Genomic DNA, 94,213 nt, shown 5'->3' on the forward strand with positions numbered 1-94,213 from the left:
GTCTCCTTCATCATCTCGATATCAAAATTGGTCCGCTCCGCGATTCGCTGGGCCTCCAGAAGCTTATCCTCGCTCTTGAAATAACGAACCTGCTCTTTCAATTCTTCCTCGATGTGAACGGCTGCTTCTTTGATCTTTTCCATAGGAGTAACGTAATGGGAAGCCGGGAAAATTGCCACATGCTCCAGCGTCCGCTTCACCGTTCCCATCAGAGGATCGATCTCCGTGATCCGGTCGATCTCATCCCCGAAAAACTCCACCCGGACCGCGGTCTCCGAAGACTCCGCTGGAAAGATCTCCAGCACATCCCCCCGCACCCGGAAAGTGCCGCGGTGGAAATCCATGTCATTTCGGTCATAATGGATATCAATGAGCTGATGAATCACCTCATCACGGTCTTTCTCCATGCCCGGCCGGAGAGAGATCACCATCTCTTTATAGTCCACCGGGCTGCCCAGACCGTAAATGCAGGACACGCTGGAGACAATGATCACGTCTTTCCGCTCCACCAGGGCCATAGTGGCGGAGAGCCGAAGCTTATCGATCTCATCGTTGGTCGAGGCATCCTTGGCAATATAGGTATCCGAGGACGGCACATAGGCCTCCGGCTGGTAATAATCGTAGTAGGAGACAAAGTATTCCACGGCATTTTCCGGAAAAAACTCTTTAAATTCCCCGTAAAGCTGGGCCGCCAGCGTCTTATTGTGGGCGATGATCAGCGTGGGCTTATTCAGCTGCTGAATCACATTCGCCATCGTAAAGGTCTTACCCGACCCCGTGACTCCCAGAAGCGTCTCCGCCTGATTTCCCTCCCGGAAGCCCTTCACCAGCTCCGCGATGGCCGCCGGCTGATCGCCGGTGGGCTGATATTCGGAATGCAACTCAAAATGATCCATGGAAACCTCCTTCTTGCACTATCTATCTCTAAGGCGGCTTCGCCGCCCGGTTTGCGCTCTGTCTTCCGATTATAGCAGAAATTTTTTTAAAAGTATAGGGGTGTTTTCGAATATTTGTTCTGTTTTTTATGTCATAACATCAAAGTATTACCTTTTTCCACCCCCATATGCTATAATCCTCTGAGACAAACGAAACTATTTTTAAGGAGTGAACTTTACATGGAATTAGTGAACGGACGGCCGGAAGATACAGCCGGGAGACTGGAGAAAGAAATTCGGACTTATGATTTTCTGGATAGTTTGGGGGTGGCTTATCAGAGGATCGATCATGAGGCAGCCATGACGATGGAAGCCTGCGAGGAAATCGACAAGATGCTTGATGCCACGATCTGCAAGAATCTCTTTCTCTGCAACCGGCAGGAAACCAGCTTTTACCTGCTGATGATACCGGGGGATAAGAAATTTAAGACGAAAGAGCTCTCCTCACAGATCGGCTCGGCAAGACTCTCTTTCGCAAAAGATACTTATATGGAAGAGTTTCTGGATATCACGCCGGGCTCCATGAGCGTGCTGGGACTTATGAATGACAAGGAAAACCGGGTACAGCTCCTGATCGACGAGGACGTGCTCAGAGGAAAGTATATCGGCTGCCATCCCTGCATCAATACCTCGAGCCTGCGGCTTCGCACGGAAGATCTGCTGCAAAAGATCATTCCGGCTATGGAACATGAACCGATCTTTGTAAAATTAGGAACACAATAGTTATATTATATAAGAAACGCCAGCGCAATCTTCCGCGCTGGCGTCTTTCTCTTATTTTTTCAAAATCTTATGAATCATATTCAGCAGCTTATCCCTGCTGACCGGCTTGACCAGGTGGCCGTTCATGCCGGCCTCGTCAAAATGCTTTTCTTCCGGAGTTTTTTCCTTCGGAACGGGATTGGACAGAAGTTCCCGAAGCTGTGACATGAAGAGCGGTTTCTCACAGAAGGCGGTTACTCCGGTTTCCTTCGCTTCCCAGTCATAGAACTGGGTCGCATGGATGCTTTCTGACTCTTCCGCTGCGGCCGGAAATGAAATCAAGCTGCAAGGGAAGAAACCTCTATTTTAATCTCCCAGCCCTCCAGCTCAAAGGGCCGCTGAAACTCATATTTCCACCCCTTCGGAAGCTGAAGCCGGACGACCAGCCGATGCTCATCCGGTTCGCTGCTCCAGTCCATGAAAATGGTTCCGTCCTCGGTTTCCGCCGTTCCGACGGCCCAGCGAAGGCGAGCCGGATGCGGACATATCGTCACGGTTTTCGTCAGCTGCAGCGGCTGTCCAAGACCAAGCACCTGATTCACGATCAGAGCACCGGCTTCTCCATTGAAGGCATGACAGCCGGAAAGGGCATGGACATTCTCAAAGAGGGTTCCCGAGCCGTCTCTCAGCTCCTGCAGATAGACGTCCTTCAGTTCCCGGATCAGCTGTTCGCTTCGTCCCAGACGGGCAAGCACCTCAAAACGGATCATCATGCCGATAAACATGTTGGTCCGGCCCACATTCGGGTTCGGCCGGTATTCCGGGCATGGTCCCAGCGCATTCACAAACTGCTGGATGTAGACTTTATTCTCCAGATGAAAGCCTGACCACAACTCCAGTGCCATGCCGGCCTCCGTCTTAACACCCGTTCTGTGGAATCTGCCATTTTCCAGGACAGCAGCGTCTCCATCTGCTCCGAAAAGCGCCCCGCTGCCCGTGAGACCTTCAATGACCGTCCGCATTTCCTGCGCCGTCTTTGCCCACTCCGGCTTCCGGTACATTTCGGCCGCACGCTCCAGGAGGCAGACCGCCAGACAGTTATTCGGCACATTGATCGGCTGCAGGTTGAACTCTTTGTTGGAAATGGACCAGTCCACGAAGGCGTTCGGCAGATTTTCAAGCAGGCCGCTCTCTCCGCGTAAGGTCAGCATTCCCTCTATAAACCGCTCAATCCGACACGCATATTTATCGATAAACTCCCGGTCTCCGGATCTTTGATAATAATCGTAAAGCTCCGTCACCAGCCAGAAGGACCAATTGGTGATTCCCACTTCCTCCGGACTCTTGTGAACGCCGGGATAGACCTCCGGGAAAAAACTCTTCCATTTTTCATCCGGGTCTGTCAGAAGGAAGTTTTCCAGGAAGTCATGCTCCACCGTCAGATCACCGAACATCAGCCAGCTTGCCGGACCATTGAACTGGGAATCACACAGCCAGCCGCCCCGCTCCCTCTGGGGGCAATCCATATAAATATCCAGGGTACAGAGGCGAAGGGTTCTTCTTGCCGCCTCATAAATGCGGTTCAGCTCCCCATCACTGCAGCTGAAGGAATTTTCTCTTCCGTCCGGATAGGTGTCTTCCAGCAGTCTCGGCCTGGTTACTGTGACTTTTCCCTCTGTCCGCAGTACGAATTTCACATATCTGGTCAGCTTCTGTTCAAAGGTTGTCAGGTGATAGCTGCCCGGAGCCAGATGGTAGCGGGAGCAGTAGGAATTTCCCCGGATCGCTCCATAGAGGCCCCTGTGATCCGTATTGAGCACATCCAGCGTACATTCTTTTTCCACAGAAATCGTAAAGTCAATGAAACCAACATCCGAAAATTCCCGCTCCCACACACAGCCCGTCGGCTGCACTCCCGGAGTGATCTCATACTCTGTCGGCGACAGGCGCTTCATTTTTCCTGAGAAAGGAACACTCTTTTCTGCCCGGATCTGATCGACAAAGTAATTTTCTTCCGGAATGACGGAAAAATAGGTCGGATTGAACAGTTTCGCAAGGCTGAGCGGCGGATTCTCAAAGGCTTCTTTATCCACAACCTCATCATAGATTCCGGTCATTGCCTGCATGTCAAGCGGCCGGTAGGTCGGATATTTGGCATTTCTCGGAAGCCAGCCGATCTTCTCCTCCACCAGTGCCCAGGGCTCCCACTCACTTTTTCCCCGCATCCAGTCGAAGGACGTTGGCGTCAGATCATAATATTCCAGGATTCCCCGGCTATGGCTCATCGTCTCCACAAGACTTCTCCGGTACAGAAGTTCCCTATACTTCCACTCTTCCCCGCCGGTCGCCGCCAGAACCTCTCCGTCCGCATCCAGAATCTCACACAAAAACAGCCCATCTTCCATCGTGCAGTCATTGCAGTATTTTTCCGGTTTGGACAGAGCGACCACTTCCACTGCGATATCTGCCTGGCCTTTGAGCTCCGTCCGGATCTCATCCACGCGGCAGTAATGCTCCGCGGTTCTCGCCGGCCCCGAAGCCAGCATGTTTCCATCCACATACAAGCGGTAATAGGATCTTGCCGCAATGCGGAAGGTCACTTCGCCTGGCTTTTCCAGTTTCGTGTAAAAACCGGCGAACTGATTCCACTTGTTTTTCATCGTTGCTCCCCAAACCGGAAGCGCTTTCTTTACTTCAAACATCCTGAGTTCCTCCCCTTCTGATCTAATCATATCACAATAGCGACAAGATGCAATCTTGCCGCCACATTTTGTGCCGCTTTAAAAAGCTTTTTTATTTTCCTAAAAAGGCATTTAACTGTTCCTGGTTTGCTGCGATCAGGGTGTCCATTCCGGCATCGTCAAGAGCGCTTGTGAACTCTTCATAGTATGAATCCAGATCATCCACGGTGCCATATTCCAGAGAAGAGAGGTACTGGTTCATCACGGAGGTCACGGCTGCGATTTCATTTGAGTAATCGGTCTGATCAAAGGTATAGCCCAGTGCTACGGATTTCTTTTCCAGAGCCTTTTCTGTGTATTCTTCGCTGCGCTGGTAGAAGGAATCCTCGTCCGCCACAGCGACGGACCTTTTCATAACAATCTTATTCTTTTTCTGTAATCCTGCCATCCAGATCCCAGAGAGCTTCCCAGCCATGGGCGCCTTCCCAGAGGAAAACCTGGCCTTTGATGAGGCGGCAGTTTCTGTCGTCCCTGGTGATGGCTTCCATCTCTTCTGCTGTCAGCGGATCTTCGGTGACGCAGGTGAGATTTGACTGGTACTGAGGCTCCTTGACGGAGAAGGGGATCGGTACCTGGCCCCGCTGGGCTGCCCATTTAAGACAGATGTTTGCAGGATGAACGCCATGGGCCTTCGCTGCTGCTGCCACGGAGGGGAGCTCGGAATCTGCCACGTCCTCGGCTGTGCGGTCTCTCTCCGGTCTTGACGGAGAACCCAACGGGCAGTAGCCGATGGGTAAAATGTCATGCTTCACTGCATAGTCGAAAAGCTTGGGCTGCTGGAAGGATGGATGAAGCTCCATCTCCAGAGCCGCCGGTTTGATCCGGCAGAGAGGCAGAACAGCCTCAAGCTTCGGAACGGTCATATTACTCATGCCGATGTAGCGCACCAGCCCCTGATCCACCAGCTCTTCACACTGACGCCAGGTTTTCATGAACTCTTCCACAGAGAAGGGCCTGGAATCCGGGTTTCTGGAGTCGCCGCTGCAGCCCGGTGCATGATAGTTCGGGAAGGGCCAGTGAACGAAAAAGAGGTCGATGGTCTCAAGCCCTAAATCCTTGAGGCTCTGACGGCAGGATTCTCCCACCTTCTCATGCATATCGTTCCATACCTTGGAGGTGATGAAGAGGTCTTTTCTCTCCACCACGCCCTCGTCAAAGAGGCGTTTCAGCACCTGACCGATCTGGGCCTCGTTCTGATAAACGGCGGCGCAGTCGATGAGGCGGTAGCCAAATTTTATTGCTCCGTACACGGCCTCGGAAATCGCTTCCGGGCCGTATTTGTCAGAGCCGAAGGTACCAAGACCAACTGCAGGAATCTCCTCCCCTGTATAAAACTTCCTTTTCGGAACCTTGTTCTGATCAATTTTTTCCATTATTATCTGTCTCCTTCTGTTCAGTCGTTGAATACAACGGCCACTTTACCGCATTTTCCGCCGGCCATAAGGCTGTAAGCCTCTCCTGCTTTCTCCAGCGGGAACTCATGGGTGATGAGGTCTTCCGGATGAATGTTCCAGCGAACGAGACGCTCCACGAGCTCTTCCATTCTCCAGAGAGATGTTACCCAGGAACCGTAAATGGTCTTCTGGCCATGAATGATATCCGGGCTCGGATTGAAGGTGCAGGTGCCGCCCTCGCCGACGAAAGCGATCTTGCCCCACTCTCTGGTAGCACGGATGGCCAGCTGTCTTCCCGGATCACTTGCGGAAGCATCGATGGCTCTCTCCACACCTTTGCCGCCGGTGGCTGCGAGGATCTGATCCAGAGCGTCAGGACCTGGTTTTACGACAAGGTCTGCCAGCCCCAGTTTTTTCGCCAGATCGATGCGGTAATCGTTCATCTCCACACCGATAAGCTTGTTTGCTCCCATGGCTTTTGCCAGCATCAGGGCTGCCAGGCCGACGGGGCCAAGGCCGGTGACAAGAACGGCGTCGTTTCCGCAGATACCGATCTTCTCGATAGCCTCATAAACGGTTCCGAAACCGCAGGCTACCTGTGCGCCGTCTTTGTAGGAAAGCTCGTCCGGAAGGGCAATGAGATCCTTCTCATCTGCCAGAATGTAAGGAGCCATACCGCCGTTTCTCTGCCAGCCGTAAGCCTGACGGAATTTGCTTTTACAGGAAATGTAATAACCTCTCCGGCAGTCATTGCAGACGCCGCAGCCTGAAATATGATAAACGATGACGCGGTCGCCTTTTTTGAAGCGTTTCAGGCCTTCGCCCTCTTCCACGATCTGTCCGCAGGGTTCGTGACCTGCTACCATTCCGGGGATATACCCCTCCGGTCCTTTTCCGGTATGCTCCCTGTAAATGCAGCGGATATCGCTTCCGCAGATGGTTGTTGCCTTTGTTTTGATCAGTACCTGACCGTAACCCGGCTTCGGAATCTCGAAATCTTTTATCTCCACCGTGGAATTTCCCGGAAGGATCGCACCCTTCATCAACATTTTAACCGCCATACTTCCATACCTCTCTTTCTGTATTTTTCACAGTTTACAAGCTCTTTTGATACTTTCAGTATAGCGTTTTCACCAAAAATTACCAGATGGAAACCTGTCCTTTTTGTATCAGAAATGTCGTGTTTTTGAAGGTATTTTGTGGTAAAATCTAAAGTAACTGTACAGTGAAAACCAAGGAAGTGACACTTTCCTTTGTCTGATTTCCATCTGCTGCCTTGTCATTGACCAGCGGATTGGAAAGGAGAAAACTTTTATGCGCACGCTCTACAATGATATGGATATCCACTTTTCCCTGGAAGGCGTTTCTTTCCATGCCCTGAACATTGTTTTTGAACACTTTGAACGAACGATTCCTTCTCACATCCATGGAAACGGCTGTTATGAGATCCACTACATTTCCACCGGACATGGAAAACTGAAGGCCAACGACACCTATTTTGAACTTACACCAAACACGCTTTTTGTCACCGGTCCCCATGTGGAACACGCCCAGACTCCGGTACCGGATGACCCGATGGAGGAATACTGCGTCTATTTCAAGCTGGACAGCAGTTCTCACATGAAGAAAAATGCTTCTGTCCTTCCCTCCTTTATCCGGACTTCCTTCTGGCTCGGTCAGGACCGGCAGGGCATCCATGCACTTATGCTCCGGCTTTTTGACGAGCTGGCCAAACGTTATACCGGTTTCCAGGAACAGGTTCCTCTTCTTCTGACTCAGCTCGTTATCCTCATGGTCCGTAATTACGAACAGCTGCAGATTTCCCGTTCCGTTTTCACGCCCAACAATCTGGCGGATTCCAAATCTGTTATCATTGAGGAATATTTTCTGTACGAATACCAGGATCTTTCCCTGCCGGATCTCTCCGACCGGCTGAAGCTCAGTCCCAGACAGACGCAACGTCTTCTGATGGAATATTATGGAAAAACCTTCCAGCAAAAAAAGGCAGAAGCCCGTATGTCGGCCGCTGCCATTCTGCTTTCCGATCCGCAAAAAAAGATTGCAGAGATTGCGGAAGCACTTGGATATTCTTCTGCGGAACATTTTTCTTCGGCTTTTCGCCGTTATCACCATGTCAGTCCCCGGGAATACCGGAAAGAGCAGTTTTCTTAAGCCTTTTTCACACAGCTTTCCCGCTTGATCAGCTCCACCGGCGTAAAAAAGGTCAGCGGATAATCTCTTCCTCTGATCTGGGAATCCAGTGCCATGGCAGCTGTCCGCCCCAGAAGAGGCATATTCAAGGCCACCGTGGTCAGAGGCGGCGTCAGATAACTGGTGTAAGGAAGATTATCGATGCTGACAACGGAAATATCCTTACCTACCTGGATTCCCTTCTCGCTGAGGGCCCGGTAACCGCCCAGAGCCAGCTCATCCGACGCATAAAGAAGACCTTTGGGAAGATGGCCCTCTTCGATGATCTTTTTCGTGAGCTGATAGCCGTCTTCCGCCCCAAACCATTCTGTAATCCAGACATTTTCCGACGCATCCAGACCGGTCTCCTGACAATATCTTTCATAAAATTCCAGTCTTGTATCCTTGCATGGAAACTGTTTTCCGTCCGCAAGCCGGGTCAGATGATCCTCTGCTCCGACAAAACCGACGCTTCCATCCGTATTCTGGCGCAGATAATTCATTGCCCGGTAAACCACTTCTTTAAAATCCACCTGTATGGAATCAAAGGCCTGCTCCGGAGCCGGATAATCGACGATCACTTTATAAGGAATTGCTTTTACCAGTTCGTTTTCCGGATCCGCGGAAAATTTTCCCATGATAAATAAAGCATCCAGACCGGTCAGCTGCTCATATACTGCCTGATGTACATAATGAAATTCCATCTGCATGGCTGGATTCAGCCGTTTCAGTTCTCCCATCACACTGTTGATGATGACTTCATAATAGCCGTTATCCATGTTGCTTCTTGGAAAACCATATGCCAGAATTCCGATTTTCATTGTTCTGGATAATCCCGGTGTCAGTTTTCCGTTATTTTCCCTCTCCAACTTCTGCCTGACACTGGCATAACGGCGCTTTTTCCCCATTTCATAATTCATTTGTGCTGCCGTGTTTAAAATTTTTTCCCTTGTCTCTTCTCCTACAGAAAAACCCGGATCCTGATTCAGTACCCGGGAAACCGTAGCTTTTGATACACCGCAAGCCTCTGCAATATCATTCAGCGTTGCCATTTTATCGCCTTTCCCTTGTCATTTTCTTCACTTATTTTTACTATATCATACTTCTTTGTTTACCCGCAAGATTTAACCGTGCGAAACCCCTCGTAATTCTTCCGTATTCCATCAAGCATCAAAATCTGCTTTTTAGGGCTAGCCGTATCCTGAAACAGTAAAAATTGCCGTACAGGCGAATGTACAGACGGTTCTTCCCGTTCCTTATCCATTCTTCTGTACGGCAGTCCGTACTTGATTTTTTTTCAGTTTTTCATTCCGGTAATGGCAATTCCCTGAATGATCTGTTTCTGGAAGAAAATATAGACTACCAGAACCGGCACAATAGAGATCATGGTTCCTGCCATCAGAAGCGGATAATTCGTAGCATAGTTACCCTTGAAGAAATTCAGAAGCAACGGAACTGTGAAGGTTTCCGTTTTGTTCAGGAAAATCAGAGGATACATGAAGTTGTTCCACTGACCCAGGAAAACAAAGATTCCAAAAGCAGCCATGGAAGGTTTGATCAGCGGCATGATGATTTTAAAGAAAATCTGTGGAACGCTGGCTCCATCAATGATTGCAGCCTCCTCCAGTTCATCCGGCAGGGAAGCAGTAAACTGGCGCATCAGGAAAACGCCAAAGGCGTTAAACAGGCTGGCCGGAAGGATCAAAGACCAGTGGGTTCCGAGGAGTTTCAGGTTTTTCATGATAATAAACAGAGGAATCATGGTTACCTGTGACGGGATCATCATTGTCGCAAGAAACAGGACAAAAATCACATTATGCCCTTTAAATTTCAGCTTGGCAAAAGCATAGCCTGCCATGGAAGCAGTCAGTAGCTGCACCACTACCACGATAGCCGCAATGTAAAAGCTGTTAAAATACGCTCTTCCGAAAGGCAGGGCTGCCAGAGATTCCGGATAGTTTTTCCACACAAAGGGGCGTGGAATGATGGTCGGCGGAACAGTAAAAATCTGTCCCATACTTTTCACGGAGCTTAAGGCTGTCCATAAGAAGGGAAGCACCATGATGACTGCCCCAAGACTGAGAGCAAGATAGAGAAGAACCGTTGACGGTTTGATTTTTTTACTGTTCATAGTTCACCCACCTTTTTGATCCATACATCTGAACCATCGTAATTGCCAGGATAATGACAAAGAGAATCATGGATGCCGCACAGGCACGACCCATCTTAAATTCCACAAAAGCACTCTGGTAAATATGATATACCAGCGTATAGCTTGCCTTTACCGGACCGCCCTTGGTCATAACGAAGGCCTGGTCGAAAACCTGGAAAGAACTGATAATTGTGTTGATCAATACGAAAAACAAAGTCGGAGAAAGCATGGGAATCGTGATATTCCGGAAACGTGCCCATTTATTTGCTCCGTCAATCTCTGCCGCCTCATAATAAACTTCGGGAATATTCTGAAGACCGGCCAGAAGTAATACCATGTTATAACCAACATTCCACCACACAGAAACGATCACGATGGAGAGCAAGACCATATGCGTATCCGTCAGCCATTTCGGTCCGTTGATTCCAAAAACTGCCAGAACAGAATTCAGAAGGCCGAAATCTCCGTTCAGAATCCAGGTCCAGATAACACCTACGGACACAGAACCGGTTACCACCGGCATAAAATAAAACAGCCGGTACAGAGTTTTCCCTTTGATCTTCTGCACTGCAAGAGCCAGGATCAGGGCCAGTACGATGTTCAGCGGAATATACATGATAGAATAGATAACCGTATTGACCAGTGCTTTCTGGAAATCTGAATCCATAACCTGATGCACATAGTTTTTGACACCCACAAATTTCATGGTATCGGCGATTCCGTCCCAGTCATGAAAACTGATCACAAAGCTCATAACCAGTGGAATCAGTGCAAAAATCAAAAGTCCAATGAACTGCGGGGCTACAAATACCCATCCCCACATTCTACGTCTTTTCTGCATGATTTCTCTCCTTGTAATGAAAGGAGCAGTCCATTTAAGACTGCTTCCTTTCTTTTTTCAGCTTTTACTCGTTCTCTGCGATTACTTCTGCTGCTTTTTCTTCTGCTTTTGCCAGAGTTTCTTCTGCATCTGCTCCATTTACATAAGCTTCCTCGAATACAGCTTTGGTTGCATCCAGAAGTCCCGGATACAGGCCATCCTTTGCACAGTCATCACCAAGAGCCCATCCGGTGGAACGAACCTCAAGGATATGTTTCACATCTGCCGGAACATTGGAATCCAGCATCATATCATCAAGACCGGTAACAGACGGAACAGAAGTTCCAACTCCGGTGATTCTTGCTTCCTGGCCCTGGGTTCCGCAGTAGAAGCTTGCGAATTCCATTGCCTCTTTCACATGTTCGGATTTTGCATTGACAGAAAGATAACCACAGCAAACCTGTGCGGGTTTGTACTGAGAGCCATCCTTTGTCGGATACGGGATATAATCGAAGTCGATTCCTTCTTCATAGAAGGTTTTAGTCAGCCAGCGGCCTGCTGCAATGAAGCCGGTCTGGCCAGACATAAACATGGCATCCTCACCCTGACCATTCGGAAGGGTTCCGCCGTATACGAATCTGCCATCATTGATACGATCGCATACATACTGGAAAGCTTCTTTTGCTTTGTCATCAAATTTGTACTCATCACCCTGCCATACGGTTCCGTCATTTGCAAATACCCAGTTGTAAAGGCGGATGGTATCACCGGACTGGATCATTCCACTCTTTCCGTTCTCTTTCAGGGTATCGCAGATCTTATCAAAATTATCCCAGGTCCACTCACCTTTTTCAAACAGGGACTGCGGATCTTCAAGTCCAAGATCTTCCATCATTTTCGGAGAATAATAAAGAACTACCGGATTACAGTCTACAGACAGACCATAAACACCTTCATCATTTCTTGCTGCGCCCCATACGCCTTCACCAAAATCTTCTTCTTTTACATAAGAATCATCGGTTGCCAGGAAATCCTTCATATTAGCGATGGTTCCATTTTTCACTAGCTGACTCATAACCGTATCCTCTACAAATATGACGTCTGCTGCGGTTCCACCTGCCAGCTGTGTGATCAGCTGCTGACTGTAACCATCACTGGGAGATGCCTCAAAGGTTACATGGATCTTATCCTGTGCCTCATTGAAAGCGTCAACTGCCTGCTGATAAACCTTGATCTCATCAGCATTTCCTCTGGAGGTATAAGTGATCTCCACCTTATCCTCGTCTGCATTTCCAATTACTACATTTGTTCCCAGCAGTGTGGTAAATGCCATCACTCCTGCCATTCCAAGAACCAGTTTCTTTTTCATCGTTTCTGTTTCTCCTTTCATTTACTAAACAGTAATTCCATTGTAGAAAACACCTCTTTTGTTTTAGTAAAATGTTTTCTCTGTTGATGAATCCAATATAGCACTTATATCCAGTGATGTCAACTCTTTTTTTCATTTTTCCGTTGTTTTTACTATACTTCTTTTTCTGATTCAATTTTCTGTATTGTTTTTTTAGTAAAATGCTTGTTTTTTTTTATTTCGTATGCTATGGTAAAAGCATACTAAATCAGGAGGTTTTACTAATGAATATTCCAAAAGTAAACATATCTTTTCGTAAACTTAAAGCAGATGTTGTTTCCTCCAGTGAAGAGGACGGCCTGCTCACTTTCCACTATACGATTTGCCCGGATGCATCTGCAAAGGATTCTTTTCCAGAACGCTTCCAGCTTTCTTCCTCTTCTCTTCCCTATATCCGCCTTCGTATGACATTCCCGGCTCTCGGGATCATCGGCACCTGGATGGCAGATTCCGGTTTTTCAAAAAATCTCCGGGCAGACTGGGCTCCCGGGCAACAAATCAATCTGAGTCATTCTGCTCCTGTGGTCTGCTTCTTCAATGGAAATGACCAGAACTGCCTGACTCTGGCGCTTAGTGAGGCAGCCCGTGATGTTCTTCTTTTTCCTGGTATCCACGAAGAAAATGGGGAAATGCTTCTGGAAGCCGCCGTTCTTCTCTCTGAGCCGCTTTCAGAGGAATACCATCTTTCGATCCGACTGGATACCCGCACACTTCCTTTCTATGAATCACTGAAAGAAGTTTCCAACTGGTGGGACAGTGTATCTTCTGACGCTCCAATGAAGGTTCCTGCAGAAGCCCGGATTCCCATGTACTCCACCTGGTACTCCTATCATCAGGATATCTCCGATGAAGCTCTTTCCAGAGAATACGGTCCGGCAGAAACTCTTGGTATGAAAGCTGTGATCATCGACGACGGTTGGCAGACCTCTGACAATAACAGAGGCTACGGCTACTGTGGTGACTGGGAAAACACACCGGATAAATTTCCGGATTTTGCCGCCCATGTGCAAAAGATCCATTCCCACCATATGAAATGCCTGCTCTGGTACAGTGTTCCTTTTATCGGCCGTTATTCCCGTATCTGGAATCGTTTTTCTGAAAAGCTGCTTCATTATGACGAAGAGCTGCACTGTGGCACTCTGGATCCTCGTTATCCGGAGGTTCGTGAATATCTGGTTTCTGTTTTTGAAAAAGGTATGAAGGAGTGGAATCTGGATGGTTTTAAGCTGGATTTCATCGACTCCTTCCGCTCTTATCCGGATACCCCCGCTTATTCCGACACCATGGATTATTCCGAAATCCAGGACGCTGTCTATGCTCTGATGTTGGAGATTTCAAGAAGGCTGCAGAAGCAGAACCCTTCTCTTCTCATTGAGTTCCGTCAGAATTATATCGGGCCCAGGATGCGCCGGTTCGGTAATATTTTTCGTGTGGGAGACTGCCCCTTATCCGGTATCAGCAACCGGGTAGGAATCACTGACTTAAAGCTCATCAGTGGAAACACTGCCGTTCATTCTGATATGCTCATGTGGCACAGGGACGAGAAGCCAGAAGATGTAGCAATTCAGCTTATTAATAACATCTTTGCGACTCTGCAGATCTCCGTACATTTAAATGAACAGACCACGGAGCAAAAAAAAGTTCTGGCTCATTATCTGAACTTCTCCACCAAATACCGTGAAGTTCTTCAGTGTGGAGATTTCCGTGCGCATGCTCCACTGGCTCTTTATCCACTCCTGGAATCATGCAAAGACCAGATATGGATCTCGGCCTCTTATAAGGAAAATCAAATCATCCCCAGTCCGGATCCTGCTTCCTATCGAGAAACCATTTTTCTCAATGGAACAAAAACCCCGGAACTTACACTCCGTTTCTCCGCTCCAGGTGTCTTTCTCATCAGAAAACTGGATTGTTTCGGAGAAATTGTGCATGAGGAAACAAAAGCACTTACAGCCAGTGTTCATACCTTTCAGGTAAGTCAGGGAGGTGCTCTTTTCCTCTATCCTTCCGAAGCATCGAAATCCGATGTCGCTATTCACTCATAAATACGATTGCTTAACGTTCTGTACACTTGAAGCAACGAAAAGATTCTTCTGCATGCAAGCCATAAAAAAAGGCTGTCGCCCGACAAAGATTTTGTCGGTACGACAGCCTTGATTTTTGTTTTTTGATCTGATCAATTCCCACTCAGATATTTCTCAATTTCCTTCATGGCCTCTTCCTCGTCGATTCCGTTGGCGGAAACAACGATGCTGTCACCGTAGTTCAGGCCCAGGGTCATCATTCCCATGATACTCTTGGCGTTTACATGGCGATCCTCACTCTCCACATAGATCTCGCTGTCGTACTGGCTGGCTACCTGTACAAGCAGTGCCACCGGACGTGCCTCCAGACCGTTTCTGATTTGGATCATCACTGGTTTCTTAATCATAATAATGCTCCTCCTTACTTCCTCTCAGCGTTTCCGCTAAATTACTTAGTTTTCTTAATCTATGGTTGACTCCAGATTTTCCAATGGGTGGGTTGTGCATAAGCCCCAGTTCCTTTAAAGATGCCTCCGGATTTTCCAGGCGAAGATCCGCCGTCTCCAGGAGTTCCTCCGACAGGTCCGAAAACCCGCCTGCTGCCTTCAGGTATCTGATATCTTCTGTCTGTTTGACAGCCGCGCTGACTGTCTTATGAATGTTGGCAGTCTCGCAGTTGACCTTCCGGTTCACAGAATTTCTCATTTCCTTGAGGATACGCACATTTTCCAGGTCCATCAGCGCGACATGCGCTTCCATGACATTCAGTAAATCGACGATCTGCGCGCCTTCTTTTAAGTATACCACAAAATATCTCTTTCGGCACACTATTTTTGCATCCATATCAAAACTTCCGATGAGCTCCTGAATCTGCCGGGCTTTTGCCTCGCTGGAACAGACAATCTCAAAGTGATAGGATTTGTTGGGATCGCTCATGGAACCGGTACTTAAGAACGCTCCCCGGATAAACGCCCGCTTACAGCATGTCCTCTGAAGGAGAATATTATCCGCAGCGGTGAGGTTTTCCCGGATCTCCATATGGCCGTCGATGAGTTTCAGGGCCTGGAGCACCCGGAGCGCATCTTCATGCTTCGGCACCAGAACGTTGTAAATTCTGGTCTTCTGCGGCTTCTGATGCTGTCGGATCGAAACCTCTGGTTCTATATTAAATATTTTCTGCAATAATGTAAAGCATTTTCTCGCCACAGGCAGGTTATCGGTCTGGATTTTCACCCGGTAACGGTCGCCGCTGGTGATGACCACGCCGCCGCACATGCCCATGATGGCTGCCAGTTCCGCGATCTGGCAATGTCTTGCCGTGCTGACTTTCTGTGAAAGCTCCTCTTTCACTTCCCCGGAAAATGACATCTCTCTCACCTCGACACATCCCGGTGTTCCAGCCGGACTCCATATTCTGAGCGGTCGCTCAGCGCCTCAAAAAGCTTGTTGGCCAGTGTCACCGAGCGGTGCTTGCCGCCGGTGCAGCCGATGCCGATGACCAGCTGATTCTTGCCTTCCAGTATGTAATTGGGAATGAGGAAATTCAGCATGTCCACGAGCTTGTCCAGGAAGATATGGGAGATCTCGTAGTCCATAACGAAATCCTGAACCTCCTCATCGTTTCCCGTCTTGTATTTGAGTCCGTCCACATAGTAGGGATTCGGCAGAAAACGAACATCAAAAACCAGGTCACAGTCGTTGGGAATCCCGTATTTGAAACCGAAAGACAGAACAGTGATCATCAGATTCTTGAAGTTCTTTTCTTCCACCAGGATCTGTTCCAGGGCCTTCTTAAGTTCCCTCGTGAGCAGCTGACTGGTATCCAGAATATAGGTGGCGTTCTCCTTTAAATAAAGAAGCTTTTCTCTCTCGAGGCGGATACCATCCTCCACCCGGCCCTGTTTGGCCAGGGGATGGGCACGCCTCGTCTCCTTGTATCTCTTGACCAGAACCTCGTCGCTGGCCTCCAGATAGAGGATCTGGTAGGCCACGCCGGATGCTTTTAAGTTTTCCAGTACCGAGGCCATCTCATCCAGGGAACGGCCGTTTCGGATATCCACGCCCACAGCCACCTGACTGATATCGCTTCCGGGCGCATGAGCCAGCTCCGCAAACTTCGGAAGCAGAGCGATGGGGAGGTTATCCACACAGAAATACCCCATATCCTCCAGCATTTTCAGGGCTGTGGATTTTCCCGCCCCTGACATTCCGGTTACAATGACAAATTTCATTCGAATTCTCCCAACATCTTCACTTCCGGCTCCAGACGGACGCCGAAACGCTCTTCCACGCGGTCAGCCACTTCTTTTATCAAAAGCTGTACGTCCTTTGCGGTGGCCCCGCCTTTGTTGATAACAAAACCGCAATGCTTCTCGGAAACCTGCGCTCCGCCGACAGAGAAGCCCCGAAGCCCTGTATCCATAATCAGTTTTCCTGCAAAATAGCCTTCCGGCCGCTTAAAGGTGCTTCCCGCGCTGGGGTATTCCACCGGCTGTTTCGTGATGCGTTTTTCCTTCAGATCCTCCATCACGGAACGGATTGCTGCCGGATCGCCTTTTTTAAGCTCTAAGGCTGCACCCAGAACAAAATAATTTTTCTTCTGGATCACGCTGGTCCGGTAACCCAGCTCCAGCTCCTCTCTGGAAAGTCTTAAGAACTCTCCTTCCTCTGTCACCACATCGCTGTAGAGAATCACATCCTTCATCTCTCCGCCGTAAGCTCCCGCGTTCATGACCACAGCGCCGCCTAAGGTTCCGGGGATGCCGGAGGCAAATTCAAGCCCGGTCAGTCCCTGTTTCGCCGCCTGATTGGCCAGACGGACTAGAAGTGCTCCTGACTGGGCGTAAATATCTTCCTCTTCTATGGTGATGTCTGAAAAATTTTTAAACAGCTGGATCACAACGCCCCGGAAGCCTTTGTCTCCCACGAGAAGGTTGCTCCCGTTTCCAAGAACGGCAAAGGGAAGACTTTCCGCCTTACAGAGCTGAATCACCTGACGGATCTCCTCTTTCGTATGAGGTGTCACAAAGTAATCCGCCGGGCCGCCGATCCGAAAGGTCGTGTGCCGACTCATGGGCTCCTCTGTGACCACTTCCCCGCTGCCGGCTGCCCGGTGCAGAAGTTCCACTAAATTCTGATCAATTTCCATTTTTACTCTCCTGCCGCAGATGGGCAGACTTCTGCCCTGTGCGCTTTCATGCCTACCATCATACAACAACAAACCGATTTCTTCAAGCCCTAAGTTTAGAAAAGCACCCCGAAGTCTTCCGGGGTGCCATAAAAATTATTCTTCTAAATCCTGTTCTTCTTCCAGCTCCTCTTCTTCCTCCCGTCTGGCAAGCGGAATTGCCGCTTCCATTCCTTCTTCCAGAGGAATCTGAATCAGCCGCCGCTGATTTTCCAGGATCAGTGTCAGGAAGAACAGGGCCAGGCAGAGGATGCTTAAAATCGTACCTTCCCAGAGTCCGGGCGCCGTGTAATCGAGAGCAATCTCGTGACTTCCCTCAGTGAGGTCGATACCGAGAAGGGAACGGCCCACCGCGTAGGTCTCGACGGTTTTTCCGTCCACCTTCACCTTCCAGCCCGTATCATAGGGGAGGGAGAAAAGAAGGGTTCCGTCCTGGTCGGCGTCGATCGTACCGCGGATTTTTCCGTCTTTCACATAGTATGAGCCATCCTCGCTGTCGGTCACAAGCTGGGACGAAGCCAGTTTGTCATGAACCATCTGGTACTCTTCATCGGAGCAGATGTAGACGTTGGCCGTCACGCTGCCCTCCTGATTTTCGCTGAACTCACAGGTCACAGTGGCGATCTCATCCTCGTCAAAACAGCCCAGATCGTAGAGATGATCGTTGTACTTATCGTAGGATTTCGTGTAGTCCGGTGTGGAAACAGTGATTTTTTCCGTCTTTCTCGTGACTTCAAGATAGGCCTGCATGCCTGCGGGAATCACGATATCGTAGCTTCCGCCGTCAGTCATCTCAATGCTCTGGTTCAGTGTGAAAAGCGGTCCTTCGTTGACTGCCAGGGCCACGAACTCATTCTGGACGTCGGCGGCGTTTCCGCTGTCGATATCCCAGTCCTTGATATCCGAATCCACCATAAAACCGATAGAAAGTGCATTATCGTTCCGGTAAAGGGCCAGAGGCTCCTCATAGTCCACCTGCTCCATCTGATAGAGACGGTCGGTGACGGTTCTGGATTCTACATATTTGACGCCTAAAATATCGTTGAAAAGCTTCGTAAGGCCCACATAGCCGCTCTTGTTGGTCCGGGCCTCCATACCGAGGGCCTTACAGAGATCCACGGTGGACGCAGGCATCGTGGAGGAAAAGAGCATGACGCCGTCTCCGCCCATGAACATATCCGCATTTCTCATCCGGGTGCTGTCGATGTCGCTCCGGTAGAAGCTGCTGCCATCCTCATTTCTCGCCATGAGTTTTTCGTAGGCGATCTGGTCATCCAGATAAGTCTGCCGGCTGACCGTACCGTTCATGCTGACGCCGTAGACTGCCGTGGCCGCCATCTCCACCACGCCGATGAAGACGAGAACCCGCTTGAAGAGTTTTTCCTCCCGGGCTTTTTTCACCAGACCGTAGAGAAGCAGGAGCACGCCGTAAACCGTCAGCAGAAGCTCTGTAGCCAGATAAACGTAAAACTCCCGGTCCCCCAGGCTCGTCCACCAGGAATAGCCTGTGAAAGCCAGCGGAACCGCCGCCGCGATCAGCACTCTTGTGCCAGAGAGGTAGCGCACATGCCAGAGGGCCTGATGGGCCATGACAAGAAGCATGGCGATGTAAAGGAAGGCGAAACGGTTCGGAAGACCGTTCTGCGTATGGAAGCCGTGCCAGATAAAGTTCAATATATTGGTGTCAAAGCTCATGAAAAGCAGGACACAGAGCGCCGTCTTGGCGATCCGCTCCCGGAGACTTACATACTTATCCAGCAGGAAAAGCACCGCAAGGACCAGTGTCAGTACGCCGCAGAAAGCATTGAGTTCATACTGATGGTCCGCGATATTGATGGGCTCCACAAAGGCGAACTGGCTCGTAAGCTGGGAAGCGTCGTGAAGGTAAAGCTTCGGAGGCCAAGGAAATTTGTTTTCCGCGGACTCGGTGACGCCTAGTCCTAAGAAGGCCGGAACCAGCATGATAGCCGCCATACCGCCGGAGAGCAGCGCATACCAGCCAAAGGTCAGGGCGCTGGTGAAAAATTTCTTCACCGTCAGCCCTTTTGTACTGATCCACTGTACCAGCAGGTAGAGGCAGGAGAACAGGCAGAGCATGAAGCCGATGTAATAGTTGCAGTAGAGGGCGTAGAAAAGAGAAACGCAGAACATTTTTCCGTTTCCGCCCTTTACGATGCGCTCGATGCCGAGCATCACCAGCGGCAGCATGGCGATACTGTCAAACCACATAAGGTTGAAATAGTAGCCGATCATGAAGCTGCTGAGGGCATACATCGTGCCGAAAAGCACCGGAAAATAGCTTTTTCCTTTTTCCTTGTAAGCCAGATACCAGCTGAAGGTACAGCCACAGAGCCCCAGCTTCAGGACGATGAAAAGAGCCATCACATCCATCATGTTCCGCTTCGGGAAAAGCACCAGCAGGAAGTTCATGGGGCTTGCGAGATAATAAGCGATCGTCGCCCAGAAATTGATCCCCAGGCCGCCTCCCATGGAATAGAGGAAGCTCTCGTTATTCACCAGCTTCTCATGAAACTCGGTAAAGAAGGGAAGGTACTGGTGAAGGGAATCGATGATCAGCACGCCGTGGTCTCCGAAGGGATAAACCAGGTTCACGGCGAAGCTCACCGCCACCACCACGGCCGGAATCACAAAGCCGAAGGCGGCACAGCGGCGGATCCTTTTTTTCTCCAGAAGTTCTTCCGGGGAAAGGAACTCTTTCGGGGTCTTGTCCTTGAATACGAAGCACTTGCTGAACACATAGTTCAGGACCAGCACCACCACCTGAATCAGCAGCTTGCCGATCATATCCGGCACACCGAAGACACAGCAGAGAATCACCACGCCGAAAATCTCGATAAACATCGTGCTGAGGCGCATGCCGATGAACTGCCCCGCCTCCACAAGAAGCTCCCGGATTCCCCTCGTCCTGCTCTCAAAGACGAAAATCTTATTCACCACATAGGCGAAGAGAATGGACAGGGAGATCGAGAGAAAGTTGGCAATGGTAATGTCAATTCCCAGAAAATGCCGGAAAATAGCATAGGAAATCAGGTTCACAAGAGTTGTGCATCCGCCGAAAAAGATGTAGCGGATGGCCTGATTCTGAAACAGTTTTTTTATCCAGTTTGTCATCTTGATACCTCTCTAAATCGCAAAATCTGTCCCTAGTATACCTTTCTTCCTATTAAAAAGCAATCAGTTTTCCCTTAACTCTTTCTGAAGACGGACGGAATACAGGATCTTCTCCTTCACCTTTCTGCCGGTCAGCTGTTCCAGGGCCTCGGTATAGTAGTTGAGCTGGGCCGCATATTTTCGGTAAAGGACCGCTTCCCCGCCTTTTTCCACATAGTCGGTTTTGTAATCCACCAGGATAAGGCCGTCTGCTTCCTCGAAATAGGCGTCCACAACTCCCTGGATCAAGAGCTTTCGTCCCTCTTCGGCTTCCGGGTAGAGCCGGGCTGCGGGGATCGCATAGATGAAATGCTGCTCCCGGAAGAGAACACCAGCCTGCTGCGCCCTCGCCATCCGCTGCCCCAAGGCTCCTTTTGAGAAGCATAAGATTCTCCGGCAGTCGATGGCGGCGGCCTCCTCTCTGGTGAGCCGCCCTTTCTCTTTCAGTTCCTGAAGCTGCTCTTCCACGGCTTCCAGGCTCTCCGCCCGGGTGAAATCGAGATACTGTAAGAAAATATGGTAGGCCGTTCCCCGGGCCGCTCCCTGGACGGGGGCTTCGTCTTTCAGAAAGTCCGGAATGATCTCTTCGACTTCCGGAAGCGCTTCCTCCGTTCCTGTTTTTAAATCTGTCTGTTCTTTAAAAAGAGAGTCCTCAAAGATCCTCTCCCAGTCTTCCCAATCTGCTTCTTTTTTCGATTCTTCTCCGTAAAGAAGCTCACTCTCCGTCTCCAGCTCCGCCTCGCTCTGGCGCTTGAGCTGGGAGACCGTAAGCTTCACCGGAATCCGCTGGTAATGCTGCTCTTCTGCCTCTGCCATGCGTTTTCCCAGAATCTCGTGAAACTCCGGTTCGTAGATTTCATCGGAGCGAAGAAGCCTGAGGCTCTCGATATCCAGAGCTTTTCTGGCCTCCTGCTCCACGCCACCGGCCAGAAGATCCTGCACCGATAATTTCCGAATCGCCACCGGGGTCGTCCAGACCGCATCCTCTTCCTCACGCAGGGGCCGAATTTCGCCTTTTTCTCCCAGAAGCTCCCTGGCGCTCTCGTACTTTAAGAGCACCGGCATCAGAAGATCGAGGTACCCTCCGGCCCCCGAAAGGATCTGATAGGAAAGGCCGTATTTCAGAGGTGACGCGCTCTGGCACCAGCGCTCCAGCTTTTTCTCAAGGCCGGAGACGGCTCCCGTAAGGATCAGTTTTTCTTTCGCCCGGGTCAGGGCCACATAGAGAACGCGGATCTCCTCGCCGATGTTGTCGTCGTTGACCTTCGCCTGAATGCAGCGCTTAAAAAGAGTGGTCCGGCGAACCCGCAAAACCGGGTCCACCATATCAAAGCCGATGCCAAGGTCCGCATCCAGCACCATCCGGCTTCTGGTGTCCATTTTGTTGAACTGCTTTTCCAGACCTCCTAAGAAAACCACAGGAAATTCCAGGCCTTTGCTTCGGTGAATACTCATGATCTGGACCACATTCCGGTTTTCCCCGAGACTCTGGGCCTCGCCGTAATCTACGTCGTACTTCTGCAGATTCTCGATGTAGCGGATGAAATTAAAGAGACCGCGGTAGCTGGTTTTCTCATAATCCCAGGCCTTCTGAACCAGCATTTTCAGGTTCTGTGCCCGCTGCTCTCCCGCCGGCATGACCGCCGCTTCCTCTGCATAGCCGGTCACATCAAAAATATACCAGAGCAGCTCATGGATCGGCGTGAAAGCTGCCTGCTGCCGGAAATCCTCCAGAAGAGCGTAGAAATCCTCCAGTTTTTTCCGAAGCTTCTCGTCCTCCCCGTTTTCCCGGTACCAGCGGCAGCTCTCATGGAAGGCTTTTTCCTCCCCGCAGCTGCTCCGGATCAGGGCTGTCTCCTTCTTCGTGAAACCGCCGATGGAGGAAAGGAGCACCGCCGCCAGAGGGATGTCCTGACTGGAATTGTCGATGATTTTCAGGAGGGACAGGACTACCTGCACCTCCCGTGTGGAAAAATAGCCGCTCCGCGTGCCCACATAGACCGGGATTCCCATATTCTCCAGCACCTTTCCATAGCTTTCCGCAAAGGCGGAGGGGGAACGGAAGAGGATCACGATATCCTTAAATTCGATTTTTCTCATACTGCCGGTTTTGCCGATGGTTTTATCGAAAATTTCCTCTTTTCCCACCATCTTTAAGATCCGCTGGCCGGTCAGCTCCGCCTCCAGCTCTCCCGGTGTCATCCGAACCCTTTCCATCAGCTCCTCATCCTCGTCAAGATCCAGAAGAAGAAGCTCAGGCCGGAGGGTCATCGGGTCCATTTCCGGATAGTCTGCTCCCGGATAAAGGGCCGTCTCCGCCGTATAGAGAATTTTTCCCGGATTCTGGCGCATGACCTCCCGGAAAATCTCGTTGGTGAAGGCCAGAATCTCCCGGCGGCTTCGGAAATTCTTTTTCAAATCAATGCGCTGGCAGTCGGAATCCTCCAGCGTGTAGGTCTCATATTTTTCTAGGAAAAGCTCGGGTCTTGCCAAGCGGAAGCGGTAGATACTCTGCTTCACATCACCCACCATGAAAATGTTCCGCAGACCCTCGTGCTCCCTCGAAACCGCCGTCAGAATGGCCTCCTGCACCAGGTTGCTGTCCTGGTACTCGTCGATCATGATCTCTTTGAAACGACCGGAGAGCTCCTTCGCCGTATCCGTCGGCTGTCCCTCCTCATCCACAAGAATCGAGAGAGCCAGATGCTCCATATCGTGGAAATCGCAGAGATTCCGCGCTCTCTTTTCCTCGGCAAAACGCCGGGTAAAGGCAAGGGTCAGCTCCACCAGCACCTTCATGGGCCGGCCCGCCGCCTGCATATCCGCAAACTCCGTCTCGGGACTCTCGGCAAAATAGTCCTCTTCCAGGGCCTTAATCTCGTCTTTCACCTGATCCCGGAGGGCTTTCACCTGTTTTTTCTTGTTTTCGTCGATCGTTTCATCCTTTTTCGTGGAAAGTCTCGCCCATTTATCCATGGACTGAAAGGCCTGGTAAAACTCCCGGTAGCCCTTCGCTCCCTTGCATTTTTCCAGATTTTCCAGGTCGGAAAGGATGGCCGGCTCATAGAGATAGGGTCCTCCATTCTCCTTACAGATGGAAAGAGCCTTCTCCAGCAATTCCTCGAGATCTCCGATGAGTTCCCGGGTGGAATTGAGCCACCCCTGAAGCCACCCGGCATTTTCAAATTCTTCCATCGTCCGGGCGGAATAGACGCTTAAGCATTCCTCCAGCCATTTTTCGGGATAAGGATAGCTCATGGCAAATTCATAGAGACGGAGAATGGAATCCTCGAGGATCTGGTCATTTTTTCCGGTGGCAAGGCACTCCACAAACTCCTGAAATTCCGGCGTCGCCTCCTCAAAATAGCTCTCCAGAAGCTCCTGAACCACCTGGGTCTTGAGAAGTTTCCCTTCGCCCTCGTCCATAACCCGGTAGTTTGGGTCCAGACCAATGACGTGGAAATAGCTCTTTAAAATGTAACTGCAGAAGCTGTCAATCGTGGTGATCTGGGCGCTCTGGATCAGCGTGAGCTGCCGGGTCAGATGCTCCTCCTCTTCCCCCTCGGAAAGCTTCTTCTCTATGGCGGTATTCAGACGCTCCCGCATCTCTCCCGCCGCCGCCCGGGTGAAAGTCACGACCAGAAGCTCGTCGATATCCACAGGCCGGACCGGGTCTGAGATCAGATTCAAGATCCTCTCGATAAGGACCGCCGTCTTTCCGGAGCCCGCCGCTGCGGAGACCAGGAGATTCCGGTTTCTGAGGTCGATGACCTTCTTCTGGTCTGGGGTCCACTGATTGCTCATTTCATCTCCTCCTCGATCTTTCTCAGTGCTTCGTCGGCGCTTAACTCCTCCAGCCGACGGAATTTCATACTTTTATCCTTCAGATCAAAGCCGCAGACGCTGCGGAAGACGCAGTAATCGCAGGCGGTCTGATTTTTCCGCTCATAGGGCAGGCGCTCCGCCTTTCCTTTCAGGATCTCGCTTCCAAGCTCCTGCATCTTTTTGCCCGCGTAAGCCGACATGGCTGCAAACTGCTTTGTGCTGGCGGTCCGGGAGGCTTTTCCGAGAGACCCGTCCTTGTTGACGGAGACCGGGATCACGCTCGAAGTTCCCTGTAAAAAGCGGTCCATGGACTTGATGATCTCCTCGCGGCTGTTCACCAGACCGTTGACCTTCAGTTCCTTTAAGAGCTGTTTTCGGATCTCATCGGGATCTTCGTCCCCGGAAAGCTCCAGCAGGGGATCTTCCACATGATAATAGAAGATTCCCGCCGGGGTCACGGTTTTCTCCTTCTTCGCCCGGCGCTCCAGCTCGAGAGCCGCGTTCAGATAGACCATGAGCTGCAGCTGCAGGCCGTAATAAAAAGCCGCCAGGTCAAATTTCGTGTTTCCGGACTTATAATCCACCACTTTCACGAAAACCTCTTCCTCATTTTCACAGTAATCGATGCGGTCAATCCGGCCTTTGAGCTTCATCTTTGTGTTGTCAGGAAGGCTCAGATTCACCGCTTCCAGATTTTCAATCGCGGAAAAGGGCACCTCGAAGTTTCCGGGCTCGAACATGCCGCTCCGGATCTGAATCAGCAAAGCCCAGATCGTGCGGCCCATGATCCGCCGGATCCGTTTCAGCGCATAGGCGCTCCGGCTGTCCTTCTTAAGACCGGGGCTACGGATAAAGGCCGCTGCCTCAGAGACAGCCTCCTCTGTGAGCTTTTCCGCCTCCTCGTCGGGCAGGTCAAACCAGGTCCACTCGCTCGCTTCCACCTTTTCTGAAAAGATCTCCAGCGCCTTGTGGAAAAGATTTCCCATATCCACCGGGGCAAATTCCAGCGTTTCCCGCTCGGTAAGCCTAAGGCCATACCGCAGGAAATGCTCGCAGGCACAGGCCGCGAAGGTCTCCAGCCGGCTCACGCTGTTGGTCAGCACGTTTCCGTAGAGGGCCTTCGCCGCCTCCCTTCCGATGCCGGAATCCTCGTTCCCGGCGAAAGCCGCATGGAGAAGACGCTCCAGCTTTTCCTTCCATTTCGGCTCCTTACTGTACCAGAGATAGAGTTCCTGAAACTCCGGAGAAAATTCCCCCTCTTTCATTTTCAGAATCCCCTCGGTCAGACAGGAGAGGCCGTTTTCCGGCGTCCAGACCCGTTTTTTGAAGGACTGGTCCGCTTCCTCGTCGGTCACAGAAAGCTCCGGGAAGAGCCTCTGAATCCGCCCCACCACATAGGAGGGCCGCATCGCTTTTCCTTCGAGATCTGCCTTCGCCATCGTCAGATAGAGCCGCTCGGAGGGCTTCGTAAGATGCAGATAGAGATAAAAACGCTCCACAAAGCTGTTTTCCCTGGTTCCCGGTGCCAGCGTCACGCCCTGATCCGAGAGGAAGCTTCTCTCCTCCTCCGAGAGGATACCTCCGCCTTTTCCCGCCGAAGGCACGATACCCTCGTTGAGCCCCAGGAAAATCAGCACCTTGATGTCTTTGAGACGGGTTCGCTCCATGTCGCCCACCAGCACCTCGTCCAGCGAGGGCGGAATCAGGCCCACGCGGCTGTCCTCGAAACCGGCCTCCAGAAGCTCCTTATAGTCCTTCAGGCTCATGACCTCGTCGCCCAGAAACTCTACCAGCTTGTCAAAGAGACTGATGACCGTCCCGTAGATCTGGTGATAGACCTTGGCCTCGTCCATTTTTCCCTGTTCCTCAAAGTTCTTTTCCATCTGAGTGAGCTTCTGCTGAAGCTTTTCCCCGGCGATGAAACGGTAGAGCCCTTCGGTCCGCTGGCGCACTGTGATATTTTTTCCCCGCATGGCTTCCGTGTAAGCCGCTGTCTTCTCAAGGAAAGTCTCCCTGAACGCATTAAGCCTCGGCAAATCCTCGGCCGAAAAGCTTCTGGTCTCCTGAGTCCACTCCTTTTTCCACATGGAATATCCCCGGATTCCCGCCGCCAACACATAATTTTCCACATAATCGATGGTCTCCGGTGCAAAATCCACCAAGCCGCAGCGAAGGAAGCGGAAAACCGTCTCATAGCTGTAATCGCGGATCAGCATTTCCAGCGCCGCCTTCATAAATTCCAGGAACGGATTTAAGAGAACGCGTTTCGTCTCATCGATAAAGCAGGGAATCCCGTACTTCGGAAAGACCCGGCGGATCTCCCGGGCGTAGGTCTCCATGTCGCCGCTGATGAGGGCGATCTCCCGGAAAGCAAGCTTCTGCTCCCGGGTCAGCTTCAGGATCGTCCGGGCCGCAAACTCCGCCTCCTCTCTCGGATTCGCACAGGCGTGGATCGAAATTTCATCCGACGGCTTCTCCAGGTAAAAGATCCCCCCGGCAAAATAGTTTTTTCCCGTGCGGAACAGATGGCTCTCAAGAAAAGCAAGGGCCGGGCGGCCATTAAAGCGGCGGACACCCTTTCTTCCCAGAATCACCGACTCCAAAATTTCCGTACCAGTCTCCTTACAGAGGTTCGTCAGGCTCTGGATCGTCTTCTGACTGAGGTAGAACAACTCATGCATTTTCCCGAGCTTTCCCCAGTCCGTACGGGGATCGACGGTCACAGTCACGAGGATTTTTTTTGCCCGCGGAAGAAGTTTTTTAAGGAGGGCAAGCTGAATCGGGGTAAAGCCCGTATAACTGTCCAAGGCGATCGTGCAGCCTGAGAGGAGGCCTGACTCCTCCGCATGCTCCGCCAGCACCTCCAGAAGTTCCTCCGCCGTCACATAGTCCTTCGCCATCCGCTCCTGAAAGGCCTGGTAGAGGATACCGATATCCTTCCATTTATAATAGAGGCGGGGCTGGCCCTCAAGGCCTTCCAAGATCCCGTCCATCTGTTCCGGCTCGATCCGGTACTGAGCCAGCTCCGAGATCATGGATTTCACCTGGCTGATGTAGCCGTTTTTCTCCATACTTCCTTCGAGAAGGGTCAGCTCTTTCTTGTGCTCCATGGCGCAGCGACGGATCACCAGATTTTTTCCGGTCTCCTCGAGGACCCGCCTCCGGTCCGCCCCCAGGTCCTCCAGAACCCTGAGGGCCAGACGCTGAAAGCTCAGCACATCAATATTTAAGATTCCTTTCCGCGGATGAAGCTCGGTCAGATTCCGCTGAATCTCCATCGTAAACTGCTCCGGTACTAGTACCAGAAAATTTTCTTTTGGTGCAGCCAGGGATTCCCGGATCACCGTCTCATACAGATAACGGGACTTTCCGCTTCCCGAGCTTCCCAGGATAAACTGAAGGGGCATATTTTTCTCCTTGTGAAAGAAAAGCCTTACCGGGTAGATTTCCGGTAAAGCTCTTCTCTTTTTTCAATCTTATTTCGCGAGCTGGGCCAGGCGCTCTTTCACCTGAGCCATCATCTCCGTATATTTGGTCAGTTTCGCTTTTTCTTCATCGATCTTGGCCTGGGGCGCTTTGCTGATGAAACGCTCATTGTTCAGCATGCCGTTAGAACGTGCCAGCTCTTTGGTGAGACGCTCCTCCTCTTTTTTCAGACGCTCGATCTCTTTCTCGATATCTACCAGCTCTGCAAAGGGCATGTAGATTGTCGCTTTGTGGATCACTGCAGAAACCGCATCCTCGCCGATGCCTGCCTTGTCCACCTGTACGGTGACATCGCTGGCATAACCCAGGGTTGCGAAGAAGACTTTTCCGTTCTCGAAGATCTCGCGGACTGCCTCGTCCTCAGATACAACGAAAACTTTCGCTTTCTTGCTGGGCGGTACGTTCATGCCGGTACGCACATTACGGATTGCACGAACAGCCTCTTTGATGGTCTCGATGGCGTTCTCATCCTCTGCAAAGTTCCAGCTCTCCTGGTATTCCGGCCAGGAAGCGATCATGATGGACTCCTCTTCCGGACGGAGTGTGCAGTAGATTTCCTCTGTGATGAAGGGCATGTAGGGATGAAGAAGCTTCAGGGCATTGGAGAGAACGGTCTTCAGTGTCCAGAGAGCTGCTGCCTTCGTGGTATCCTCGTCATTGTAAAGACGGGGTTTCACCATCTCGATGTACCAGTCGCAGAACTCCTCCCAGATGAAATCGTAAACCTTCTGCACAGCGATACCGAGCTCGTATTTGTCGAGGTTCTCAGTCACTTCTTTTGCCAGATGGTTAACCTTGGAAAGAATCCATTTGTCTGCTCCGGTCAGGTCATTGAGATCCATCTCTGCCGGAACATCGGCTTTCTCGAGGTTCATCATGATGAAACGGGAAGCGTTCCATACTTTGTTGGCGAAGTTACGGCTGGCTTCCACACGATCCCAGTAGAAACGCATGTCGTTTCCGGGAGCATTTCCGGTCATCAGAGTCAGGCGGAGCGCATCTGCGCCGTATTTGTCGATGACTTCCAGAGGATCGATACCGTTTCCAAGGGATTTACTCATCTTTCTTCCCTGGCTGTCACGAACCAGTCCGTGAATCAGTACATGATGGAAGGGAACCTCGCCGGTCTGCTCCAGAGAGGAGAATACCATACGGATAACCCAGAAAAGGATGATATCGTAACCCGTTACCAGTACGTCTGTCGGGAAGAAATAGTCCAGATCCTCGGTCTTGTCCGGCCAGCCCAGTGTAGAGAAGGGCCAGAGGGCGGAGGAGAACCAGGTATCCAACGTATCCTCATCCTGTGTAAAGTGAGTGCAGCCGCATTTCGGGCATTTGTCCGGAGCGCCTCCTCTTCTTACGACAACCTCGCCGCAGTCGTCACAGTAGTAAGCCGGAATCCGGTGGCCCCACCAGAGCTGACGGGAAATACACCAGTCATGGATGTTCTCCAGCCAGTGGAAATATGTCTTGTCGAAGCGCTCCGGAACAAATTTCAGTTTGCCGGATTTTACTGCCTCAACGGCCGGTTTTGCCATCTCTTCCATCTTTACAAACCACTGCTGTTTGATCATGGGCTCTACGGTGGTGTGGCAGCGGTCATGGGTTCCTACGGCATGGGTATGGGGAACAACTTTTACCAGAAGACCCAGGTCTTTCAGATCTTCTACCATGGCTTTTCTGGCATCGTAACGGTCCATGCCGGCGTATTTGCCGCCTTTTTCGTTGATGGTTCCGTCATCGTTCAGGATGTTGATCTCTTCCAGGTTGTGACGTTTTCCAACCTCGAAGTCGTTGGGGTCATGAGCCGGGGTGATCTTTACGCAGCCGGTTCCGAACTCTTTGTCTACATAGAAATCGCCGATCACCGGGATCTCGCGGTCGGTGAGGGGGAGCTTCAGCATTTTTCCGATGAGGTGCTGATAACGCTCGTCATCCGGGTTTACTGCCACTGCGGTATCGCCGAGAAGAGTCTCCGGACGGGTCGTGGCGATCTCCACGAATTTGCCCTCTTCACCTACGATGGGGTAATTGATGTGCCAGAAGAAACCATCCTGATCCTCATGCTCTACCTCGGCATCAGAGATGGAAGTCTGGCAGACCGGGCACCAGTTGATGATGCGGGAGCCTTTGTAGATGTAGCCTTTCTCATAGAGGCGTACGAAAACTTCTTCTACGGCTTTGGAACAGCCCTCGTCCATCGTGAAACGCTCTCTGTCCCAGTCAGCGGAGGAACCCAGCTTGTGCAGCTGATTGATGATCTTTCCACCGTACTCTTCTTTCCAGGCCCAGGCATGTTTGAGGAACTCCTCACGGCCGATCTTCTCTTTGTCGATGCCCTGCTCACGAAGCTTCGCGGTAACTTTTACCTCGGTAGCAATGGCTGCGTGGTCGGTTCCCGGCTGCCACAGTGCGTTGTAACCCTGCATTCTCTTATAACGGATCAGGATATCCTGCATCGTGTTGTCCAGAGCGTGGCCCATATGGAGCTGACCGGTTACGTTTGGCGGCGGCATTACAATGGTAAAAGGTTTCTTGCTTCTGTCTACTTCTGCATGGAAGTATTTCTTGTCCAGCCATTTCTGGTAAAGACGGTCTTCTATGCCCTTGGGATCATAGGTTTTTGCCAGTTCTTTGTTCATGGGATTCTTTCCTTTCTTGTGAGTGGTTGTGAGGAAGTGTGCGGGAGGAACGCCATGCCATCACTTCGGTTTTGCTTTGCAAAACCTCAGTCGCGGGCGTCGCCCTATCAAAAGCCATTCAAACGTGCAAAAATCTGCAAGCAGCTTTTGCACGCTCGCATGGCTTTCGGCATGGCTCATGCCTGACGCGCAAAAGAAAAGCCCTCTGCACACAGTTCATGTGCAAAGGGCGAATGTCTCGCGGTACCACCTTTTCTTATGCTTCTTTCTCGCATATCTCAGAGATCTTTTAACGGGGATCGGACGGGCAGGCTTACTGTCAAAGTTCAGCCTGTCGGTTCAAAAGCTACCTTCCATACCTGCTCTCCTACAGATTCCTCTCAGCCTGTCGGGAATCTCTCTCTGGCGGTGCCCGGGTATGTACTCCTCTTTCTCACAACCTTTGTTCTTTTTCGCTATAGTCTGTATCATAGCCGAGGATTTTTCATTTGTCAAGGGGGAGTTTCGCTCACTCCTCCTCAGAAACTTTCTCCGGCTCTTTCATTAAGCCTTCAATATAGGCCCAGATCTCGTCTCTTCCCTGCTTGGTCTCCGCGGAGAAGGGGATGATGACCGTGCCCGGCTTTACGCCCAGGCCCGTACGAACCAGCTTCAACTGTTTCTGAATCTGGCTTCTTTTAATCTTGTCCAGCTTGGTGGCGATGATAATGGGGTCAAAGCCGTTGCTCACGATCCAGTCGTACATGATCTTGTCGTTGGCGGAGGGCTCATGACGGATATCGATCAGCAGGAACACGGCTTTCAGCATCGGGGATTTGTGGAGGTAGTTCTCGATGAGCTTTCCCCACTTCTCCTTCTCTGACTGAGAAACCTTCGCATAGCCGTAGCCCGGAAGGTCCACCAGGTAAACCTCACTGTTGACATTGTAAAAGTTGATAGTCTGGGTCTTTCCCGGCTGGGAACTGGTCCGCGCCAGGGCTTTCCGGTTCATCAGGGCGTTGATCATGGAAGATTTTCCCACGTTGGATTTTCCGGCGAAGGCCACCTCCATGCGCTCATTTTTCGGCAGCGGGCTTGTGATGCCGCAGACCGTTTCCAGTGTCACATTTTTTATAATCATAATCAGTTCTCCGAATTTTTAACAAGCGCCGCTTTCAGGACTTCATCCATATGGGAGACAAAACGGATCTCCAGACCTTTTTTGATCTCGGAGGAAATCTCTGCCACATCCGGCCGGTTTTTCTCCGGCACCAGAACCAGGCGGATGCCCGCGTTCTTCGCTGCCAGAAGCTTTTCCTTGAGGCCGCCGATGGGAAGGACTCTTCCCCGCAGCGTGATCTCTCCGGTCATGGCGATATCGGCCCGTACCGGAAGCTTCGTGATCGCGGAGGTCATGGCTGTGGCCATCGTGATTCCCGCAGAAGGCCCGTCCTTGGGAACGGCTCCCTCCGGAATGTGGATATGGATATCATTTTCCTTGAAAAATTTATCATCGATGCCATATTCCCGGCTGACAGAACGGATGTAGCTGATGCCCGCCATGGCGGATTCCTTCATCACGTCTCCCAGCTGGCCGGTGAGGAGAAGCTCTCCTTTTCCGGGCATGACGTTGACCTCGATCTCCAGGGTATCGCCGCCCACGCTGGTCCAGGCCAGGCCCCGGACGATTCCGATGTCATCGGCGTCGTTCAGGCGGTTGACCGTGTAGCGCTCCTTGCCGAGATAGTTCTTAAGGCTGGTCTCGGTGACTTTGATGCTTCCCTTGCCTTCCTCCAGAAACTCCCGCGCCGCTTTCCGGCAGATCTCGCCGATCTTCCGCTCCAGGCTTCGCACACCGGTTTCCCGGGTGTAGGAGGAAATCAGTTTCTTCATAGCCTTGTCCGTGATGGAAAAATCATAGCCGCAGAGGCCGTTTTTCTCGATCTGTTTCTCTAACAGGTGCTCTTTTGCAATGTGCAGCTTCTCGTTTTCCGTGTAGCTGGAAACCTCGATGAGCTCCATACGGTCCAGAAGAGGCCGTGGAATCGTCTGAACATCGTTGGCCGTGGCGATGAAAAGCACCTCGGAAAGATCCAGCGGAAGCTCCACATAATGATCGCGGAACTTGTTGTTCTGTTCGGAATCCAGCACCTCCAGAAGAGCGGAGGAGGTATCTCCCTTATAGTCGCTGCTCACCTTGTCAATCTCGTCCAGAAGCATCAGCGGGTTCTTCACCCCGGCCTGCTTCATACCGTTGGCGATACGGCCCGGCATCGCTCCTATATAGGTTCTTCTGTGGCCGCGGATCTCTGCCTCATCCCGGACGCCGCCCAGACAGATCCGGACATATTTCTTGTCCAGGGCTCTTGCGATCGAGCGGGCGATCGAAGTCTTACCGGTTCCCGGCGGGCCCACCAGACAAATAATGGGGCTGTCGCCTTTCTTCGTCAGGGCGCGGACAGCCAGAAATTCCAACACCCGCTCCTTGACCTTCTCAAGGCCGTAATGATCCTCGTCCAGGATCTCCCGGGCATTGGCAAGATCCATGTTGTCAACGGATTCTTTATCCCAGGGAAGTTCGAGAAGCGTCTCGATATAGCCCCGGATCACGGAACTTTCCGCGGAGTTGTTTCCGGCATTTTTGAAACGCTCGATCTCTTTCTCGATGCGCTCCTTCACCTCGTCGGAAGCCTCCAGCTTATCTGCCTCCTCCTGGAAATGATCTGCCTCGGCTCCGGTGGTGTCCTCGCCTAATTCCTCCCGGATCACTTTCAGCTGTTCCCGGAGGATGTATTCTCTCTGATTTTTGTCAACGCGGGCTTTGACCTTCTCCTGAATCTCAGTCTTGATGTTCATGACCTGGATCTCATTTTCAAGAAGAACAGACAGCTGCTCGAAGCGCTCGGTTAAATCCACCGCTTCCAGAAGCTTCTGTTTTTCCTCATAAAACACAGGAATGTTCACAGCGATCTGATCCACCATTTTCTGGAGGTCCGTCTGCTCCATGATCTGAAGCGCCGTCTCGCGGCTGATCTTGCCGTTGGCCTGGCAGTAATCCTGGAAAATGGTCCGGAGGGTCTGAACCATAGCTTCCTGATTTTTTTCATCGGGAAGGGCCAGCTCCTCCTCCGAAAAAGTGGCGGCATCTGCCACAAGGCAGCCGTCCGCCACATCCAGATCCATCACTTCCACCCGTTCCAGACCTTCCGCCAGCACCCGGAAAATATTCTGGGGCAGTTTCATGATCTGCTTCACGGTGACAAGGGTACCGATCTTATGAAGATCCTTCCTTCCAGGATCCTGTGTTTCCGGAGATTTCTGGGTCACAACCACCAGCTTCTGGTCACGGAGCATGGCAGTCTCCACCGCTTTGACTGATTTTTCCCGGCTGATATCAAAATGCGTGATCATGGAGGGCAGAAGCGTCATTCCACGGAGAGCCACAACCGGTATGTTTTTGATCAGTTCATTCATGCAGTTTCCTCAATCTCTTTATCTTTCTTGCTTTTTTTCGTTTTTACAGAGGGAAGCTTGCCGTCGTCGCTGTACATCAGCACCGGCTCGCCGCTTCCGTCGATGACGTCCTTCGTGATCAGGCAGCTCTCCACATTCTCATCGGAGGGCAGGTTGTACATGATATCCAGCATTGCTTTCTCCATGATGGCCCGGAGGCCTCTGGCTCCTGTCTTTCTCTCCAGGGTCTTGTCTGCCACTTCCTCGATGGCGTCATCCGCAAAGGAAAGCTCCACGCCGTCCATCTCAAAGAGCTTCTGATACTGCTTGATGATGGAGTTTTTCGGCTCTTTCAGGATGCGGATCAGAGCCTCGCGGTCCAGCTGATCCAGGGAAACAACCATGGGCACACGGCCGATGATCTCCGGAATCATTCCGAACTTCACGAAATCCTGGGGCAGTACCTGGCGCAGGATTTCTCCCACGTTATGATTCTTCTTATCGTTGACCACAGAGTTGAAACCGATCTCCTTCTGATCCAGACGTGCCTCGATGACTTTTTCCATGCCCTCGAAGGCTCCGCCGCAGATGAAAAGGATATTTGTGGTATCGATCTGGAGAAGCTCCTGATGCGGGTGCTTTCTTCCACCCTGGGGCGGCACGGAAGCTACGGTTCCCTCAAGGATCTTAAGAAGTGCCTGCTGTACGCCCTCACCGGACACATCGCGGGTGATGGAGGCGTTCTCGGATTTTCTCGTGATCTTATCAAACTCGTCGATGTAAACAATACCGTACTCGGCACGCTTGATATCGTAGTCGGCTGCCTGAATCAGCTTCAGGAGGATATTTTCCACATCCTCACCCACATAACCGGCCTCAGTCAGCGTGGTGGCATCTGCGATGGCAAAGGGCACATTCAGCATTTTCGCCAGTGTCTGAGCCAGCAGGGTTTTACCTGAACCGGTGGGACCCAGCATCAGAATGTTGCTCTTCTGCAGCTCCACGCCGTCCACGCGCTTGCCGACGGTAATTCTTTTATAATGATTATAGACGGCCACAGCCAGGGTCTTTTTCGCCTCGTCCTGGCCGATGACATAATCATCCAGAAAAGCAGTGATCTCCTTGGGCTTCATCAGGTTGATGCCGCTCTGGTTCTCGTCCTGCTCATAGTATTCGTCCAGTTCTTCGTCTATGATCTCCGCACAGATCTCGATGCATTCGTCGCAGATATAGACGCCCTCCGGACCGGCGATGAGCTTTCTCACCTGGTCCTCTGATTTATTACAAAAAGAACATCTTACTTTGTTATGTTCTCCATATTTTCCTGCCATAGAATTTCCACCTCATACAAACTTTTCAGCAGTTTTCTTCAAAACTTATCAACGCACATGAGGGGATGTTGCTGAACGTAACATCCCCTCACGCTTATCCTTTAGTGATTTGTGATGACGCTGTCGATGAGGCCGTATGCTTTGGCCTCCTCAGCGCTCATGTAATTATCACGCTCGGTATCCACCTCGATGACGCTAAGCGGCTGGCCGGTGTTGGCTGCCAGATGCTCATTCAGCCTTTTCCTTGTGGCGATGATGTGATCAGATACGATCTTGATATCGGTCGCCTGACCCTGTGCTCCGCCGGAGGGCTGGTGAATCATGATCTCTGCATTGGGCAGGGCAAAACGTTTGCCCTTGGTGCCGCCGGCCAGGAGGAAAGCTCCCATGCTGGCTGCCATGCCAAGGCAGATGGTTGACACGTCGCATTTGATGTAACGCATGGTGTCATAAATTGCCAGTCCGGCTGAAACAGAGCCGCCAGGACTGTTGATATACAGATGAATATCCTTTCCAGGATCCTCCGCTTCCAGGAACAGAAGCTGAGCAACGATCAGGTTGGCGCTGACGTCCGTAACCTCCTCGCCCAGGAAAATGATTCTGTCCTTCAGAAGTCTGGAATAAATGTCGTAGCTTCTCTCGCCGCGGCTGGTCTGTTCAATGACATAAGGTACTAAGCTCATTTCGAAGAATCTCCTTTCCGGGAACTTCCGCAGGCAGATGTCTCTTACGCCTCTTTAGCAGCGTCTGCGATCAGATCTGCAGCAGCCTGTACAGCCAGGTCTTTCTTCATCTGATCTCTCTCGGAATCGCCGATGATGCCTTTGAGCTTCTCAACTTCCATCTTGTAAGCCTCAGCCATCTTTGCGATCTCCTCATCTACCTTTTCATCGGAAATTTCGATGTTTTCTGCTTTTGCTACAGCCTCAAGAACCAGGCTGTTCTGAATACGTTTCAGAGCTTCCGGTTTCATCTGGTCATGCATCTTCTTTGCATCCATGCCGGTGAACTGGAAGTACTGCTCCAGGGAAAGACCCTGAGACTGCATTCTTCTGGCAAAATCTTCCATCATGCTCTGAACCTGGGTGTCGATCATGGCATCCGGGATCTCCATGGTGGCATTCTCTACTGCTTTCTCAACGGCCTGAGCTTCTTTCTTTGCTCTTGCCTCTTTCTCTTTCTTCTCGGTCAATTTCTTCTTGATGTCCTCTTTGTACTCAGCGAGGGTCTCGAACTCGGAAACTTCGCTTGCGAACTCGTCGTCAGCGTCCGGAAGCTCTTTTACAGTGATTGCATTTACTTTGCATTTGAATACGGCTTCTTTTCCTGCAAGGCTCTTCTCATGATAGTCCTCCGGGAAAGTAACGGTAACGTCTTTGTCCTCACCGATCTTGGTACCGATCAGCTGATCCTCGAAGCCCGGGATGAAGCTTCCGGAACCGATGGTCAGGGTGTAGTTCTCAGCTTTTCCGCCAGCGAAGGGAACGCCGTCTACGGAACCGTCAAAGTCAAGCTTGATGATGTCGCCGCTCTCAACTGCTCTGTCATCTACATCGATGGTTCTGGAGTTGTTCTCTCTCTCCTTGTCAACCTCTTTGTTGATGTCCTCGTCAGTTACTTCAACGTCGCTCTTCTCAACCTCTACGCCTTTGTACTCGCCAAGGGTAACTTCCGGTTTCACAGCAACCTCTGCAGTGAAGATGAAGGGTTTGCCGGACTCGATCTGGGTTACATTGATCTCCGGACGGGAAACGATCTCAAGATCGCAGTCCTTCAGAGCCTCTGCGTAAGCAGTCGGGATCAGATCGTTAGCAGCATCTTCGTAGAAAACGCCTGTGCCGTACATTTTCTCGATCAGTTTGCGCGGTGCTTTACCTTTACGGAAGCCCGGGATATTGATTCTTCCTCTGGCTTTCAGATATACTTTCTGAATTGCTTTTTCAAAGTCCTCGGCAGAAGCCTCGATGGTCAGCTTCGCCATGTTTTTTTCCAGTTTTTCAACCTGTAAACTCATGGTGTGTTTCTCCTCCTAAGTTTCTATGTTTTTTGCAGTCCGTCTTTTCAAACGGTTCTGCTTGATTATGGGGTTGTTCTTCCCCCTGCTCTGTGCCATGGTGCTGATTTGACAGACTTCTCCATACTTACAGTCATTTTAGTACTATAGCACAATTCAAAAGAAAAAGCCACTCTTTTTTTTAAAAAGTACCGGTACCGCTTCCAAAACCCGGCAGAGTAAAACCGTTGGCAAAGCCTGAGTCCAGAACATTCTGCCGGAGGACGGCGTAAAGCTCCGCTTCCGTAGCCCGCGTATAGGGATTTACCCAGAAAATTCCGGCCAGTCCGAGGGTGACGCTGGAAAGGAGCTGCCAGGGGATAAAGGAAAGATCCAACACAAAAATATTCATCTTCTGATTCATCGTCATCTCACGGCTGAGAGCAAAGACCTCAGACATCTGAAGATTTGGATTTTCCGCCAGAATATAGGGAACCATCCGGTACTCGTAGGATTTCACAATGCCCGGAATCACAAAAAGAAGTCCCCAGAGAAAAATCTTCACTTTCATCACCAGCATGATGAGGACGATATGCCAGAACTGCCCCTGACGGAAAGCCCAGAAAAGCTCGCCCATGCCGGTGCTCTCTTCCCTGGTTCGCATAAAGAAACGGCTGGCTCCCACCTCGATCGGACTGCCCACCAGAATACCAAAGGCAAGGCCCAGAAGCATAACGCTGATGCCGACTCCCAGGAACACCAGGCCAAAACTCATTCCAGCCACTCTCGCAAGGAGATTTTCCGTCTGGTGACCGCTTCCGGTAATCATCTGGGTTGCACTGTCCACAAGGCTCTCTCCGCCGCTCTGAATCTCATTGTAATTGATTTCCCGGGCATTCTGCACATTGGAGCGGCTGCTGGAAAAACTTCCCGTGAGGATGCCGGTGATCAGTGCCACAACGACTGCTGACCAGAAACAGCCCCGGAGAACATTTTTCGCCCGGATCTTTAACTCTTCTCTCGTCCACATGATTGTTCAGCCTCCTTACGCCTGATAAACGACGCTCTCGGCGATCCTGTCCGCCGTCTCTTTTCCGGAGAGTTCCTCAATGAGGCGAAGCGCAAAGGGAATCGCGGTGCCAAGACCTCTGGAGGTCGTGATGTTTCCATCGGTCACAACCGGTTCAACGGTCACTTCAGCGCCGGTAAGACCATCCTCCATGCCCGGGTAGCAGATGGCTTTTCTTCCATTTAATAAGCCAAGCTTTCCGAGAACCGTGGGCGCCGCACAGATTGCTGCGATCCGGCCGTTTTCCTCAGCTGCTTTCATAAGGAAGCCCTTGAGGCCCTCACAGTCTCCCAGATGCAGAGTTCCCGGCATGCCTCCCGGAAGCACCAGCATATCTTCCTTCGTCGGGTGTACCTTTCCGATGAGGGTATCCGCTGTCACCGGAATCCGGTGGGAACCGATGATTTCCTCCCGTCCCATAACGGAAACCGTAATCGTCTCAATGCCTGCCCTTCTTAAAAGGTCTACCACAGTAAGACCTTCGATCTCTTCAAAACCGTCTGCAAGAAATACATATACCTTACTCATATTCTTTCCTCCTTGTCCGGGATGCCTGATTCAGCTCCCTGTCAAACGTTGTCACCGCCTATCTTAGCAAATCTCCGGCTGTGATACAAGTGATTTACAAGATTTTTCATTTATGGTAAACTTCCCCGTAAAAGGAGGTTTTTTTATGGAAATCGAACGCAAATACCTGATCCGTGAGCTTCCGGAAAATCTGGAAACTTACGCTTACCACGATATCGAGCAGGCCTATCTCTGTACCGCTCCGGTGGTCCGCATCCGCCGCCAGGACGACCGCTACATTCTCACCTACAAGTCCAGCGGCATGATGGCCCACGAGGAGTACAACCTGCCCCTCACCAGGGAAGCCTACGAGCATCTCAAGGCCAAAGCCGACGGCAATGTCATCACCAAACGGCGCTATCTCATCCCTCTGGACGACGTCCTCACGATCGAGCTGGATCTCTTCTCCGGGACCTTCGCCGGCATGATCCTCGCCGAGGTGGAGTTTCCCACAGAGGAAGCCGCCAACACTTTCACCCCGCCGGACTGGTTCATCGAAGATGTGACCTTCAAAAAAGAATACCATAACAGCTATTTAAGTTCAGTGGCTCTGACGTAACCATTCAAGAGCCACTGTGAAGGTACTGAACAGTTGCGATCTATCAAAAAAAGGATGAGCCTCGGCTCATCCCTTTCTATTTCTTCTTATCCAGTATATTCTTCAAAATCTTTTCCGAATCCTGACGTGACAGCCGCCGGGGATTCTCTTTCAGGAATTTTCTCTCAATCCGGTCCGCTTTGTACTTCTCCCATTTTCTACAACAGGCCGCCAGAAAACCCTTATGTTCCATTCCAAATTTTAAAACTGAAGTCTTCATTCTCTTTCCCTCCCGAAACGGACAGGTCGTGTCCGCCTTGAACCACAGTTACTATACCACGTTTATTATATCATTTTCATCTAGTATTTTGCAACATTTTGTTGCATTATCTATATTTTTGTTTCATTTTGTTGCACACCGTTTTTTAAAGAGACAGAGATTGTTATAATGAGATTTACGACTTTAGTAGGCAAAATACTCAGTAAAATACTTCCTTTACCAAAGATGATGGCTATGTCCGGGAGGCTTCCATGAACAATCAGATTCTGTATGAACGACTGCGTGATCTCCGCGAGAGGAATCATTTCACGCAGGCCTTTGTCAGTTCCAAACTGAATATCGGCCGTGCAACGTATTCCAACTACGAACGCGGCAAACGTACGCCTTCTCTGGATGTCATCATGGATCTGGCATCTTTCTACAAGGTGCCTTTCACCTATTTCCTCAATTCGGAAAATCTGGATCTCATCGCCGCTTCGAAAGAACCTCCCGTTCTGCCACTCACGCCTCCGGAACAGCAGCTGATGGATATCTACCGTTCACTGTCCTCCGAACGCCGGGAACAGTTGATTGAATTTGCTCTTTTTCTTCAAAATCAGCCCTGATTTTGCCCTTTTTTATCTATTATAACTCTTTTTTTCTATTTTGCAAATGATTTTTATGCTATTATATAATTGATATTTGTTCCATTTTTATTTTCCAGATACTACACTTATGATAGTATAACTCTGCGAAAAGTGGCAGTTTCCTGCGCCTCTTTGCAGGATATGAGACTGACCGTTCCAAACCCTTGGAACATCCCGAATAGTCAGTTATATGGATTCTCAAAAACAGAAAGGCGGACTACACATGAAAAGTGACAAACGAAAACAGCAGTACAAACAGCTCGGTCTGGCAGTTGCCTATTACCGTAAAATGCATGGTCTGACACAGCTTCAGCTGGCAGAGGAGTGCGATCTGAGCCGCACCCACATCAGCAACCTGGAGGCTCCGAACATGCCCACCAGCATTTCCCTGGAAGCGCTCTTCGACATCGCTGACGTACTGGAAGTTCCCATCAAATGTTTCTTTGATTTCCCGGATGCCTCCGGCAAATAAATATCGACTTTCAATCCCCGGTCCTGCACCGGGGATTTTTATTAGTATTTCCTTAACAAACTGGACAATTCCCTTCTCAAATGATATGATTGAGCGGATTGGAGGCGAATGCTTATGATTAAAACATTGTTGAAACCATTGTCTTTCCTTCCTGCACTGATGCTGATGTATATGATTTATTCGTTTTCCGCCCAGCCCGGAGAAGTCTCCTCGGCACTGAGCTATAAAGTCAGTTACAAGATTGTCCAGACAGCGGACTATATCTTTGATGGTGGGCATGAGGAATGGCAGCTTTCCCAGTGGGCCGATAAGATCAACTTTATCACCCGGAAGCTGGCCCATATGACAGAATATTTTGCCCTGGCCGTGGCGGTTTCTTTTCCGCTCTATGTGTACGGGCTCCACGGTTTTCTCCTGATGCTGGTGGCGGGAATCATCTGCGTGGGCTTTTCCTGCGGGGATGAATACCATCAATCCTTCGTGGCGGGACGGTCCCCCGCGGTGAAGGATGTCTGCATCGACAGCTTCGGCGTTTTCTGGGGAATCATTCTCGTACGAATCATCGGCTGGACCGGCAGAAAGACGATCTTCCGTCCCCGGAAGAAAAAGAAGAAGGCCGCTGCTTATGAGTATGAGTACGAACAGGAACCAGCCTGGGAGGAAGCTCCTGCAAAGCCGAAGAAGAAGTTTTTTGGCAGAAAGAAGAAAAACAGTCGGGAAGAATATTATGAACCCCAGGAGGGCTATGGACCCCAGGGCGGTTATGGACCCGGACCGCAGCAGCCGGTATACCGGAATCCCCAGACACGGCGGGCTCCCTACCATTATAATGGCCCGCAGAATCAGTACGATCCCCGGTATGCGAAAAATCCGCAGAATGGGTATCATCCTGAAAATGGAGACTATTCTCCGGATGGAAACGATGAGCCGCAGGAGGGGTATTACAACCCGAAAAATAACTATGAGCCACAGAATGGCTATTACGACCCTGAAAACAACTACCAGTCCCAGAATGGCTACGACGCCCGGAGCGATTATCCCCCGGAAGACGGTTATGATAATCAGGATAACTACAATCCGGACGAAAATTACGAGCCCCAGGACGGCTACTACGAACCGGAAAACGGCTATGACCCGCAGAATGGCTACGGCCCCGAGTACGGTTACGGTCCGGAAGCTCCTGTGAAGAAAAAGAAAAAAGAAAAAGACTGGATCTTCGACGACTTTGTCTGATCCATACCGAAAAATCCCGACTCCTGGCAGCCGGGATTTTTTTCGTCACAAAAATTTCACAATTTTTCTGGTTCACATTTCAAAAAAGGTGCTATAATACGGAACTGAACAAAGAAATTATCAATCAGATCTATGAATCCGACTGAATAAATAGTTGATTTTAGGAGGCATTTATCATGATTACACTGAAAGTTGAAAAAAGGAACCCGGAAGTAAAGGCAAAGAAACTGAGACGCGACGGTTTCGTCTGCGGCGTCCTTTACGGAAAAGAAATGAAGGAGTCTACTCCCATTCAGCTCATGGAGCCGGAAGCCCTCCGCTTTATCAAAGCCAACAAAGAAGGTACTCAGGTAATGCTTGATCTCGACGGAAAACAGGTCGATGCCCTTGTAAAAAATATCGACTATGATCCCATGAAGAAACAGATCATGGCTCTGGATTTCCAGGCTCTGGTCGCCGGTGAGACCGTCGCCACCTCTGTTCAGGTCATTCTGGAAAATGAGGATGCCGCTCAGGGTATCGTAGAGCAGACGCTGAATGAGGTTCACTATAAAGCAGATCCTGCCAACATGCTGGACACCATCGTCATTGACTTCAAGACCCTTTCCCCGGATGTCCGTGAATTCCATGTAAAAGATCTGGTCATTCCGGAAGGCAAGACCGTACACATCACCACGCCGGAGGATACGCTGATCTTCCACATTGCCGAGTATGCCAACAATGGCGAGGATGAGGTTGCAGAAGATAGCGATGCAGACGCTGCCAAAGCCTGAATGGACTGAAAGATCATATCACAGAAAAGCCAGTCGGAGTGATTTTCCGACTGGCTTTTCTGTGATACCTGCGAATTGCACCCGCTGCCCCGCAGCTCACGCAATTTATTTCATGCATATATCCAGAAACTTCTGCACCAGACTCGTCGGCTGCTTTCCTTTTTTCCAGATCAGGAGAATCTTCGTCTCCAGGGCCGGCTCCGCCAGGGTCTCTATATGGAGCCCCTCGCAGAAGCAGCGCATGGATTCCGGGAAAATCGCCACGGCCAGCCCCTCCCGCACCCAGAGCATGGCTCCTCTCGCGTCGTCGCAGAGGCAGAAAATATCCGGGGTCAGATTCTGGGCAGAAAAAGCGTCCATGATAAATTTTTCATATCTCCGGTACAAAATCAGCGGGCTGTTCATGAGATCCTTCAATCGAAGACCGCACTCCCGCTCCAGCCGCATCTCTGAAGGGATCACGGCGATCATCGGCTCCTGATGAAGCTCCGTATATTCCACGCCGTCCAGCCGTAAGGGCGTCCGCACCACGGCCACATCCACAATTCCATCCATCAGATAATTATATAAGGTATAAGTGATCCCGTCGTGAACTTCAAAGTTTACATCGGGATTTTTTCGGGCAAACTCTGAGATGAAGGGCATCATGGTACCCACAGTGGTCGGCGTCATGCCGATACGAAGCACCCGCTTCTTTCCGGCTTCCGCCACCTCCTGCCGGGTGGAGCTCACAAAATTCAGAAGATTCTCCGCCCTTTCATACAGAAGCTTTCCTGCTTCTGTCAGCGTCACCCCTGTCCTGGTCCGCTCAAACAGTGTGACGTTGAGCTCCGCCTCCAGCTGCTTCATCTGATAGCTCAGGGGCGGCTGTGACATGTTAAGCCGCCGGGCCGCTTCGTTGATACTCCCCGTCGTCGCGATCTCCCGAAAATATTCCAGCTGCCTGATCTCCATAGATAATACCTCCTTTGATAATTACACGGATTGCTCCGTGCTTCGCACTCCCGCAATCCTGCCCGCTATTCGCATATCGCGAAACTTACGCTCCTCTTTTATACTTATATATTTTTTATATCAATCTGCTTTAAAAACAATATTACTCATATTACATTGTACAAGACTATAATGGATAAGTCAAAGCGGAAAAAAATATTTAGGAGGGAAAAACATGCGCTCACTTGCGTGCTATCTGAAAGAATATAAAAAGGAAAGTATTCTTGCACCGTTTTTCAAGTTTCTGGAAGTCGTGTTTGACCTGATCGTTCCCCTTGTCATTGCCCAGATCATCGATGTGGGAGTGGCTCAGAACGACCACGGTTACATTGTCCAGAGATTTTTTATTCTGATCCTTATGGCGGCAGCCGGTCTTACCTGCAGCTTCACCGCCCAGTACTTCGCAGCGAAAGCCAGCGTCGGCTTCGCTGCAAATCTCCGTCAGGCCGTTTTCGACCACATCCAGCGCCTCTCATTTAGCGAGCTGGATACCCTCGGAACAGACACCCTGATTACCCGTCTGACTGATGATGTGAACCAGGTCCAGAACGGACTGAACATGGGTCTTCGCCTGCTTCTTCGAAGCCCCTTCATCGTTCTCGGTTCCATGGTCATGGCCTTCACAATCAACATCCGCTGCGCCCTGGTTTTCGTGGTTGCGATCCCTATCCTTTTCCTGGTGGCCTTCGTTATCATGTATGTCAGCATCCCGCTTTTCAAAAAAGTGCAGGGCCGTCTGGACGCCGTTACCCGTCTGACCCGTGAAAACCTCACTGGCGTCCGCGTCATCCGCGCCTTCTGCCGGGAAGAGCAGTCCGTAGAAGAGTTTGACGCCCGCAACCGAGACCTCACCAAACTGAATGAGTTTGTCGGAAGGATCTCCGCTTTCCTCAATCCGGCAACCTATGTGCTCATCAACATCGCCACCGTCTTCCTGATCCAGAAAGCCGGTGTGGAGGTAAACCTCGGAAACATGCAGCAGGGTGAAGTCGTTGCTCTCTACAACTACATGGCTCAGATGATCGTGGAGCTCATCAAACTGGCTTCCCTGATCATCACCCTGAACAAATCCGCCGCCTGCGCCGAGCGTGTGGCCGGCATTCTGAAAGTCCGTTCTTCCATGGATTACAAGGAAAAAAACGTTTCCGCGAAAAAGAACAGCCCGGCTGTCACCTTTGACAACGTAACCTTCTGCTACCAGAACAGCAAGGCTCCCAGCCTTTCCAACATCAGCTTTTCCATAAAACCCGGACAAACCGTCGGCATCATCGGTGGTACCGGAAGCGGAAAATCCACTCTGGTCAGCCTAATCACCCGTTTCTACGATGCCAGCGAAGGAAAAGTCCTCGTGGACGGCGTGGATGTCAAAGATTATCCCCGCGGTGCGCTCCGCCGTAAAATCGGCGTGGTTCCCCAGAAAGCAGCTCTTTTCCAGGGAAGTATCCGTGCCAACATGAAATGGGGCCGCGATGACGCCACAGATAAAGACATCTGGGAAGCACTCACAATCGCCCAGGCCAAAGAGATTGTCGAGAAAAAAGACGGCCAGCTGGATTTCCATCTGGAGCAGAACGGCCGGAACCTCTCCGGCGGTCAGAGACAGCGTCTCACCATCGCCCGTGCCCTCGTGAAAAAACCTGAATTCCTGATTCTGGACGACAGTGCCAGCGCTCTGGACTTTGCCACCGACGCCGCCCTTCGGAAAGCGCTTCACAGCCTCAGCGGCAACGTAACCACCTTCCTGGTGTCCCAGCGTGCAGCCAGCATCCGTCAGGCGGACCTGATCCTCGTTCTGGACGACGGCCTTCTCGCCGGAAAAGGCACTCATCAGGAGCTCATGTCTTCCTGCGAGACCTACCGCGAGATCTTCTTCTCTCAGTTTCCTGAGGAACGCAAAAACTACAAGGAGGCAGCCAAATGAGTAACAGCAAAAAGAAAAAAATGCCAAAAGGCAGTATGGAGACCTTCTTTAAAGTCCTTCGGATGATCGGAAATTACCGTTTTCTTCTGATCTTAAGTATTGTTTTGGCTGCAGTCACCGTCGTGCTGCAGCTCTATGTACCGATCCTTTTCGGAAATGCCATTGATGAAGTAGTCGGCGCCCATGCCGTTGATTTTGACCGGATGTGGTATTACCTCTCCCGGATTCTCGTCATGGTTATCGTCTCCTCCGTTTCCACCTGGGTTATGAGCATCATCAACAACCGGATGACCTACCGCACGGTACAGGATATCCGTGCCAAAGCCATCCGTCACATTCAGGAGCTGCCGCTCTCCTATCTGGATCAGCACAGCACCGGTGATATCATCAGCCGTGTCATCGCCGATACCGATATCCTCTCCGACGGTCTTCTTCTTGGCTTCACCCAGCTGTTTTCCGGTATCGTGACCATCGTCGGAACCCTGATCTTCATGTTTTCCAAAAACGTCTGGATCACCCTCCTGGTTATCGTCCTGACACCGTTAAGCTTTTTCGTGGCCAAATTCATCTCCAGCCACTCCTTCCAGATGTTCCGGAAGCAGAGTGAGACCCGCGGAAAACAGACCGCTCTCATCGAGGAGATGATCGGAAATCAGAAAGTCGTACAGGCCTTCGGTTATGAGGACAAGGCTTCCGAGCGTTTCGCAGAGATCAACGAGGATCTGAAAAACTACAGCCAGAAAGCTGTGTTCTACAGCAGCCTGACGAACCCCTCCACCCGCTGCGTCAACAACATCATCTACGCAGGCGTGGCTCTGGTCGGCGCTTTCATGATCCCAGGCGGCTTCCTCACCGTCGGCGGCCTCTCCGTACTGCTCTCCTACGCGAACCAGTACATGAAGCCCTTCAACGACATCAGCTCCGTCATCACCGAGCTTCAGAACGCTCTGGCCTGCGCCGGACGTATCTTCGAGCTTCTGGAAGAACCGGCTGAGGTTCCCGAGGAGAAAAAAGAAATGGGCAAAGCAGCCGGAGAAGTCAACATCGAACATGTATCCTTCTCCTATGATAAATCCAAAAAGCTCATCGAAGACTTTAACTTTGAATCCAAACCCGGTATGCGCGTGGCCATTGTAGGCCCCACCGGCTGTGGAAAGACCACTTTCATCAACCTGCTGATGCGCTTCTATGACACGGACAAAGGCGATATTCTCGTGGACGGTCAGCCCATCAAGAATGTGACCCGCCATTCCCTCAGAAGCAACTACGGTATGGTGCTCCAGGACACCTGGATCAAGAGCGGCACCGTCCGTGAGAACATCTGCATCGGAAAGCCCAATGCCACCAATGAGGAGATCAAAGAGGCAGCCAAACGCTCCCACAGCTGGGAATTTATCCGCCGTCTGCCCGACGGACTGGACACGGTTCTCACCGAGGACAGCTTAAGCCAGGGCCAGAAACAGCTTCTCTGCATCACCCGCGTCATGCTCTGCCTGCCGCCCATGCTGATTCTCGACGAGGCAACCTCCAGCATCGATACCCGTACCGAGCTGCAGATTCAGGAAGCCTTCGATCAGCTCATGCAGGGACGCACAAGCTTCATCGTAGCCCATCGTCTCTCCACGATCCGCAATGCGGACTGGATTCTGGTCATGAAAGACGGCCAGATCATCGAGCAGGGCACCCACGACGACCTTATGAAGGAGGACGGTTTCTACAACCACCTCTACAACAGCCAGTTTGTCAACGTGGCTCAGTAAAAATTCAATCAAAAAAATCCGCGAAGCCTCAAAGCTTCGCGGATTTCTTTTTTATAAAATTCTTTCCGGTTTAAATTTCAGATAATCCCCGGACACCAGCCGGTAATAAACGCCATTCACTTCGCCCTTGAAACTATCGTCAAACCGTTCTTTTCCATGACAGTGGGAATAGATCACCTGCTCGGCTCCATACTCCTCGCCCATCCTCGTGAAGGGACTTTCCATCTCCCCGATGGTCGTCGGCGGATAGTGAAGAAACATCAGAAACTTCTCATAACCTGCGGCCTTCGCCGCCTCAAAAGAGACTCGAAGACGTTCTGTCTCCCGCTTGCGGATTTTCAGGAAATGCTCGATGGAATCTTTTCCCTCGTAACAGTAGCCCTTCGTGCCCACCAGAGCATAGCCCTCATAGACGGCAAAATTATTCTGGAGAAAGAAAAAGCGGCCCGCAAATTCCTGATTCAGCCGCTCCGTCTTCTTGGTATCCCAGAACATGTCATGGTTTCCCCGAAGGAGAATCTTCCGTCCGGGCAGGCTCTCAATAAATGCAAAATCCGCCTCGCACTCCTTCACATTTCTTCCCCAGGAATGGTCTCCGGTGAGGACGATCGTATCCTCCGGCGTGATCTTTTTTCTCCAGTATTTCTCGATCTTCTTCTCGTGATCCTTCCAGACGGGATCAAAAATATCCATGGGCTTATCCACAGAAAAAGAGAGATGCATATCTCCCAGCGCATACAATGCCATATCTTTCCCTTCTTTCCAAAAATCCCCTGCTCGCTCGTCCGGCAAACAGGGGATCTCACATTTTCTATTTTTTCAGTTCTCCGATGACATAGCAGAGGGCTGCCACAGCCATGCCGTTGATGGAGGCGATGCCCGCAGGCACAACGTTTGCCACGATGGCTCCAAGAACCACGCCAGCCACTGCAAACCAGTTTACGGTGACGATCTTCACCTTGTCTTCCTCATACTCCTTCCGGTTCATGAAGTAGCTGAGTACCAGGATGATTCCCACCGGTGGCAGCGTGCAGTTCAGGATATTCAGCCAGTCGCAGAAATTGTAGTAAAGCCATACGGAAAGGATCGTTCCGATCGCCCCGGAAATCAACACCATGGGCTTTTTCTTCTGTCCGAAGATGTTGGCCAGTCCAAGGCCAGCCGAATAGAGGGCGTTATCGTTGGTTGTCCAGATATTCATGCCCAGAACCAGAATCGCCATATAGAACAAATTCAGCCGGATCATGACCTCGAAGATATCATTTCCACCCACAAAGATATAGGCGATGGCTCCGAAGAAGAACATCAGCGAGTTTCCGATGAAAAACGCAATCACCGTAGCGATCGTGCCTGACTTCGCATCCTTGGCAAAGCGTGTGAAGTTCGGTGTGGCCGTTCCGCCCGATACGAAGGAGCCGATAACAAGACCGGCGCCGCCGATGACGCTTAAGGACCCGCTGGAGACTGCAAACTGATCAATGATCGTGCCGTCTCCCTGCCGCACAGCCATAACCATGGCCACCGTTCCCAGGACCGCTACCAGAGGCACTGCAATGCTGCTGACCAGGGTCAGAGACTTGATACCAAAATAAGCGGAAGCCGTCATGCAGACGCCTGCCACAACGACAAGGATCCACTTTGCCGCCTCATTCCCGTGGAAGATCTCTCCCGCCACCGGGATTGCAAACATGGCCAGACCAACGCCAAACCAGCCGATCTGGGTGAAGCTGATCATCGCTGAGGAAAGCCAGGAGCCTTTCTCACCGAAGGCTTTCTTGGCCAAAAGGTCCATACTGAGTCCCGTCTTCGCTCCCACATAGGCCAGAAGGCCTGTGTAGGCACCGAGGATCGCTCCTCCCAAAATCAGTGAACCCAGAAAGCCCCAGAAATCCAGGCCTTCCGCCAGCTGCTGGCCTACCCACATGCTGGCTGAGAAAAAGGTAAATCCCAGCATGATCATGAACATGCTCACAAACCCTTTCCGGCTCTCTTTCGGTACGGCCTGCTCCGCATAGTCGATGTCAGTGGTTTTCGTGGTGCTTTTCTTTGCTGCCATTTCCTTACCCATGCTGTGTTTTTCTCCCTTTTTAATTATAAAATGTACTTTTTCAGTGTGCCGGTGAACTCAGCGATTCGCTGCTCTGCCAGTTCTTTGAGGCTCATACCGCGGACGCTCTCGATATAGCCCCGCTCCTGCTGATAAAGCCATCTGGTGTCTGCTCTGCGAATCTTCTGATAATGATTGACTGCGATCCAGTCCTCATAGCTGATCTCAAGCGCATGGCCCAGTTTCTCCGCCAGAAGCTCCTCGAAATCGATCTGATCTGCCCGTTTCAAAATGCCTTCCCAGAAAGCCAGAACCTCCTCCACATGCTCGTGGATCTCATATCTTCTGGCGCCACCATCGTAAATGATACATTTTTCAAAAAGGGGACTGCACATGGACAGGGTCTCCCGGCGGAACTCCGGCGCTACAATGCCGTCCTTCCAGTAGAAATCCACGTCCGGCAGGTTGATGCCAGATACGCCCTTGTCCTGATAGGTGCTGAAAATTCCTTCATAATAAATCGTGATAAAGCCCTCAAACTCCGGCCAGAACTCCCGGATCTCCTGCGTCAGTTTTTCCAAGATCTCGATGCCCTTAGTGCCGCCGATCGTAAAGATGATAATATTGCGAAGCTTCGCGCCATGACTTCTGTAGAAGTCCGTCACATAGCGGAGGCAATGGATCAGCGTCTCGCCGCTGGCGATGATATCTCCAATCAGCAGCGTGCTGTCCGGCACCATCGTGAGCTTGCTGTATTTGATCTCAAGACCTGCAATCTCTTCCTCCACAAACACACGCTCACTGGAGAGGAAGCTGATATCATGAACGCGGATGTGCTCCCGGTAGCAGCTCTCCTCGAGAGGGTAGTTTAATGCACCCCTGAGAATCGAGAGAATATTGGCAGTTGTCACCTTTTTCTGCTCTTTTAAATAATACAGCATCTGAGAGGTGGAGGGAATCAGGCAGTTGTATACCTCATAACCTACAATCTCCGGTGTGTTCAGAAGCTTTCTGGTCTCTGCCTCTGAGGTCACATAATACTCATTTACATAATTTTCGCCTTCCAGACGATAACAGATAACTCCCTGCTCATTGAAAACGGGCTCTAAAACCACATTGTTCCAGTTATTCATCTCTTTCTCCTTAAGGTGTTCTTATTTTCTTTTATTATCCTGCTGATATTTCAGCGTTTTTCCAATACAGATCGAATACTGACTCTCTTTCTTGTCAGACCATCCCGCGTATCCGGTTATACCCCCCCCCTCGAAGTTTTTTCCGGTATCTTCGGTCAGCCCGGAGGAATCCTCCTGGGGATTTTTTATATCCTTGGATATGGACTTGAAAAAATATTCTTTGGTTTTTTCGTATTGCTGCTGCCTGGCCACGACATCCTCAGTTTTTTCTGCGTCCTTGCTCTTGGAAGCCTCCTTCTCATACTCGTGGCGCACGATCTCATGAATACTCTTCAGACATTCCAGCAGAATCGGATTGAAGGTGCCGCACTCTCCGTTCAGGATCATCTGAAGCGCCGTATCATGGGAATAGGCCTTCTTATAGACTCTCTCGCTGACCAGCGCATCGTAAACGTCCGCCAAAGATACCACCTGGGCAGAAATCGGAATTTGCTCCCCTGCCAGTCCGTCCGGATAGCCCTTTCCGTCGTAGCGCTCGTGGTGCCAGCGGCAGATCTGATAAGCCGTCTCCATCAGAGGCTCGTTCTGGTACATGCCCAAGTTTTTCAGCATGGAAGCACCGATGAGGGTATGCTTTTTCATCTCCTCAAACTCTTCCTTTGTAAGTTTCCCCGGCTTGTTCAGGATGCTTTCCGGGATTCCGATCTTTCCGATATCGTGAAGGGAGGAAGCCGTTGTGATCAGAAGGCGGTCGTTCCAGGTCAGATTGTAGAGATCGGTTTTGCGGACCAGCTCCTCCAGAAGGAGCTCCGTCATCATATTGATGTGAAGCACATGGGGGCCGCTCTCGCCGTTACGAAACTCCACAATCTCGCTTAAAATACCGATCATCATCCGGTTGTTCTTCTCTTTTTCGTAGACCTGATCCGTCACCAGATTGATGAGACGGCGCTGTCTCGCATAGAGCTTGATCGTGTTCATGACACGGCGGTAAACCACCTGGGCGTCAAAAGGCCGGCTGATATAATCGGAAACGCCCATATCGTAGGCCCGCCGGATAAAGGCTGCCGAATCCTCACTGGAGATCATGATAACCGGGATATCATCGATCCAGTGATTCTTGTTCATTTTCTCCAGAACTTCAAAACCGTCCATCACAGGCATAACGATATCCAGAAGAACCAAGGAAATTCCTGTGCCGTAACGCCTCAGCATATCCAGACATTCTGCGCCATTCTCCGCCTCGAGAATCTCAAATTCCGGTCCGATCATCTCCCGGAGCAGAAAACGGTTCATCTCCGAATCATCCACTATGAGAACCCGATGATTTTTTCTTTTCCGGTTCAGAATGGCAAAACTGCCGTTTGACCCCTGAAACGCTCCGTCCTCCGTCACGACCATGTTCTTCTGTATCTTCGCCTGGTACATGAAGCGGTCTGCCCTGTTCACCGCGCTTTCCACGGTTTCACGATCTGTCAGAACGCCGCCGATACTCACAGAAAGCTGAAGCTTCGTATAACCGGGAATCTGGCTCTTATGGATCTCTTCCTGAATTTTCTTCAGCCTCTCCACGAAATTCTTTTCCTCGATATCGGGCAGAATCAGAAGAAATTCATCTCCGCCGTAGCGAACCAGAATATCGGATTTCCGGATACAGCTGCGGATGATCTGTACGGTAGTGTCCAGGACTCTGTCACCGGCCTTATGGCCGTAGGTGTCGTTGTACATCTTGAAATCGTCCAGAACGATCATTGCCACACCGGCAGCCTCTCTCATCATTTTCAGCTGTTCTTCATAGTACCTTCTATTATAAGTACCTGTAAGGACATCGGTATAAAGTTCTTTGTTATAGCCTGCCAGCTTCTTTAAGAGACGTTTTCTGCCGTCAGCATCCACGAGGGAATTTTCATCCAGCTGGCTCACCAGCTCCATCACATACGGCTTCCCGTCGATCTCGATATAACGGGAAATCACCTGATAGATCTTGGAGTCTATAAATTCCAGTTTTGTCCGCTGCTTTCCATCCGCAAAGGTCTTGGTGGAAATACAGTTTTCACAGGGGCTTTTCTTTTTCCATATCTCGTAACACTGGCAGGGAACTTCGACATGTTCGTTATAATGCCGTTCCATGTGCTCAAAATTGTCTTTATCCAGAAGGCGCACAATAGAAAATACTTTTTTGAGTTCTTCTATGAACTCTTCCGCTTCCGGCCCGCTCATGACATCTTTTTCTTCCGTACTCTCTGCACTCATTTCTTCACATCCCCTTCATTCCATCAGCTTCCCAGATTTTTTCTCACTGTTTTTTATTATAACATCCGCGTAAAAAACTGTACAGAGGGTTTTTCAACATTACTTTTTACGTCCCAGCTGCCAGAACGCCACTGCGCTGGCTGCCGCCACATTCAGGGAATCCACGCCGTGGGACATGGGGATGCGGACCGTGTAATCACAGTCGGCGATGGTCGCCTTCGCAAGGCCGTCCCCCTCCGTTCCGAGGATCAGCGCCAGCTTCTCCTCACTCATGAGCTTCGGATCGTCGATGCTGACGGAGTCGTCGGAAAGAGCCAGCGCCGCCGTTCGAAAGCCTAAACTTTTCAGTTTTTTTACACCCTCCTCGGGCCAGGAGAGCTCTTTATCCACAAAAGCCCAGGGAATCTGGAAAACCGTCCCCATGCTCACCCGGATTGCCCGGCGGTAAAGCGGATTGCTACAGTCCGGCGTCAGAATTACCGCGTCAATGTTGAGGGCCGCCGCGGACCGGAAAATAGCCCCCACATTCGTGGGATTCACCACATTTTCCAGAATTGCCAGTCTCCGGGCTCCCTGAGCCACCTCCTCGATGGTCTTCGGCGCCGGGCGGTACATCGCACAGAGCATGCCCCGGGTCAGATTGTAGCCTGTCATTTTGGAGAGAACCTCAAACTCCGCTGTGAAAACCGGAAGCTCCGGGAACCGCTCCACGATCTCCCAGGTTTCTCCCCGGACTCTTCCTTTTTCCGCCAAAAAGGCTGCCGGACGGCAGCCTGCAGCCAGAGCCCGCTCAATAACCTTCGGGCTCTCGGCAATAAATATTCCTTTTTCCGGCTCGTGCCGGTTCAAAAGCTGATTCTCCGTAAGCCGGGTAAAGACATCCAGCTCCGGAGCTTCAAAATCTGTAATCTCTATGATATTTGCCATACGTTTCTCCTATCGGATGCAGATATAAACCACATAAGCGGCGTAAAGAATCAGCATCAGGATACCTTCCTTCCGGTTCAGCTCTTTCTTCGTCCAGGCCAGAACCCATACGATAGCACTGAAAATGATGAGGATCACGATATCGATGACGTTCTCCGTCAGGAAAGCCACCGGGCTGACCGCGGAGGCGATACCAAGCACCATCAGAATGTTAAAAATGTTGGAACCGATGACGTTTCCGAGGGCCATATCCACTTCCTTTTTCTTTGCTGCCACGATGGAGGTTGCAAGCTCCGGAAGGCTGGTTCCAAAAGCCACCACTGTAAGGCCGATCAGCGTCTGGCTGATGCCCATCGCAGAGGCCACTGTCGTCGCTCCATCCACGACCCAGTCGCTTCCAAGGGCAATCGCCACGCCGCCTGCCACGATGTAGATGAGGCTCTTCGGTACGGACATGACGGGCATTTCCTCTGCCTCAGCCAGAAGCTCATCTTCTTCTCCCTCAGCCCCATTTCCGGCATTTCTTGCGGAACGGATCATGTAAAGAATAAAGAAAGCAAAGAGAACGATAAAGACAACTCCGTCCACATGGCCCAGCGTCATGTCGATAGCTCCTAAGATCAGAAGCAGGATCGCACAGGCGATGGATAAGGGAAAATCACGCTTTAAGATTCCCACCTGAACCGCTAGCGGTGTCAGCACTGCACAGACACCCACAACAACCATCAGATTGAAAATGTTGGAACCCACGGCGTTGCTGACGGCCAGAGCATTGTTTCCGGAAATGGAAGCCGTGATGCTGACTGCGGTCTCCGGAAGGCTGGTTCCCATCGCCACAATCGTCATTCCGATAATCAGAGTCGGCACATGAAAGCGCTTGGCCACGCTGCTGCAGCCCTCCACAAAGGCATCGGCTCCCTTTACCAGAAACACAAAGCCGATGACCAGCAGTACCACTGCAAAGGGTACGCTCTGCAAAATTTCATTCATAATCTTTTTCCTCCGTTTTCTGAACCTGTTTTTTTCCGTTTCCGACCGTTCAGATCTGCAAGCGTCACCATAACATAAAAAAAGCTCACATATGACTTCACCATTGGAAAATCATATGTGAGTCTCATTCTTTAAGATTTGCCAGGTACCTCAAATGGCACCGCGCCTGTTGACAAACCACACTTGCGTGTGAACTACTCCCCCACGAAATATTCAGATGGGTTTAACTATAGCGGATGGAGCTCTTTTTGTCAATAATTTTTTTCAAGAAGACGCCGTCTGCTTTGCTTCAAAAGCCTGGATCACAGCCAGGGCCTCATCGCTGATTTTACTTGGAACCGCTGCCGGGCGGGCCAGGAAATATCCCTGTAGAAGATCCACGCCCAGAGCCAGCACAGTTTCAAGCTCGGCCGCCGTCTCCATTCCTTCTGCGATGATCTGCATATTTCTCTCATGGGCATAGGAAACGATATTGGAAACGATCTGCTGTTTATCCTGGCTCTTGTCGATGTCCCGGATGATGGAAATGTCCACCTTAATGTAGGCCGGTGACAGATCGATGAGGTTCTTCTCATTGCTGTAGCCGCTTCCGTAATCATCCAGTGCAAAATTTCCCTGTAAACCAAGTGTATTTCTCTTGATCTCCAGCGCACTGCTGTCCATGCCCTCTTCTTCTGTGATCTCCACAACGAGCCTGCTTTGGAGGGAAGTGAAACGCCGCGCGTACTCTTCGCTCTCCGCCTCCGTCATATGCTGGCTTGCAACAGAATTGACGAAAAGCTTCTCTTTTCCGCTGATCAGGCCCTCCCGCTCCAGGAAAAGATAGCTCTCGGCGGATTTAAACATCGTGATACGCTCAATCTCATGGAGGCAGCCCTCCTCCCTGGCCAGCTCCATGACCTGTCCCGGATTGGTAATCATCGGAAGACTCACACGCATGAGGGCCTCGTAAGCGATAGTCTCTCCGGTCTTTCCGGAAATGATCGGCTGGAAATAATACCGTACCAGTTCTTCCCGGATGAGCTTCTGGAACTGCTGCCGTTTCTCGGTGGCAACGGCCTCTTTCCTGTAAATTTCGGGATCAAACTCGGCCAGCTCGCCTTTCTGGGTTCGTTTCACCTGATACATCGCGAAGTCCGCGTATTTTTTCATAATCGGGAATTCCCGGCTGTTCTCCGGATACCAGGCGATACCTCCGGAAATGCTCAGGTGCAGCTCTCTGCCGCTCGGAAGAGTCAGCGAAGTCTCCTTCACCGCCGTCTTCAGATTCCGAATCTCCTCCCGGATGGCCTCCTGGCTGTCATAGCCATAAAACAGCACGTTAAACTCATCGCCGGAAATCCGGGCACAGAGCGTACCCGGCGGCGTATTCCAGGCCAGACACTGTCCTGCTCTCCGGATATACTTATCGCCCCAGTCGTGGCCGAAGGTATCGTTCATATGCTTCAGATTGTCTGTATCCATCATGATGAGGGCTGCGTGTTTTAATTTCTCCGGCCGGGCGAAAATAGCTTTGCTCTCCCTCTGGAAAGCTCTGCGGCTGTAAAGTCCCGTCAACGGATCGTAATCACGCTCATGCTCGATTCGAAGCCGCTCGGTGGTGACAGCCGTCACATCTTCCACCAGACCGACCTGGGCATCCGCTTCACTGGTGGTCTCAATGCGGACATAGCGTATTTTTCCGTCGGGCAGAGGAATGTGGTAGATCAGATCCCCCGCATAGCCCTTGCTGCTCCTACAGACGCTTTCAAACTCTGTCATGATCTCCTGGAAACGTTCTTTTGTCAGGTTCTCTTCCTTTTTTTCAGGAATCCCCAGCATACTGAAAAAATTCTCTGTCACATAGACCGTGGGCGAATCCTTCCGGACCTCATAGCCGCCCAGATCCACACTCGCCATCTCCATGATCCGCAAAAACTTTGTGGAAGTATTGAGCACATCATGGCTTAACTGCGTCACAGCTGTAGCAAACTGATCCAGCTCCCGGATATGAGTGGTGGAAAATTTCGGCATGGCCGTGGGATTTTTCTGCGCCGCAGCCACTTCTCCGGAAAGCTTTGAGATAGGGCGTGCCAGATAGCGGCTTACAATCAGACTGCAGATCAGACCCACTGCCACAATCATGACAATAGCGACTCCCATGAGAAAGATTACATGATTGGAAAAAGCAAACAGATAGGTGGTCTCCACCGTTCCCACCAGCACCCACTGTTCCCCGGAAAAAGGAGCATTTCTGCTGTAGAGCGTCAGCGGCCGTACAGAGGCAAAGCTGACCTTGTTCGTCGGCGTATCCTTTAACCAGTAATCTCCACTTTCCTTCGTGAGCGTCATACTCTCAGCAGAAAAATTCTGTATAGTTCCCGCTGATGAGGAACAGGCCGCTTCCTGAAATTCAACGCTTTTTCCGGAAAGCTCCTCCCTAGTGGAAGCCAGATAATAAGTGCCGAAGCCCTGATTCTGGAGTTCCTTATTCGGAATCAAAGACTGCATATAGGAAGTCAGCATCTCCACACCCAACACGCCGTACACCGTACCGTCCTCAAAAATCAGCGGTATCGTATAAGCCAGAGCGGAACGGCCATCTCCTTTTAAGACAAAAGGCTTTCTGGTCCATCTGCCGTACTCCGCCGCATCGAGCTGGCCTTTATCCTGATAAGCCGCCTGGAAAACCTGATAGATGAAGCTTTCCTCTTCCAGCGCTTCCGGCGGAAAGGACGAAAACCAGCCCTTGTCTGTGGCGACATCCATCTGTTTCACCAGCTGAATCGGTGAACGCTCCAGAAGAAGGTCCGTATTTCTCTCGGAAGGCGTGGTCGAAGGGTCCAGATCACGGATATAAACTCCCGGCAGGGTAACATCCGCCCCGATCTGATCCAGATCTTCCGTATTCAGAACCATGAAAATGCCAGTGACAGACTTGCTCCGCAGCGTGCTGATAAGATTAGCGCTGACCGCACTCAGAAGAGGCATGGCATTTTCTCCGCTGTCATCCAGAGTCTCAAGGTCGATCGCTCCCTCTTCCGTCAGAGACGCCGTTGTCTCATTAATCTTTGCCGACAGGACGCTTAAGTCCTGATTGGCCAGCATAACATTTTCCAGATAAGCGCTCCGGTTTTCCACCTGTTTTTCCACAATATCCATGGCGTTCTGGTTCATCTGGGGGCCCATATTGCTGAAATAAAATGCCAATAGAAGCAGCAGGACTTCAAGTCCCAGGACAACCAGCATGGCTGTCAGGATCATGCGGAAAATCGATCTTTCCTTCTTCATCATCTCAGGAAGTCCCTCCTTTCCTCAAAAAAGGTGCTCATCCTTCAAAGGCCTGAAGTTGAGTTAAGGTATCCTGATACCAGTTCTGGAAATACTCGTCAGTCAGGAAATCCGCCGTCGCTGCTTCCAGTGTTTCTCCGCCTGCCATCCGCTCTTCCACAACGGCCCGGTCTGCGGTTGCCAGATCGCTCATGGAATACTGAAGCACATTCCTCGCGCCCAGACCGCCCTTGAAGGCTTTCGTCGTGTACAAAGTGCTGTTGTTTACCGTGTCAACACCGACCGTGAGGATTGCTTCCATGGAAGCGCTGAGATCCTTATCGCTCTCTTTAATCTTCTTCATATCGTTGGCTTCCTTCGTCACAGGAAGATAACCGGAGCCAACGGAAAAGGCGATGTTATTCTCTGCCTTCGTAAACCATTTCAGAAACTCGACGCAGGCTTTTTCCTCGTCCTCGGTGGCCTTGATGACTACCATACCGGCTCCCTGCTGCACCGCGCAAGCCTCGCCGCCTTCAAATACCGGGGTCGGCAGAATTTTAAGCTCAATATCGTGGCTCTCAGTGTCGCTCTCCACCACCCGAGTCGGGAAATAGGTCGCGCTGGAGGTGGAACCTACATAGCCGATGATATTTCCGGTCTTGATGTCGTCGCTGCGGAACCAGCCTGAAGCGCTGAAATAGCCCTTCACATAGGGAACATAGTAGCCATCCCAGAGTTTTTTCGCCACTTCCTCATTGAAATCCAGAGTCATCCTGCCATTTTCCACATGGAAAATCTCTGTTCCCAGCTCTTCTGCACCGATGAGCATATAGTTTGCCATGGCGTCTCTTCCGAAAAAGGCTTTGCCATCAGACCAGTCGTAGTATTTCTCTGCTGTCTCGATGAGTCCTTCCACCGTCGCCAGATCATCGTAGGCGGCTCCTGTCTCCCCGGCAAATTTCTGCCAGTCGGTATCGTTCAGAAAAAGAAGCTCCGTAGACTTTGCCACCGGGAAAATCTTGATGCTGCCGTCCCCGGAGAAATCGCCCTCCTCAATATAGTTCTGAACGTATTTTTCCTTTTCCTCTTTGGTCAGATAACCGGAAATATCGGCGATTTTTCCCATCTGATCCACGGTATAGGCCGTATCCGCATAAGCGGAGAAAATATTCGGCATCTCATCGGCTCCGACTTTTCCCTCTGCAGAGGCCAGCACGTTCGTCTCCAGATCGTTGACGCTGCCCTGGCTGCTGCTCTCCACAGTAACGCCCATCTTCTTTCCTTCACCCTCATTGAACTTGTCCACCAGGGAATTGAAGGTCTCCAGCTGGTCGCCGTTATAATAGGTCCATACGGTGATTGTCACTGGATTTTTAAATTTCACGCCCGAATTGCTGCAGCCGGCCAGAACAGCCACCATCGCGCCCACACTTAACAGGCACACAAACTGCTTCTTTTTCAGCATAGAAAAGCTCCCTTCTTCGCCCGCAGCTTGCCGTTGTGGACGCACACATTCGGGAATATTGTATCATAAAAACAGAAGGCCTGCAAGGAAAAGGCCGGTTTGCAGCTGTGATTGTATAAATTTTTCAATTCCGGACACAATAGGAAAAGCAGCGGCGCTCAGTTTTTAAGAGCCCCCTGCACAAGAAGTTTCTGCAAGGAGGAAAATGAAATGGCAAAGAATACGAAGAGTAAAAATGGTGTAAAAAATGACAATTACAGCAGTGCGTACGAGATGGACCGCACGGGAAACACCTATGAGGAAGAAAACAAAAGCAAAAACGGCTACAAGCAGGATGGAAATACCCGAGACTGCCACAAAAACAAGGCAGAGGACACCTGGGAGACAGACAGGAAATACTAAGGGATAAAGGAACCCCGGCGCGATTGCGTGATGCTCGCGCCGGGGTTTCTTCCCTGTTTATCTGTGAAAACTGGTGAAAATCGCTGCTTCCTTCTCCGGAAGTCCAAGACTTTTCCGGCCAAGCTGAAAGCTCTTCATCATAAATGCCATATTTCGGCCCAGGGTACGCATCGTCTGTAAGCCCTCAGCGTCCTTCTGTACCTCTTCTGCGGAACCGCCATATACCATATTCCAATACTGGCTCGACGCTACCGGCATGCCCGTCATGGTAAAATATTTATTCAGGACATCAAAGGAAGCAGTATTTCCGCCCCGTCGGCAGGTCACAACAGAAGCGCCGACTTTCATGGTCTTGTCTGTTCCCAGAGTGCTGAAAAACAGGCGGTCCATAAAGGAGATCGCGCCTCCTGCCGGAGATGAAAAATAAACCGGCGCACCGATGACAAAAGCGTCCGCCTCAGCAAGCTTCGGCGCTACTTCATTGACAACATCGTCAAACACACACTTTCCCGTGGCCTGGCACTTACGACAGGCAATGCAGCCCCGCACGTCCCTGTGCCCCACATGAATCAGTTCCACCTCAATGCCCTCTGCTTCCAGAGTCTTTTTCAGCTCTCTCAGAGCCGTAAAGGTGCAGCCCTTTGCCCGGGGACTGCCGTTTACCAACAATGCTTTTAATGTTTTCATGATTTCTCCTCCTTCTTACTGATATAATCTCTCGGAATCTTCAGTCCAGTAAAATCAAGGCCTTCAGATCCCTCTTTTTATAAAATCCCCCACTTTTTTTGCCAAAATTACTTGACAAATCTATAGAAAAATGCGGCGCTCCGCGCCCTTGATCAAAAGTACATTATTCGATTGTAGTCATTTTTTTGGTTACCTGTTAATTGTGGCAGTCATTCCGACTACCAAAATTTTCTTGTTGAAAATCTTCGTAAATATTATCCTGATCCGAATGTCTTTTCCCGTGATACATGGGATATCATTGAACGCTTCTGGAACCTCGATAAAAGTAAAACAGCCTAAGCAGAAAGGTTCTAAAGCTCAACCTGTTGAGAAAGTTACTTATCAAAGTTCAATGCCAGAGTTTCGCTGGCATGATCAATCAGAATTCCGAGAGATCATTCTATTATAAGAAAAACGAGACCTCCAAAGAAGTCTCTCTTTGTTTTGCAGTATATACCTGTAAGTAATAACTGTCAGCCATATAATTCTTTCCGAAGTTTCTTCGCCGCATCCAGGAAGCGCTGAACCGTCGGCGTAATATAACTCTCCTCCGCTGCCTTATTAAAGCTTCCCGCATCCGCCACCCGGATAAAGGTCTCCAGTTGTGGATTGTACATGTTCTATCACCCTTTTCCTGTCAATTTGCTCTGATTCTACCACAAAACAGAATCTTTTTCCATTCCCGATCGGCTTTATCCCATGATCCAGCCTATCAGTGTTGACATTACGATCATCACCACGGAAAACAGAAAGGAACTTACCGATATCAGAGTTGCTCTCTGTCCCGACAGAATCATCTCATTTAACAGCACATCCGTCCGAACTTCCAGGAAGTCATCGGACAGAGCGCCCACAAAACCGCCCAGGATCATGAGATAAGGTCTCCCTGTAAAAGTCATCCCAAAGGCGAACAGCACGCCTACTCCGCTTGCCAGCAACATTCTGACATAAGAACTGCCGGAAAAATACTGCGATATTTTTGCGCCTGCTGCCGCACCGAGTCCCATCATAAACAGGGCCGGTCCCAGAAGCGCGCTGTCAAGTCCCGCAAGAGGAAGCTTCGCCTGCAGGAAAAATAATAGCAGCGTCGATACCGCGCCAACCAGCGCGTTTGTAATCATGATCTTTCTTGCTCTTTTATTGGAGCGAAGAAAGGTCCAGCTTTCTTTTACGACCTCATAGAGCTGCTCCCTGCTGCTTTTGTTTTTTGTCTCCACATCTTTCATAACCTCCTGAAGGCTGCCCGCGATGAAAAGGGCGACGAGGCCAAACAGCAAATCCAGCATGTAGGCCTTTCGATATCCCAGCCACAGCGCAAGCCCCGCACATAATGTAGCCGCAGATTGAGTGATACGATAGAACATCATTTCTGTTGATGAAAATCGATTATAAGCGCCTTCATTCCCATCTTTCTTAAGACTGTCATAAGCCAGAGCCTCCCTTGTTCCGGAGGCAAGATTATAGCTAAGGGCGCTGCAGCCGATGGCCAGTGCCACGGTTCCAAAACTGTCCGACAGGATCATGAGTCCCCCTGACAAAAGCATCATCACCTGACTAAGCACAAGGGTCCTTTTCCGCCCAAACACATCGGCCACCACGCCCGATGGCAACTCAAAACAGAAGCTCACAATATGAAAAATGCTTTCCAGCAGTCCGATTTCTAGAACAGAAAAACCTCTCAGCACCAGAAGGGCCACCCAGGAGGAACCTGCCGGCAGAAAATATCCCACGGCCGTTAAAAGATACAACTTATGGATTTGTTTTTTCGACATAAAAAAATCTCCTTTTTAAAATATTCATAGGATATCTTAATCAGGAGATAGTGCTTCGCTTTTTATCCGTTTTTATAAACTGTTTACCTGAAAAAGAGCGCACTATCCCTGTAAACAGCTAAAACGTTACCTTTCATCAGATGAAGCGTCGTTGTTTTCCAGCTCATTGTGTGCTCCTTTCCTGTCCATTTGGTATTAGGCTATCACAGAAATCTGCAAATTGCAAGAATTTCTTAAAGCGCGGTTCCTTTTTTCGTAACAAAGAATCCCTTCATATCTGTATGTTCCAGCTTCAACAGCGCAATTTTCCTGTCAATTCCCCCTGCATAGCCCGTCAGGCTGCCATTTGTCCCCACCACGCGATGGCAGGGAATGATGATGGAAATCTCGTTGTGGCCTACCGCCCCGCCTACGGCCTGGGCTGACATGGAAGAAGTATTCTGCATGGCCGCCAGCCGTCCTGCAATCTCTCCATAGGTAGTCGTCTGCCCATAAGGAATCTCCAGCAAAAGCTTCCACACTGCCTGCCGGAACGGGGAGCCTGCTGGATGAAGCGGCGGTATAAAGTTCGGTTCTTTTCCTGAGAAATAGAGATCCAGCCATTTTTTTGCCTCAGCAAGAACTGGAGTTTCCTTGGGAATCTGCTCCCCCGTAAGCGTATGGGCAAAATACTTCTGCCCCTCAAACCACAGCCCCGTAAGCCCGATTTCATCCGCTGCCAGCAAAATGCCGCCCAGGGGCGACTGGTATGTGCCTGTGTAGATCATATTTCTTCCCCTTCTTTCTCTTTTCTTTTCGTTTCGTATGCTATGATTATAGCGCAATTTACGCGGTCCGGTTATCACTTTATATCCAGATATCATTACAAAATCACACTTTTTTCCATTTTGCCTTATTGCATATTCTTCTGATCGGAAGTATGATAAATAAAAAGCCCGGAGGAAAATTCTTCTCCGTAAGGCACCCATTTTCTGCTGTTCCTTTCTTCCCCTTCTTTCTCTTTTCTTTTCGTTTCGTATGCTATGATTATAGCGCAATTTACGCGGTCCGGTTATCACTTTATATCCAGATATCATTACAAAATCACACTTTTTTCCATTTTGAGTCCATTTTGCCTTATTGCATATTCTTCTGATCGGAAGTATGATAAATAAAAAGCCCGGAGGAAAATTCTTCTCCGTAAGGCACCCATTTTCTGCTGTTCCTTTTGACTTTTCCAGAAATTTGTGCTACTATTAGTTAGCAATGTCTAACTTTTTTTAAAGTTCACAGGAAGGAGACTTTCTCTATGACACCTGAAAAATATAAACAGCTTTCCATCAAAGAATTTACCGCGGCAGCCAAAATCTACGACAGCAACCATGCCGGCATTTATGAAATGTGCAAGGACGACTACCCGCCCATTCTGGCAGAGCTGGAGAAAGAACCGTTTCACGATGTCCTCGACTGCGGCTGCGGAACCGGACCGATGATCGAGCTGCTTCATGAAAAATACCCGGAGAAACACTATGTCGGTCTCGATCTGACTCCCGAGATGATCAACGTCGCTCAGGCCAAAAAGCTTTCCAACACCGAATTTGTGGTGGGCGACAGCGAGAATCTCCCCTTCCCGGAATATTCCTTCGACGCGGTCATCTGCTCGAACAGCTTTCATCACTACCCCAACCCACAGGCTTTTTTCAACAGTGCTTACTGTATTCTCCGAAAAGGAGGTCGTCTCGTTCTGCGTGATTATACCTCCTCCGATCTCATGGTCTGGCTGATGAACCATCTGGAGATGCCTCTGGCAAATCTCTTCGGACACGGCGATGTACGAATCCGCAAACCCGCGGAATTTACCGCCATGGCTGAGAAGGCCGGCTTCACCGTGCTGACGATGGAGAAGCAGAAAGGCTTCCGCGCACATCTTGTTGCACGGAAATAACGTCTGTACCATCTGATTATTCTTGCAAATTTAGAAGAGCATCAGGAACAATTCATCGATAGCCAGCGGTGTTACAATGATGCTCGGCGCGATCGCATTCAGGCGCGCGCCACGTTTGCCCCACTCGACGCACTGGACCATGACACGCTTCTCGTTACAGCGTTTTGCCAGCTGGTAGGCATTATTCTGCCTTTTCTGATGAAGATAAAGTCAGACTTTTCAATGTGTTCGGTGGAATCCCCTATTACAACAGACTGATTAGCGTCAAAAAGAGTGTTCGTGAAAATATAATTGACCTCATTGCCTCACCGGGCGCCCGCCTGGAAAATGAAGTATCTATGTACCTGAATTCGGAAATTTCAAAGATTACAAATGCAAATGCAGTATTTGAAGCACTTGCAAAGGGCTTTTCCAAATACAATGAAATGGCGCCAAATTTCTGCACTTTTGCGACCATGAGCATATAAACGCTTCCTGAGATCAGCGCACAGAATGCGGGTAACACTACATTATTGAATCCCGGAAAAATAAGAACACTGCTGAATGTTGCGACCGCTACCAGCACGAAATAAAGCGCGGTAAAAACGCCGATGGAAATTAGATCAGGTACGGTTAATTAGTTTTCACTAATTATTTTTCCCGCAATCTCCTTTGAAAAGCATGAACACATCGCGGAACTAAATGCTTTTTATGAACCTGCCGCTTCAGTCTGGGTATTCCTCTTCATTTTTCAGATGATAATCCCTTTCGTGTGATCCATCTCATGCTGGATGATCTGGGCTGTCCAGCCGTTAAATTTCTGGCGCTGTTTCTTCCAGGCCATATCGTAAAATTCCACTTCGATATTTTCATATCGGAGCGTCTTTCTGGTTCCTTCGAGGGAAAGACAGCCCTCCTCCGCCTCGTATGGCGTATCCTTGTGAAGCAGTACCGGATTAAACATTACTACATCCATAAAGCCCATGCTGACAATGATCGCATTCTTTCTGACACCGATCATATTCGCCGCCATGCCCACACATTCCTCCCGGTGAGCGCTCAAAGTATCCATCAGATCTTTTCCCAGGGAGAGGTCTGCTTTTGTGGCGGGTTCTGCCTTCTGTGAAAGGAAAAAAACATCTTTCATTATCGGTCTTACCATTGCTATGCCTCCTTTTCGCCTTCATTTTACCACAAGATCTGCCAAATAGCATTTTAAAAAGTTTCTATTCTTAACATCACGATTAGTTTAGACTAATCTATAATTAACGATTATATCTAATTGAGGAAGGTAAAAAATTATGAGTTTGACTGTTCTGAAAATCATGCTGGTACTGGGTATCAGCGGCCACGCGCTGAACATGTACTGCGACCGGATTCTGTCCATCTTTCCAAATGGAAAGCTGACTCTTGCAGATCTGAAAACCTTCGGAAAAGACGACAAGCTGGCGAAGATCATAGAAGGCGTATCCAAAAAAGTTCCGATGCGCTCCGCCATGGCTTCCATGCTGGTGTGGATTCTCCTGATTTAAGGCAAACTTTCAGGGGCTGCTTTTGAGGCAGCCCTTTTTCTCAGACGAGAGCCACTTTTCCCCGTCCCCAATGGTTCTTGTACTTCTCCAGTACCCTTTCGTAATTCCCCTCATAAATGAAGTAATAATCCAGCTGCTTTCCTTCCATATAAAGATAGGATCCGTACATCGGAATCGTGCAGGCGAGGGCCGTGCCCTCCGAGGCCAGGCCGATGCCATAGCCGTACTCCGATACCACCAGCGGCATGCGGAGCGCTTTCTGGCCGAAGCTGATATAGCGGGCCTTCTGGTTCATGGGCTCCAGTTTGCTGTCGAGGACGCCTTTGGCGTAGAGCTTCTCTTTCTTGGGCCAGTCAAAGTAGAGCCAGCCTTCTGCAACGGAGCTGTACTCCATCTGTCTCGGAAGGGCTGCTTTCTCGGCCAGCAGGCATTTTCCGGTCTTGTCAAGAAAAGTGAGAGCCCCCGTCTTCTTGTCGATCCGCACCGTGAGTTTCTCCGTCGTAAGCTCCGCCAGACCTTTTCCCTCTCTCGCTGACCACTTCACAGGACTTTCCGGCTGGTAATCCCAGTAGCCCGGTTCAAACTCTGCCCGGATGCCCTTCTGGAACTGTACCCGGATCAGGCCGTCCTCCAGAGGAATCAGATGAAGGATTCCATAATTGCTGATGACTTCCAGATATTTCTTCGTTTTCCGCAAAATCCGGACTGCCGTATCAATGCGGCTGTGGCCTTTCGGCCGTAAAACGCTGCTGTTTGGGATGCCGCCGAAGGGATAGGAAGAGGGATTGATGGGCGCTGTGGGCCGCACTTTGCTCTCCAGCGCCTTTCGCACCGGCACCTCCCGTTTCGGCGGCTGTCCGTTCTTCGGAAGGTTCAGTTTCGGAGGCGCGGGCTGCTCTCCCACAAAGCCCAGCTTCATCGGGCGGCTGTAGGAGGATAGAGCCTTCTCTTTTCCGGCCTCGGACACCTTCATGCCGCCGGAGATCTCGACCTTTTCCTCCGTTCTGTGGGCCGCTTTCACCAGAAGGCCCCTCTCTTCTGCTGTAGAAACCTTCTCCGTTGCCGGATTAGCTGCCTTTTTCTCCACAGGGGCCGGCTTTTTCCGGAGTGCCTGAGACTCCTTGTGGACCTGATTTTCCAGCGAATGGAGCCTTTTCTCCTCGGAAACCTTCGTTCCGATGAGGTCTGTCAGATCCCCTGTATGGACCACCGCCAGCTCGTGGAGGGCACGGGTGGCCGCCACATAGAGAAGCTTCACATAGGCATCCTCGCTGGGATAGTGTTCCTCGGAAGGATGGTAGAGAAGAACCGCGTCAAACTCCAGGCCTTTCGTGTACTCCACGGGCAGTACCATGACGCCGCTTCCAAACTCAGCCGTGGTGAGATCGCTGTTTACCAGTGTGATCTTTTCGCCAAGCCGGGCATCGACTTCCTTCGTCTCCTCCTCGTCCCGGCAGATCACAGCGATGGTCTCATGGCCCGCCTGCTGCCATTTCCGGATGAGTTCTACAGTCTTTTCCAGCATGGCTTTTTCATCCGCACAATCGCAGATTTCTACCGCGTTTCCGTGACGGATCACGGGTTCCACCGGGTAAATGGGAAAATTTCCATGGCGGAGGATCTCCGTCGCAAAATCCGAAATCTCCACGGTATTTCGGTAGCTCTTTTTCAGCAGGCCGAAGCTGTCAAATGGGCCTGTGAGGATCAGCTCCTGAAGGTCCTTCCAGTCGTTGAGGCCATAGCCAAAATGGATATTCTGGGAGACGTCGCCCATGATCGTGTAGGTGCAGCCCCTGAGACAGTAGGCCAGCACACCGTAAGCCATCATGCCGAAATCCTGGGCCTCGTCGATGATCACATGGCTGGCCTCCCGGATGCCGTCGTTCTCCTTGATCCGCTTATAGAGGTAAGCGAGGGCCGCCAGATCGTAGAGGTCGAACTCATTTTCCGTGAAGGGAACCTTCTTGCCTCTCTCCTTCTGCACCTCCAGAAACTCCTGATACACCTCGAAAATGGAACCTTTCCACTCTTTTTTCCCGAAATGCCACCGGTACAGCCGCTGAAGCTCCTTTTTCTCCTCATCCGTATAGGAGACAAATTTTCCGGTCAGTTCATTTTCCAGCCTTGCGTGAAGCATCTCGTTGAGCATGTCGATTTTTCCCTGGACAGAAACCGTGGGGTTGTCTTTCCTGTAAGTGCGGATCACGTTTTCATCCATGAGGAGCACACCATTTTTCTCAATCCGGATCTCCTCTGAGGGAATTGTCCGCTCCTCGTACTCCTCGCAGAAGGCCTCAAGCTCATGGAACCAGTCGTAACTTCCTTTCACCCAGGCTTCCTTATCTTTCGCATCCAGCGCTTTGATTCGATGAAAGCGCGGATCCCAGTCTTCATATAGAAAACGGACAAACAACTGCTCCATCGTCATCTGGGAAACGCCGTAGACGTCCAGATCCGGCAGAACGCTGGTGATGTAGTTCAGAAGAATCCGGTTGCTGCCGATGATGTAGAAATCCTCCGGACGAAATTTGTCCTCATAGTTGTAGAGAATGTAAGAGATCCGGTGCATGGCCACCGTGGTTTTTCCGGAACCGGCCACTCCCTGAACGATGATGTTCGTCTTCGGCGAGGTCCGGATGATCGCATTCTGTTCCTGCTGGATCGTGGCGATGATCTCTCCCAGCACCGCCTTTTTGCTCTTGGCCAGATACTTGGTGAGAAGCTCGTCGTTGGCCACCACATCCGAATCAAAGAAATCCTTCAGCTGGTCGTTTTCGATCTCATAGGTCCGTTTTCGTTTCAGGTCCACCTCGTAAGTCCCGTGATTTTTCACCTCATACTGACAGAGTCCCGTACTGTTCTCGTAATAAATGGATGCCACCGGAGCCCGCCAGTCAATGACAACAGGCTCTGAGTCTTTGTCAGAAATGCCTACCCGTCCCACATAGTAGGATTCTTCCTGCGGAAGCTTCTGATCACGGAAGTCGATCCTTCCGAAATAAGGCTTTTTCCTCGCCTTCTCACAGCGCACCAGATTCCGCTTCGTATCCTCAAGCTGTGCCTGAGTGTTGCGAAGGAGGGAAAGAGCCTCCTTATCCTTCGGTCCGTAGGTCTCCATGAGATCATAGACTTCTTCAGAAAGAGACCGGATCTGCTCCCTCGTGTGGTTCAGATTGCCCTGTGCGATGGTAAGAATGTCAGCCAGCTGTTTTTCTTCTTCCTCCCGGCTTAATCCCGGGATGGAACGAAAGGTCTTTTTTTCTTTCATTTTCTTCTCCTTTTTCGATAGATTCATCCCGATAAGGAATATCTTACCATCCCTTGCTGAAAAAGTATATATATAAACGTAACTATTCAGCCCCCATGTCAATTCCGCTTCGCTACATCTCAATGTAGCTTCTCGCCAAATAGATTTTCAATCAAAAGTGTTCATTCATGCGAGCATGACTCACACTTTTGACAGAAAATCTGCTTGGCTCTGAATAGTTACAAAAAGACACCGCAGTATGTTTTTTTACTGCGGTGTCTTTGTCTTTATCGGTCGAAGCGAAGTTTTACATAGCCTTTGATGGCCTCCACACATTTTTCAAAGCCCAGCTTACTGCTGTCCAGGCAGAGGTCATAGTTTCTTGCATCATTCCAGGTCCTTCCTGTGTAATAATGATAATAATCACCACGGAATTTATCGGTCTTCAGAATGAATTTTTCCATTTCTTTTTCAGAGGTGATCGATGAACGTTCCAGGCTCCGGGCAATGCAGTAATCCATAGGTGCATGGACGAAGACACTGACCACATTCGGATAATCCTTCAATACAAAGTCAGCACAGCGTCCCACAAGAACACAGGATTCCTGCTCCGCCAGCTGCTTGATTACCTTCGCCTGATAGTTGAAGAGATTCTTGTCAGATACAAAATCATCACTCTCCGGCGGGATCAGATCTCCCTTGTAGACCTTCTTGGCCCAGCCGAAAAGTGTAGTCCCTTTCAGGCGCTCATCCGCCTGATTGAACAGCATCTCATTGATCCCGCTGTCGTCGGAAGCCATCCTAAGGATCTCTCTGCTGTAGCAGTTGATCCCCTGATCCTTGGCATACATCTCACCGATGGTTTTTCCGCCACTTCCATACTGTCTTGCAATGGTTACGATCACATTCTCCATAATGAAATCCCCCTTTTATTCACCCAGGTATGCCTTCTTGATGGACGGGTCGTTCATCAGTACATCTGCTGCTGCATCCAGCACGATTTTTCCTGTTTCCAGAACGTAGGCCCGATCTGCGATCGACAGAGCTTTTTTCGCATTCTGTTCCACCAGAAGTACCGTTGTGCCACTGGCACTTACCTCTTTTATTATATCAAAGATTTCGTTTACAAACAATGGAGAAAGTCCCATGGACGGCTCATCCATCAGAAGGATTTTCGGATGGGACATGAGTGCCCGGCCCATAGCGAGCATCTGCTGTTCGCCGCCGCTTAAGGTTCCTGACACCTGATTTTTTCTCTCTCTCAGACGCGGGAAACGCTTGTAAACCATCTCCAGTGTCTTGGCGATCTCATCCTTATCTTTTCTCGTAAAAGCGCCCATGAGAAGGTTCTCGTAAACGCTCAGGTCCGCGAAAACTCTCCGCCCCTCGGGTACATGGGCCATTCCCAGGGTCACGATCTTGTGGGCGGGCATTTTCGTGATATCTTTTCCTTCAAATTCAATTTTACCGGACTTCGGCGCGATCAGGCCTGTGACCGTATGAAGGATCGTGGTCTTTCCGGCTCCGTTGGCTCCGATGAGGGCGATAACCTCACCTTCGTTTACCTCGAAGGAAACGCCCTTGATGGCCTGGATCACTCCGTAGTTTACCTTTAAATCCGTAACTTGCAACATTGCCATAGTTTCGCTCCTCCTTACTCGCCTAAGTATGCCTTAACCACCTTCGGGTCATTGAGCACCTCTGCGGGAGTTCCGTGGGCCAGCTCCGTACCGAAGTTCAGCACATACAGATACTCGCAGATACCGGACACCAGTTTCATATCATGCTCGATCAGAAGGATCGTCACCTTGAACTCTTTTCGGATGAGCTCGATGGTCTCCATCAGTTCCTTCGTCTCGTTGGGGTTCATGCCTGCTGCCGGTTCGTCCAGAAGAAGCAGTTTCGGGTTCGTCGCCAGAGCCCGGGCAATCTCCAGCTTTCTCTGTTTTCCGTAGGGAAGGTTGGAGGCGTTCGTGTCCGCATAGGTATCCAGCTCGAAAATTTTCAGGATCTTTAAGGCCTCCTCATCCATCTCCTTTTCCTTTGAAAAATAGGAAGGCAGATGGAGAAAGCTTGTCGCCAGATTATATCTGATGCTGTTGTGAAGAGCCACTTTTACATTGTCCAGAACGCTCATCTGTGTAAAAAGACGAATGTTCTGGAAAGTCCGGGCCACGCCCTCCTGGCAGATCTCCGCCGGTTTCTTTCCCACCAGGCTTTTTCCATCGAGAAGAATCGTGCCGTCTGTCGGCCGGTACACACCGGTCAGCATGTTGAAGGCTGTGGTTTTTCCGGCTCCGTTGGGGCCGATGAGGCCCACCAGAGCGCCTTCGTTAATCGTCATATTCAGTCCGTCTACTGCCCGGAGTCCTCCAAAGGAGATTCCGAGGTTTTTCACTTCCAGTAAAACACCCATGGTTTATACCTCCTCCTTGGAAAGCTTCTCTGCCTGCTTGAGATTCCGTTTTTCTGTCAGATTGCGTTTAAAAGCAGAGTTGTTGAAGAGCATCATTGAGATCAGGGCGATGGCGTAGATCAGCATACGGTAGTCGGAAGCGCCACGCAGGAGCTCCGGAAGCAGAGTCAGGATCACAGCTGCGATGATGGAGCCCTTGATACTTCCCATTCCGCCTAAAACAACCATTACCAGGATCTCAATGGACGCATTATAATCAAAGTTTGCAGGCTTCAGGATACCTAAGTTTGCACCATAGATCACACCTGCCATCCCTGCCATAAACGCAGCAATTACAAACGCCAAGATTTTGTATCGGCTTACCGGGATACCGACAGCCTCTGCTGCTATATAATTGTCACGGATGGCGCAGACAGCACGGCCGTGACGGGAATTTACCAGATGTGACACCAGAAGGATGACAAGGAGCATCAGGATAAACACAAAGGTAAAATTCTTATAAGTGGCCACCAGTGGGATTTTGGAAAGACCTTTGGCTCCTCCGGTAATCTTCAGGCTGTTAAAAACGGATTTGATGATCTCACCAAAACCCAGAGTTACGATCGCCAGATAGTCACCTTTCAGACGAAGGACCGGAATACCAATGACGACTCCCAGAAGGGCTGCGGCTACTCCGCCAATAAAAACAGCCAGAAGCAGGCTCACCAGAACCGGCAGGATATCCTTCGTTGCAATCAGGAAAAGGCAGCCGGTATAGGCGCCAATGGACATGAAAGCCGCATGTCCCAGACTCAGTTCACCCAGGAAACCAACAACCAGGCTTAAAGAAACAGACATCATGACATAAACGCAGACCGGAGTGATCAGTGACATCATCTGACGGCTTAAAACACCGCCCTTTACCAGTCCCATAACAGCTGCATAAACCACAAGGGCGATCAGTGCGTTGACGATAATTTTTTTGTCGATCTTCATTTTGGTCACCTACACTTTCTCGATCTTCATTTTGCCAAGAAGCCCGGAAGGCTTCACCAGCAACACGATTACCAGTACACTGAATACGATAGCATCCGAAAGCTGTGTGGAAATGTAAGCTTTTGCAAGGCTTTCAATGATCCCTAGGATCAATCCGCCAAGCATGGCTCCCGGAATACTTCCGATACCACCTAAAACAGCTGCCACGAAAGCTTTGATTCCGGGAAGAGCTCCCAGAGTAGGAAGCAAGGTCTCGTACTGAGCAATGAAAAGAACTCCTGCCACAGCCGCAAGAGCCGAACCAACAGCAAAGGTGATGGAGATCGTCTGATTGACATTTACGCCCATCAGTTCTGCTGCGCCTTTATCTTCTGATACCGCTCTCATGGCCCGGCCGGCCTTGGTCTTGTTGATAAAAAGCGTCAGCAGGATCATGGAAATGGTCGTCACGATCAGGGTCACAATCGTAAGCCCTGAAACATGTACGCCTCCGATCTTGATGGAGGGCACTTTAATAATAGAAGCAAAAGGAATCGGTGTGGCTTTAAAAATCAGAAGTGCCAGATTCTGTAAAAGATAGCTGACGCCAATGGCAGTGATCAGAACAGCCAGCGGCGGCGCCTGTCTCAAGGGTTTATAGGCTATTTTTTCAATGACGACTCCCAGCAGTGCACATACCAGTATGGTAATGATCACAGCCAGGATCGGATGCAGATGCAGAAGAGATACGCAGACATACAGCGTATATGCGCCAACCATAATAATATCACCATGGGCGAAGTTGATCATTTTGGCAATACCGTAAACCATTGTATAGCCAAGGGCGATCAGTGCGTAAATACTTCCTGTTCTCAATCCATTCAATAACTGTTCCAGAATTGCATTGATCAGACTCATTTTTCTCCACCTTTCTCTCTTTGAAAAACGGAAGGGAGACAGCCGATGCCGTCTCCCCTGCAAGTATCAGAATCTACTCTTGACCGCTTCTATTTACTCAACGTATGTATACTGACCATCTTTTACGGTTACAAACTTAACATCTTTTACAGCTGCACCGCTTGCATCAAAGGTGATGGGATCACCGGTCAGACCGGATACAGAGATCTTGGTCATAGCGTCGATCATATCAGCACTCTCAATGCTGCCTGCTTCTTCCATAGCTGCCTTGAAAGCATAAACTCCATCGTAAGCATCTGCTGCGAACTGATCCGGAGTCTCACCATAGGCATCCTGGTAAGCTTTTACAAAGTTTACAACCTTCTCATCATCGACAGATGCACAGAACGGGCTGGTAAAGATGCATCCCTCTACGGTAGCCGGATCGGTAACGGTCTTCAGCACACCATCCCATCCGTCAGAACCAAGGAACGGAAGCTCCATGCCAAGTTCACTGGCCTGTTTAGTGATGTAAGTAATATCCTGATAGTAAGCCGGAACATAGATGGCTTCTGCATCGGTTCCCTTGATGCTGGTCAGCTGAGAGTTAAAATCAACGTCTCCTGTATTGAAGGACTCTGCATCTACAATCTCAGCGCCTTTTGCCTCAACCTCTGCGGTAAAAGCATCGTAAATACCGGTGCTGTACTCATCAGCTACATTGTAAAGCACTGCGATTTTCTTATATCCAAGAGTATCTACTGCATAATCTGCCATTGCAACACCCTGCTCCGGATCAGAGAAGCAGATACGGAATGCATTATCCGGCTCGATACAGCCCTCTGCGGAACCGGACGGGGTGATCTGAAGGATACCATCCTGCTGGCTCAGCTGAGCTACTGCGATACAGGAGCCGCTGGTGGTACATCCCAGAAAACCATTGATTCCCTTATCCATCAGTGTATTGTATGCCTGAACAGCTTTATCTTCGGTTGCCTCATCGTCCTCAAAAGCAAGCTCAAATTTATAAGTATCCTCGCCAACCTGTGCTCCACCTGCATCGTTGATCTCCTGAATGGCGATCTCCGCTCCCTGTTTTACAGAGGTTCCATAAGAAGCTGCTGCTCCTGTCAGAGGACCGCTTCCACCAAGCAGAAATGTTTTCTCGTCTGCGGACACTGCCATCGGAGCTGCTACCAGAGATACCGCTGCCACTGCACTGACGAATTTAGTAAATTTTTTCATAAAAATTCCTCCTTCTCTTGCGTTTCTCTAATATAGTAGAAATGCAATGCGTTAAATTCTTGGTGTTAATCATACGCCCCGATTTTTTATTTGTCAACAACTTTCTGTAGTTTTCCAGCGTATTTTTGTCTTTCTGCGACGGATTTCCGGAAACTGTTTTCCTTTTTTCTCTTTCCGACTTTTGGGGGTATCTCTTTGAACGCTTTTATGATAGAATGATATCTGGGTCTGATCTGCGTATGACTGTCAGGCAGGTTCTGTCTGCCTTCCGCATACGTTTTGATCCTGAAGAAAACAAAAACCTTACAGAAGAAAGGGGTTTTTTCATGAAAAATCTGATCGTTGGACAGTCCGGCGGCCCCACCGCCGTTATCAACAGCAGCCTTTACGGCGTGATCCAGGAGGGCCTTGCCCACAGCGAAGAAATTGGCCATGTTTACGGCATGATCAACGGCATTCAGGGCTTCCTGAAGGGAAAATATATGGATCTTGCGGAGCTGGATTCCCAGACCCTGACTGCGCTTCGTACCACTCCCGGCGCCTATCTCGGTTCCTGCCGCTATAAGCTTCCCGAGAATCTTTCCGATCCGGTCTATGCAGAACTTTTCCGGAAATTCGAGGAACTCTCCATCGGCTATTTCTTATACATCGGCGGAAACGACTCCATGGACACCGTGAGCAAACTCTCCCGGGCCGCCGAGATTCACAAAAGCAGCATCCGTTTCATCGGCGTTCCCAAGACCATTGACAATGACCTGATCCTCACAGACCACACACCCGGGTTCGGAAGCGCTGCCAAATATGTGGCCGCCTCCGTCTGTGAGATCGGCCTGGACGCTTCCGGCTACGAGGCCAAATCTGTCACCATCATTGAGATCATGGGCCGCCACGCCGGCTGGCTCACCGCCGCCGCCGCCCTTTCAAGGAAATTTGAGGGTGACAATCCCATCCTGATCTACCTTCCCGAGGTCGCTTTCGACCAGGAGGACTTTATCCGCCGCATCGAGAAGGCTTTTGAAACAAAAAACAGCCTCATCGTCTGTGTCTCTGAGGGCATCCATGACGCGGAGGGTAAATTTATCTGCGAATACACCGGTTCCGCCGGCACCGACACTTTCGGCCACAAGATGCTCACGGGCTGCGGAAAATATCTGGAAAACCTCGTGCGGGAACGCCTCGGAATCAAGGTCCGCTCCGTCGAGCTGAACCTCTGCCAGCGCTGCTCCATCTTCTCCCAGTCTCTCACCGACGCCAGAGAAGCGGCCCTCGCCGGAAGCTCCGCTGTGGAGGCCGCCCTCAAAGGGGAATCCGGAAAAATGGTCTCCTTCGTCCGTACCAGCGATGAGCCCTACGAACTCACCTGCAGCCTCGAGGATGTGAACAGTATCTGCAACCAGGAGAAAAAAGTTCCCCTGGAATGGATCACGAAGGACGGCACCGATGTCTCCGAAGAATTTCTCACCTATGCCCGCCCGCTGATTCAGGGAAACCCGGCGATCCCGATGAAGAACGGACTGCCGGATTATGCGTACCGCCGCTAACTATTATGTTTCTAATACAAAAAAACTCCACGGATTTCTCGTCCGCGGAGTTTTTTACATGTTCTAAATCAATAAGCTTTTCCCCAGTAAACCATCTTCTTGGCGGGTTTGCCGCAGTAAACGCAGGTGTCAGCGATCTGCTCCTGATGGAAGGGCATGCAGCGGCTGGTTACGCCGAACTCTTCCTTCATGGCATCCTCACACTCACGGCAGCCGCACCACATAGCTTTGATGAAACCAGGCTTGTTGTCAGCAAGATCTTTCATCTCTTCTTTGTTGTGAGCCTCATAGGTATGGCTGTCACGATGTTTCTTTGCTTTCTCGAAAAGGTCATGCTGGATGCTGGCCAGGATCTCCGGAAGTTTGGCAGCCAGCTCGTCGATGGCAACGGTAATCTTCTCTCTGGTATCTCTTCTTACGACAACAGCCTGACCGGCAGCGATATCCTTGGGTCCCAGCTCTACACGGACGGGGATACCTCTCATCTCCTGCTCGGAGAATTTCCAGCCCGGGCTCTTCTCGGAATCATCCATCTTCGCACGGATGCCGGCAGCCTTGAGAGCATCTCTCACCTCAGCAGCTTTGTCGAGAACGCCTTCTTTTTTCTGCTGAATCGGAATTACCATCACCTGCACGGGAGCTACCTTCGGAGGAAGCACCAGACCGCTGTTGTCGCCGTGTACCATGATGATCGCGCCGATCAGACGGGTGGTCATTCCCCAGGAAGTCTGGTAAACATATTTCAGCTTGTTGTCTTTGTCGGTGAACTGAATCTCGAAGGGTTTGGAGAAGTTGTCACCGAAGTTGTGGCTGGTACCGGACTGAAGAGCTTTTCCGTCGTGCATCAGAGCCTCGATGGTGTAGGTTGCCTCTGCGCCGGAGAATTTCTCCTTCTCAGTTTTCTGTCCGCGGATAACGGGCATTGCCAGATACTCCTCACAGAAGTCTGCATAGAGGTTCAGCATCTGCTCGGTTCTTGCCTCAGCCTCTTCTGCAGTGGCATGTGCGGTATGGCCTTCCTGCCACAGGAACTCTCTGGAACGGAGGAAGGGACGGGTCGTCTTCTCCCAGCGGACAACGGAACACCACTGGTTGTAAACCTTCGGAAGGTCACGATAAGAATGAATGTCATTTTTATAGAAATCACAGAACAGGGTCTCAGAGGTCGGACGCACGCAGAGACGCTCCTGGAGATCTTCCAGTCCGCCCTTTGTCACCCAGGCTACCTCGGGAGCAAAGCCTTCCACATGATCCTTCTCCTTCTGAAGCAGGCTCTCGGGAATGAACATCGGAAGATAAACGTTCTCCACGCCAGCCTCTTTGAAACGGCGGTCCAGCTCATTGCGGATGTTCTCCCAGATGGCATAACCAGCCGGTTTGATGACCATGCAGCCTTTTACGCTGGTGTAATCGATCAGTTCTGCTTTTCTTACCACATCCGTATACCACTGGGCGAAATCTTCTTCCATGGATGTGATCGCTTCTACAAGTTTCTTGTCTTGTGCCATGTTTTTTCTCCTTTTTTATTCTTTAATAAATAGAAGCAAAACGCCGGAGGATTCTCGTCCCCCATGCATCTTGCAAGGGACCGAAAATCACTCCGGCGGTACCACCCTTTTTAACAGCCCAAAGCTGTCCTCTCATTCATTCCGTTAACGCCGGTTCTACGCCGTGGTTTGCACGGGGCTCCGGGCCCGGTTCCAGATCCTTTTCTGCGGAAACCTCTCAGCCGGTGGGTCTCCTCTCTGAAGCAGCAGTCTCTCTGTACTATCTCCCTTCAACGCCAATCTATCTGCATTTTATGTCAAAAGCAATTTTTTGTCAACCCTTCAGATGGTAAACAACGGCTCCCCAGGGTGGAAGAACCAGTTTTTCCGGGCATTTTTCCGGAATCTCCGTCTCACAGTTGGTCAGGAAACGCTCTGTGACAACGAACTCCTCCGGGCAGTCAAACGTCTCTTCCTCACCGGAAAAGCTGCAGACCACCAGAAGTTTTTCTTTGCCAAGTGTCCGGGTGTAGGCATAAATCGTCTCTGACTCCGGCAGAAGAAGGTCGTAGGTTCCGTAGACCATGATCGGATTCTCTTTTCTCAGGCGGATCAGCTTCTGATAGTAATGGAAAACGGAAGCCGGATCGGCGAGCTCCTCCTTCGCATTGATCTCTTTATAATTGGGATTTACCATGATCCAGGGCGTTCCTGTGGTAAAGCCTCCATTTTCGGAATCATCCCACTGGAAGGGCGTTCTCGCGTTGTCGCGGCTCTTTTTCCGGAGGAAACGAAGCATCTCTTCCTCAGTGAAAACCTTCTGGTCCTTCACGAGATCCCGGTAAGCGTTGATGCTGTCCAGATCCCGGAAGTCAGAAACGGACTGGAAGGGCGCATTGGTCATGCCAAGCTCTTCTCCCTGATAAACGTAGGGTGTTCCCTGCATCATATGAAGACAGGTGGCCAGCATTTTCGCGGAGCGAACGCGATATCTGCCGTCGTCTGCGTAGCGGCTGACGGAACGGGGCTGAGCGTGATTTTCCCAGAAAAGGCTGTTCCAGGCGATGCCCTCCAGTCCTTTTTCCCAGCGGGTCAGAACTTCCTTCATTTTTCGAAGATCCATCTTTTTGTCGGTCCACTTGTTCTCGCCGTCGGAGTCCACATCCATGTGCTCAAACTGGAAGACCATATTGACCTCTCTTCCATCGCGGGAAGCATATTTTTTTGCCTCCTCCAGGGTTACTGCACAGCACTCGCCCACAGTGATCGTGTCTGCCCGGTTCAGAACCTTCCGGCGCATCTCCTGGATATACTCATGAACGCGGGGACCGTTGGCACAGGCATTGTAGACGGCATAGCCGTTGAGTACCGGCCCCAGATCCGGCAGACCAGGCTCCTTGGAAAGCAGGCTCAGAACATCCATCCGGAAGCCATCCACGCCCTTGTCCAGCCACCAGTTCATCATCCGGAAAACTTCCTCCCGGACCTTCGGGTTCTCCCAGTTCAGATCCGGCTGTTTTTTAGAGAAGAGATGGAGGTAATACATCTGAGTCCTTTCGTCAAACTCCCAAGCACTTCCGGTAAAGCAGGAGCCCCAGTTATTGGGAAACTTGCCGTCTTTTCCTTCCCGCCAGATGTAGTAATCACGGTAAGGATTGTCAACGGATTTCCGGCTCTCAACAAACCAGGGATGCTCGTCGGAAGTATGGTTTACCACCAGATCCATAACGAGGCGGAGGCCGTGGGCATGGGCAGAGGCCAGCATCTCATCAAAATCCTCCATCGTGCCAAATCCCTTCATGATGGCCTGATAATTGCTGATATCGTAGCCATTGTCATCGTTCGGCGACTCGTAAATCGGAGAAAGCCAGATCACGTCCACACCGAGCTCCTGAAGATAATCCATTTTTTCAATGATGCCCCGGAGATCGCCAATGCCGTCTCCGTTGCTGTCCTTAAAGCTTCTGGGATAGATCTGATAAACCACGGCTTCCTTCCACCAGAGGCGCTCCGGCTTCATCAGCGTGACGGTACCGTCCTGATAGCGCTCCCCAAAGGTAAATTGATAGATCGCATCGAGCTTTTCATAGAGGCCGGGCTCGATATCGCCCGTGATCTCTTTTTCGGAAAGGTAGAGAAGCTTCAGGTTCACACCGTACTGACAGGTGTACATCGTCGTATCTTTGACACCGTTCTTATGATAAAAATCCATCCTTCTGGTCCGGATCTCCCGCTCTTCCTCATTGGCCGCGGAAGCGATATCCTCCACCTCCAGAATCCAGAACTCGGGATTTAACTTATGTAAAAGCTCCCGGATAAAGGTGCTTCCGATGCCCTGATCTCTTCCTCCCCTGCACACGGCAAAGAAATCCAGCAGGTAGACGGGATCGTCTTTTTCATGGATCAGGAAGGCGTAAGCGGTGAGTTTTTCCCCTTCAAAATTTCCAAAAGCGCAGTAACGGCCTTCCGCTTTCAGTCTCAGGATCAGGTCGATGGGCTTTAATTCCTCCGCCGGAAAATCTCCGGTCATTTCTTCCCGGTAGATCTTCTCGATCTCTCTGGCTTCTAATTCTCGGATCATCATAATACCTCCCTATAAAAACACCCCGCAGCGCTTTCGCCGCGGGGCATTTCTCATCTCTTTTACTCTGCTGCGGTTTCGCTCTCAGTCTCAGCGGCTGTTTCTGTCTCTGCTGCTGTCTCGGAAGCTGCCTCTGTCTCGGTCTCTGCCTCAGAAGCCGCTTCGGTCTCAGAAGTGCTCTCTGCCTCAGAAGAAGCCTCGGTCTCGTCCTCACCCTCTACTTTTACAGTAGTGTTCTCTTTCAGGAAATCGAGAGCCTTGTCCATGATCAGGCTTCTGCGGATCTCTGCCTCAGTGTAGTTGGCAAGAAGAGTCTCTTTGCTCTCTGCGCCGGTGCTCTCCATATATTTCTCAATGCCTGCCTCGTATTCCTCATCGCTGATCTCCATATTCTCGGACTCAGCAACGGCTTTCAGAAGGAGCTCCTGGATCATGCTCTGCTTGATGACTGCCGGGCACTGCTCGTCGAACTGTTCCTCAGTCATCTGGAGCTGATTGCTCAGGAAATCTGCCAGAGTCATATCTGCCTGCTCTGCAATCTGAGTGTAATAATTTTTCATCTGAGCGGTACGATAGTTTACTACTTCCTCGGGATAGCCGTTGATCGTGGAAGCGCTGTAGATCTGATTCAGAATGCCGTTGATCTTATCGGAATTCTGCTGGGTCTCCTTGTCAGCCTTCAGCTGCTCCTCCACGCCCTGACGATACTCGTCTACGGTGGTGTAGCTGGAGATCTCGGAAACGATGTCATCGGTCATCTCCGGTGTCTTTTTCACAAAGTTTACGGTGACTGCGAAAACGGCGTCTTTTCCGGCAACATCGGTATTCCGATAGTTCTCCGGAAAGGTTACGTTTACATTTACCTCTTTGCCGATGGCAGCTCCGATAAGTCCATCCTCGAAGCCCGGAATGAAGGTGCCGGAACCGATGGTCAGATCCACACCTTTATCGGTGCCGCCGTCAAACTCTACGCCGTCGATACTTCCCACATAGTCGATATTTACCACATCACCTTCTGCAACCTCGCCCTCTGTTACCTCAAGAAGCTTGTCGTTGGTGTTGCAGTCATCGTAATACTGCTGCTGAATGTCATCCTCAGTCACATCCAGAGAAGAAACGGTTACTTCCAGGCCTTTATACTGACCCAGGGTCACATAGTCAAGGGCCTTGTAATCCGGCTCATCGCCCAGAGCTTCGGTCTCAGCTGTGGTCTCAGCCTCGCTGGAAGCTTCTGTAGCTGCCTCAGTAGTGTCTTCTGCTGCAGCAGTTTCTGTCTCTGCTACGGTTTCTGTCTCGGTCTCAGAAGCGTAAGCTCCTGTATATCCAGTTGCTGTTACGCACAGGCCCAGTAGAAGGGCCATAATTACTTTCTTTTTCATTGGTTTAGTCCCCTTTTTCTTTTTTATGATCCATACCATTCCCGGGTGGGGATGGTTTTGGCATACATACATATTAGTCTGATAATACCTACGAAGTGCTCCGCTGCGAAGCAGCTCCCGCACCCTGGTATTATCACATCGGCGGCACCGGCGTCGGTCTGGCGGGATCAAAGACTGCCTTGGCGTCGAAAAGATCCTCCACCATCTCCGGATTGTAATACATCCGGTAACCGTCCAGATTTCTGCGGCCCTGGCGCATGTACTGGCCGCCGTTGGTCACGTTGCTTCCGAACTGTACCCAGTACTGGGTAGAGTCCACATTACAGTAAATATCGAAGCCCTGACTCTTCAGGTAGTTGAATTTCTCATTGTCTGTGGTATAACCGGTCCAGTCGCCCAGGTCCGCGCCGAAAGCGAAAATGATCACATCAGTGCCGCCCACAAGAGGCGATACATAGTTGAGCCATTTTTCCGTATCGGTCTGGATACCCTCCAGGGATTTCTGTCCCACATTGATGTGACCCCAGGTGTGACTGGCAAATTCCCAGCCCGTGGCTTTCATGGCGTCCGCCACAGCTTTGGCATCCTCACATTCCTTGTTGTAGGCTGCCTCGTCAAAATCCGGATGCTGCTCAAACCAGGCCTGCTGGAAGCTGTCCAGATTTTCTCTCGTCTTGTATGCGATATCGGTCCGGTAGCCCAAAATGCCGTTATATCCGGTCAGGGCAATGATGCCTTTGTGTCCGTGATAGGAAAAATCCGGATGTTCTTTTACAAAGGTATCAATCCAGGGAACCATATCGTAATCGCCGATCAGCACGTTGCCATCAGCATCGGTGTACTGGTTCTTCACCTCTCCGTTCTCGTCGATGAGAAGCTTGTCTGCCAGACCGTAACCGTCCTGATAGTGATAATAGCTCACATCATCCTGGGAAAGCACGAAGGCTTTCTTTCCTTCCGGAAGCAGGATCGTTCCCCTGGTCACGTTGCCGTTCTCATCCACATTGCACATATCGTGGAGACTCACCATCACATAGCCCTTGTCATACATGGACTGCATGATCTGGGTAAATTCGCTCATCGTTGTCATGACCTGATTGAGGCCGTCTGTCGTGGGATCTCCGGCTCCTTTTCCAAAAGCCCGGTTGGTATCCACGATCATCGAGTGGAAAAATACATGCGTCACCTGGTCGATAGGATATTCCACGAGGGAATTTTTCGCCATGGCATAATCGGTGACTGCCTGCTGCATTTCTGTATTTGATTCATAATCCGGTGAAGACTTCAGAAGCTCCATGGCTCCGTCGTAATCGTACTGGGCGGCTTTAAGTTTGGCCTCCGCCATCACATCCACGGCTTCCGTCTCGGTCTCCGCGGCGCTTTCGGATTCGCTCTCTGCTGCTGTACTTTCCGTGCCGGGTACTGCCGCCGCTTCCGTGGCTTTGCCCTCCGGCGTGACTTTGTCTTTTTTCCCTCCCACAAGATCTCTGACCACAAAGACGCATAAGGCGGCCAGAATCACAAGGAGCAGCGCTACGATCGTTCTCCCGATCAGAACCTGACGTCTCCGCTTCTTCATCCGAAGCCGGGCGCGACGCTGTCTTTCGTTCTCGTCCATAGTTCGTTTCCTCCATACTGCGTAAGCTGACACCCATTCATTATATCATAATTTCTCCTAAATAGTAGCCCATTTTCCCCGATTCTATGCGTTTTAAGAAAAAATAAAGAATTATTGCACTTTCCCTGAAACAATGGTACAATAAGCTAATGTAATATTTTTAACAGGAGGGAAACTATGCATACCGTCTTAAATGTATTCCTGATCATTCTGACGATCGTAGTTGTCCTGCTGGCTGTTCTTTACTTTGTAGGAAGAAGACTGCAGAAGAAGCAGGCGGTACAGCAGGAACAGATGGAGGCTGCCAAGCAGACGGTTTCCATGCTGGTCATCGACAAGAAGAAGCTAAAGATGAAGGAAGCCGGACTTCCTCAGATGGTGCTTGACAGTACGCCGAAGATCATGAGAAGAACGAAACTTCCCATTGTCAAAGCAAAGGTCGGCCCCAGGATCATGACCTTCATCGCCGATGCCAAAGTTTTTGAGATGATCCCCGTGAAAAAGGAGGTCAAAGCCACCATCAGCGGTCTTTACATAACTGATGTAAAAGGCGTGCGCGGTACGGTTTTAGAGACCCCGAAAGCCAAAGAGGGATTCTTCAAGCGCATGAAAAACAAAGTTACCGGCAAGGACAAGAAAGCAGAAACCGCTTCCGAATCCAAAGCTTCCGCACCGGCAGCAAAACAGACTGCCAGCAAAGCGCCGGCTCCGCAGAAACAGGCTGCCGCAAAAAATACAGGCAATGCTTCTAACGTAAAGAAATCAGGTTCCAAGAAAAAGAAGAAAAAGTAAAAAAAATCCATCTGCCTTAGTTTTTTCAGCAGATGGATTTTTTTATGCATTTTTCCGGGAGCGGATCGTGACCGCAATGCGGTTCTCCGCCGCGTGGGCGCCGTTCATTTCCAGCGCGTAATCGACTTCCAGCCGGATATTTTCCTCCGTCCGAAGAATCAGAAAACGGGAAACCAGCGTTCCCACCTCCAGGTCGCCGAAGGGCGTGCGGTAAAGGCTCCGGAGCTTTTTTCCCTTCTCAAAACTCATGGAGGATTCCACGGCTCCGTGCCGGATCACCGTAAGTTTTGTATCGCTGAACTTCAGGAGATTCCTGATTGTCTCCCCGCCGTCCTCCACGATCTCATCGTATTTTACAAAACTCAAACCGTCCCTCTCAAAGAACTGGCCCGGCAGCATCAGCTCCGTAGTGTCTGACTCCTGGCCCTCTGCGTACTGCAATCCTTTGATCCGGATCATCACATCTTTTGTCATTTAGTACTCCTCAATGGGGATTTCCTGCGTCGTATCAATATCATACGGAAGGATCGAATTGGCAAATTTATTGAATTTGTCCGCCGCGTCGCTGACATAGAAGCGGTGGCTCATCTCGCTAGGATCGGTCTCCGTGTCCGGATTGGAAAGATTTTCCCGCTCCAGAAGCTTCTTGAGATCCCGAGCAGTCTCATAGGCCGGATTAACCAGATTTACCTTGTCTCCCACAATTTTCTGCACTGTAGACCGGAGCAGCGGATAATGGGTACAGCCAAGAATCAGCGTGTCGATATCATACTGAAGCAGCTCCTCCAGATAACGCCTTGCGACCTCCATCGTGATGGGATCCTTGAGCCACCCCTCTTCCACCAGCGGAACAAAGAGGGGGCAGGCCTTGCTCACCACCTGCACATCCGGTTTCTGCCTGCGGATAAAGCTCGTATAAATGCCGGAATGGACCGTCGCCTCCGTACCGATGACGCCGATGCGGTCATTCACCGTGGTCTCACAGGCTACCCGGGCTCCGGGCTCCACCACGCCGATGATGGGAATATCCAGTTCTTTCTTGATGGTTTCCAGCGCATAGGCACTGGCTGTATTGCAGGCGACCACGATGGCCTTGACCTCCTTGGACTGAAGGAAACGGACGATCTGCCTCGAATAGCGGGTCACCGTCTCCTTGGATTTGCTTCCGTAAGGAACTCTGGCCGTATCGCCAAAATATACAATCTCCTCGTTGGGAAGATTCCGCATGATCTCGCGGACCACGGTCAGTCCGCCAACGCCGGAATCAAACACACCGATGGGTGCTTCACACCTGTTTTTCATTTTCTTACCTCCTGAAAAGGAATCGTCTCATTGTACACCGGCTCCCCGGAAAATGCAAGCGCCATAGTTTACTGCGGAAGCTCTTCAATCAGCGGCGTGCCGTCGCTGAGTATCGCGTAAAGGACAGCCTTTTCTTCCTGGTAGACGGTCCTGCCGCTGGTTCCTTCCGTGATCTCCTCTTTGAGGCCTTTCTCTTCTTCCTCTGGAACCAGAACCTCCAGCGTCACGTCGGCTCCGTACTCGGAAGCGATCGTGGGGAGGCCTTTTTTCCCGAGGATGTACTGAATCTTTCCGATGCCGTTATAATCCGCAGCCATTTTCAAGAGGAAACCGCTTCGTTTTTCAATGACCTCCGAGGCTTCCAGCCCCACCTGGACAGATTTGGAATAAGCCCGCACAAGACCACCGGTACCGAGAAGGGTGCCGCCGAAATACCGGGTTACAACTACGGCCATGTTGTGGATATCTTCCCCCAGAAGTACATCCAGCATGGGACGGCCCGCGGTTCCCTGGGGCTCGCCGTCATCGCTGCAGCGCTGGATCTGCTGCCGGTCGCCGATGACAAAGGCGGAGCAGTTGTGGGTAGCATCCCAGTATTTTTTCTTCATCTCCGCGATGAAGGCCAGAGCCTCCTCCTCGGATTCCACCGGCCGGGTCGTGGCGATGAAGCGGGATTTTTTCTCGATGAGCTCCCCTTCCCCGCCTTTATATAAAATTTTCTGCGTTTTCATCTATTTCCTCCCATGCATAATCACCTTTTTTCTGGAAACAGTATATCAGACAAGAGAGTATATTTCAAATAGGGGTTTTGAAAAGGATTTACTTTTGGTATAATGAAGATGCTAGGGTCAAAAGTTCAAAAAGCTGTTCGTGCTTGCACGATAAAGCTTTTGAACTTGGAACCCGCCAAACATGAGGTGCAGAACATCCAGTGGATGTTCGTTTTGCACCGACCGAAGCGGAGCGGAGACAGTAGCGATTTACGCAGTAAATCAGCGGATTTCGAATGTTTGCAGGTGCTGTGTGCCAGTGGCACACGTTTAGCAGCGACCGAAGCGGAGCGGAGACCTTGCGTAAGCTGCTTTGCAGCGGAGCAATTCGTAGGCATATGAAGATAGCAACACATCCAAGGAGTATCATTCATGAATTTCAGCAAATGGAACTTACCTAATTTAAAAAAGACGGATCTCAACACCAAAGCCGGGCGGAAGCTGGCTTATACCTGCCTCAAAATCTTCCTGCTCCTGCTTCTCGTGGGCGCGGTCTTAGGAACGGCGGCAGGCTTCGGTGCCTTAAAAGGCCTCATCGCCACGGCGCCTGATATTTCCAACCTTTCCGTGACCCCCTCGGAGTCCGCCACCTACATCTATAACAGCGATGGTTCCGTCATGCAGAAGCTCTCCCTCGGCTCCTCCAACCGGACCATTGTCACGATCGACCAGATCCCGGAGGATCTCCAGCATGCCGTCGTAGCCATCGAGGACGAGCGTTTCTACCAGCACAAGGGCATTGACATCCGCGGCATTCTCCGCGCCGGCATTCACGGTCTTGCTTCCGGCCGCTTCGACGAGGGAGCCAGCACCATCACCCAGCAGCTTCTGAAAAACAGCGTCTTCACGGGCTGGATGAACGAATCCTCCCTGATCGACCGCTTCCGCCGGAAATTCCAGGAACAATACCTGGCCCTCCAACTGGAGAAAAAGGTCAGCAAGGAGCAGATTCTGGAGGATTACCTCAACACCATCAACCTCGGCGCCGGCACCTACGGCGTTCAGGCCGCCTCCCGCCGTTACTTCGGAAAAAGCGTTTCCGAGCTGAATCTCTCCGAGTGCGCGGTGCTGGCCGGTATCACCCAGAACCCCACCCGCTATAACCCCATCACCCATCCGGAGGAAAATGCAGTGCGGCGTCAGACCGTTCTGGACTACATGCTGGAACAGGGCTACATCACCCAGGAAGCCTACGATGAGGCGGTGGCGGACGACGTTTACTCCCGAATTCAGGAGACGGATTCCCAGACTGAGGAGACTTCGATCTACACTTACTATGTGGACGCCATGATCGACCAGATCATCCAGGATCTCATGGAACAGAAGGGCTACACAGAACAGCAGGCCAATAAGATCCTGTTCACCAAGGGCCTGAAAATCTATTCCGTTCAGGATATGGCAATCCAGCAGATCTGTGACGAGGAATTTTCCAACCTTGCCAATTTCCCCTCGGGAACCCAGGTGGGCGTGGACTATGCCCTCAGCGTCCAGACCACGGAAGGCGAAACGATCCATTATGGAAACGACGATTTCCGCTCCTGGTATCGCCAGAACTTTGATTCTTCCTTTAATCTGATGTTCAACGATGAAGATTCCGCCCGCTCTGCCCTCGCTTCCTTTAAAGAGAGCAAGACAGCCAACGGCGAAACGATCCTGGGCGAACGGATTTCTCTGGCTCCACAGCCCCAGGCCTCCCTCGTCATCATGGATCAGGCCACCGGCTATGTGAAAGCCATCGTGGGCGGCCGCGGAACCAAAGAAGCGAGCCTTACCCTGAACCGGGCCACCGCCACCACCCGCCAGCCGGGTTCCACCTTCAAAATCATTACCACCTACGCTCCGGCTCTGGATTATGACAATATGACTCTTTCCAGCGTTTACTACAACGCGCCCTACACCTACCGGAACGGAGTCCCCGTCAACAACTGGGACAGCAACAACACCTACACCGGCTACACCACGATCCGCGAGGCCATCACGAACTCCATCAACATCGTGGCCGTCAAATGCCTGACGGAAATCACCCCAGCTATCGGTTTCCAGTATGCGGAGCGTTTCGGAATCTCCACCCTGGAAAACAGCGAGGCCCTGGATGTGAACCAGCCTCTGGCCCTGGGCGGCATCACAAACGGAGTCACAAACCTGGAGCTCACGGGCGCTTTTGCCGCCATCGCGAACCAGGGAGAATACATCAAGCCGAAGTTCTACTCCCACATTGAAAACGCCGACGGCGAAGTCCTCATCGACAACCGCACACCTGTCACCACGAAGGTCTTAAAGGAGGGAAATGCCTGGCTTCTGACCAGCGCCATGAAGGACGTCGTGACCAAAGGAACCGGAACGCTGATCTCTCTCGGCGATATGCCCGTGGCAGGAAAAACGGGAACCACTTCCGATTATAAAGATATCTGGTTCTCCGGCTACACGCCCTATTACACCTGCACAATCTGGGGCGGCTACGACAACAACGACGACCTTCCCACCGTGGACGGCGACACCTATCACACCTACCACAAGATTCTCTGGAACGCCATCATGAACCGGATTCATCAGAATCTCCCGGTAAAAGATTTCGAGCAGCCCGAGGACATCGTCACTGCAACGGTCTGCAAGAAGTCCGGCAAACTGGCCATCGAGGGCATCTGCGACCAGGATCCGAGAGGCAGCCAGGTTTACGAGGAGTATTTCATCCGGGGCACTGAACCCAAGAGTTCCTGCGACAAGCATGTGGCCCTCACGGTCTGCCAGGAAACCGGCCTTCTGGCCAGCTCCACCTGCACCCCCGTCACCCGGGTCTTCATCAAACAGCCCGAGGACAACTATGATACCACCGACGACACCAACTACGCGCCGCCCTCTCAGACCTGTCCCGGCCATAAACCGGCCACGATCCTGGACGGTCTGAAAGACAGCCAGACTCCTGATAGCACGACGGTCATTGATCCTGACAGCACTCAGACCCAGGATACAGAACGACGGGCCGAGGAAGACGGGGACACGCCTGTCACGATTCCCGGAGACGGGGATGTAAGCCTTGGACTCCCCTAAATGAAAAAAGACAGTTCCACCAGATATTTTTCATCTGCATGGAACTGTCTTTTTTACATCCGCAACTTTTTCCGAAACTCCCGTATCGTATCTTTCAAATCAAAAATAAACAACGCTGCCAGCACCAGGAAACTGATTCCGCCACAGATCACCGACGGATAAGTAAATTTCACCAGGCCGGTCCAGACCAGAAGAATCGGCACGCAGCCCGCCATTGCTGCCTGGATAAAATAAAACAGATATTCTTCCCTCTCCAGCCTCTGGACCTTCGCAATAAGCGGCACCGAGCAGAGCACCGTCAGTGCGCCAATCGGAAACACAAAGTCCACCGACCAGCCCCGCCAGCCCGTGAAAATATCCCAGAGCACGGCGATGGCTGTCACCAGAAGCAGCTGCCACATCTCGTTTTTCAGAAGATTCCGCCGCTTCCTGTAAGCCACAGTCACAATCAGCCAAGTGCAGAGACAGCCTGCTCCCGCGAACCAGAACCAGTTTAAAGTCTCCGCCGTCAGATAATTGATCATGCCGCAGAGCACGGCCGCCGCGATACAGAGGAAGGTGAAAAGCTGGAACACTTTTTTATCTTCCTTTTTGTACTGCTCCTTGCAACCCGGAAAATCGTTCTTTTTCTCCCTGCAGGGGATCTCCTCTTTTTTCAGAATCTGCAGGAAATTCCGCTGGATGCTGTCGTCCGGGAGCTTCGAGGTGAAGCCCAGGACCATTTTTCCCTCGTAGGAACAGGAACAGAGCTGAAAGGAATCCGTGCTTGCGAAGATGCCAAACCGCTCGATATAATTCCGGTACTCCTCCGGGAATTTCAAAATACCGATATTGGAATAGACCGCCGTGATACAGCGGCTGCCCAGGTTTGCCCCCGCCATCAGGAAATACCGCTTGATCTCAAGGGGCACCATCCGCACAAGAAAATGCTTCTCAATCCGCACATAACCGTTCATGTGCATGGCGATCTTTTCCGGCGTAAGCTCCCGCTTAAACTGCTCCTTCACATCCGTCAGCACATCCTCAAAGGTTGTATCTTCCTGAAAGGCAAAGCTGATCTCGATCCAGCCGAAAAAGTTTGTCATGGACTGGGACGGAAAATAGTTTCTCAAATTTACCGGAATCATCAGGCCAATGGGCCGTTTCTGCTTATTTTTCGGGATCTCTTCGTGAATCGCGCAGAGCAGAACCGCCGTGAGATAGACCGTGATGGAGACACCTCTTGCCCTGGCTTTGGCGTGGAGCTCTTTTACTGGAAGCTCGGCCTCGAGGATGTGCATTTCCTCATGGACCACCTTTTCCCCTTTGAGCTTCACCGCCGCAGGCTTCTTCTCTTTATTTCTCGGAAGATCCGCGGAATAATACTGGGAAAAGCTGTCCTCCTCCTGATCCCCCGGCGTGATCTCCTCCACCGGCTCGATGCGGGGCAGCTTCGCCTCCGGATGGGCCAGAATCAGATAATTCTGCACGAGCTCCTCCAGAAAATACATGGCTCCGGTGCCGTCCGTCAGCGCATGATAGACCTCGAAATTGATCCGGTTCTCATGATAGCTGACCTCGAAAAGCAGGGATTTTTTGTCCGGAATATAGAGCCTGCTGCAAGGCGGCTTTTTCTCCTTTTTCACAACGGGGCGGATATCCCGGTGCTCCAGGTAGAACCAGAAAAGACCTTTCCGTAAAACCGCCTGAAAAAGCGGATATTTTTCCATTGTCTCTTCCAACGCCTTCTGGAGGATTTCCTCATCCACCGCTTCCCTGAGCTCACAGTAAAAACGAAACACTCTCGTGTCGTCTTTTCCCGTGACCAGAGGAAAAGCCAGGGCCGCATTGTCCAGTTTTCTCCATTTTGAATAACCTGTTTCCACGCTTCTCACGCTTCTTTCTGCAAAAACGCATTCATATAAGTAAAGCTTTCCCGCACATGAAGGAACTGAATCCCCAGCGCGAAAAATCCATGGAGGGCATCCTTAATCCGGTGAACCTCCACCTGATTTCCTGCCTCTTTTAATTTCCGGCCAAAGTCCTCCCCCTCGTCCCGGAGTGGGTCAAACTCCGCCGTCAGGATCAGCGTGTCCGGAAGATTGGAAAGATCTTTTTCCAAAAGGGGCGCAAAGTAGGGATTTTCCCGGTCTTTCGGGCTGCTCTCATAGAGCTTCAAGTAGTCCTCCATCTTGACCGCCGTCAGAAGATAGTCCGTCCCGTTTTCCTTCACCGAAAGGTAAGAGGAGGCTTCCGTATAGCAGTTATTCAGGGCGGGATAAATCAGGATCTGCCGTTTCACGGTAAAATCGCCCCGGTTCCGGGCCATGATGGAGACAGCCGCCGCCAGATTTCCTCCAGCGCTGTCCCCCATGACCGTGATCTTTTTCGGAGAAGTTTTCAGAGAAAGCTTTCCTCCATAAAGGGCTTCCGCCGCCGCATAGCAGTCCAGAAGGGCCGTCGGAAACCGGTACTCCGGAGCCAGGCGGTATTCCACCGAGACCACGATCTGGCCGGTGGACTGGGCCATCCGGGCGCAGACCCGGTTGTAGGTATCAACGCTCTCCGTCACCCAGCCGCCCCCATGGAAAAAGAGAAGCACCGGATATTCCTGCTGCTCCTCCATTCCTTTTTTCATGGCTTCCTCACTCGGAAAATACAGGCGGATCGGAACCTCATAGTCCCCATTGTATACTTTTTCATCCAGTTTCTTTAAGAAAATCCGGATGGCGTCCAGTTTCTTGATATCCACCAGCCTTCTGGAGGATTCCACTTCGATATTGCCGTACGAAAGCGCGTGTAAAATTGCGTGCATGCTTCTTGAAATCATGTTTTTTCTGCCTCTCCTCTTTATCTGCCCTGTACTATAACACAGATCAACCGGCATTACAAGCCGGACTCCTCTCCCGCCAGTTTTCGCTCCCAACAAAAATATCCTGGCAGAACCATCTCTGATCTGCCAGGATACCATTATACTTACAATGCTTATTCCATGGTTCCGTCGTTGGTTGCTTCCGGAATCATTCCTTCATCGTAGCTCTCGTCATAGCTTTCCTGATCGTAATAATCTTCGCTGTAAGCTTCAGTCTCGCCCGGCTCTTCCTCCGTGTAGGTTCCGTCTTCCTCACCGGCATCTACACCGTAAATTTTCTTGAAAAAGGCCTCAGCCTCATCGCTGATGGTCTGGCGGAGAGTTCCGTCGATGCTGGTGAGCTTCTGATCTGCGTCGGTAACGATCAGATCTTTGATTTCCTGAGAGAGCATCTTTACTTCCGGTGCGCCGTACTCAGCGGTATCCAGCTCATCCATGGCCTTATCCTCTTCATCCAGGCCTTTGACCAGCATTTTCAGAAGGAACTTGTCAAACTTATCTTTCAGCTCTTTGGAGGTTTCCTCGTCTGCTTCCAGAGCAGTCACATCCATCTGGCTGATCTCTGCATACTCTTCTTTGTACTGGCCGTTCTCTGCTTCCACTCTGGATTCCTCAGTAGTCAGATCCAGCACTCTGTCCAGATACCAGTTGATCTCAGTGTAGATTACTTTCTTATCCTCGGTCAGATCGTCGATCGTGTACTCCGGCTCGGTGGACATCTCCGTTTCTGCAGGAGCTTCGGTCTCTGCGGGAGCTTCGGTCTCTGCAGGAGCTTCGGTCTCTGCGGGAGCCTCGGTCTCAAACTCCGGTATCTCGGAATCGGTGTCGCTGTAGCCGTCTGTCTCGACAAGCATCTCTGTCTCTGCCGGCATCTGTGCGTCGATTCCGTCGCTGCTGCCACCGGTGTAGGTCTCAGCGGGCATCTCAGTCTCAAGAACCTGCTCGGGAGCTTCGGTCTCTGTGGCCGGAGCATCGGTCTCTGTCTCCTGGGTAGAACCGGTGATGACATCATCACCAAAAGCATCGTCGTTGGTATTGTCGAGAATACTTACCTCTGTTTCTGTTTCTGCTGCTGCCTCAGACTCGGCATCCTGAGCAGCCTGCTGTGCGGCACTTTCCTCATCGTTGGATTCCTGGCCGTTCAGCTCATCTACCTGACTGGTCACTCCCACGTTCTCATCCACGCGCTCCAGAGTGTCCTTCATATCGTCGTAGTTGTAATCCTCCTGGGAAATCTTATCCAGAAGCTCTGTCACCATATCCAGCTGGTCCTGAGTCAGCTGTGCGTTGTTGTCGCTGGCTGCCTCGTTGACGATATTCTGAATTACCGTGATATCGGTGATATTCTGGGAGATAATCTCTGTCTTCGCCTCGTTGACGATAGCGGTGGCTTCCTTCTGGCCTACATTGTCAGCCAGCTGGCCGGTGATAACCAGCTCCTCGGTGGCAAGCTCTTTTTTCTGCGGGTTCAGGGTCTCTCCGCTGGCCTGCTCGTATGCCATAATGATTCCGGTCAGTGCGCCGGTTCCGGATACCCTGATCGGTGCAGCTGCGATAACGTCACAGTTTACAACGCCGGAAGTGGAAAGGGTGGTTGCGATCATGTTGCAGGTCACCCAGTCCAGGTTTGCTGTCTTTACCTGGATTCCGCCGGAAGATGTCGGAGAAACCAGTGCACAGCTGTATGTGTGGGTTCCGATCTGCTCCAGAGGAACATAAGATCCCAGATGATCTCTCTCGTCCTGGTTAGTGATCGTCAGGATATCCACCTGATCGGAGGTCACACCAAAATAGTTCATTACGATCTGTTTCTGCTGGTCAGTAAGATCAGCTCCAAGGGTTACTACCTTTCTGCTGTCTGCGCTCGCGCCCATGGAAATTCCCAGTGCCAGACAAAGACCCAGAGCGGCTGCGCCGGTAAATTTTTTCTTCATCATAAAACCTCCCTATATAGTCAAGTCTTTTTTCCTTATTTTTCAAGGGATTTTTAGTTCCATATCTCAGATGAATGAGCCAAG

At 50.8% G+C, this 94,213-nt stretch carries 73 protein-coding genes, 1 pseudogene and 1 other annotated feature (1 of these 75 running past the window's edge); of the genes and pseudogenes, 16 read left to right on the plus strand and 58 right to left on the minus strand.

The annotated features are described in order from the left end of the window. A protein-coding gene (uvrB, locus tag LKD71_RS02665; RefSeq protein ID WP_178045127.1) for an excinuclease ABC subunit UvrB crosses the window boundary here: on the minus strand, nucleotides 1–896 show its beginning. The gene continues 1,093 nt to the left of window position 1, outside the view; 896 of the gene's 1,989 nt are visible here — the first part of the coding sequence; it begins with the start codon at nucleotides 894–896; its stop codon lies off the left edge, out of view. Nucleotides 897–1,115: 219 nt separating this feature from the next. Here uvrB and LKD71_RS02670 point away from each other — a divergent pair, with 219 nt between their 5' ends. Beyond that, entirely contained in the window at nucleotides 1,116–1,658 is a 543-nt protein-coding gene (locus tag LKD71_RS02670) for a prolyl-tRNA synthetase associated domain-containing protein (protein ID WP_227614240.1), read from the plus strand. 51 nt (nucleotides 1,659–1,709) lie between these two features. On the opposite strand, the gene LKD71_RS02675 is transcribed toward LKD71_RS02670, so the two are convergent. The 5 genes from LKD71_RS02675 to LKD71_RS02695 all read right to left on the minus strand — a co-directional run bounded on the left by LKD71_RS02675 (nucleotide 1,710) and on the right by LKD71_RS02695 (nucleotide 6,833). Then, on the minus strand, nucleotides 1,710–1,979 hold the full coding sequence (locus LKD71_RS02675; protein WP_227614241.1) for a response regulator: 270 nt from the start codon (nucleotides 1,977–1,979) through the stop codon (nucleotides 1,710–1,712). Next, nucleotides 1,976–4,339, minus strand: a complete 2,364-nt coding sequence (locus LKD71_RS02680; protein WP_227614242.1) for an alpha-L-rhamnosidase-related protein — start codon at nucleotides 4,337–4,339, stop codon at nucleotides 1,976–1,978. The genes LKD71_RS02675 and LKD71_RS02680 overlap by 4 nt, the downstream gene beginning before the upstream one ends. A gap of 91 nt (nucleotides 4,340–4,430) precedes the next feature. Then, entirely contained in the window at nucleotides 4,431–4,733 is a 303-nt protein-coding gene (locus LKD71_RS02685) for a DUF3502 domain-containing protein (RefSeq protein ID WP_255632920.1), read from the minus strand. Nucleotides 4,734–4,740: 7 nt separating this feature from the next. After that, nucleotides 4,741–5,751 (minus strand): aldo/keto reductase, encoded by a 1,011-nt coding sequence (locus LKD71_RS02690; protein WP_227614244.1) that lies wholly within the window; start codon nucleotides 5,749–5,751, stop codon nucleotides 4,741–4,743. A 20-nt stretch (nucleotides 5,752–5,771) separates the two neighbouring features. Further along, nucleotides 5,772–6,833 (minus strand): zinc-dependent alcohol dehydrogenase family protein, encoded by a 1,062-nt coding sequence (locus LKD71_RS02695; RefSeq protein ID WP_227614245.1) that lies wholly within the window; start codon nucleotides 6,831–6,833, stop codon nucleotides 5,772–5,774. A 253-nt stretch (nucleotides 6,834–7,086) separates the two neighbouring features. Here LKD71_RS02695 and LKD71_RS02700 point away from each other — a divergent pair, with 253 nt between their 5' ends. Beyond that, nucleotides 7,087–7,944 (plus strand): AraC family transcriptional regulator, encoded by an 858-nt coding sequence (locus tag LKD71_RS02700; RefSeq protein WP_227614246.1) that lies wholly within the window; start codon nucleotides 7,087–7,089, stop codon nucleotides 7,942–7,944. Here the strand turns inward: LKD71_RS02700 and LKD71_RS02705 are convergent. The 4 genes from LKD71_RS02705 to LKD71_RS02720 all read right to left on the minus strand — a co-directional run bounded on the left by LKD71_RS02705 (nucleotide 7,941) and on the right by LKD71_RS02720 (nucleotide 12,303). Then, nucleotides 7,941–9,014: a LacI family DNA-binding transcriptional regulator gene (locus LKD71_RS02705; RefSeq protein WP_227614247.1), complete on the minus strand. Its 1,074-nt coding sequence runs from the start codon at nucleotides 9,012–9,014 to the stop codon at nucleotides 7,941–7,943. The genes LKD71_RS02700 and LKD71_RS02705 overlap by 4 nt on opposite strands. A gap of 245 nt (nucleotides 9,015–9,259) precedes the next feature. Further along, nucleotides 9,260–10,093 (minus strand): carbohydrate ABC transporter permease, encoded by an 834-nt coding sequence (locus tag LKD71_RS02710; protein ID WP_117764311.1) that lies wholly within the window; start codon nucleotides 10,091–10,093, stop codon nucleotides 9,260–9,262. Beyond that, nucleotides 10,083–10,955 (minus strand): carbohydrate ABC transporter permease, encoded by an 873-nt coding sequence (locus LKD71_RS02715; protein WP_227614248.1) that lies wholly within the window; start codon nucleotides 10,953–10,955, stop codon nucleotides 10,083–10,085. The genes LKD71_RS02710 and LKD71_RS02715 overlap by 11 nt, the downstream gene beginning before the upstream one ends. A gap of 64 nt (nucleotides 10,956–11,019) precedes the next feature. Continuing rightward, entirely contained in the window at nucleotides 11,020–12,303 is a 1,284-nt protein-coding gene (locus LKD71_RS02720; protein WP_227614249.1) for an ABC transporter substrate-binding protein, read from the minus strand. Nucleotides 12,304–12,566: 263 nt separating this feature from the next. On the opposite strand from LKD71_RS02720, the gene LKD71_RS02725 reads away from it, so the two are divergent. Then, nucleotides 12,567–14,387, plus strand: a complete 1,821-nt coding sequence (locus LKD71_RS02725; protein ID WP_227614250.1) for a glycoside hydrolase family 36 protein — start codon at nucleotides 12,567–12,569, stop codon at nucleotides 14,385–14,387. Between the two features lie 131 nt (nucleotides 14,388–14,518). Here the strand turns inward: LKD71_RS02725 and LKD71_RS02730 are convergent, their stop codons facing one another. The 15 genes from LKD71_RS02730 to LKD71_RS02800 all read right to left on the minus strand — a co-directional run bounded on the left by LKD71_RS02730 (nucleotide 14,519) and on the right by LKD71_RS02800 (nucleotide 39,030). Then, entirely contained in the window at nucleotides 14,519–14,773 is a 255-nt protein-coding gene (locus LKD71_RS02730) for an HPr family phosphocarrier protein (protein ID WP_227614251.1), read from the minus strand. Further along, a complete protein-coding gene (gene whiA / locus LKD71_RS02735) occupies nucleotides 14,766–15,734 on the minus strand; it encodes a DNA-binding protein WhiA (RefSeq protein WP_227614289.1) in 969 nt (322 codons plus the stop codon). The genes LKD71_RS02730 and whiA overlap by 8 nt, the downstream gene beginning before the upstream one ends. Nucleotides 15,735–15,739: 5 nt before the next feature. Beyond that, on the minus strand, nucleotides 15,740–16,597 hold the full coding sequence (gene rapZ / locus LKD71_RS02740) for an RNase adapter RapZ (protein WP_227614252.1): 858 nt from the start codon (nucleotides 16,595–16,597) through the stop codon (nucleotides 15,740–15,742). Next, a complete protein-coding gene (gene murB / locus LKD71_RS02745; protein WP_227614253.1) occupies nucleotides 16,594–17,514 on the minus strand; it encodes a UDP-N-acetylmuramate dehydrogenase in 921 nt (306 codons plus the stop codon). Before murB ends, rapZ begins: the two co-directional genes overlap by 4 nt. 135 nt (nucleotides 17,515–17,649) lie before the next feature. Continuing rightward, nucleotides 17,650–20,685, minus strand: a complete 3,036-nt coding sequence (locus LKD71_RS02750; RefSeq protein WP_227614254.1) for a GtrA family protein — start codon at nucleotides 20,683–20,685, stop codon at nucleotides 17,650–17,652. A 63-nt stretch (nucleotides 20,686–20,748) separates the two neighbouring features. Next, the gene (gene addA, locus LKD71_RS02755; protein ID WP_227614255.1) at nucleotides 20,749–24,528 is read right to left on the minus strand and encodes a helicase-exonuclease AddAB subunit AddA; all 3,780 of its coding nucleotides are present in this window, start codon (nucleotides 24,526–24,528) and stop codon (nucleotides 20,749–20,751) included. After that, nucleotides 24,525–27,956 (minus strand): helicase-exonuclease AddAB subunit AddB, encoded by a 3,432-nt coding sequence (gene addB, locus LKD71_RS02760; RefSeq protein WP_227614256.1) that lies wholly within the window; start codon nucleotides 27,954–27,956, stop codon nucleotides 24,525–24,527. The genes addA and addB overlap by 4 nt, the downstream gene beginning before the upstream one ends. A gap of 69 nt (nucleotides 27,957–28,025) precedes the next feature. Next, a complete protein-coding gene (locus LKD71_RS02765) occupies nucleotides 28,026–30,677 on the minus strand; it encodes a valine--tRNA ligase (protein ID WP_227614257.1) in 2,652 nt (883 codons plus the stop codon). A gap of 222 nt (nucleotides 30,678–30,899) precedes the next feature. Then, nucleotides 30,900–31,123: a binding site (T-box leader), on the minus strand. 62 nt (nucleotides 31,124–31,185) lie between these two features. Next, complete coding sequence (gene yihA, locus LKD71_RS02770) at nucleotides 31,186–31,797, minus strand: ribosome biogenesis GTP-binding protein YihA/YsxC (protein ID WP_227614258.1); 612 nt, start codon at nucleotides 31,795–31,797, stop codon at nucleotides 31,186–31,188. Between the two features lie 2 nt (nucleotides 31,798–31,799). Beyond that, a complete protein-coding gene (gene lon / locus LKD71_RS02775) occupies nucleotides 31,800–34,130 on the minus strand; it encodes an endopeptidase La (RefSeq protein WP_227614259.1) in 2,331 nt (776 codons plus the stop codon). Further along, nucleotides 34,127–35,440, minus strand: coding sequence for an ATP-dependent Clp protease ATP-binding subunit ClpX (gene clpX, locus LKD71_RS02780; protein ID WP_178046673.1), 1,314 nt, complete (start codon nucleotides 35,438–35,440; stop codon nucleotides 34,127–34,129). Before clpX ends, lon begins: the two co-directional genes overlap by 4 nt. 101 nt (nucleotides 35,441–35,541) lie before the next feature. Further along, nucleotides 35,542–36,123: an ATP-dependent Clp endopeptidase proteolytic subunit ClpP gene (gene clpP / locus LKD71_RS02785; RefSeq protein ID WP_117764326.1), complete on the minus strand. Its 582-nt coding sequence runs from the start codon at nucleotides 36,121–36,123 to the stop codon at nucleotides 35,542–35,544. A 44-nt stretch (nucleotides 36,124–36,167) separates the two neighbouring features. Beyond that, on the minus strand, nucleotides 36,168–37,454 hold the full coding sequence (tig, locus tag LKD71_RS02790; RefSeq protein WP_178046672.1) for a trigger factor: 1,287 nt from the start codon (nucleotides 37,452–37,454) through the stop codon (nucleotides 36,168–36,170). A gap of 181 nt (nucleotides 37,455–37,635) precedes the next feature. Beyond that, the gene (locus tag LKD71_RS02795; RefSeq protein ID WP_227614260.1) at nucleotides 37,636–38,463 is read right to left on the minus strand and encodes a DUF975 family protein; all 828 of its coding nucleotides are present in this window, start codon (nucleotides 38,461–38,463) and stop codon (nucleotides 37,636–37,638) included. A gap of 15 nt (nucleotides 38,464–38,478) precedes the next feature. After that, nucleotides 38,479–39,030, minus strand: coding sequence for a DJ-1 family glyoxalase III (locus LKD71_RS02800; protein WP_227614261.1), 552 nt, complete (start codon nucleotides 39,028–39,030; stop codon nucleotides 38,479–38,481). Between the two features lie 145 nt (nucleotides 39,031–39,175). Between LKD71_RS02800 and LKD71_RS02805 the strand changes: the two genes are divergently transcribed. After that, nucleotides 39,176–39,628 carry a CYTH domain-containing protein gene (locus LKD71_RS02805; RefSeq protein ID WP_178046669.1) on the plus strand — a complete coding sequence of 151 codons (453 nt, stop codon included), beginning with the start codon at nucleotides 39,176–39,178 and terminating at the stop codon, nucleotides 39,626–39,628. Nucleotides 39,629–39,704: 76 nt separating this feature from the next. Here LKD71_RS02805 and LKD71_RS02810 read toward each other — a convergent pair whose 3' ends face one another. Next, complete coding sequence (locus tag LKD71_RS02810) at nucleotides 39,705–39,887, minus strand: hypothetical protein (RefSeq protein WP_227614262.1); 183 nt, start codon at nucleotides 39,885–39,887, stop codon at nucleotides 39,705–39,707. Nucleotides 39,888–40,138: 251 nt separating this feature from the next. Between LKD71_RS02810 and LKD71_RS02815 the strand changes: the two genes are divergently transcribed. The 4 genes from LKD71_RS02815 (at nucleotide 40,139) to LKD71_RS02830 (ending at nucleotide 42,991) form a co-directional block, all read left to right on the plus strand. After that, nucleotides 40,139–40,492, plus strand: a complete 354-nt coding sequence (locus LKD71_RS02815; RefSeq protein ID WP_227614263.1) for a helix-turn-helix domain-containing protein — start codon at nucleotides 40,139–40,141, stop codon at nucleotides 40,490–40,492. 244 nt (nucleotides 40,493–40,736) lie between these two features. Next, on the plus strand, nucleotides 40,737–40,985 hold the full coding sequence (locus LKD71_RS02820; protein ID WP_117764407.1) for a helix-turn-helix domain-containing protein: 249 nt from the start codon (nucleotides 40,737–40,739) through the stop codon (nucleotides 40,983–40,985). A gap of 114 nt (nucleotides 40,986–41,099) precedes the next feature. Then, the gene (locus LKD71_RS18260) at nucleotides 41,100–42,218 is read left to right on the plus strand and encodes a VanZ family protein (RefSeq protein ID WP_331466361.1); all 1,119 of its coding nucleotides are present in this window, start codon (nucleotides 41,100–41,102) and stop codon (nucleotides 42,216–42,218) included. A 176-nt stretch (nucleotides 42,219–42,394) separates the two neighbouring features. Further along, the gene (locus LKD71_RS02830; RefSeq protein ID WP_227614264.1) at nucleotides 42,395–42,991 is read left to right on the plus strand and encodes a 50S ribosomal protein L25; all 597 of its coding nucleotides are present in this window, start codon (nucleotides 42,395–42,397) and stop codon (nucleotides 42,989–42,991) included. A gap of 105 nt (nucleotides 42,992–43,096) precedes the next feature. Here LKD71_RS02830 and LKD71_RS02835 read toward each other — a convergent pair whose 3' ends face one another. Beyond that, nucleotides 43,097–43,945: a LysR family transcriptional regulator gene (locus LKD71_RS02835; protein WP_227614265.1), complete on the minus strand. Its 849-nt coding sequence runs from the start codon at nucleotides 43,943–43,945 to the stop codon at nucleotides 43,097–43,099. Nucleotides 43,946–44,159: 214 nt separating this feature from the next. Between LKD71_RS02835 and LKD71_RS02840 the strand changes: the two genes are divergently transcribed. Both LKD71_RS02840 and LKD71_RS02845 read left to right on the plus strand, forming a co-directional pair. Further along, nucleotides 44,160–45,905, plus strand: coding sequence for an ABC transporter ATP-binding protein (locus LKD71_RS02840; protein WP_227614266.1), 1,746 nt, complete (start codon nucleotides 44,160–44,162; stop codon nucleotides 45,903–45,905). Next, entirely contained in the window at nucleotides 45,902–47,665 is a 1,764-nt protein-coding gene (locus LKD71_RS02845; protein ID WP_227614267.1) for an ABC transporter ATP-binding protein, read from the plus strand. Before LKD71_RS02840 ends, LKD71_RS02845 begins: the two co-directional genes overlap by 4 nt. Nucleotides 47,666–47,716: 51 nt before the next feature. Here the strand turns inward: LKD71_RS02845 and LKD71_RS02850 are convergent, their stop codons facing one another. The 8 genes from LKD71_RS02850 to LKD71_RS02885 form a co-directional block, all read right to left on the minus strand. Further along, nucleotides 47,717–48,412: a metallophosphoesterase gene (locus tag LKD71_RS02850; RefSeq protein WP_227614268.1), complete on the minus strand. Its 696-nt coding sequence runs from the start codon at nucleotides 48,410–48,412 to the stop codon at nucleotides 47,717–47,719. Between the two features lie 64 nt (nucleotides 48,413–48,476). Continuing rightward, entirely contained in the window at nucleotides 48,477–49,733 is a 1,257-nt protein-coding gene (gene codB, locus LKD71_RS02855) for a cytosine permease (protein WP_227614269.1), read from the minus strand. Between the two features lie 23 nt (nucleotides 49,734–49,756). Next, nucleotides 49,757–50,845: a hypothetical protein gene (locus LKD71_RS02860; protein ID WP_178045709.1), complete on the minus strand. Its 1,089-nt coding sequence runs from the start codon at nucleotides 50,843–50,845 to the stop codon at nucleotides 49,757–49,759. A 21-nt stretch (nucleotides 50,846–50,866) separates the two neighbouring features. Beyond that, nucleotides 50,867–53,098, minus strand: a complete 2,232-nt coding sequence (locus LKD71_RS02865; RefSeq protein ID WP_227614270.1) for a diguanylate cyclase domain-containing protein — start codon at nucleotides 53,096–53,098, stop codon at nucleotides 50,867–50,869. A gap of 99 nt (nucleotides 53,099–53,197) precedes the next feature. Continuing rightward, complete coding sequence (locus LKD71_RS02870; RefSeq protein WP_227614271.1) at nucleotides 53,198–54,025, minus strand: TrmH family RNA methyltransferase; 828 nt, start codon at nucleotides 54,023–54,025, stop codon at nucleotides 53,198–53,200. Nucleotides 54,026–54,034: 9 nt separating this feature from the next. After that, nucleotides 54,035–55,015 (minus strand): calcium/sodium antiporter, encoded by a 981-nt coding sequence (locus tag LKD71_RS02875; RefSeq protein ID WP_227614272.1) that lies wholly within the window; start codon nucleotides 55,013–55,015, stop codon nucleotides 54,035–54,037. Nucleotides 55,016–55,279: 264 nt separating this feature from the next. Then, on the minus strand, nucleotides 55,280–58,288 hold the full coding sequence (locus LKD71_RS02880; RefSeq protein WP_227614273.1) for an EAL domain-containing protein: 3,009 nt from the start codon (nucleotides 58,286–58,288) through the stop codon (nucleotides 55,280–55,282). Nucleotides 58,289–58,322: 34 nt separating this feature from the next. Further along, complete coding sequence (locus LKD71_RS02885; RefSeq protein WP_227614274.1) at nucleotides 58,323–59,732, minus strand: extracellular solute-binding protein; 1,410 nt, start codon at nucleotides 59,730–59,732, stop codon at nucleotides 58,323–58,325. Nucleotides 59,733–59,942: 210 nt separating this feature from the next. Here LKD71_RS02885 and LKD71_RS02890 point away from each other — a divergent pair, with 210 nt between their 5' ends. After that, on the plus strand, nucleotides 59,943–60,134 hold the full coding sequence (locus LKD71_RS02890) for a hypothetical protein (protein WP_178045304.1): 192 nt from the start codon (nucleotides 59,943–59,945) through the stop codon (nucleotides 60,132–60,134). Nucleotides 60,135–60,191: 57 nt separating this feature from the next. Here the strand turns inward: LKD71_RS02890 and LKD71_RS02895 are convergent, their stop codons facing one another. The 4 genes from LKD71_RS02895 to LKD71_RS02910 form a co-directional block, all read right to left on the minus strand. Continuing rightward, complete coding sequence (locus tag LKD71_RS02895) at nucleotides 60,192–60,821, minus strand: flavodoxin family protein (protein ID WP_227614275.1); 630 nt, start codon at nucleotides 60,819–60,821, stop codon at nucleotides 60,192–60,194. Between the two features lie 512 nt (nucleotides 60,822–61,333). After that, nucleotides 61,334–61,477, minus strand: a complete 144-nt coding sequence (locus LKD71_RS18265) for a LysR family transcriptional regulator (RefSeq protein WP_331466362.1) — start codon at nucleotides 61,475–61,477, stop codon at nucleotides 61,334–61,336. 75 nt (nucleotides 61,478–61,552) lie between these two features. Next, the gene (locus LKD71_RS02905; RefSeq protein WP_227614276.1) at nucleotides 61,553–62,632 is read right to left on the minus strand and encodes an MFS transporter; all 1,080 of its coding nucleotides are present in this window, start codon (nucleotides 62,630–62,632) and stop codon (nucleotides 61,553–61,555) included. Between the two features lie 233 nt (nucleotides 62,633–62,865). Continuing rightward, nucleotides 62,866–63,399 (minus strand): methylated-DNA--[protein]-cysteine S-methyltransferase, encoded by a 534-nt coding sequence (locus LKD71_RS02910; protein WP_227614277.1) that lies wholly within the window; start codon nucleotides 63,397–63,399, stop codon nucleotides 62,866–62,868. A gap of 521 nt (nucleotides 63,400–63,920) precedes the next feature. On the opposite strand from LKD71_RS02910, the gene LKD71_RS02915 reads away from it, so the two are divergent. After that, nucleotides 63,921–64,556, plus strand: a complete 636-nt coding sequence (locus LKD71_RS02915) for a class I SAM-dependent methyltransferase (protein ID WP_227614278.1) — start codon at nucleotides 63,921–63,923, stop codon at nucleotides 64,554–64,556. A gap of 244 nt (nucleotides 64,557–64,800) precedes the next feature. On the opposite strand, the gene LKD71_RS18655 is transcribed toward LKD71_RS02915, so the two are convergent. Both LKD71_RS18655 and LKD71_RS02930 read right to left on the minus strand, forming a co-directional pair. Further along, a complete protein-coding gene (locus tag LKD71_RS18655) occupies nucleotides 64,801–65,121 on the minus strand; it encodes an MptD family putative ECF transporter S component (protein WP_408610966.1) in 321 nt (106 codons plus the stop codon). A 165-nt stretch (nucleotides 65,122–65,286) separates the two neighbouring features. Further along, a complete protein-coding gene (locus tag LKD71_RS02930; RefSeq protein ID WP_178046764.1) occupies nucleotides 65,287–65,697 on the minus strand; it encodes a peptide deformylase in 411 nt (136 codons plus the stop codon). Between the two features lie 139 nt (nucleotides 65,698–65,836). Here LKD71_RS02930 and LKD71_RS02935 point away from each other — a divergent pair, with 139 nt between their 5' ends. After that, entirely contained in the window at nucleotides 65,837–66,067 is a 231-nt protein-coding gene (locus tag LKD71_RS02935) for a hypothetical protein (protein WP_227614279.1), read from the plus strand. 40 nt (nucleotides 66,068–66,107) lie between these two features. On the opposite strand, the gene LKD71_RS02940 is transcribed toward LKD71_RS02935, so the two are convergent. From LKD71_RS02940 to LKD71_RS02970, 7 genes are all read right to left on the minus strand, one after another. Next, the gene (locus LKD71_RS02940) at nucleotides 66,108–69,335 is read right to left on the minus strand and encodes a 3'-5' exonuclease (protein ID WP_227614280.1); all 3,228 of its coding nucleotides are present in this window, start codon (nucleotides 69,333–69,335) and stop codon (nucleotides 66,108–66,110) included. A gap of 266 nt (nucleotides 69,336–69,601) precedes the next feature. Beyond that, nucleotides 69,602–70,228: a cytidylate kinase-like family protein gene (locus LKD71_RS02945; RefSeq protein ID WP_227614281.1), complete on the minus strand. Its 627-nt coding sequence runs from the start codon at nucleotides 70,226–70,228 to the stop codon at nucleotides 69,602–69,604. Nucleotides 70,229–70,243: 15 nt separating this feature from the next. After that, nucleotides 70,244–70,954, minus strand: a complete 711-nt coding sequence (locus LKD71_RS02950) for an ABC transporter ATP-binding protein (RefSeq protein ID WP_227614282.1) — start codon at nucleotides 70,952–70,954, stop codon at nucleotides 70,244–70,246. Nucleotides 70,955–70,968: 14 nt separating this feature from the next. Beyond that, entirely contained in the window at nucleotides 70,969–71,730 is a 762-nt protein-coding gene (locus LKD71_RS02955) for an ABC transporter ATP-binding protein (RefSeq protein ID WP_227614283.1), read from the minus strand. Between the two features lie 3 nt (nucleotides 71,731–71,733). Then, nucleotides 71,734–72,705 carry a branched-chain amino acid ABC transporter permease gene (locus LKD71_RS02960; protein WP_177291760.1) on the minus strand — a complete coding sequence of 324 codons (972 nt, stop codon included), beginning with the start codon at nucleotides 72,703–72,705 and terminating at the stop codon, nucleotides 71,734–71,736. 9 nt (nucleotides 72,706–72,714) lie between these two features. Next, nucleotides 72,715–73,602 carry a branched-chain amino acid ABC transporter permease gene (locus tag LKD71_RS02965; RefSeq protein WP_177291759.1) on the minus strand — a complete coding sequence of 296 codons (888 nt, stop codon included), beginning with the start codon at nucleotides 73,600–73,602 and terminating at the stop codon, nucleotides 72,715–72,717. 93 nt (nucleotides 73,603–73,695) lie between these two features. Beyond that, nucleotides 73,696–74,826 (minus strand): ABC transporter substrate-binding protein, encoded by a 1,131-nt coding sequence (locus LKD71_RS02970; protein WP_177291758.1) that lies wholly within the window; start codon nucleotides 74,824–74,826, stop codon nucleotides 73,696–73,698. A 326-nt stretch (nucleotides 74,827–75,152) separates the two neighbouring features. On the opposite strand from LKD71_RS02970, the gene LKD71_RS02975 reads away from it, so the two are divergent. After that, entirely contained in the window at nucleotides 75,153–76,367 is a 1,215-nt protein-coding gene (locus LKD71_RS02975; protein WP_177291757.1) for a 6-phosphofructokinase, read from the plus strand. A gap of 68 nt (nucleotides 76,368–76,435) precedes the next feature. On the opposite strand, the gene proS is transcribed toward LKD71_RS02975, so the two are convergent. From proS to LKD71_RS02995, 4 genes are all read right to left on the minus strand, one after another. Beyond that, a complete protein-coding gene (proS, locus tag LKD71_RS02980; protein ID WP_178045338.1) occupies nucleotides 76,436–77,875 on the minus strand; it encodes a proline--tRNA ligase in 1,440 nt (479 codons plus the stop codon). Nucleotides 77,876–78,188: 313 nt separating this feature from the next. Further along, nucleotides 78,189–79,874: a glycoside hydrolase family 13 protein gene (locus tag LKD71_RS02985; RefSeq protein WP_227614291.1), complete on the minus strand. Its 1,686-nt coding sequence runs from the start codon at nucleotides 79,872–79,874 to the stop codon at nucleotides 78,189–78,191. A gap of 623 nt (nucleotides 79,875–80,497) precedes the next feature. Beyond that, nucleotides 80,498–81,814 carry a trigger factor gene (tig, locus tag LKD71_RS02990; RefSeq protein WP_178045337.1) on the minus strand — a complete coding sequence of 439 codons (1,317 nt, stop codon included), beginning with the start codon at nucleotides 81,812–81,814 and terminating at the stop codon, nucleotides 80,498–80,500. A gap of 133 nt (nucleotides 81,815–81,947) precedes the next feature. After that, entirely contained in the window at nucleotides 81,948–83,432 is a 1,485-nt protein-coding gene (locus LKD71_RS02995) for a polysaccharide deacetylase (RefSeq protein WP_227614284.1), read from the minus strand. Between the two features lie 177 nt (nucleotides 83,433–83,609). Between LKD71_RS02995 and LKD71_RS03000 the strand changes: the two are divergent. Continuing rightward, nucleotides 83,610–84,062 (plus strand): annotated as a pseudogene (locus LKD71_RS03000) (hypothetical protein); the annotation flags it as partial. A 204-nt stretch (nucleotides 84,063–84,266) separates the two neighbouring features. Here the strand turns inward: LKD71_RS03000 and LKD71_RS03005 are convergent. From LKD71_RS03005 to LKD71_RS03015, 3 genes are all read right to left on the minus strand, one after another. After that, nucleotides 84,267–84,698: a DUF1934 domain-containing protein gene (locus tag LKD71_RS03005; RefSeq protein WP_227614285.1), complete on the minus strand. Its 432-nt coding sequence runs from the start codon at nucleotides 84,696–84,698 to the stop codon at nucleotides 84,267–84,269. Next, nucleotides 84,699–85,526 carry a glutamate racemase gene (gene murI / locus LKD71_RS03010; RefSeq protein WP_178045334.1) on the minus strand — a complete coding sequence of 276 codons (828 nt, stop codon included), beginning with the start codon at nucleotides 85,524–85,526 and terminating at the stop codon, nucleotides 84,699–84,701. It lies immediately after the preceding gene. A gap of 68 nt (nucleotides 85,527–85,594) precedes the next feature. Further along, nucleotides 85,595–86,257, minus strand: a complete 663-nt coding sequence (locus LKD71_RS03015) for a YigZ family protein (protein ID WP_178045333.1) — start codon at nucleotides 86,255–86,257, stop codon at nucleotides 85,595–85,597. A gap of 411 nt (nucleotides 86,258–86,668) precedes the next feature. On the opposite strand from LKD71_RS03015, the gene LKD71_RS03020 reads away from it, so the two are divergent. Further along, entirely contained in the window at nucleotides 86,669–89,344 is a 2,676-nt protein-coding gene (locus LKD71_RS03020; protein WP_227614286.1) for a transglycosylase domain-containing protein, read from the plus strand. 53 nt (nucleotides 89,345–89,397) lie between these two features. Here LKD71_RS03020 and LKD71_RS03025 read toward each other — a convergent pair whose 3' ends face one another. From LKD71_RS03025 to LKD71_RS03035, 3 genes are all read right to left on the minus strand, one after another. Beyond that, nucleotides 89,398–91,209, minus strand: coding sequence for a DUF6320 domain-containing protein (locus LKD71_RS03025; protein WP_227614287.1), 1,812 nt, complete (start codon nucleotides 91,207–91,209; stop codon nucleotides 89,398–89,400). Between the two features lie 5 nt (nucleotides 91,210–91,214). Beyond that, complete coding sequence (locus LKD71_RS03030) at nucleotides 91,215–92,153, minus strand: alpha/beta hydrolase (protein WP_331466365.1); 939 nt, start codon at nucleotides 92,151–92,153, stop codon at nucleotides 91,215–91,217. A 155-nt stretch (nucleotides 92,154–92,308) separates the two neighbouring features. Then, nucleotides 92,309–94,132: a DUF1002 domain-containing protein gene (locus LKD71_RS03035; protein ID WP_227614288.1), complete on the minus strand. Its 1,824-nt coding sequence runs from the start codon at nucleotides 94,130–94,132 to the stop codon at nucleotides 92,309–92,311. Between the last annotated feature and the right edge of the window lie 81 nt (nucleotides 94,133–94,213).

The sequence above is a fragment of the Fusicatenibacter faecihominis genome (assembly GCF_020686945.1).
Lineage (GTDB): Bacteria > Bacillota > Clostridia > Lachnospirales > Lachnospiraceae > Limivivens > Limivivens faecihominis.

Excerpts from the sequence above, each read along its gene's own strand:
- LKD71_RS02670 (WP_227614240.1), top strand. The coding sequence starts at position 1,116 with ATGGAATTAGTGAACGGACGGCCGGAAGATACAGCCGGGAGACTGGAG.
- LKD71_RS03020 (WP_227614286.1), top strand. The coding sequence starts at position 86,669 with ATGAATTTCAGCAAATGGAACTTACCTAATTTAAAAAAGACGGATCTC.
- LKD71_RS02690 (WP_227614244.1), bottom strand. The coding sequence starts at position 5,751 with ATGGAAAAAATTGATCAGAACAAGGTTCCGAAAAGGAAGTTTTATACA.
- LKD71_RS02870 (WP_227614271.1), bottom strand. The coding sequence starts at position 54,025 with ATGGCAAATATCATAGAGATTACAGATTTTGAAGCTCCGGAGCTGGAT.
- LKD71_RS18260 (WP_331466361.1), top strand. The coding sequence starts at position 41,100 with ATGATTAAAACATTGTTGAAACCATTGTCTTTCCTTCCTGCACTGATG.
- LKD71_RS02730 (WP_227614251.1), bottom strand. The coding sequence starts at position 14,773 with ATGATTAAGAAACCAGTGATGATCCAAATCAGAAACGGTCTGGAGGCA.
- LKD71_RS02880 (WP_227614273.1), bottom strand. The coding sequence starts at position 58,288 with ATGATGAAGAAGGAAAGATCGATTTTCCGCATGATCCTGACAGCCATG.
- LKD71_RS02815 (WP_227614263.1), top strand. The coding sequence starts at position 40,139 with ATGAACAATCAGATTCTGTATGAACGACTGCGTGATCTCCGCGAGAGG.
- LKD71_RS03030 (WP_331466365.1), bottom strand. The coding sequence starts at position 92,153 with ATGATTTCAAGAAGCATGCACGCAATTTTACACGCGCTTTCGTACGGC.
- LKD71_RS02865 (WP_227614270.1), bottom strand. The coding sequence starts at position 53,098 with ATGAGTGCAGAGAGTACGGAAGAAAAAGATGTCATGAGCGGGCCGGAA.
- LKD71_RS02850 (WP_227614268.1), bottom strand. The coding sequence starts at position 48,412 with ATGGCATTGTATGCGCTGGGAGATATGCATCTCTCTTTTTCTGTGGAT.
- clpX (WP_178046673.1), bottom strand. The coding sequence starts at position 35,440 with ATGGCAGGAAAATATGGAGAACATAACAAAGTAAGATGTTCTTTTTGT.
- LKD71_RS02765 (WP_227614257.1), bottom strand. The coding sequence starts at position 30,677 with ATGAACAAAGAACTGGCAAAAACCTATGATCCCAAGGGCATAGAAGAC.
- LKD71_RS02940 (WP_227614280.1), bottom strand. The coding sequence starts at position 69,335 with ATGAAAGAAAAAAAGACCTTTCGTTCCATCCCGGGATTAAGCCGGGAG.
- lon (WP_227614259.1), bottom strand. The coding sequence starts at position 34,130 with ATGAATGAACTGATCAAAAACATACCGGTTGTGGCTCTCCGTGGAATG.
- LKD71_RS02935 (WP_227614279.1), top strand. The coding sequence starts at position 65,837 with ATGAGTTTGACTGTTCTGAAAATCATGCTGGTACTGGGTATCAGCGGC.
- proS (WP_178045338.1), bottom strand. The coding sequence starts at position 77,875 with ATGGCACAAGACAAGAAACTTGTAGAAGCGATCACATCCATGGAAGAA.
- addB (WP_227614256.1), bottom strand. The coding sequence starts at position 27,956 with ATGCCCCTTCAGTTTATCCTGGGAAGCTCGGGAAGCGGAAAGTCCCGT.
- LKD71_RS02950 (WP_227614282.1), bottom strand. The coding sequence starts at position 70,954 with ATGGCAATGTTGCAAGTTACGGATTTAAAGGTAAACTACGGAGTGATC.
- LKD71_RS02720 (WP_227614249.1), bottom strand. The coding sequence starts at position 12,303 with ATGAAAAAGAAACTGGTTCTTGGAATGGCAGGAGTGATGGCATTTACC.
- tig (WP_178045337.1), bottom strand. The coding sequence starts at position 81,814 with ATGAAAAAGAAAGTAATTATGGCCCTTCTACTGGGCCTGTGCGTAACA.
- LKD71_RS02905 (WP_227614276.1), bottom strand. The coding sequence starts at position 62,632 with ATGTCGAAAAAACAAATCCATAAGTTGTATCTTTTAACGGCCGTGGGA.
- LKD71_RS02805 (WP_178046669.1), top strand. The coding sequence starts at position 39,176 with ATGGAAATCGAACGCAAATACCTGATCCGTGAGCTTCCGGAAAATCTG.
- LKD71_RS02795 (WP_227614260.1), bottom strand. The coding sequence starts at position 38,463 with ATGTGGACGAGAGAAGAGTTAAAGATCCGGGCGAAAAATGTTCTCCGG.
- LKD71_RS02995 (WP_227614284.1), bottom strand. The coding sequence starts at position 83,432 with ATGGACGAGAACGAAAGACAGCGTCGCGCCCGGCTTCGGATGAAGAAG.
- murB (WP_227614253.1), bottom strand. The coding sequence starts at position 17,514 with ATGGAAATTGATCAGAATTTAGTGGAACTTCTGCACCGGGCAGCCGGC.
- murI (WP_178045334.1), bottom strand. The coding sequence starts at position 85,526 with ATGAAAAACAGGTGTGAAGCACCCATCGGTGTGTTTGATTCCGGCGTT.
- LKD71_RS02680 (WP_227614242.1), bottom strand. The coding sequence starts at position 4,339 with ATGTTTGAAGTAAAGAAAGCGCTTCCGGTTTGGGGAGCAACGATGAAA.
- LKD71_RS02840 (WP_227614266.1), top strand. The coding sequence starts at position 44,160 with ATGCGCTCACTTGCGTGCTATCTGAAAGAATATAAAAAGGAAAGTATT.
- clpP (WP_117764326.1), bottom strand. The coding sequence starts at position 36,123 with ATGAGCTTAGTACCTTATGTCATTGAACAGACCAGCCGCGGCGAGAGA.
- LKD71_RS02960 (WP_177291760.1), bottom strand. The coding sequence starts at position 72,705 with ATGAAGATCGACAAAAAAATTATCGTCAACGCACTGATCGCCCTTGTG.
- rapZ (WP_227614252.1), bottom strand. The coding sequence starts at position 16,597 with ATGAAATTTGTCATTGTAACCGGAATGTCAGGGGCGGGAAAATCCACA.
- LKD71_RS02895 (WP_227614275.1), bottom strand. The coding sequence starts at position 60,821 with ATGAAAACATTAAAAGCATTGTTGGTAAACGGCAGTCCCCGGGCAAAG.
- LKD71_RS02885 (WP_227614274.1), bottom strand. The coding sequence starts at position 59,732 with ATGCTGAAAAAGAAGCAGTTTGTGTGCCTGTTAAGTGTGGGCGCGATG.
- LKD71_RS02860 (WP_178045709.1), bottom strand. The coding sequence starts at position 50,845 with ATGAATAACTGGAACAATGTGGTTTTAGAGCCCGTTTTCAATGAGCAG.
- LKD71_RS03035 (WP_227614288.1), bottom strand. The coding sequence starts at position 94,132 with ATGATGAAGAAAAAATTTACCGGCGCAGCCGCTCTGGGTCTTTGTCTG.
- LKD71_RS02800 (WP_227614261.1), bottom strand. The coding sequence starts at position 39,030 with ATGAGTAAGGTATATGTATTTCTTGCAGACGGTTTTGAAGAGATCGAA.
- LKD71_RS02700 (WP_227614246.1), top strand. The coding sequence starts at position 7,087 with ATGCGCACGCTCTACAATGATATGGATATCCACTTTTCCCTGGAAGGC.
- addA (WP_227614255.1), bottom strand. The coding sequence starts at position 24,528 with ATGAGCAATCAGTGGACCCCAGACCAGAAGAAGGTCATCGACCTCAGA.
- LKD71_RS02890 (WP_178045304.1), top strand. The coding sequence starts at position 59,943 with ATGGCAAAGAATACGAAGAGTAAAAATGGTGTAAAAAATGACAATTAC.
- LKD71_RS02845 (WP_227614267.1), top strand. The coding sequence starts at position 45,902 with ATGAGTAACAGCAAAAAGAAAAAAATGCCAAAAGGCAGTATGGAGACC.
- tig (WP_178046672.1), bottom strand. The coding sequence starts at position 37,454 with ATGAGTTTACAGGTTGAAAAACTGGAAAAAAACATGGCGAAGCTGACC.
- LKD71_RS18265 (WP_331466362.1), bottom strand. The coding sequence starts at position 61,477 with ATGTACAATCCACAACTGGAGACCTTTATCCGGGTGGCGGATGCGGGA.
- yihA (WP_227614258.1), bottom strand. The coding sequence starts at position 31,797 with ATGATTATAAAAAATGTGACACTGGAAACGGTCTGCGGCATCACAAGC.
- LKD71_RS02685 (WP_255632920.1), bottom strand. The coding sequence starts at position 4,733 with ATGAAAAGGTCCGTCGCTGTGGCGGACGAGGATTCCTTCTACCAGCGC.
- LKD71_RS02810 (WP_227614262.1), bottom strand. The coding sequence starts at position 39,887 with ATGAAGACTTCAGTTTTAAAATTTGGAATGGAACATAAGGGTTTTCTG.
- LKD71_RS02915 (WP_227614278.1), top strand. The coding sequence starts at position 63,921 with ATGACACCTGAAAAATATAAACAGCTTTCCATCAAAGAATTTACCGCG.
- codB (WP_227614269.1), bottom strand. The coding sequence starts at position 49,733 with ATGGGTAAGGAAATGGCAGCAAAGAAAAGCACCACGAAAACCACTGAC.
- LKD71_RS02965 (WP_177291759.1), bottom strand. The coding sequence starts at position 73,602 with ATGAGTCTGATCAATGCAATTCTGGAACAGTTATTGAATGGATTGAGA.
- LKD71_RS02945 (WP_227614281.1), bottom strand. The coding sequence starts at position 70,228 with ATGGAGAATGTGATCGTAACCATTGCAAGACAGTATGGAAGTGGCGGA.
- LKD71_RS02955 (WP_227614283.1), bottom strand. The coding sequence starts at position 71,730 with ATGGGTGTTTTACTGGAAGTGAAAAACCTCGGAATCTCCTTTGGAGGA.
- LKD71_RS02975 (WP_177291757.1), top strand. The coding sequence starts at position 75,153 with ATGAAAAATCTGATCGTTGGACAGTCCGGCGGCCCCACCGCCGTTATC.
- LKD71_RS02910 (WP_227614277.1), bottom strand. The coding sequence starts at position 63,399 with ATGATCTACACAGGCACATACCAGTCGCCCCTGGGCGGCATTTTGCTG.
- LKD71_RS02705 (WP_227614247.1), bottom strand. The coding sequence starts at position 9,014 with ATGGCAACGCTGAATGATATTGCAGAGGCTTGCGGTGTATCAAAAGCT.
- whiA (WP_227614289.1), bottom strand. The coding sequence starts at position 15,734 with ATGTCATTTTCCGGGGAAGTGAAAGAGGAGCTTTCACAGAAAGTCAGC.
- LKD71_RS02930 (WP_178046764.1), bottom strand. The coding sequence starts at position 65,697 with ATGGTAAGACCGATAATGAAAGATGTTTTTTTCCTTTCACAGAAGGCA.
- LKD71_RS02835 (WP_227614265.1), bottom strand. The coding sequence starts at position 43,945 with ATGGAGATCAGGCAGCTGGAATATTTTCGGGAGATCGCGACGACGGGG.
- LKD71_RS02710 (WP_117764311.1), bottom strand. The coding sequence starts at position 10,093 with ATGAACAGTAAAAAAATCAAACCGTCAACGGTTCTTCTCTATCTTGCT.
- LKD71_RS03005 (WP_227614285.1), bottom strand. The coding sequence starts at position 84,698 with ATGACAAAAGATGTGATGATCCGGATCAAAGGATTGCAGTACGCAGAG.
- LKD71_RS03015 (WP_178045333.1), bottom strand. The coding sequence starts at position 86,257 with ATGAAAACGCAGAAAATTTTATATAAAGGCGGGGAAGGGGAGCTCATC.
- LKD71_RS02970 (WP_177291758.1), bottom strand. The coding sequence starts at position 74,826 with ATGAAAAAATTTACTAAATTCGTCAGTGCAGTGGCAGCGGTATCTCTG.
- LKD71_RS02695 (WP_227614245.1), bottom strand. The coding sequence starts at position 6,833 with ATGGCGGTTAAAATGTTGATGAAGGGTGCGATCCTTCCGGGAAATTCC.
- LKD71_RS02715 (WP_227614248.1), bottom strand. The coding sequence starts at position 10,955 with ATGCAGAAAAGACGTAGAATGTGGGGATGGGTATTTGTAGCCCCGCAG.
- LKD71_RS02875 (WP_227614272.1), bottom strand. The coding sequence starts at position 55,015 with ATGAATGAAATTTTGCAGAGCGTACCCTTTGCAGTGGTACTGCTGGTC.
- LKD71_RS02830 (WP_227614264.1), top strand. The coding sequence starts at position 42,395 with ATGATTACACTGAAAGTTGAAAAAAGGAACCCGGAAGTAAAGGCAAAG.
- LKD71_RS02820 (WP_117764407.1), top strand. The coding sequence starts at position 40,737 with ATGAAAAGTGACAAACGAAAACAGCAGTACAAACAGCTCGGTCTGGCA.
- LKD71_RS02750 (WP_227614254.1), bottom strand. The coding sequence starts at position 20,685 with ATGACAAACTGGATAAAAAAACTGTTTCAGAATCAGGCCATCCGCTAC.
- LKD71_RS02725 (WP_227614250.1), top strand. The coding sequence starts at position 12,567 with ATGAATATTCCAAAAGTAAACATATCTTTTCGTAAACTTAAAGCAGAT.
- LKD71_RS02985 (WP_227614291.1), bottom strand. The coding sequence starts at position 79,874 with ATGAAGCCGGAGCGCCTCTGGTGGAAGGAAGCCGTGGTTTATCAGATC.